This window comes from Rhodanobacter sp. Root480, assembly GCF_001426645.1.
Lineage (GTDB): Bacteria > Pseudomonadota > Gammaproteobacteria > Xanthomonadales > Rhodanobacteraceae > Rhodanobacter > Rhodanobacter ginsenosidimutans.
Genome location: NZ_LMEX01000004.1, coordinates 1 through 112,849 on the forward strand (window position 1 = coordinate 1; position 112,849 = coordinate 112,849).

Here is a 112,849-nt window from a genome sequence, read left to right on the forward strand (position 1 = left end):
GTCTGGAACGCGATCTCGTCGATCAGGCCCACGATGTCGGCGATCTTGCGGCTGGAGGCGTTGATCTCGCCCATGGCTTCGACCGCCCGCGCCGCCACCTCACCGCCGTGCTCGGCCTGCTCGCGCGCGCCGCGGGCCAGCTGGTTGGCGTGGCTGGCGTTCTCCGCGTTCTGCTTCACGGTGGAGGTCATTTCCTCCATCGAGGCGGCAGTTTCCTCCAGGCTGGACGCCTGCTCCTGTGTGCGCTGGCTGAGGTCGTCATTGCCCTTGGCAATCTGGTGCGCCGCCGTGCTGACTGCCTGCGAACCGTGCTGCACTTCACCCACGATGGTGGTCAGCCGCAGCCGCATCCGCGCCAGCGCGTCGAGCAGGCTGCCGCTGGCGAAGGTCTTTTCATCGTCGATGACCAGGTCGCCATCGGCGATGCGCGAGGCCATCTTCACCGCGAAATCCGGCTCGCCACCGATGCTCTGCCGGATGCTGCGCATCGNTTTCATCGTCGATGACCAGGTCGCCATCGGCGATGCGCGAGGCCATCTTCACCGCGAAATCCGGCTCGCCACCGATGCTCTGCCGGATGCTGCGCATCGACAACCACACCAGCAGGATCACTAGCAAGGCCACCAGGCCCGCCTTGGCCAGGTTCACCATCAACGAGTGCTGGAACTGCGCGTCGATATCGTCGAAATAGGCACCGGCACCAAAGTGCATGCCCCAGGGCTTGAACAGCTGCGAGTAGGTGATCTTGCCAACGACTTTGCCGGTACTGGGCTTGAGCCAGTCGTACCGGGTGACACCGTGGCCATCACGCAGATCGGCGTCATGCATCGACTGGAACAGCGTATGGCCGTGCGGGTCGGTTTCGTCGCGAACGCTCTTGCCCAGCTTGTCCAGCCATACCGGGTGCAGGGTCAGGACATAGTTGGCATCGAACGCGAACACGTACCCCGCGCCGTCGTCCCACCGCATCTGATGGATCTGGGCCAGCGCGAGGCGCTGCGCCTCCGCCTCGCTGAATTCGCCCTTGCCAGCCCGGTCATGGAAGCTGGTGGCCACCGCAATCGCCGTCTGCACCTCGCTGCGCAGCGTGTTCTGCAGGCCGTTCATCTGCAGCGCGCGACTCTCGAAGGCATTCATCACGGTGAGGCCGATCAATCCTGCGATCACCACCACGACCACGAGCACCACCCGTGCATTGAGGCTCAGGCGGCTGAACGACCAGCGTTTCGGGAACGACATGACACGAACCTCAGAAACAGCAAATAACGCGAAGGAAGGTGCCAGCCGGCCGCATCGCGACCTGCTGACGGTATCGGCGCCGATGCGCCGGGTATCTGGAAACGTTTCCGGCGGTGTGACGGGTATTCCCCGCGCGTCCGCCCTCACCGGTTGAATGTCAGGCTGCTTTCCGGCGCTGCCCCTGGCTCTGGCCGAGCCGTACTACTCCACTTACATCCACGATCAACGCCACCGAGCCATCGCTGAGGATGGTGGCGCCGGAAATGCCCTGCACGCGCTGGTAATGCGCCTCCAGCGATTTCACCACCGCTTGTTGCTGGCCGAGCAGGTCGTCCACCAGCAGGCCCACGCGACGGCCTTCCTCTTCCACCACCACCACGATGCCGTTCTCGATGCTGCTGACGGCATCGGCGCAACCGAATGCCTTGTACAGCCGCATCATCGGCAGGTACTCGTCGCGGAACAGGAACACCTCACCACCGCCGGCGATGTTGCGCACCGTATCGGCCTTCAGGCGCAGCGATTCGACGATGGAGATCAACGGCACGATGTAGCGTTCGTCGCCCACTGCGGTGACCAGGCCGTCGATGATCGCCAACGTCAGCGGCAAGGCGATGGTGAAGGTGCTGCCCTTGCCAGTGACGCTGCGCACGCCGACGGTGCCACCCAGATCACGCACGTTGCGGCGGACCACGTCCATGCCGACGCCGCGGCCGGAAAGGTCGGTGGCTTGCGCGGCGGTGGAGAAGCCGGGCTGGAAAATCAGCTCCGCCACCTCGGCATCGCTCAACTCCTGCCCCGCGGCGATCAGGCCGCGCTGCTGCGCCTTGGCGACGATGGCAGCATGGTTGAGTCCGGCGCCGTCGTCGCTGATCTGCACCACGATGTTGCCGCCTTCGTGGTACGCATTGAGTTTCAGTGTGCCGGTTTCGGACTTGCCTGCAGCCTTGCGCTTCTCGGGCGATTCCAGGCCGTGGTCGATCGCGTTGCGCACCAAGTGCACCAGCGGATCGCCGATCTTCTCCAGCACCGTCTTGTCCAGCTCGGTGTTTTCGCCGTGCAGTTCCAGCCGCACCTGCTTGCCGAGCTTGCGCTCCAGATCGCGCACCAGCCGCGGGAAGCGGTTGAACACCGACGCGATCGACAGCATGCGGATGCGCATCACGCTTTCCTGCAACTCGCGCGTGTTGCGCTCCAGTTGCACCAGGCCTTCGCGCAGGCGCTCCAGCTGCGACATGTCGAACTTTTCACCGATGTCGCTGAGCATGGACTGGGTGATCACCAGCTCGCCCATCATGTTGATCAGGGCGTCGACCTTGTCGATGCCCACACGGATCGAGCTGCCTTCACTGGATGCCACCGCCGTATCGCGAACCGCTCCCTTCGTGGCCGCCGCCGGGACTGGCGCGGCAGCGGGCGCGGCAGGTGCCGACGCTTCGCTGGTCGCCGCCACGGGTGCCACATCCAGCGGCTTGATCGCCAGCACGCAGTCGCCGTCGAGCCAGTCGAACACGGCATCCACGTCGGCACGGGCCACGTCGCCATGCAGGCGCAGCTGCCAGCCGAGGTAGCACGTCGTGGGATCGAAATCGGCCAGTTGCGCCGGTGCGCCATCGACCAGGAAAGCACGCAGCACTTCGAGCCGACCGAGCTGTTGCAGCTCGCGGAATACGCGCAGCGGCTCGTTGCCCGTCTGCAGCAGGTGCGGCAGCGCGGAGAAGTCGATATCCCAGCCGGTGACCACCGCCTTGGGCGCCGCCGCGGCAACCACCGCCACCGCAGTCTCGCCACTGACCAGGCGCACCAGTTCGCCGCGCAAGGCTTCGCTCTCAGCGTTGGCCACGGGCTGGCCGCTGCGCGAGCGCGCCAGCATGCCGCGCAGGCAATCGACCGAGCGCAGCAGCAGGTCGATCAATTCGGTATCAATGCTGCGGCGTTCGCTGCGTACCTCTTCCAGCAGCGATTCGGCCACGTGGGTGAACGCCGCCACGTCGGTGAAACCGAACGTGGCGGCGCCGCCCTTGATGGAATGGGCGGCACGAAAGATGGTGTGCACCAGTTCGCCGTCGGTCGAGCCCGAATCCAGCGCCAGCAACGCCGCTTCCATCGCGTCGAGCCCTTCAAGACTCTCCTCGAAAAAGGTCTTGTGGAACTGTGTCAGGTCGACCGAACTCATCGTTTCAGCCCAGCACGCGCTTGACGGTAGCCAGCAGCTGTTCGGGATCGAACGGCTTGACCAGCCAGCCGGTGGCACCGGCGGCCTTGCCTTCCATCTTCTTCTCGGTATGCGATTCGGTGGTCAGCATCAGGATCGGCACGCCCTTGTAGGCGTCCATCGCACGCAGCTCGCGCACCATCGCGATGCCGTCCATCACCGGCATGTTCACGTCGGCCAGCACCAGGTCGAAACTGGAGCCACGCGCCACGTCCAGCGCCAGCTGGCCGTTTTCGGCTTCGGCCACTTCATGGCCGGCGCCACGCAGGGTGAAAGCCACCATGCCGCGCATCGAAGCCGAATCGTCTACCGCGAGAATCTTTGCCATGCTGCTACCTCGGTTCAGGCCAGCTCGGGGGCTGGCATTTTCAAAGTCTGTGTCAGGCCGAGCACCTCGGCCGCTTCAGTCAGGACGGTGCTGGCCGATTGCCAGCTGGGCGCGCGCTGGCGTGCATCGAGCTCGCGCTGGAACACCACCAGCAACTGCAGCGCAGCGGTATCCACACGCTCCACCGCAGCGCCGTCCAGCACGATGGCGTCATGGTCCAGCGCGTCGATCAGTTGCTGCTTGAACGCGGCCTGGGCCGCGATGCGGAAATCCGCCGGCAGTGCCAGGGTCAACGGCGCGGCAACCTCGTCTGCCACCTCGACCGCCGGCGCTTCGGGAGCACCCGGATTGGCGGCGCCGCCCTGCCCTTTCTGCCTTGTCCGCTTGCCAGCCATGTCGAACCGCCCGCTCTTCCGTATCGATGTTTGGCTTATCGGCGGTGGCGGCGATCGCTTGAGCGCCAATGAGTGCGCTCCGTCACAATAAATCGAGCTCAAGTTTCCCCGGAGGTGGCCGATGCCCTTCGAGACGACTCCATCCGAATGCCGTCCGCCACTGCCAGGACTTCTCTTGATCATCCAGCCCACCAGCCTTGCCGCGCTCACATGGGCCGGCGCCGCCGCCGGTACCACCGCGCAAAGCTGGCGCATCGGCACCGTGCTGTCGGCGCGGCCGCTTGGCGTGGATCCGCAGGGGCTGCTGGTGATGCAGGTAGGCGCCGCGACCGTGCAGGCGGATGTGCCGAGCGGCCAGCTGCCGCCGCAATTCCAGGTACGGGTATTGAGCCTCGGGGCACAGCCCCAGCTCGAAATATTGTCATCCCAACCGACCGCCGACCCCGCCGTCCAACGTGCGCTGCGCGAGCGGCTGCCACAGCAGAATGGCTACGCACCGCTGCTGGCCACGCTGGGCGCACTGGCGCAGCGGCCCGTGGTGCGCCAGTTGCCGCCGGCCCTGCGCACGGCGCTGGCCTTGCTTGAACAATCCGTCCGCACGCCGGCGGACGTTACCCGCGGCGAAGGCCTGCGCGAGGCGATCAACCAGAGCGGGCTGTTCTTCGAATCGCGGCTGGCGCAACCGCAGGGCAACCATCCGGCGCTGGCCCAGGATGACTGGAAAGGTGCCTTGCTGCGCCTGGCCGGCCTGCTCGACCAGCGCGCGGCCGCACCGCCCGCACCCAACCGCAGCGACACCGCGCCGCCGCTGCTGCAACGCGGCGTCCAGGCACAACCCCGGCTGCCGTTGCCGCAGCTTGCCGTCGACAACGATGTCGAGCCACTGATCAACCGGCTGCACGGCGACGTCAAGGCCGCGCTGGCGCGGGTGGAAGTGGCGCAACTGGACGCCGGCCCGCTGCCCGCCTGGATGATCGAGATTCCGCTGGAGGGCAAGGACGGCCGCGACGTGCTGCAGGTGCAACTGGAGTTCGTCAACGACGCCGCCGAAGGCAGCCAGGGCTGGACCCTGGGCTTCGCGCTGGACCTGCCGGCGCTGGGCCCGGTGCAGGGCGAACTGCAGTTGCGCGAACCGCGCCTGTCGGTACGACTGTGGGCCGAACACGCGGAAACCGCGCACAAGCTGGAACGCCAGTTCACGCCGTTGAAGCAGCGCCTGGCCGCCTGCGGCGTATTGCTGGATCAGCTCAGTTGCCAGGTGGGCATGCCGCAACCACCCGGTCGGCACAGCGCCCTGCTGCTGCAGGCCACCGCATGAACACGCCGTTGCCGCCGCCACAGCGCAAGGTCAGCCTGCGCCTGGGCAACAGCGCGAGCGAAACCAGGGCGATGCCGCCCGAATCGCTGGAAACGCTGCTCGCCCGCGCCCGCATGCTGGGCCTGCCCGTTCACCACGACCCGCAGATCGCGGCCCTGCTGGCCGCCCTGCGCATGCGCGACGACGTACCGACGCTGCTCTACGCCTCCGCTGCTTCAGTACTCGCCGCGGTCTACGACGCCGCCGAGGAATAGCTCACCCGGCCGCGACTTTTGCAGGAGCGCACCCTGCGGGCGATGCTTTTGCGAATCCCGGCTTTCAACAGACGAATGTCTGGTCATCCCGAATCCCGCAAAGAGCTCGCGCACAGGGAACGCTCCTACCGGCGGGACCTGCCTCAGTGACCGGCGGTCTGCATTTGCCGGATCAGCAGGGCTTCGGCGTGGGTGACGCCGCAGCGCGCCACCAGTTCGTCGACGTCGGCGCCTTGCCGGGCCAGTTGCTGTGCCAATTCGTACGAGCCGGTGCTTTGCGGCGCCACGGGCTGCTTCTGTTCCAGCAGGCCCATGCGTCGCTCCATCCGGCCCAGCGCCGTAACCAGCATCGATGTCGGCACGTCGGTGTGGCCGATGTGCGCCAGCTGTTGCGACAGCGTGGCGATGTCCTGGCGCATGGGCTCAAGCTGCTGCTGCAACTGGCGCACCTCGCGCCTTGCCAGCACCAGCAGCGCGCACTGGATCACCGCCAACACCAGCAGTACGACGACGGCGATCTCAAGCAGCATCATCGCTCTCCCCGCTGAGCCGGCACAGGCGACGCACGTCGAGCAGGGCCACGAAGCCGCCCTGCCAGTTGAGGATGCCGCTGACCGGGTCATCATGGCGGCTGGCGCGATCGGGCGGCGGCGGTGCGATCTCGGTGCCGTCGGTGTTCAGCAATTCGCCCACCTCATCGACCCGCAGGCCAACCTGATGGCTGCCGTGCGACAGCATCACCACGCGCACTTGCGCCGGATCGGCGGCGGGCGAAGCGGGAAGGCCCAGCCGCAGGCGGCCATCGAGCACCGGCACGATGCGCCCGCGCAGATGCCGGATACCCAGCAGATCGGGTGCGGAACCGGGCACCGGGGTCAGTTCACCGGCCCGGATCACCTCGCTCACCTCGACCAGCGGCGCCGCGTACAGCTGGCTGCCGATCTGGAACGACAGCCAATGCCCGGAGTTCGGTTCGGACGTGGTGGCAACGGCATTCATGCGTGTACTCCAGCGTTGCGGGACGCCATCAATGAAGAGGTGCAGCCGGTGGATTGCGCCGCGGTGCCCCGCCCATCGGGGCGGCGCTGGCCGTGGGCACCCGCACCCCGGCCGCCGTCGGTGCCGGCACCACCGTGTCTGCGGCGCCTCCAGCGGACGGGGTTTCGACGGCGGTCGCAACCACCACCTGGCGCAGTGTAGGGCCAGCGGCCTGCGCCGCGGGGACTTCGCCGTCGGCCGCCGCGTCGCTGGCGGCGGTGACGCGTGCCGTGGGCAGCTCGCCGGGTATCGCGGAGGCGGCCATGACAACGCTTGGCTCGTCAGCGTGGGCGGCTTCGAGTTTGGGCGAATCGGTGTAGAACCGGCTCGGCGCATTGTGATCACTCAAGACCACCACCAGCACGCGCCGGTTGAGGTTGCGCCCCTCCGGCGTGCTGTTGTCGGCCGCCGGGCGCACCTCGCCCCAGCCGATGATGCCCAACCGGTCGGGATTGACGCCGTGCTCGGAAAACAGCCGCGCGACGGTGGCGGCACGCGCCGCCGACAGCTCCCAGTTGGAGGGATAGAGCATGGTGCGGATGGGCACGTCGTCGGTGTAGCCCTCCACCCGCAACGGGTTGGCGAACGGCGCGAGGATCCCCGACAGGCTGCGCAGGATCGCGCTGGCCGAGGGCGCGAGTTCGGCCACGCCGCTGGGAAACAGGATGTCGGTGCGGATCTCGATTTCCAGCCAGTCCTCGGTGCGACGCAGCACCACCTGCTGCTTGTCGATCAACGGCTGCAACGCCTTCTGCACCTGCTCGGCGATGTCTTTCAGGTTTTCCTGCGCGGTGGCCTGCTTGAAACCCGCATGCGCGCCACGGCCCTCGCCGTGCATCGGCACCGGATGGGGCGGAATGGGCACCGCGATCGGCACGATCGACGAACCGGGCTGGCCGGCGGGCGCCGCGATGGCCGGCTGGATATTGTGCGGGCGCACCTTGGTCGAGGGCATCGGCGCGATCACGTGACTGGAGCCGTTGAACGCCTCCACGATCGACTCGGACATCACCCGGTACTTGCCCTCGTTGACCACCGAGACGGCATACATCACCACGAAGAACGCCAGCAGCAACGTCATCAGGTCGGCATAGGGGATCGCCCACGCCTCGTGATTCATGTGCTCCTCGTGGTGCTTCCTTCTCACGGCAGGTAGCCCTGCAGCCGCGCCTCGATCTGCCGCGGGTTGTCGCCCTGGGCGATGGACACCAGGCCTTCGATGAGGATCTCGCGCATCTGCGACTGCTTGTTGATCAGGCTCTTCAGCCGCGCGGACATCGGCAGCATGAACATGTTGGCCAGCGCCACGCCGTAGATCGTGGCCACGAACGCCGCGGCAATGCCGTGGCCCAGCTTGCTTGGGTCGGCCAGGTTCTGCATCACCGCCATCAGGCCCATCACCGCGCCGATGATGCCCAGCGTGGGCGAATAGATGCCGGCGTTCTCGTATACCTTGGCGCCGGCCAGGTCGACGGCCTCGCGCGTCTGCAGGTCGACCTCGAGCACGCTGCGGATCGCCTCCGGCTCACCACCGTCGACGAGCAGTTGCAGGCCCTTGCTGATGAAGCTATCGGACTCGGCCTCGATCTGCGGCTCCAGCCCCAGCAGACCCTGCCGGCGCGATATTTCGCTCCAGCCGATGATGCGGCTGATCAGGTCGCCGGGCTGATGCCGCGGCGGCTTGTAAACCATCGACATCATCTTCAACGCATGCTTCAGCACCTTGCCCTGGTTCTGCACCAGCAGCGCCGCGAGGGTGCCGAAAAACACGATCACGAACGCCGCAGGGTTCCACAATGCCGCCACCGTGGACCCCTTCAGCACCGTGCCGAGGATGATCACGACGAAGCCAAGAATTGTGCCTATCAGGCTGACCATATCCATGTCGTATCAACCCACCGCGCGCAATGAGGGGAGCAATTGCCCGCGTTCGTCGGCGAGGCCGGCCAGGTCCAGCACCAGCGCCAACCGGCCATCGCCGGTCACCGTGGCGCCGGCTACGCCGGGGACGTCCTCGAACAGCGGGCCCAGTGGTTTGACCATGACATCCTCGCGACCGAGCACCGCATGCACCAGGCAACCCAGCCTTAGATGGCCGATGTGCAGCACCACCACGTGACGGCCGGCGGTCGTCGCCGAGCCGGTCCAGCCGGCCAGGTCGGCCAGCGGCAAGGCGCGGCCACGGTGGTTGGCCACCATGCGGCCGTCGAGCATGCGGTCCTGCCCGGCACTTAATTCGAAAACTTCCTCGACGTTGCCCATCGGCAGCGCCAGCAGGCGCTCGCCCACGCGCACCATCAGCACGCGCAGGATCGCCAGCGTCAGCGGCACACTCAGTTCGAGTTCGCTGCCGTGGCCGAGGCGCGATTGCACCTTCAGGCTGCCACCCAGTTCCGCCACGCGGGTCTTGACCACATCCATGCCCACGCCGCGGCCGGAGATGTCGGACACCACCGCGGCGGTGCTGAAACCGGGGCGGAACACCAGCTCGTAGCACTCGACATCGGACAGCCGCGCCGCCTCGTCGGTACTGATCAGGCCCTTCTCGATCGCCTTGCGGCGCAGCACGTTCGCATCCATGCCGCGACCATCGTCGCTGACGGAAATCACGATGTGTTCGCCGCGCTGGCTGGCGGACAGGCACACGCGCGCCTTGTCGGGCTTGCCGGTGCGCTTGCGTTCGTCGGGTGTCTCGACACCATGGTCGAGCGCGTTGCGCAGCAGGTGGATCAGCGGATCGGCCAGCGCTTCGACCAGGCTGCGATCGAGGTCGGTGCCCTCGCCTTCCAGCACCAGCTCCACGTTCTTGCCGAGCTGGCGCGCCAGGTCGCGCACGATGCGCGGAAAACGCTGGAACAGTCGCCCCACCGGCTGCATGCGCATGCCGAGTACGGCGGTCTGCAATTCATCGGCGACACGATCGAGTTCATTGGCGGCGATCACCAACGCCTCGTCCGCGCTGTTCGCCGCGAGGCTGAGCAGGCGGTTGCGCACCAGCACCAGTTCACCGGCGCGATTGACCAACGCATCCAGCCGCGCGGTATCGACACGCACGGTGGTTTCCGCCGTAGCAGCATGACGCGCGGGTGCGGGTGCCGGTGCAGGCACGGCCGCGGGTGCCGGGGCGGGCACGGCGACGACGGGTGGCGCCGATGCAGGCGCCGCGCCGGGCTGGCCGCCCTGACCGTGCAAGGCATCCAGCAAGGCTTCGAATTCGTCATCGTCGATGGCGCTACCGGATGAAGGCGCGGGCACGACCGGAGCGACGGCGACCGGTGCCGGCTCGACCGTGCCGGGCGCGTTGCTGCCATACATCTTGTCCAGCAGCGCCTCGAACTCGCTGTCGTCGATGGCGGCGTTGCCACCGCTCGCCTCGACCGGGGCCGCGACGGGTGCCGGTGCGGCGACCGGCGTGGCCGCGGCGCGGTTCAATCGTTGCAGCAAGGCCGGTGGCGGCATCGCCAGCGGCGCGTCGGCGCCCAGCGCGGCCATCATGTCGTTGAGCAGGTCCAGCGCTTCGAGCAGCGCATCCATCAACGGTGCATCGAGAATCACGGCGCCGTTGCGGGCGCCGTTGAGCAGGTCCTCGGCGTGATGGCACAGATGCACCATCGGCTCGATCGCCAGGAAACCCGCGCCGCCCTTGACCGTATGGAAGGCGCGGAACACCGCATTCAGCAACTCGCTGTCGTGCGGGTTCGCTTCCAGTCCGATCAACTGCTCGCCCAGCGCCTGTACCAGCTCACCGGCTTCGACCAGAAAATCCTGGCGCAGCTCGTTGTCGAACTCTGCGGTCACGGCTGGCGCACCTTAAAACCCGAATTCGCTGAGCAGGCGATCGGCGTCGTCCTGGCTGGATACCTTGACCACGCTGGCCGGCGCCTCGCTGCCTGCCAGCGCACCGGTGAGGCGCACCAGTTCAAGCAGGGACGATTCCACGCTCTCGATGAAGTTGACGACCTTCTTGATGCGCTGGCCGGACAGGTCCTGCCACGACTGCGCCATCACCATGTCGGTCAGGCCCTCGCTGCAGCTGACCGCGAAATCGCGGGCCTCATGCGCCAACACCGCGGCCGGGTCGCTCTTGCTGTCGGTGAAGGACAGCACCTCATTCGCGTTGTGGGCCAGCGATTCGGCGGCCGGGCGCATGCGTTCGGCGAAGTCGATGCTGCGATGGGCGGCCTGGGCACTCATTTCCAGCACGTCATTGAGGTGCTTGCGCGCGTCGGCGACGCTGCCCGGAATGCCTTCGTTGGCCAGCTCGCCACCGAGCCGGCTCATCGCGCCGTGCAGGTCACGGGCCAGCTGGCCCAGCGCGCGGAACAGCCGCTTCTCGCGGTCGCGCACCATCACGTCCAGCGCCTGTTCGAAGGCGGGGCCGTCAGGGCTGTTGAGCAGGTCGCGCAGTTCGGGCGGCAGGTTCTCCGCGTTCAACAACGGCAGGATGGCGTTCATGCATTGGCTCCGGCGGCAGCGATCCGTTCGAAGATCTTGCCGAGCTTTTCTTTCAAGGTGACCGCGGTGAACGGCTTGACGATGTAGCCATTCACGCCCGCCTGCGCGGCGGCGATGATCTGGTCACGGTTGTTCTCGGCGGTGACCATCAACACCGGCAGCCCCTTGAGGGCCGGTTCGGCGCGGATCGCCCGCAACAGGTCGATGCCGGTCATGTTGGGCATGTTCCAGTCGGTCACGACCAGGTCGAACGGCTGGTTGCGCAACATGACCAGCGCGTTCTCGCCATCGTCGGCCTCCTGGATCAGCGGGTTGCTGAAACCCAGCTCGACCAGCAGGTTGCGGACGATGCGCCGCATGGTGGAGAAGTCGTCCACCACCAGGATTTTCATGTTCTTGTCCAAACCACGTTCTCCGTTTGTGCTTTTCGGGTCGAGCTACCGGACCTGGTTCGCCGGTGCCGTTTGTTCAGTCGTACCCGCTTGATCGCGTGTTCAATCGCGCCAGTCACCCAGCCGTGCGCGCAACCGGATCACCGCCTGGCCATGGATCTGGCAGACGCGCGATTCGCTCACGCCGAGCACGGCGCCGATTTCCTTCAAGTTCAATTCCTGCTCGTAGTACAGCGACATCACCAGCTGCTCGCGCTCGGGCAAGCCCGTGATCGCGTCGGCCAGCGCATCGCGCATGCCCTGGTGTTCGATGCTGTCCGCCGGGCTCAGGCCCGATTCGTCGGCCACGTCGAGCGCGGCACTCTCCTCGCCGTCGTCCGGTGCGGTGAGGCTCAGCAACCGGGCGCAGGCCGCATCGGCCAGCACCTGGTGGTATTCCTCGGCACCGATGCCCAGGCGCTTCATCACTTCGGCGTCCTCCGCCTCGGTGCCGGTTTCGGCCTCGATCTGGCGTACCACCTCGGCCACTTCGCGGGTCTTGCGATGCACCGAGCGCGGGGTCCAGTCGGTGCGCCGCAGCTCGTCCAGCATGGCGCCACGGATACGGATGCCCGCATACGTCTCGAAGCTGGCGCCCCGGTCGAGGGCGTAATTGCGCGATGCTTCCAGCAAACCGATCATTCCCGCCTGGATCAAGTCGCCCACGTCAACGCTGGTCGGCAACCGCCCCATCAGGTGATAGGCGATGCGTCGCACCAGCGGTGCATGCCGACGTACCAGTTCGTCGGCGCTTTCGCGGGAATGTTGCAGATACTCCGATGCCACGTTCATCTCACCACCCCGTTGACGACACAGGCTGACCGCCAAAGAAGGCGATGCGGCCATGGCCAGCGCGTTCGGGTTCTGCCCATGTATCGACCGCACCTGCCAATTGCTTGAATGCCATTGCCGAACGGCTCGATGGCCACAGGTCCACCACCGCGCACTGGCGGCGGATGGCCTGTCGCAGACGCTCGTCGTGCGGCACCCACCCGGTGAAATCGATCACCACGTCGAGAAAACGGTCGCTCACCCGCGAAAGCTTCTGGTGCAGCTGGCGCGCCTCGCCCTCGTTGCGCACCATGTTGGCGACCATGCGGAAACGGCGCACGCCGAAGTCGCGGCTGAGCACCTTGATCATGGCGTAAGCGTCGGTGAGGGAAGCGGGCTCATCGCACACCACCAACATCACGTCGTCGGTGGCGGCGGCAAACATCGCCACGCTGTCGGACAGCCCCGCGGCGGTGTCGACCAGCAGGTACTGCGGCGGGTGCGGCAGTTCGTCGAACGCGCGGATGACGGCCGCGTGCTCGCCGTTGTCCAGCTGCGCCAGGCGGCGTGCGCCGGAGCCGGCGGGAATCACGCGCAAACCGCGCGGCGCTTCCAGGATCAGGTCTTCCAACCCGCACTCGCCATCGAGCAGGTGGCCGATGTGGCGCGACGGCGTGAGGCCGAGCAGCACGTCGACATTGGCCAGGCCCATGTCGGCATCCAGCAGCATCACGTCGTGGCCGGCCATCGACAGCGACATGCCCAGGTTCACCGATACGGTGCTCTTGCCCACGCCACCCTTGCCACCAGCGACGGCGATGGCGCGGCAGCGCCGGCGTGGCTTGCCCGGCATCTCGAGCAGGCCATCACCCTGCCCCGTGCCTGCCGGACCATTGGGTTCACCTGCCATCGCGGAAAACAGGTTCTTCAGACCGGAGGCCTGGTCCATTGCAAATACTCCACTCATGCGCTGGCCACCGCGAGGCCAAACCGTTCTGCCATCAGACTCTCATCCGGCGCATTGCTTTTCAACGATTGCGCGGCACGGCACACCAGCGTGCGCGCGTTGGCCTCGGCAATGTCCTCGGGCACGCGTTGTCCATCGGTGGTGTAGTCGAGCGGCAAGCGGTGGCGGATCACCACCGACAGCGCGCCGCCGAGGCTGGGCGCCTCATCCAGCTTGGTGAGAATGCAGGCCTGCGGCGCCAGCGGTTCGTAGGCGCGGATGGCTTGTTCCAACGCATCGGACTGCGCATTCGCCGCCAGCACCAGGCAGGCGCGCAACCCGCCGGCGGCGGCAAGCACGTCCATCTGCTGGGCCATGCGCGGGTCGTTGCCGGCCACGCCGGCAGTATCCACCAGCACGGTCTGGCGACCCTGCAGCAGGCCGAGCACCTTGCGCAGGCTGGCCACGTCATGCGCGGGATACACGCGCACGCCGAGCAGCCGGCCGTAATGTTCGAGTTGGGCGGCGGCGCCGATGCGGTAATGGTCGGTGCTGATCAGTGCCACCTGGTCGGCGCCATGGCGAAGTACGGCACGCGCGGCCAGCTTGGCGATGGTGGTGGTCTTGCCCACGCCGGTGGGGCCGACCAGCGCGGTCACGCCGGCGGCGTCGGACAAGCCGCGCCCGCTGATCACCAGGCTGCGGCTGAGCATGCCCAGCGGCAGGTAGCGCGCCTGCTCGGCACTCAATTGATCGGGAAGTTCGGCAACCAGCGCACGCGCCACGTCGGCCTCGATGCCGAGCCGGGTCAGTTCGCGCAGTACCCGCGCGCGCTGCGGCTGGCGGCGGTCCATGTCGTTCCAGGCCAGGCTGGAAAGCTGCATCTCCAGCATCTCGCGCATGCTGCCCAGTTCGGCGCGAAGGCGGGCGGTGTCCTGCGCCGTACGATCGTTCACCTGCTGCGCGGCGGCGACGGAATCCACGGCCACCAGCGGCGGCATCGTGATCTGCGATTCCATGCGGCTCGGATACGGCCGGGGCGGCATCGCGGAAGGAGCCGGGCTGACCGCAGCGAGCGGACGAACCGGCGGCGCAACCGGCCGCGGTGCGGCGGCAACAGCGGCTATCGGTGCCATTTCGACCGGTGCCGTCTCAGGGACGACTGCGGCGGGCACGGCGTCGGATTCCTGCGCCGGCATGACACTGTGCCGCGTGGCTTCGCGGATCAGCGCCTCGTCGTAGTCGATGGCGGCGATGACCTCGATGCCTTCGGCCAGCCGGCGGGTGGACAGGATCACCGCATCGGGACCCTGCTCCTCGCGCACTTCGCGCATGGCCTGGCGCATGTCCTTGGCAACGAAACGCTTGATCTTCATGGCGTGCTCCGGACACGGGAATGGGGAATCGGGAATCGGGAATGGGCAAGAGCCGATGCGTGGCGACCCGTCGCGGAGAGGTGAGGCTGTTCCTGTTTCCGCATGCCGCCATTCCTTGCCGAAGATTCTCGATTCACGATGCCTGCTCCCGGTTCTTATTGACCCAGTGCCTGGACCAGCCGCACGCGGCGGTTGTCAGGCACTTCGTTGTAAGCGAGTACGTGCAGGTTTTGTGCCACATGGCGGGTAAAGCGTGCGAGCCATGGCCGCAACTGTGGCGCAACCAGCAAAACGGCCGGTTCGCCGGTGACTTCCTGGCGCCGCGCAGCGTCAGCGACGCTCTGCTGCAGGCGGTCGGCCAGGCCCGGTTCCACCGCGGCGCCAGCCACGCCGCCGCCGGACAGCGAATTCATCAGGATCTGTTCGAGCTCCGGCGCCAGCGTGATCACCGGCACCTCGGTGCCCAGGCCGGTGATCTCCTGCACGATCTGGCGACCCAGCGCCACGCGCACGGCGGCGGTCAGAACGCCGGGATCCTGACTATGAGTGGCATGTTCCGCCAAGGATTCGACGATGCTGCGCATATTGCGGATCGGCACGCGCTCGGCCAGCAGGTTCTGCAGCACCTTCACCACGGCGCCCAGGGTCAGCCGCTTCGGCACCAGGTCCTCGACCAGTTTCGGTGCGGTGGCAGCCAGGCGGTCCAGCAGCTGCTGCACGTCCTGGTGGCTGAGCAATTCGTGCGCGTGGTTTTGCAGGATATGCGACAGATGGGTGGCGATCACGGTGGCCGGGTCGACCACGGTGTAGCCGTAGCTCTGGGCCAGATCGCGCTGGCCGCTGTCGATCCACACCGCTTCCAGGCCGAACGCCGGGTCCCGCGTGGCGATGCCTTGCAGGGTGCCGTGCACCTGGCCGGGGTTGATCGCCATCAGGCGCTCGGTGTGCACCTCCGACTCGCCCATCGGCACGCCCATCAGGGTGATGCGATAAGTGTTGGGGCCCAGATCCAGGTTGTCGCGGATATGCACCGCCGGCACCAGGAAGCCCAGCTCCTGCGACAGCTTGCGGCGCACGGACTTGATCCGCCCCATCAGCTCGCCGCCCTGGTGCGTGTCGACCAGCGGAATCAACCGGTAGCCCACCTCCAGGCCCAGCGGGTCGACGCTGGCCACGTCCTCCCAACCCAGTTCCAGACGCTCGGGCGCCGCGGTAGCTTGCGGCGCTTCGGCCACGGCTTCGGCCAATTGGGCGCGGCTATCGCGCTCGCGTTTCAGCAGCAGCCACGCGGCGCCGGCGCAGGCCGCGCCCAGCAGCAGGAAGGCCACGTTCGGCATGCCGGGGATCACGCCCATCACGGTCAGCACCGCAGCGGCCACGCCCAGCGCGCGCGGCTGGCCGAACACCTGGCCGAACACCTGCTTGCCCATGTCCTGGGATTTCGACACGCGGGTGACGATGATCGCCGCGGCCACCGACAGCATCAGCGCCGGCACCTGCGCCACCAGGCCGTCGCCGATGGTCAACAAGGTGTAGGTGGAGGCGGCCTCACCGGCCGACAGGCCGTGCTGCATCACGCCGACGAAGAAGCCACCGACGATGTTGATGATCAGGATCAGGATGCCGGCGGTAGCATCGCCGCGCACGAATTTCGAGGCACCGTCCATCGAGCCGTAGAAGTCCGCCTCCTCGCGCACTTCCTGGCGGCGATCGCGCGCCTGTTCCTGGGTCAGCAGGCCGGCGTTCAAGTCGGCGTCGATCGCCATCTGCTTGCCGGGCATCGCGTCCAACGTGAACCGCGCGGTCACCTCCGACACGCGGGTGGCGCCCTTGGTCACCACCACGAAGTTGATGATGGTGATGATGATGAACACCACCAGGCCGACCGCGAAGTTGCCGCCGATGACGAACTCGCCAAACGCCTCGATCACCTTGCCGGCGGCGCCGGGGCCGTCATGGCCGTGCAGCAGCACCACACGGGTGGAGGCGATGTTCAGTGCCAGGCGCAGCAAGGTCGCCATCAGCACCACGGTGGGAAACGCCGCGAACTCCAGCGGCCGCATCACGTAGACCACCGCCAGCAGGATCACCAGCGACAGCGCGATATTGAAGCTGAACAACATGTCGAGCAGGAACGGCGGCAGCGGCAACATCAGCATCGCCAGCATCACCAGCATCATCACTGGTGCGCCAATTCCCCGTCGGGCGAAGTGTTTGAAATTGCCTAGTACGTCTGCACCCGTCATGGATTTGACTCGTCATGTGTCGCGATAAGGCCCCATCAGTTCAGGATCGACGTCGGGGACCGGTGCCGCGGGCGGTGTCTCGCCCTGCGCCGTTGCTTGCTTCAGCTGGTAGACGTAGGCCAGTACCTGCGCCACCGCCACGTACAGGGCGGCAGGAATTTCCCGCCCTATTTCCGTGGTTGCATACAAGGCGCGTGCCAACGGCGGCGCTTCGACCATCGGAATGTGATGGGAGCCCGCCACCAGGCGGATTTGCTGGGCCAGCACGTCCACGCCCTTGGCGATCACCCGGGGCGCGCCCATGTGGCCATCGTCGTAGCGCAGCGCCACCGCGAAGTGGGTGGGGTTGACCACCACCACGTCGGCTTTGGGCAGGTCTTCCATCATGCGGCGGCGTGCCTGCGCCTGCTGCACCTGGCGGATGCGCCCCTTCATCTCGGGGTTGCCCTCGCTCTCCTTCATCTCGTCCTTGATTTCCTGCTTGGTCATGCGCAGGTTCTTGCTGTGGTCGTACTTCTGGTAGAGCGCGTCGATGCCGCCGATCAGCGCCAGCATCGAGCCGAACCATAGCGCGGCCCTGCCCATCAGGCTGATCGACTGGGCAATGCCGGCCGTCACCGAGCCGCTGCCAGTCGCCTGCAGCTCGCCCTGCCAGTGGCGCAGCAGCAAGGCCAGCACCGCGCCGATAAACAACAGTTTCAGCAGTGCCTTGCCCAGCTCCACCAGGCCACGCATGGCGAAAATCTTGCCCAGCCCCTTGATCGGGTCGAGCCGCTCGAACTTCGGCTCCAGCGCCTTGGCGCTGAAATTCAGCCCGCCCAGCAACAAGGGCGCCGCCACCGTGGCCAGCATCGTCGCCGCCGCCACCGGCCAGAACAGCGCCATCGCCTCGTGCATCGCCGCCACCAGCGCGCGGCCGGGCAACGCGTCGGAAAACAGCGCATCGCGCGAATAGTGCAACCCCAGCGAAAAAATCCGCTGCGCATGCAGGTACGCGCTGGGGCCGCTGCTCATCAAGGCCGCCACGCCAGCCAGCACCACCATCGCGCCGGACAGATCGCGCGATCGCGGAACCTCGCCCTTTTCGCGGGATTCGCGAAGGCGTTTTTCGGTAGGTTGTTCGGTTTTTTCCTGGTCGCTGTCGTCAGCCACGGCGTCAGCTCCCTATGAGGTTGCGCATTAGCGACCAGGCGTCGCCCTGCAAGGCCTCGAACGCACCGGGCAGGCTGCGCAGCGACAACCACAACGCAACGAAACCCAGCGACACGGTGATCGGAAAACCCACCGCGAACAGGTTCATCGACGGCGCCGCGCGGCTGATCGCCGCAAAGCCGATGTTCACCACCAGCAGCGACGTCATCGCCGGCAACGCCACCCGCACCGAGCCGGCAAACAGCTCCGCGCCAAAACTGGCCACCGCGTGCAGGCCATTGGCGTTGATCGCCGGCACGCCCGGCGGCAAGGTATGAAAGCTGTCGGCAAGCAGCGCAATCAAGCGCAAGTGGCCGTCCATCACCAGAAACAGCAGCGTCACCAGTATCAGGTAGAACTGGCTCAACACCGGCGAGCTGCCGCCGGCCTGCGGATTCACCACTTCGGCGAAACCCAGGCTCATGCTCTGCGCAATCAGGGTCCCGCCCAGCGACACCGCCTCGAACACCAGCTTCAACACGAAACCGATGGCCGCGCCGATCAACACCTGCCCCGCCATCGTCGCCACGCCTTCGGCGCTCAGCGGATCGATCGTGGCCGAGGCCATCGGCGCCAGCACCAGCGTCAACACCACCACCACGCCCACCCGGATCCGCGCCGAGATCACCGTGGCGCTGAAAACCGGCGCCACCAGGCACAGCCCGCTGACCCGCGCCAACGCCCAGAACAGGCTACCCATCCAGGCCGGCAGCTGCGCCAGATCCAGCCCTGTCATCTGATCGCACTCGGCAGGCTTTCGATCAACTGCTTGGTGAACTGCACCAGCACCCGCAGCATCCACGGCCCGGTGACCAAGGCCACCAGCGCCATCGCAATCAGCTTGGGGATGAAGCTCAGGGTCATCTCGTTGATCTGCGTGGCCGCCTGGATCACGCCGATCAGCAGGCCCACGGCCAGCGCAGTCAGCAACAACGGCGCAGCCACCAGCATCGCCACATACAGCGCGTGCTGGCCAAACTCCATGACGGATTCAGGCGTCATGGGTTGCTCCGTGGTGTGCACACCCCTGTAGGAGCGCACCCTGTGCGCGATGCTCTTGCTCTGGATTTTTGTAGGAGCGACTTCAGTCGCGACGCTTTTGGTTGGTCGAGCAAGAGCGAGAGCTCTCGATCGCCGTTGGCGCTCGAAGGCGATCGAAAGCTTTTGCTCTTGCTTGACCAGAGAGCGTCGCGACTGAAGTCGCTCCTACAGGTCATCGGTGCGACACAAGCAAAAGCATCGCGCACAGGGTGCGCTCCTACAGATGGCGTAGCCTGCGCGGTCACGTGTAGAAGCTCCCGGCCAGGGTGCCGAGCAGCAGCGTCCAGCCATCGACCAGCACGAACAGCATGATCTTGAACGGTAGCGAGATGATCATGGGTGAGACCATCATCATGCCCATCGACATCAGCACGCTGGCCACCACCAGATCGATGATCAGGAACGGCACGAACAGCAGGAAGCCCATCTGGAACGCCGTCTTCAACTCGCTGGTGAGGAAGGCCGGCATCGCCACCTTGAACGGCACGTCGGCCTTGCTGGCGTACGGTTTTTCCTTGGCCAGCCGGGTGAACAACTGCAGATCCGCATCGCGGGTCTGGTCCAGCATGAAGTGCTTGAACGGCGCGGTGGCCGCCGGCAGCGCCAGCTCGGCGCTGAGGTTGCCATCCATGTACGGCTTCACACCCTCGTCGTAGGCCTTGGTCAGCACCGGCGACATCACGAACAACGTGAGGAACAGCGCCAGCCCCAGCAGCACCTGATTGGGTGGCGTGGACTGCGTGCCCAATGCCTGGCGCAGGAAACCCAGCACGATGATGATGCGAGTGAACGACGTCATCATCAGCAGGATCGCCGGCAACAGCGTCAGCGCCGTCATCAGCGCAAGCACCTGCAGCGACAGCGTCCAGTTCTTGGCGCCGTCGGCGGCGGTCTGCACGTTCAACACCGGGATGCCCGGCGTCACCGCCCACGCGCCCAGCGGCAGCACCACCAGCAGTGCTGCGATGATCCAGCGCCAACGCTTCATGAGCGGCGCTTCCAGCGTGCCAGCAGGTCGCTGGCACTGGGCAGGGGCTTGATCGGCTCCGGCTCGCTTGGCGCGGGCACTTCACCGTCGTACACGTGCAGCGTGCGGGTACCGCCTGCGCCCATGCTTACCAGCAGGCGCTTGCCGTCGGCATCGATCAGCAACAGGCGCTCGCGCGCGCCCACCGCGAAGGTTTCCACGCAGCGGATGCGGCGCCCACCCATGCCGGGGCGACGCTGCAACCGGCGGGTGAGCCAGCCGGCCACAACGATCAACGCAATGATGCCGAACAGGCTCAGGATCACCCGCACCAGTTCGCTGGCGGGGTCGAATTCGGCGGCGGCTGGTGCGACCGCCAGCATGAGGGCCAGGGTATTCATCGCAGTTTGCGCACGCGTTCCGCGGGGCTGATCACGTCGGTCAGGCGGATGCCGAACTTCTCGTTGATTACCACCACTTCTCCGTGCGCCACCAGGGTGCCATTGACGAACACATCCAGCGGTTCGCCGGCGGCACGATCCAGTTCCACCACCGAGCCCTGGTTGAGCTGCAGCAGGTTGCGGATGCTGATGCGGGTGCGCCCCACTTCCATCGCCAGGGTCACCGGCACATCCAGGATCATGTCGAGGTTGACCTCGCCCAGGCCGCCGGGGAGGTTCTGCAGGGAATCGAACTGGACGCGTTCGCTCGGGTCGGCAACCGCGCTGTCTTCGGTGGACTGGTTCATGCTGGCTTCTTCTCTGTCTGGTGATCGCCGGACATGCGCCTTTCGCGCCGCCCGGCCTGGGTATGGAAACGCACCGCATTGCGGCCGTTGGATTGGCCGTAGCTGCCGCGGAACACCGGCACGTCCTCGGCATAGACGGTGGTCAGTTCGGGCAACTGGATCGGGATGACGTCGCCCGGACGCAGGTGCAGGAACTCGCCGATGCTGAGCCGCGTTTCGAGCAGCAGCGAACTCAGCGCCACCTCGGCGTCGAGCACTTCCTCATGCAGGAACTCGGCCCAGCGATCGTCGCGATCGACCCGATCGCTCTGCACGCCGGCGTCCAGCAAGGTGCGGATCGGCTCGACCATGGCGTACGGCAAGGTAAGATGGATTTCGCCGCCACCGCCATCGAGCTCGACGTGGAAGCGCGACACCACCACCGTCTCGGTGGGACTGACGATGTTGGCGAACTGCGGGTTGATCTCGGAGTTGATGTATTCGAAATCCAGCCCCAGCACCGGTGCCCACGCTTCGGTCATCGCGCCGAACAGCTCGGTCAGCATGATCTGGATGACGCGGTTTTCGGTGGCGGTGAAATCGCGGCCTTCGATGCGCGCGTGGTAGCGGCCATCGCCACCGAAGAAGTTGTCGATCACGGTGAACACCAGCCGCGGCTCGAATACCACCAGCGCACTGCCGCGCAGCGGCTTGATACGCACCAGGTTCAAATTGCTGGGCACCGCCAGGCCATGCACGTACTCGGTGAACTTCACCATCTTCACGCCCAGCACCGACACTTCGCAGGTCTTGCGCAACACGTTGAAGATCGCGGTGCGGAAGAATCGCGCAAAACGGTCGTTGACCATTTCCAGCGTGGGCAGGCGCCCGCGCACCAGCCGGTCCTGCTGGGTGAAGTCGTACGAAAGCACGGTGCCCGGCGGCAGCGGCTCGTCGGTGCCGGTGGTGACATCGCCACCTTCGACGCCGTCCAGCAACGCGTCGATTTCGTCCTGGGAAAGCAGATCGCTCATCGCGGCGTCCCGGTCACTGCATCACGAAGCTGGTGAAGTACAACGCATCCACGCCGGGCCTTCCCAGGCGCGCCTGCACGATCTTGCGCACCGCCGCCAGCGCCTGCGCCTGCAGCTTGTCGCGACCGGCGGTATTGCTGATGATCGAGTATTCCTGGCTGCTGAAAAGCGACACCAGCGCATCACGGATCACCGGGTCGGCGGCCTTGGCCGCGGCCAGCGCATCGGCGTCATGCGACATCAGCGTGATGCCCACCTGCAGATAGCGCAGCGACTCATCGTCGCGAAAATTGACCACGAACGGCGGATCGAGCGGCAGGTACAGCTCCGCCTTCGACGCCGGGTTGGCGTTCTTGGCCTCGGCCTTGGCGTGCATCGTCTTGTAGGCGAAGCCGCCACCGCCAAGCGCCAACAGCAGCAGCACCAGGCCGATGATCATCGCGAGGGGACTTTTCTTCTTCGGTGCAGGTGGTGCCTCAACCCGCCCTTCGTCGGCTACAGCCATGGAAAACCTCGGTCTCAGTTTCAGGGGAAAGCCCGTGCAACCGGGCGATGCCCATCAGAAGCAAACCGTGTGCCATCGGCGAAAAGCGCATGGCAGCTAGGATCTGGCGGAGACGCGCGGGCAACGTGGCGCTTTCTTGACGCCTGGCGGCAGGTTGACGTGACGCTTTGGTGCCGGGATGGGAATTCGCAGGGACGACAAAACTGTGGGACAGGAACATGCATGCCCGTGGCGGGCGCTGCTTTGCGATTCCCTATTCCCTATTCTCCGTTCCCGCCTCAGGCAAACGCATCCAGCAAGCCGACCGAAACGGGTGATGCCGCCAGGCCATGGATGTCGCCGACGTCATCGATTCCAGCGCCTTCGGCGGTTTGATGCTCACCACCGTTGTGGCTGCCGCGGTCGTGCTGGCCGACTTCGGTGTGGCCCAGCGAGAGTCCGTGCTGGCCCAGCATCTGGTCGAGCTGCGGCAGGCTTTGCTGCACGGCGGCTACCGCGCCGGGGTGTTGCGCGTTGAACACCACGTCGACCCGACCGTGGTTGACGCTGACCTTGATGTCGAGCTGGCCCAAATCCTCCGGATTCAACCGGATGCGTGCCTGCTTGACGTCCTGCCCACCCAGCCAGGCCACTTGCTGGCCAAGCTCCTGGGCAAAGCCGTGGCCGCCCGCGGGTGTGGGAATCTGCAATTGATGCACCGTCGGCGCCGCCTGGGTGCCGGTGCTGTGCGACGTCAGCGCGGCGGCTGGCTGGGTCGCCGCATCGCCGGGTTTGTCGACGGCGGCGAGCCGGGTTTCGCTGGCGGCGAGCCGGGCCTCGCCCGCGGCAAGCATGATCCCGGCACCTGGCGGCAAGGCCGTGATGTCTGCGGTCGCGTTGGCGGCGGTACCAGTGGCGGCCGTGTTCAATTTCAGCAGGGCCGCCGCGCCGGCGTCGCCAGCCACGGCCTTGCCGGCGAAACCGACCTTCGCGTCGGCAAGGCCAGCAAGCGGCGGTCGCAAGGTGGTGGTGGCAGGCCCGAGCAGGGCCAGCATCGCACTGGCCAGCGCCGCGGCCGGGGTGTCGCCATCGGCCGGCGCGTCGTCGTCGATGTCCTTGGTGATCGCGGTTGTCTCGACCGCGGTGCCGGCGACGGCCTTGGCGGATACGGCCGCCGGCGCGCTCGCGGCAGGCGGCGTGTCCGCCGTCTTGCCGGCCTGATCACCGGACGGCGCCTTCTTGCCGTCGTCAGCGGGCGAGGCCTGCTTCTGGCGGGCGGCGTCGAGTTGCTGATCGAACTTGCCGGGGCTGGATGCCGCTTCGCGCGGCTCGGGCGTCGGTGTGGCGCGCGGAACGGCGGCGGGGAGAACAGCGGCGGTAGCGGTCATGGCGAAGTGACTCCGTCAGCAGTGGCGTACGTGGGCGACAACAGGCCGTGCGCACGCCGGGTAGCGAAAAACAGGCGGCAGGTGCGCGCCCGGCGCACCCTCCATACCCCGAATGAAAGGCAAGATCCGCGCCATCAGCGTGGCCGCCGGTATTGCATGCGTTCGTCGATCTCGGCCTGCTCGTGGCGGTCGGCGGCCTGGCGCTCCTCTTCGAGGCAATGTTCGATCACGCTGTCGAGCGCGCTTTCGCGCGCATGCGCCTGGTGCCAGCGGCCGCGCACCTGGTCGAGCAGGCGCTGCAGGCGGGCAACCTCGCTGGTCTGCTGCGCGATCGCCTGGTCGATGCGCTCGACGAATTTCTGACGGTTCAGCAGCGCACTCACGGTCAGGCTGCCGTCGCCGTTGCTGGCGTATTCCTGGCGGTAGCGCTTCAGCTCGCCCAACTGGTGCTCGCCCTTGGCCAACTGCTGCTGTTGCAAGGCCAGTTGCGCCAGCGCCTCCTCGGTGCGTTGTTTCGCCTGATCCACCGCCGGCTGCAATTGCACTGCGCGCGAACTCATCCGGGCACCTGCTCGGCCAGTTCATCGAGTTTGGTGATGGCCATCTCGAGCGTCATCGGTTCATCCACCTCCTGCTGCAGGAAGGCGCGCAGTTGCGGCCACATGTCGATGGCCAGATCGACCTGCGGGTCGGAGCCTTTCTGGTACGCGCCCACGGCGATCAGGTCGCGCTGCTGGCGATAGGCGGAATAGACCTGGCGGAAACGCTGCGCCGCGCGCAGATGCTCGCGTGCCACCACGGCGGGCATCACGCGGCTGATCGACGCCTCGATGTCGATGGCCGGGTAATGCCCGGCTTCGGCCAGGTCGCGTGACAGCACGATATGGCCGTCCAGAATGGCGCGCGCCGCATCCGCGATCGGATCGTGGCGGTAATCATCGCCCTCGGTAAGCACGGTGTAGAACGCGGTGATCGAACCGCGGCCGTCCGCATCGTTGCCGGCGCGCTCGACCAGTGCCGGCATCATCGCGAATACCGAGGGCGGGTAACCCTTGGTGGCCGGCGGCTCGCCGATGGCCAGCGCGATCTCGCGTTGGGCCTGGGCGTAGCGGGTGATCGAGTCCATCAGCAGCAGCACGCGCATGCCGCGGTCGCGGAACCACTCGGCGATGGCGGTGGCGTACTGCGCGCCGCGCAAGCGTTTCAGCGGCGGCGCGTCGGCCGGCGCGGCCACGATCACGGCACGGCGGCGGCCTTCCTCGCCCAGCGTGTGCTCGACGAATTCCTTCACCTCGCGGCCGCGCTCGCCGATCAGCCCCACCACCACCACGTCGGCGTTGGTGTAGCGCGTCATCATGCCCAGCAGGGTGGATTTGCCCACGCCGGAGCCGGCGAACAGGCCCAGCCGCTGGCCGCGGCCCACGGTGAGCAAGGCATTGATCGCACGCACGCCCACGTCCAGCGGCGCATCGATGGGCTTGCGCGCCATCGGGTTGATCGGCTCGCTCTTCAGCGCCGCGTGTTCATCGGATTCCAGCGGGCCCAGGCCATCCAGTGGTATGCCATCGGCGCCCACCACACGGCCCAGCAGCGCATGACCCACCGGCAGGCCGCGGGTGTGTGCGCAGGGGCGGACGCGGGCGTTGGGCAATACGCCGTGCATGTCGCCGACCGGCATCAGCAGCAGCCGTTCGTCGGCAAAGCCCACGACTTCGGTATCCAGTTGCGCGCCGTCGGCGGTGTCGACCAGGCAGCGCGCGCCGAGCGCCGCTTCGCAACCTTCCGCCTCCAGCGTCAATCCCACGACCCGCCGCAGGCAGCCTTCGACCGCCAGCGTACGCACGGTCTCCGCGCGCGCCGTGCGCCGGGCCAGCTTCTGCTGCCACGACAGCTGCCGCGCGACGGTGTCGACCTGGGCATTCATGCGCCAGCCTCGTCGTCCACATCGTCACCGAGCACCGCATCGACCACCGCGGCCAGGCGTGCTTCGACGGTGGCATCGAGGCGGGAACGTTCGCTTTCCAGCTGGCAGCCGCCGCGCGTCAGGCTGGCGTCCGCGTGCAGTTGCCAATGGCTTTCGACCGCGCCCAGCTCGCGCAGCAAGGCCAGGTCATCGGGGTGAAGATGCACGCGCAGGTCGCGCGTGGCCGCGGGCAAGGCCGCGGCGGCCTGGCGCACGGCTTTGGCGATCAGGTCGGGGGACAATTGCAGCTCGCGCGCCACGACGCGCCGCGCCATCACGATCGCCAGCCGCGCCAGCTCCTGCTCGGTGCGGTCGTCGAGTGCCTGCAGCGGACGGGCGGCGGCCTCGCACAGTGCGTCGAAGCGCACCATGTTCTGTTGCAATTGCTGTCGCGCGGCAGCCAGCCCTTCGGCACGGCCGGCGGCATAGCCTTCCTCGCGCGCCTGCTGCTCCAGCGCTTCGAGATCGCGCACGGTCGGCTGCGGCGGGTCGTCCTTGCGGCGGTTCGGCAACTCGCCGTTGCCCACGTTGGGCAATTCCCAACGCTGCACATCAGGCCCGTTGCCGACGACCGCGACCATCAGACGAACTCATCGCCGCTGGAGGACAGGTTGAGCTGGCCGGCATCGGACAGCTTGCGGGCGATCACCAGCACCTCCTTCTGCGCCGCGTCGACGTCGCTCAGGCGCACCGGACCCTTCACTTCCAGGTCGTCGCGCATCATGTCGGCGGCGCGCTTGGACATGTTGGCGAAGATCTTTTCGCGGATGGCCGGTTCGGCGCCCTTCAATGCGGTGATCAGCGTGCCCGACGGCACTTCGCGCAGCAGCGTCTGCATGCCGCGGTCGTCCAGCTCGGCCAGGTCCTCGAACACGAACATCAAGTCCTCGATACGCCCGCTGAGGGCCTCGTCGTGAGTACGGATGGCACCCATCAACTCGGTTTCGCGACTGGACTCCATCGCATTGAGGATGTCGGCGGCGGCCTTGAGCCCGCCCACGTTGGCGGACTTCAGTTTCTTGGTGGTGCCGGAGAACTGACGCTCCATGATTTCATCGAGCTCGTTCAGCGCATGCGGCTGCACGCCGTCGAGCGTGGCGATGCGCATCACCGCGTCGCTGCGCACGCGCTCGGGCAGGTAGCCAAGTACCTCGGCGGCCTGGTCCGGTTCGAGATGCGCCAGCACCAGCGCGATGATCTGCGGATGCTCCTGGTTGATCATCTCGGCGATGGCGCGGCTCTCCATCCACTTCAGCGATTCCAGGCCCTTGCTGCTGCGACCCAGCAGGATGCGGTCGATCAGGCCGCCAGCCTTGTTCTCGCCCAACGCGTTGACGAGGATCTTGCGGATGTACTCCTCGGTGCCCACGCCCAGCGCGGTCTGCTGGCCCATGTCGGCGTCGAGCTTGTCCAGCACCACCTCGACCTGCTCGCGCGATACACCGGACAGGGCGGCCATGGCCGACCCCACCGCCTGCACGTCGCGCGCGCTGAGGTGCTTGAGCACTTCGGCAGCGTCCTCTTCGCCCAGCGTCAGCAGCAGAATGGCCGCACGCTGCGCACCGGAAATCTTGGATTGATCAACTGCCATCTTCGCTCACCCAGTTCTTTACCACCTGAGCCACCTGTTTCGGATTTTCGGTCACCATCCGGCGAGCCGCTCCCACGCGTTGCTCGTAGGCAAGCGCGGGTGTGTTGTGCAACCGCGCCGGCTCGTCCGCGTCCTGCGGTTCGTCATCGACGCGTACGGAAATCTGCGGCATCGGCGACGGCAATGCACGCGCCGGAGCCTCCCCTCGCAACAGCCCTTTCAACAGCGGTCGCAGCACGCCGAACGCTACCAGAAGCGCCAGCAGGATACCGACGCCCTGCTTGATCAGATCCATCATGCCTGGCCGTTGCCAGAACGGCGTATCCGGCAAGGCCTCGGGCGAGGGACCGCGCTGGAACGACTGGTTGACCACGCTGACGCTGTCGCCGCGCGCGGCGTTGAAGCCCACGGCGTTCTTGGTCAGGTCGGTGAGGTGTTGCAACTCCTGCGCGGTGAACGGCACGCTGGTGGCCGGCTTCGGATCGCCGCCCTCGGTGGTGCCGCCGCTGACCAGCTTGTTGTCCAGCACCACCGCCACGGTGAGCCGCGCCAACCGCCCGGCCGGATCGCTGACATGGCTGATGGTGCGGTCCAGTTCGTAATTGCGGGTGGCACTGCTGGACGTATCGGCGGTGCTGGTGGTCGTGGTGGTGGTGCCGGTGGCCGCCTTCGGATCGGGCTTGGCGTTGGCGGCGCCCGCATCCGGATTGGCCGCGGTCGGCTGGGCCACCAACGCGGGCGGCTGGTTGCTCAGCGCGCCGGGCACGCCGCCCTGGGCGCCATCGCCGCGGCGTTCGCTGCTGGTCTGCTCGCTGCGCAGCGCCGGGTGGTCGTGGCCGAAGGTTTCGGTGGCTTTCTCGGTCTGGCTGAAATCCAGATCCGCATACACCTGCGCCCGCACCCTGCCCGGCCCCACCAGCGGGGTCAGCAATTGTTCGATGCGTTCGGCGTAGGTGTTCTCGATACGGGTGGAAAGGCGCAGGCGGCTGTCGCCGATGGCGCCGGGGCTGTCCGGGTCGGTGGTGAGCAACTGGCCCTGCTGGTCGATCACCGACACCTGGCGCGTATCCAGATCCGGCACGCTGGCAGACACCAGGTGCACGATCGCCGCCACCTGGCCGGCGTCCAACTGGCGGCCCGGGTACAGCGTCACCAGCACCGAGGCGGTGGCCGGGCGGTTGTCGCGGATGAAGGCCGACGGCTTAGGCAAGGCCAGGTGCACGCGCGCGGAGCGTACCGACTGCAGCCCGCCGATGGTGTTGCCCAGGTCGGTCTCCAGCAGTTGCTGGTAACGGGTGCGCTCGGCCAGGTCGCTCATGCCGAACGGCGAATCGCCACCCGTGGCGGTGGATGAGGCCGTGCCCTGAGGCAGGCCCTGGCCGGCAAGTTTCAGCCGCAGCGCGGCCAGGTCGGCGGCCGGCGCCATGATCGACGAGCCATCGCTGCTGAGCTTGAACGGCGTGTTGGTGGATTGCAGCTGCTGCGTGATCGCGGCGGCGTCGTTCTGCCCGAGCCCCGCATACAGCAAGCCGTAGTTCGGCCCGCGCGACCACAGCACCACGGCAACCCCCAGCGCCACCGCGCCGGCCACGGCCACCAGCAACATGAGCTGGCGCGCCGCCGGGTTGCGGGAAAGCTGCTTGAAGGTATCAAGGCGACCGTTGTTGTCGGTGGTCGCGATGCCGTTGTCGGCCATGGGGCTGCTCGTTTTCTATGAAGGGAGTCGGCGGTGGACGAAGTGCGTCAGACCGGCATGTTCATGATGTCCTTGTACGCATCGACGAGCTTGTTGCGCACGGTGACCATGCTGCGCAATGACAAGTCGGCCTTCTGCATCGCGATCATGGTGCGGCCCAGATCCGCGCCGGCATCGCCGCGCTCGAAACTTGCCGCCATGCGGCCCGCTTCCATCTGGGTCTGCCCCACCGACGCGATCGACTGCTTCAGCAAGGCGGAAAAATCAGGCTGGCCCGCCTGCCCCACTGCCGGAGCCGCCTTGAACGCGGATTCCGCCGGACGCACCTGCGCCGTCATCTGGCGCATCTGGGCAAGCAGGTTGTTGACTTCGATCGTACTCATGGCTGCCTCATCTACAGCGGGCGGGTGACGAAATCCCGACACGTGTCGGGTTTGCATGAGGTGGATGCACGAGGCGTGCCAGTTGTTGCCGGGAATCGGGAATCGGGAATGGGGAATCGCAAAGGCGTGGTGTTGGCGGCTTTTGTCAGCCAGATCGCCTTTCCCAAGCGTTTGCCCCGAGCGAAAGCCGGAGTCGAGGCGTGTCTGCCGGCGCGAATCACGCTCGGCGTGAACAGGGATGACAGCGAAACCGCAAGAGTCCGCTCGCGGCGACGCTCTTGCGATTCCCTATTCCCCATTCCCGATTCCCGGCCTTACGCCGCCATGCTCCCCTGCAACCCGTACTTGCGCAGCTTTTCCACCAGCGTGGTGCGCTGCATGTGCAGCAGGCGGGCGGCGTGGGCGACGACGCCGCCGGTGGCGTCGAGTGCCTGGCGGATCAGGCCCACTTCGATGTCGGCCAGGTGATCCTTCAGGTCCAGGCCGTCCTCCGGCAACAGGCCCATGGTGGACACGGACGGGCGGGCTTCGCTGATGTCGGCAACGACGGGGGCGCGGCCCTCCATCATCGCCAGCAGGTCGGAGCTGCGTACGTCATCGCAGACCTGCTGGCCGCGGTATTTCTCGGGCAGGTCGCTGGCGCGCACTTCGCCGTGGGGGAACAGGATGGCCATGCGCTCGACCAGGTTGGACAGCTCGCGCACGTTGCCGGGCCATGGATAAGCCTGCAACGCATGCATCGCGGTGGTGCCGAAGCGCACCACGCCCAGGCCGCGGCGGGCCAGCCGCTGGTTGAATTCGGTGATCAGCACGGAGAGGTCGTCCAGCCGCTCGCGCAATGCCGGCAACTCCAGCGGGAACACGCTGAGGCGGTAGAACAGATCCTCGCGGAATTTCCCGTCGGTGATGGATTGCTCCAGGTTGCGATGGGTGGCGGCAATGATGCGCACGTCGCAATGCTGGGTCTTGTTGCCGCCGACGCGCTCGAACACGCGCTCCTGCAGCACGCGCAACAGCTTCACCTGCATCGGCAGGCTCATGTCGCCGATCTCGTCGAGGAACAGCGTGCCGCCCTCGGCCATCTCGAAACGGCCCTTGCGGGTGTTGATGGCGCCGGTGAACGAGCCCTTCTCATGGCCGAACAATTCGCTTTCCAGCAGCTCGGCGGGGATCGCGCCGCAGTTGATCGCCACAAAGGGTTTGTCGCGGCGCGGGGAGCTGTCGTGGATCGAGCGCGCCACCATTTCCTTGCCGGTGCCCGACTCGCCCAGCACCAGCACGCTGGAGTCGAACGGCGCCACCTGGCGGATCAAGGCGTTGACGTGGTTCATCGGTGTGGAGTGCCCCACGAAGCGGATGCCGTTGCCCTGGCCACCCAGCAGGCGCGCATACATGGCGCGCATCGCTTCGGCCATCTGCTCGTAGCGCAGTGGGAAAGCCAGCGTGGCCACGCGGGTGGTGAACGGTGAAGAGGTGGCGGTGAAGCGGCCCAGCCAGGCGGAGTCGTCGGCCAGCAGCATCGGCACATGCGCCGCCGTGTCACCCAGCAGGGCAAGCTGGCGTTCGGCTTCCGCTTCGTCGCTCACCTGGCCGACATACACGCCGCGCCACGCCTGCATCGACTCGTCCGCATCCGTGCACTGGTCACCCTGCTGTGGTCGATACCCCAGGAAATGCAGTGCCGACATCACGGCATCCACACGGGAGCGGTCGGACTCGATAACCAGGAAGTCGAATTTCTGCATGGTGATACCCCTGTTGCCTTTTGCTGTGGCCTGACCCCTCGCGGGAGGCCGTTCATCGATGCGGCGGGTTTACGTCGCCGGGCTCGATGGACACATTGCAACAAGGGGGCCAACGACGACTTTTTGGTGACGGCAAAACGTCGTGTGTCAGCTTTTCATCCCTCCGGCACGCCGCCGGAGTGGCCGGGAAAAGGCCGGGAACCGCGCTAAATGATTGAATCAATTAGCGTTGAATTTATAGAGGGAGGAAACACGATCGACATCGTCGTCGTGACGCGAGCGTCAACAAAGGTTCGCGCCAGCAAGGCGAAGTGTGACCGTGGTCACGGCCTGACACCTGTCCGCAACTGCCTCAGGACGTCAGTTGGCGCGTTTCTGCCACTTTGCGTCGGTGATGGCGAAAAACCAGTCGCTCAATCGCGTCACCCAGCACGTCACCCGGCGCGGCGAACACCACAAACACATGGCCGTTGTCCAACCGACGCTCCACCCTGGCCGCCAGCTCCAGCGGCAGGCTGCGGCATACATCGAAACGCAACCGCACTACCAAGGTATCACCCGGCACCAGCGCCGCAGGCAGCACCGCACCGACGGCGTTGAAGCGCAGGGCCTGCCGTGGCGGCAGCACGCTGGCGGGTACCAGCAGGTGATTGACGATATCGACCAGTGCGGTGAGCTTGGCGTCCATCCGCTGGATCTCCAGCATCAGCGGACTGTCATCGTCGGTTTCGGCGTAACGCTCTTCCAGTGCAGCGACCGCAGACAAAGTGTTGAGGTTGCGCTCGGCCAGCCGCGCCTGGTGCGCCTGGGCGTCTGGCCAGGGCATGGCTTCGCTGTCCACATGCAGGCTCTCGTCACAGCTCACGCGCTGCTCGAACTCGTCCCAGCTATTGGCATCCATCGTGATCCCCGGTCATATGGTGGCGTGGGCTGAGTGTAGCGGCGGCGGAGCGGCGGGGCGGCGGTGAACCGTGAACCTGTAGGAGCGACTTCAGTCGCGATGCTCTTGCTCGGGATCTCCAAAGCAGAAGCATCGCGACTGAAGTCGCTCCTACAACAACGCTTCGATACCCGCCTAGGCCTGCGCGTAGGCGCGGATCGCGCGCGCCTGGCCGCTCTGGCGCTGCCATTGTGCGGCAGCCTCGTCGCGGGCCTGGCGCACCAGGGTGCGCAGCTCGCGGTCGCAGGCCAGGATTTCGCCCAGTTGCTCAACCACGTCGGCGGAATGCTCGCGACGCAGCAATGGCTCGCGCTGGGCTTCCAAGCTGGCCAGCTGTTCCCATTCCTGCGCCTGGGCGGCACTGAGCATGTCGCGGCTCAGCTGCAAGGCCTGTTCAACGATGCTGCTTTCGCTGGACATGGCGGAGGCACTCATGCGCTGGCGGCGCGTTGGGTTGCGGACGGGGCGATCTGCACCCAGCTGTCACGCACTTGCTGCAGCAGCTTGCTGACTTCGTCGATGAGGCTGGCGTCGTCGCGCAGGTTGGCCTGCAGCAGGCGGCGGCTCATGTATTCGTAAAGCGAATCGAGCCGGCCGGTGTTCACCGGGTCGACCTTGAGATCCAGGCTGTCGCGCAGCCCGCCGATGATCTCGATGCAACGGCCGATGGCTTCGCCCTTGGCGGCCACTTCCCCGCGCATCATGTGTGCGCGCGCCTTGATGAGGCGCTCCAGCGCGCCGTCCATCAGCAACGTGATCAGGCCATGCGGGTCAGCCGACTCCACACCGCCGTGCGAGCGAATCTGTTGGTAGGCGCCTGCGCCGTAGCCGAATCCCATGACTGCATCTCCTGCGAATAGGTTTGGGGTTACTTCTTGTTGACGTTGTTCAATGCATCGAACTGCTGTTGCAGGTAGCTGCTCGTGCTGTTGAGCTTGGACATCAACGTGTCCAGCGCACTGAACTGCGCCTGGTAGCGCGCGGTGAGGTCAGCCATGCGGGTGTTCAGCGTGGTCTGTTGCACCGAAAGGTCTTTCAGTTGCTGGCTGATGCTGTCGGTGCGGCTGTTCAGCACGCCGTTGCTGCCAACCCACTGGTCGAGCTGGCTGTTGAGCTTCGCGGCAAAGCCGTCGTCGCCGCCGAACAGCTTGCCGGCGAGCTTGCCACCGTCACTCATGGCCTTGGTCAGCGCATCCTTGTCCAGCTTGAGCGTGCCATCCACCTGCAGCGAGATGCCCAGCTCGGACAGCGAACTGCCATTGGCGCTGCCGCCAACCAGTCGCGCCAACGTGTTGCTGATGCCGTTGATGGTGGCATCGCCGATCATGGCGCCGGCGGTTTTGCTGGTGGCGTCGTACTTGGTGAGGTTCTGGTAGATCCCCACGAAGCTGTTGTAGGTATTGACCAGATTGGTCAGCGCGCTGGTGGCCTTGCTGTTGTCGTTGGCCACGGTCACGGTGGTCTCGCCAGCCTTGACCAAGTTGAACGTGAGTCCATCGACGGCGCCGGCAACGCTGTTGGTGGCGCTGTGGCCGGCCAGGCCATCGATGGTGTACTCGGCGTCCTGCGCCACGGTGATCACGTTGAGCGCGTTGCCGCTGCTGGCGGCCGCATCGTAGTTCAGTGCCGCCAGGCCGCCATCGCCACCCGTACTGCTGACGGTGAAGCCGTTGGCGACGCCGGTGCGGCTGCCGCTCAGAACCAGATGGGCGCCGTCGGTGCCGTTGACGATGGTGGCGGTGACGCCGGGGTTGTCGCTGGCCTTGTTGATCGCATCGCGTACCTGCGCCAGCGAGTTGTTGCCATCGCTGAGGTCCAGGCTCATCGATTGCTCACCCACCGTGAGGGTGAGCGTACCGGTACCTACTGCGGCACTGCTGTTGGCAAACGCGGCCGAGGAGGCCTTGAGCGAGGTAGCCAACTGGCTCACATCGATCTTGTAGCTACCGCTGACCGGACTGCCGCTGCTGATGGCGCTCAGCACATCAGCATCGCCCGCGCTCACTGTGCGCGCGTTGAAGGCGCTGCCATCGGTGAGGGAGGCCATGGCTGATTGCAGCGCGGAAAGCGCGGCGCCGATCTGGCCCAGTCCGGACAACTGGGTATTGGCCAGGGCGGCCTGGTTGGTGATCTGGTCCTGCTGCGGCGCCTTCTTGGCAGCCACCAGCTTGTCCACCAACGTGGCGACGTCCAGGCCGGAACCCACACCCATGGAGGTCAGCAAACCCGTGGTGGGTGTGGTGGAGCCTACCGTGATAGCCATGGATATCGATTCCTGTAATGGGGAAGACGGCTGCGGACTATCCGCAGCCGTCTCGGGTCAAGCAGTTACTGCAGCAGCTTCAACACGCTCTGCGTGCTGGCGTTGGCCTGCGCCAGCACCGAGACACCGGCCTGTTGCAGGATGTTGGCGCTGGACATGTTCGCGGTTTCCGCGGCGAAGTCGGCATCCTGGATCTGGCTGCGCGACGCGCTCAGGTTCTGCGAAATGGTCTGCAGGTTGGCGATGGTGGAGGTGAAGCGGTTCTGCACCGCACCCAGGTCGCTGCGCATGGCGCTGATGGTGGACAGCGCCGAGTCGATGCGGCTGATGGTTTCATTCGCACCGGCCACGGTCTTGATGCTGGCACCGGCGAGCGAACCGCCCGGCGTGTAGGAGCCTGCCGTCAGCTTGCTTGCCGTGGCACCCGCCGCCGAACCACCGATGACCAGGGTCTCCTGCGACGTCAGCTGCAGTTTGTTGTCGGCGTCCACCGACGCGTGCAAGCCGTCGAGGCCCTTGGAGTTGATCGCGTCAGCCAGCTCCTGCACACCGTGATAGGTTTTCGCGTCGAGAGCCACCGCCGAGCCGTCGCCCACCTGGAAGGTGAGATCGTTCGCAGCGAGCTTGATGTCACCGACGCTGTCGGCCGAACCCGCCACGGTACCCGTCGCCAGGGCAGTCGTACCGATCTTGCCAGCGGCAGCCTGGGCGCCGGTGTATGTCAGGGCGCCACCCGTGGTGGCCGCGGCAAGAACAAGGTTGCCGGTGGTCGCATCGACGGTCGCCACGGTGCCCGTTCCGCCCGCCTTCACGACGGCCTCGTTGATCGCCGTCGCCAAGGCCTCCACCGAGGTGTAAGTGCCCTTGGCCACGTTTGCCGTCGTGGCTACACCGGTACCGCCACCATCGGCCAGATTGACGACGAGGTCGCCGTCGATCTTCACGCCGGCGGAAAATGCCGCGCTGCTGCCGGTTTTGGCGATCAAGCCAATCTGGCTGGCACCGGCGCCCTGCTCCAGGTTCACCGAAATCGTCTCGCCCACGTTGGCGCCGATCTGGAACGCCGCCGTACCGAACGAGCCATCCAGCACATGGCGACCGTTGAACGTGGTCTGCGTGGAGATGCGGGTGATCTCGGCCAGACGCTGCTGCACTTCGGCATCGAGCGCGGCGCGGTCGCTGTCGGAGTTGGTGGCGTTGGCGGACTGCACGGCCAGCGTACGGATACGCTGCATGTTGTTGGTCACCTCGTTCAGCGCCGACTCGGTGGTCTGCGCCAGCGAGATGCCGTCACTGGCATTCGCCACGGCCTGGTTCAGGCCGTTGATCTGGGTGGTGAAGCGGGTGGAAATGGCGAGGCCGGCGGCATCGTCTTTCGCGCTGTTGATGCGCATGCCGGACGACAGGCGCTCGATCGCGGTGGACAGCTTGCTCTGCGACGTGGCCAGGTTTTTCTGGGCATTCAGCGAGCTGATGTTGGTAATAACGCTCATGACCATGGGAGTATCTCCGAATCGGGGTTGTGTGCCGACGATGGCCGGCCCAGACAATCGGACGGGGATTCACTCGGGAATGCCTCCGCCTTGTTCAGTGTTTCGACTCAACACATCGGAACTTGAGTCTTGTCAACGCAAATAATCAAATAATTTTGACCCTTGCACCTTGGTAAAGGTCTGCTGCGCAGCCTGCAACGCGGTGGTTTGCGCGCCGAGCTGGCTGATTGCGTCGTAGTAGTTGACACTTTGCACGTCTGAAAGCGCGCTCTTGTACTGCAGGCTCAAGTCATCGTTGAGCCCCGACTGCTGGTCCAGCGCATTCATCCGTGCCCCCACCTTGCCGCGGGTACGCGAAATGTTGTCGATCGCCTGATCGAGGCTGGAAAACTGGGTGTTGATGGCGTTCTGCATCTTGCTGTCGCCGCCATTGGGCGTCTGCAGCACATTGATGATGTTGTCCAGCGTGGCGAACACGCTTTGCGGTTGCGATGCGCCCAGTGCAAAGCTGTCGCCCACGTCGGGCGTGCCCTGGAAGGCAACCTGCGCGCCGCGGAACGTGATGCTGCCGCCCTTGATCGGGTCGTAGGTACCGGTGTCCAGCACGGTGCCGACACCGTCCTGCACTTCAAACGTATCGGCCGCGGTGAACACGATGCTGTAGCTGCCGCCATCCCACGCCGAAGGGTTGGCGTTGGGGTTGCTGACGCTGGTGCTGCCCGCCACCACGCTGCCGGTATTGGCGGTGCCGGCGCTGACGGCAAACGTGCCGTTGCCGCTGGGAATATTGACGAACACCGCGCTGCCCGGATCGCCGGTGGCGATCTGCAGGCCGGGACCGGCGGCGACCATGCGCTGCCCGTCGTCACCCACGTAGGTGACGCTGCCTTGCGAGGCGAACGGCTCGGTGCCGGTGCGGTTGCCGGCGAAAATGTAGTCGCCCTGGCCATCCTTGCTGTTGGCCTGGCCCAGCAACTGCTGGCGCAACTGCACCATCTCGGCGGCGATGTCGCCGCGGGTTTCATCCGTCTGCGAACCGTTGGCCGCCTGCAGCAGCAGCGTGCGCACGCGACCCAACACGTTGGTGACGTTGGACAGGCTCTGGTCTTCCAGCCCCAGTCGCGCGTTGGCCGAGGTGATGTTGCGCTGGTACTGCGCGTTGTCGGCACCGAGATGGGTAAGGTCTACCGCGCGCGCCGCGCCGACCGGATCGTCGGAGGGCTGGTTGATGCGCTTGCCCGTGCTCAACTGCGTGCTGAGGTTGGACAGGTCGCTTTGCCGATCCATCATGCTGCCGACCGACTGCTGCTGCATCCAGCTGGTGGAAACTCGCATGGCTTACCCCTGCACGGCGCTGAGCAGCGCGGTGAACATGCTGTTGGCGGTGGTGATGACCTGCGCCGACGCCTGATAGGCCTGCTGGAAACGCACCAGGTTGGCGGCCTCCTCGTCCAGGTTCACGCCCGAGACGCTTTGCTGCGATCCGTAGGCCTGGTTATAGACGGCTGTTTGCGTGGTCTTCTCGTCGTTGGCCACGGCGCCGGCACTGCCGACCTGGCCCACCAGCTGGCTGTAGGCACCGCCCACGCTGGTGACGCCGCCGTTGAGCACACCCAGGTTGGCCACCTTGCCGAGCATCAGCGCGTTGGTGTTGTCGCCCTGCGCGTTGCTGTTTGGCGTCAGGGTGAAGCTGTCGCCGTTCTGCGGCGTGCCGCTGAATTGCAGGTTCCAGCCGTTGGCGTTGATCGGCTGCCCCGGTGTGTAGGTTTGTACGGCGCCGCCGTCCACGGTGTACGTGGTGGCGGAGGTGAACTGCACGACACCGCCGCTGAGCGCGCCGCCATCGAGGCTGGCGCTGGCCGTGGCGGTACCGGTGTTGTTGATGCCGTTCTTGATGGCCAGTGGCGCGGCGGCGGCAACCTTGTCCGGGTTGGTGATCACTACCGCGAGACTGGCGGCCGCATTGCGGCTGGGCTGGATGCGGAAACTGTCGCCGGCCACGGCACCGGCCGGCACCACCATGCTCAGGCCGCCTGCCGTGAACGGATCGGCGGCGGTACCGGTGCCGCCCATCGCCACGTTGTTGCCATTGGTGTCTCGCAGCGACCAGGCACCACCGGCGTAGCTGAGGGTGTAATCGGCGCCGGTGAGCTTGCTGATGTCGCTGATGCTGGCGTCCACGTTGCCGGTGCCGTTGTTGCTGCTGGCTGCCTGCGCGGTGGGGCCGGCCACGCTGAAAAACTGGCCGCCCACGTCGCCGTTCAGATCCACGCCCTGCATGTGCTGGGCGTTGAAGGCGCTGGCCAGTGCCTGCGCGGTGCGACCCAACTGGGTCTGCGCCGGGTCCAGCACGCTGCTGCGGAAATCCATCAAGGCGCCCAGGGCGCCGCCGCTGATGCGCCCGCTCAGCACGCTGCCCGAAGCCGCGCCCACCACTTCCTGGCGGGTGGCGTCGTAAACGTTCGGCGCAGTGGCCAGCGGGTATGACTGCGTGTCCGACACCAGCGCCTGGCCGTTGCCCACGAACACGTTGATGGTGTTGTCGTTCTGCGGCACCACCGTGATGCCCACCTGCGCCGCCAGGTCTTTCACCAGGGCGTCGCGCTTGTCGAGCAGGTCGGAGGGCGGCGTGCCGCCGGTGGCCACGGACGAGCGGATCAGGCCGTTCAACTTGGCGATCGAGTCGCTGTAGCTGTTGATCGAATTGACGGCGTCGCCGATCTGCTGCTGCACCTGGCTGGAGAGCTGGTTGAACTGGCCGGACAGCGACTGGAACGTGCTCACCAACCCGCCTGCGCGCGCCAGCAAGACCTGGCGCGAGGCGGTATCCGACGGCGCATTGGCGGTGTCGTTGACCGCGCCGAAAAAGCTGTCGAGCGAGGTCTGCAGGTTGCTGCTGCCGGACAACTGGTTGTTGATCTGGCCGGTGAGGCCGGCCATGGTGTCGGCGCGGCTGGAGCTGGACGTGGCCGACCACAGCGAGGTGTTGAGGAACTGGCTGTACGCGCGCTGCACCGCCACCGTGTTGACGCCGCTGCCGATGAAATAGCCGCCCACACCCTGCGGCAGCGCGGTACCGAACGACGCCTGCTGACGGCTGTAGCCGTTGGTGTTGACGTTCGCCACGTTGTGGCCGACGGTGCTCAGGCCAACCTGGGCGGCGAGCAGGCCGGAGACGCCGGTGTTGAGCATGTCAACCATGGATCTTCCTCGGTGTGCCGGATACACGGCAACGCACGCCACCGTTAACGGCGAGAGATGCGATAGCTGTAGGAGCGACTTCAGTCGCGATGCTTCCATCGGATTCGCGCAAGTGCGTCGCGGCTGAAGCCGCTCCTACAACAGCGTTCGCGATGCGCCGGTTCATTGCGCCACCCCATCCAGATGCAGCGCCGCCAAGGCCTCGCGCATCTGCGGGCTGTTGGCGATGGCGGTGATCTTCTGCGCATACGACGGGTCGGTGGCGTAGCCGCCGCGCACCAGCGCGTGGGCGAAGCCGGCGATGTTTTCGCCCTGGCCCAGGGCGCGGGCGTAGCGTGGGCTGTCGCTGATCAGGCGGGCGTAGTCGGCGAACGAATCGGACGGCGAATCGTAGGCACGGAACTGGTCGCGCTTGCGTACGGCCACGCCGTTTTCGTATTCAAGCGTGGGCACGGTGACCTTGTCGCCGTCCCAGCTGCTGCCGGCCTTGATGCCGAACAGGTTGTTGCTGCTGCTGCCGTCGCCACCGCGGGGCAGGTGTTTGCCCCAGCCGGTTTCCAGCGCCGCCTGCGCCAGCAGCGCGCGGGTGGAGACACCCAGCTTCTGCGCAGCCGCGGCGGCGTGCGGCGCCAGCGCACGCACGAAATTCACCGGGTCGCCACCGGGCAGCAAGCGGGCGGCAGTGCCGGCCACGTTCGCCGCGCCCTGGGCCAGCTTGTCCAGCGTGTCGCGCCAGCCGGGGTTGGTGTCGGTGACGGACGGCATGGCGTTGGAGGCGGCGTCGTTGTCGGCATTGCTGCCCAGTTGCAGCAGCGCGCGCACGTTGGCGTTCATCACCTCACTGACGTTGCGCGCCGTCCTTGTGCCGGGCGCGCTTGCACTCAACGCCTGCGTGGCGGCCAGGTCGGCGGGCGTCAGCGCGGCCGGCGCGGCATCGGGCTTTCCGCCCAGCTGGCGGATCAGCATCTTCGCGATGCCCAGGCCGTTGCGGCCATTGGCCAGGGTCAACGACAGCTGCTGGTCGAACATGTCGCGGTACGAATCGCCCGCCTTGCTGTCGCCGATGCCCTCGCCGATCGAGGCGTTGGCGTCGCGCATCGACTTCAACATCATCTGCGTAAAGATCGACTCGAACTGCTTGGCCACCGCCGGCAACGCCGCCTTGCCGCCATCGCTGCGCGCTTGCGCGCGCAACTGCTGGAAGCCGGACATTTCGGTCCAGGTATCGAGGGCAGGATTGTTGGGGTTGATGGCTGTCATGATCTTGACGGTTTGATCAAATCACCACGAGCTCTGCATGAAGCGCGCCAGCCTGCTTCAATGCCTGCAGGATCGAGATCAGGTCGCTGGGCGCGGCGCCCACCTGGTTCACGGCGCGCACGATGGTGTCCAGGCTCACGCCCGGGCCGAACTTGAACATGTGGCCGTTGTCTTCGCTGACCTGCACGTTGCTGCTGGGCACGATCGCGGTCTGGCCTTGGCTGAACGGCGCCGGCTGGCTGACCAGCGGCTGCTCGCCGATGGTCACCTGGATGGCGCCATGCGATACCGCCGCCGCACTCACCCGCACGTCCGAACCGATCACCACGGTGCCGGTGCGCGAGTTGACCACCACCCGCGCCGGCGCATCGCCGGGCTGCACTTCAAGACTCTGGATCGCACCCATCCACGCCACTTTCTGCGACGGGTCCTGCGGCCCGCGCACGGATACCGAACCGCCATCGATCGCCTGCGCGGTACCGGCGCCGTAGGCCTGGTTGATCGCCGTGGCGATGCGCGCGGCCGTGGTGAAATCGGCGGTATTGAGGTTCAGTGTCAAATTGCCGCCACCGGAAAACGACGATGGCACGGTGCGCTCCACCGAGGCGCCATTGGGAATGCGCCCGCTGGCGGAAATGTTCACCTGCACGCTGGAGCCGCTCTTGCCCTGCGCACTGATGCCGCCCACCACCACGCTGCCCTGCCCGATCGCGTAGACGTTGCCGTCGGCACCGCGCAGCGGGGTCATCAGCAGCTGGCCGCCGCGGATGCTCTTGGCGTTGCCGATCGAGGCCACGGTGACGTCGATCGCCTGGCCGGGCTTGGCGAACGGCGGCAACTCCGCCGTCACCATCACCGCGGCCGCGTTCTTCAACTGCGGTCGCGCATTCGCCGGCACGGTGATGCCGAACTGCTGCAACATGTTTTCCAGGCTCTGCGTGGTGAACGGGGCCTGCGTGGTCTGGTCACCACTGCCATCCAGGCCTACGACCAAGCCGTAGCCGATCAGCTGGTTGCTGCGCACGCCGGCGACCTGGGCGAGGTCGCGGATCTTGTCGGCGTGAGCGGGGGCGATGAACAACAGCAACAGTGCGAGGGAGGCGGCGATGAGGCCCCTCCCCCTGCGTGCAGGGGGAGGCTGGGAGGGGGTGAAGCTTTTGATCTTGTGCACCAGAGCAAGAGCACCCCTCCCCAACCCTCCCCTGCGAGCAGGGGAGGGAGCAAGAGCGGAAGTGCAGCCGAATACGAAGCGCAGACCTGCCCCCTCTCCCCGGCGGGGAGAGGGCTGGGGAGAGGGGGCGGGCTTGCGAAAGTGTCCGATGAGGCGGCGGCTGAACTTGGAAAGCGCGTTGTAGATGGAGGTGAGGGAGATTGGGGCACCCTCTCCCCAACCCTCTCCCCGGGGGGGAGAGGGGGCGAGCGTGCCGTGCAGGTTCGTGCCTTCGTGCTTCGGGGCAGCCGTGAGGCTTATGGACGTATGGACGTTCATTTAGAAAGGCATCCATTTGGAATTGAAGAACCGCGACAACCAGCCGCGCGTATTGGCATCGGCCAGCGTGCCGCGGCCGGTGTAGCTGATGCGGGCGTCGGCAACGCGGGTTGACGGCACCACGTTGTCCTGGCCGATGTCCTGCGGGCGCACGATGCCGGAGATGCGCACCAGCTCCTGGCCCTGGTTGATGGTCAGCCACTTTTCGCCGCGTATCAGCAGATTGCCGTTGGTGAGGCGCTGCGCCACCGTGACAGTGAGTTGTCCGACCAGTTGATTGCTTTGGGTGCTGGAGCCGGCGCCGTCGAAGGTGCGCTCGCCATCCAGCCCGATGTCCGCCACCTTGCCGCCGATCGACAAGGCATGGCCGAGGACGGTGGGCGAGGCGATGTTCGCCTTGTCGCTCTTGCTGGTGGTGGTGGTGGCCTTCTTGCTGGCCTGGGTGCTTTCCACCAGGGCCACCGTGAGGATGTCGCCGACGCGGTGCGCGCGCGGGTCGGCGAACAACTCCATGTTCTGCTGGTCGTGATAGATCGACCCGTCCGCCTGCGCCACCGTCGGCTGCGCGGGCGGCGGCGTGGGCGCCCATTGCGCGTCGTCGCGCGCGGTGGGGCCACCAGCGCAACCGGCCAGCAGGGCCAGGGCGCAAAGAGCGGTCAGGGTTCGGCAACGGGTGAACATCACGGCATCACTCAGAGTTTGTTGGTCAGGTACTGCAGCATCGAGTCGGCAGCCGACACGGCCTTGGAGTTCATTTCGTAGGTGCGCTGGGTCTGGATCATGTTGACCATCTGCTCGACCACGTTGACGTTGGAGCTTTCCAGCGCACCCGACTCCAGCGTGCCCAGCCCGTTGAGTCCGGGCTGGCCGATCTGCGGCGAGCCGCTGGACGCGGTTTCCAGGTAGAGGTTGTCGCCGTTGGGCTGCAGGCCGGCCGGGTTGATGAAGTCGGCCAGCTGCACGGTGCCGATCTGCTGGGTGGCGGCCTGGCCGGCCAGGCTCACGCTGACGGTGCCGTCGCTGCCGATGGTGATGCTCTGCGCGTTGGCCGGGATGCTGATCGGCGGATCGATGGAGTAGCCGTTGGCGGTGACGATCTGGCCGTTCTCATCCTGGTGCAGCGAGCCGTCGCGGGTGTAGGCGATGGTGCCGTCGGGCATCGTCACCTGCAGGAAGCCGCGGCCCTGGATGGCCACGTCCAGCGCGTTGCCGGTCTGCTCGATGTTGCCCTGGGTGAACAGCTTCTCGCTGCCGACCACGCGCACGCCGGTACCCAGCATCAGGCCCGAGGGCGCCTGGGTCTGCTCGGTGGTCTGGCCGCCGGGCTGGCGCAGGTTCTGGTAGACCAGGTCCTGGAACGAGGCGCGGGCGCTCTTGTAGCCGGTGGTGTTGGCGTTGGCCAGGTTGTTGGAAATCACGTCCATGCGCGTTTGCTGCGCATCGAGGCCGGTCTTGGCTACCCACAGGGAAGAGAACATGTCATTGACTCCGTTTGGACGTCTGGGTGTCTATGTGAAAGTGATCAGGCCATCTGCAGCAGCCGCGAGGCTGACTGCGCGTTTTCGTCGGCGCTCTTGATCGAGCGGATCTGCAATTCGTACTGACGCGACAGCTGGATCATCTGCACCAGCGTTTCGGAAGGGTTGACGTTGCTCGACTCCAGCGCGCCCGACTTCAAGGTGACCGCTGGGTCCGCGGGGGCGTTGCCGCCACCGACCAGGTGCATCAGGCCGTCGGTGCCCTGCTGCAGTTGATCCACGCCGGGATTGACCAGCTTGAGGCGGCCGACCGCAGCGATGGTTTCGGGCGTCTGGCCCATCGGCACCACCGACAGCGTGCCGTCGGCGCCGATCGACATCTGCGTGCTTTGCGGCACGGTGATCGGTCCGCCGTCACCCATCACAGGGTTGCCGCGGTCATCGGTGAGCAGGCCATCGGCGGTGAGTTGCAGGCTGCCTGCGCGTGTGTACGCCTCGCTGCCGTCGGGTGCCTGCACCGCGATCCAGCCCTCGCCCTGCACCGCCACGTCCAGCTCGCGACCGGTGTCGATCTGGCCGCCCTGGCGCATGTCGACGCCCTGCCCGTAGGCCACGCCGTTGACGCGCGTGGGCAGGCCCTGCCCCTGCACCGCCAGCGGCTGGAACGCGGACATCTGCGCCTTGAAACCGACCGTGTCGGCGTTGGCGAGGTTGTGCGCCACCTCCGACTGCGCCCGCATCATCTGCGTGGCGCCGGTCATGGCTACATAGAGGGAATGGTCCATGGGTCAGGTTCCGTGGGTCAGCGAAGGGCCGGGGCTCAGTTGCCGATGTTGATGATGGTCTGGGTCAACTTGTTGTCGGCCTGGATCACCTGCGCATTGGCCTGGTAGTTGCGCTGCGCCTTGATCATGTTGACCAGCTGCGCGGTGAGGTCGGAGGTGTTGGAAGCCTCCAGCGCACCGGCCTGCACCACGCCGTAGGTACCGTTGCCGGCCGCACCCATCACCGGCGTACCGGAGTCGTAGGACGCCGCCCAGTTGGTGTTGTCCAGCTGACGCAGGCCCTGCTGGTTGGAGAACTGCGCCAGCGCAAGCTGCCCCAGCGAGGTGGTCTGGCCGTTTGAATACTTCGCCTGCACCACGCCCTCGGCGGACACGTCGATGCTGGACAGGATGCCGGTGGGGTAGCCGTCCGGATTGATCGCACTGGCGGCGTAGGTGTTGCCGAACTGGGTGGCCTTGGCCAGGTCCAGGCTCAGCTGCATCGGGTCCGAACCGGGGCTGACGTTCACTGCACCGAAGTTCAGCTTGCCGCCCACCGGCGCCACCAGCCCGCCGCTACTGTTGAAGGTGAGCTGCTGCGACGCGCCGGCCTGCTGGCCGTCGATATACAGGCTGGCGTTCCACACATTGGCCGCCGCGTCCTTGACGAAATACACGGTGCCGCTGTGGGTGGCGCCGAGCGAGTCGTAGGCCGTGAACGGGGTCGACTGATTGAAGCTGGTTGCATCGTTGGGGTCGAACGCCACCGCCGGCGGGGTAGCGTCCGAGGGCAGGTTCAGCGACATCTGCACGTTGCCGGTGGCCTTGGCCGCGTTCTGCGAGGTCAGCAGTTGCAGGTCGGACAACGTGCTGTTGTCGAAGGTGCCGTTGGCGTTGGCCGGAAAGATCTGCAGGCGCTGGCCGGCGGAGTTGGTGACAAAGCCGCTCGGGTCCTTCTGGAACGCACCGGCCCGGGTGTAGGAGTAGCCCTTGCCGTCCTTCAGGGTGAAAAAGCCGTCGCCGCTGATCGCGAAATCCAGGCTGTTGTCGGTGGTCTCGATGCTGCCGGCGGTGAACTGCTGGGCCACATTGGTCAGCCGCACGCCGCTGCCGATCTTGGTGGCGCTGAGGTTGGGGCCGGCAGCGCTGAACAGCTCGGCGAACTGGCCACGCGAGCCCTTGAAGCCGGTGGTGGCGGTGTTGGCGATATTGTTGGCGGTGACCTCGAGATCGGCGGATGCCGCGTTGAGGCCGCTCAGTGCGATATTGAAAGCCATCGGGAAATTCCTTAAGTGTTGTAGCCCCGTGGGGCCGTCAGTTGATCTGCGCGACCTGACTCAGCAGGACCCCACCAAAACCGTCCACATCCAGATAGGCGCCATCAGCGCCGGTCATCCCCACGCCGGCCACCTTGCCGCTGACGTAGGTCGGCACCGCGGTGTTGCCCGCCTGCGCCTTGAGGCCGTACGTGGCGTTCGCCAGCACGGTGCCGTCATCGCCCTTGCCGTCCCAGTGGAACGACGCCAGGCCCGATGCCGGCGTACCCAGGTTCAACGTGCGCAGCACGTTGCCGGCCGCATCGGTGATCTGCACCAGCACGGTGCCGCCGCCATCGGGCACGTTCACCGCGCCATCCAGGCCGCCGTCCTGCAACTTGCCCGCGGCCGACGGCACGGTGACGCTGCGCCCGACCATGCTGCTGGCCTGCAACAGCTGGTTGCCCTGCATCGAGGCGCTCAGCGCATCGAACGAAGTCTTCAACGACTGCGTCGCGGACACCTGGCCGATCTGCGCCAGCTGGCTGACCATCTGCGATGAATCCATCGGCTGGGTCGGGTCCTGGTTGCGCATCTGCTGAACCAGCAGGCTCAGGAAATCGGACTGGCTGAGTGCCTTGTCCTTGCTGCTGGTCGCCGCGGTGGCCGCCGCCGAACCCACGCCGTTGATTGCCATGTCGCTCATTTCATGTGCCTCGAAAGGGGTTGCATCACTTGCCCAGATCCAATGTCTTCTGCATCAGCTGGCGGGTGGAATTCATGACCTCGACGTTGTTCTGGTACGAACGCGAGGCGGAAATCATGTTGACCAGCTCATCGACCGGGTTGACGTTGCTGGAGAAGACATAGCCGTCGGCGTTGGCCAGCGGGTTGCCCGGCTCGTAGCGGCTGGGAATCGCCGCCTGGCTCTCGGTGACGCCAAGCACCTGCACGCCCTGGCCGTTGTCGACCGCCTGGCTGCCGAACTGCTTCTGCACCGCCGCAAACAGCGGCTGGCGCGAGCGATAGGCCGCTTCCGGCGTACTGGCCACGCTGTCGGCGTTGGCGAGGTTGCTGGCCACGGTGTTGAGCCGGGTCGACTGGGCGGCCATGCCGGAGCCGGCCACGTTGAATATGGAGAAAAGAGACATCAGCCTTGGCCCTCGATGGCGGTGCGCAACATGCGGATCTGCGCCGTGATGAAGGAAAGGCTCGCCTGGTAATGCACGCCATTGGCGGCAAAGGCGGCCTGCTCGACCTGCTCGTCGACGGTGTTGCCGTCCATGCTGGGTTGGGTGGGATTGCGCCAGGACAGCTGCGTGGCGGCCGCCGTCGTCGAACCGGCACCGATCTGCCCGGGTGTGGGCGCCTGCAACGCCACGTTGCCCGCCGCACCCGCGCTGTCACTGGCCGCGGCCAGCACCTTGCGGAAATCGATGTCGCGCGCCTGGAATCCCGGCGTGTCCGCATTGGCCAGGTTGTTGGCCAGAACTTCGGTACGGTTCTGCCACAGGTCCAGGGCCCGGGTATGGATGCCAAACAGGTTGTCGGGGGTCAGGCTCATCGTTCGCTCCGCGTGCTGTTGCCGCACGGAGCAGGAGGCAAATTGCATGCCACCGCGTTGAAAGCCTTGCTGGGACTGGGTTTGCGGGAATTTGCCCGGCGCGTCGGAAAGAAGGCGCAGGGCTGGAGACGGTTTGTTGACGCTGTCGGAAGAGCGCCCCATTCCGCCCTTCGGGCACCTCCCCCCGTTGCACGGGGGAAGGGAGTGACAGGACTCCTCGAAACAGCCAGCTTCCTTCCCCCACTTGCGGGGGAAGGTGCCCGACAGGGCGGAAGGGGGGCTTTTACGCCTCTTCGTCGTGCTCCGGCAACAAATCCAGCACCGCCTTGGCCAGCAAGTCAGGCTGGAACTTCGCCACGAAGCGGTCGGCGTTCACCTCTTTCACCATCGCCTCGTTGAACAGCCCGCTGAGCGAGCTGTGCAGCACCACCTTGAGCTGGCGCAGGGACGGGGTTTCGCGGATGGCGCGGGTCAGCGCGTAACCATCGAGCCGCGGCATCTCGATATCGGACACCACCAGCTTCACACCGTCGGCGGGATCGGCATCCACCAGTTCCAGCAGCCGCTCCAGCGCCTCGCGGCCATCCTGCGCCACCACGCATTCGATATTCATCTGCTTGAACAAGGCCACCAGCCGGCGCCGGGCGATCACCGAATCGTCCACCACCATGATCCGGCGCGGGTTGAGCATGGTGTCGTCGGAAAGGCGCTGCATCTGCGCCGACAGCTCGGCCGGGCCCGAGTCGATGCTGGCCAGCACGTGCTCCACGTCGATCACCGCCATCAGCGCACCGTCGATGCGGGTCACCGCATTCACCCGCGCGCCAAACCCCAGCGCGCCAGATGGCGCCACCAGCGATTCGCCATCGCAATGCACCATCCGTTGCAGGTCGGACACCAGGAAACCCTGCATCGAGCGGCTGAACTCGGTGACCATCAGGTGGGCCGAATCCACGTCGCGCAACGGCGCATAGCCCAGCGCCGCGGCCAGGTCGATCACCGGAATGGTCTGGCCGCGGTAATCGCAGCTGCCGGCCAGCAATTCATGCACACCGTGCATGCGCTCCAGCGGCGGCCGGCGCAGCACCTCGCGCACCTTGAACACATTGATGCCGAACAATTGCTGGTCGCCCAGCGTGAACAGCAGCATCGCCACCCGGTTGTGCCCGGCCAGCCGGGTATGCCGTTCCACCGTGTCCAGTAGCGTGCCGCTCATGCAGATTCCTCGACGCCCAACCGCACCGCGCGGTTCCAGTTGAATCTATCGGCCATCAGGCGGCGCACTTGAGGCAGCACCCATGCGCCACGCCCAAGGGGCAAGGTGGCATATGACTTGCTTGCTCAAGTTTCGATGACAGTTGACGATTCATCCATAGCACCCTTGCCTATTTAAAGGTCACCGTTTGCCCATGAGCTTGATTTGGAACTCGCACCTCACCGCCCTGGTGCAGGCAGCCGCCGCTGGCGACGAGAAGCAGGTCGCGGCGTTGCGACGCAAGTATCCGCGCACCGCGCGGGTGATCGCGCCGCTGCTGGCCCGTGCCGCCAGCCAGCCGCCGGCGGCGGTTGCGCTGCAGGCCATGGAGCAGCAAAGCCTGGTGCTGGCCGCGGTGCAGCAGCTTTCGCGCGAGCAGAGCGCGCTGGACAAGGCCGCCACCGAAAGCCGCGGCAGCGTCGATCGCTTGACGGATGGCAGCGCCGGGATCTCGACGGCACTGCGCCAGATCGGCACCGATCTGGACCTGGCCGCCAAGGCCGGGCAGGCCGGCGAAGGCAGCGTCAGTGAACTCGACGGCCAGTTGCGCCTGCTGCGCAGCGCGCTGTCGGCGATGAACCGCAACCAGAGCCGGCTGGCCGAACAGGTGGCGCAGATCCGCAAACTTACCGGTGTGGTGCAGGAAATCGCCCACCAGACCAACCTGGTGGCGCTTAACGCCGCCATCGAAGCCGCCCGCGCCGGCGAGGCGGGCCGCGGCTTTGCCGTGGTCGCCGACGAGGTGAAGCAGCTGGCGGAAAAAACCACGCTTACCACCACCGAGATCGAGACCGTCACCGGCTCCATCGGTGATTTCTCGTTGCAACTGGACGGCGACGTGCAGCATGGCCTGCAACAACTGGAGCGTGCGCAGACCGGCGTCGGCCAGGCCACCACCGCCCTGCACGATGGCGGAGAAGCCCTGCGCACGGCCCACGGCCGCGTGGCCGGCGTGCTGCAAAACCATGACGCGCAACATGCGCGCGCCACCACCGCGCAGGCCGCCCTGGGCGCGCTGCAGCGCCGCGGTATCGAGGCACGGCGCCAGGCCGAATCACTCAACCGCGCCGCATTGCTGGCGCACCGGCTGGGCCTGGACTGGCTGGAAAGCGAAAGCGGCAACGACGCGGCAAGCCTCAGCCTGACCGTGCGCGAGAGCGCCGCAAGCCTGCGCCAGGCCATGGAGCTGGCCCTGCTCGACCCCAGCGCGCTGGACCGGCGCTGGTTCGACACCCATTCCCTCAACCGCACCGTCCGTCGCCTGACCGCCCAGCACCCGGACAAACCGGCCAGTGCGGCGCTCGACGAAAGCGGCACCCTGCTGTGCGAACAGAGCCAGCGCTTCATCACCCTGGTCTGCGACGGCCAGCTGGAGGAAGCTTCGCAACTGTCGCAACAACTGGAAGCCGGACGCGAGGCATTGCTGGCCCAGTTGGGCACGCTGCTGGCGGAAGCATGAAGCAAGGCGCGCCAGGTTCCCGCCTCCAGCACACCACCATGTGGTGCGTGCTGGCGTGGGCGGGCATCTGCGCCACTCCCGCCTGGGCGGCCCAGCCGCCCGACGCCATACGAGCCGCCGCCGAGCAGGCCGTGCGTGAACACTACGCAATGCCCGGCAACCGCGTCGTGGTGCACACCGAAGCGCTCGACATGCGATTGAAGCTGGACGACTGCGCGCAACCGCTGATCGCCACCGTACCCGACCGCGCCACTCCGCCCTCACACATGAGCGTGCAGGTGCAATGCACGCAGCCACGCCACTGGAGCGTGCGGGTGCCGGTGAAGCTGGAGCTGTTCCGGACCGTGCTGGTGACCAGCCACGCGTTGCAACGCGGCGACGGCCTCAGCCTGGCCGACGTACGCCCGGAAGAGCGCGACATCACCCGTCTCGGTTACGGCTACGTGGAAAACCTGCAACAGGTGGCCGGCCGAACCTTGTCGCGGGCACTGCCAAAAGACACCGTACTGAGCCCCGGCGCACTGGGCGGACGACGCATGGTGCGCGCGGGCGACCATGTACAGGTAGTAGCCCGGCTCGGTAGCATTGAGGTTCGTGCCGACGGTGTGGCGCTGGGCAGCGGCGACAATGGCGCCCGCCTGCGCGTTCGCAACGAAAACTCCGGCAAGATCGTCGACGCCATGGTCAGCGCGCCCGGCGTGGTCACCGCCCTGCCCTGACCGTCAACCGCCACTAAAGTTTCCCCCGGTCCGGCCGATCTGTCAGACACAGGGTTCATATTGCAGCGAGAAGGATCGATGACCACTTCCATTCAAAACAATGGTTTGCCGAATTTTCCCCAGGCAACCGGCGCCACCGGGAATGCATCGGCATCGGCCTCCACCACCGCTGCCGCCGGCAGCAGCGCCGCCGTAACGCCTCAGTCGGACGATCAACTCAAGTTGACCGATTCAGCCCGGGCACTGCAGGAAGCCGCGCGCCTGGACACGTCGTCCGCCATCGACACCAAGCGGGTCGAACAGATCCGCGAGGCACTGGCCAACGGCAATTACCAGATCGACGCCGGCCGGATCGCGGACCGCATGCTGTCATTCGAGCGCCAGATCGGCGCAGGTGCCGTATGAACCGGCCGCTGCAGGGCGAACTGAGCGATGCACTGGGTGCCGTACTCAGCGACATGCAGCAGGCCATCACGCAGCTGACGCAAGTGCTGGAGAACGAGCGCACGGCCTTGAATGCCGGCAACAGCGACGCGCTCGGTGAAGCCGGCGCCAGCAAACAGAAGCTCATGCTGCAGCTGGAGCAGCTCGACGCGGAGCGGCAACAGTTGAGCCGCGAAGCGCCCGCCGCCGCGGCCAGGCTGGACGCCACCTGGTCACAGGTGCTGCTGGCCCTGCGCCACTGCCAGCAACTCAACCAGAGCAACGGCCGCGCCGTGAACCAGCGCCTTGGCCAGGTACGCCAGGCACTGTCGGTACTGACCGGACACGCCGGCGAAACCGGCTTGTATGGCCCCACCGGCGGACTCCGCGGCGGCCTCCGATCACAAGTGCTGGCTCAGGCCTGACCATGATGCAGTCCGCTTCATCGCAGACTGTGCCGCCCTTGTCGCAAAAACGTAGCACGCGTGTTTTCGTATTTATCGCGATTGAAGAAGCATGAGCAAACTCGACGTTTCCCCGAACGGCTCTCTCCCTATGTCTGCTTTGCCCGACGCCGCCAACATCCCCCTGCCCATAGCGATGACCACCCCGCTACCGGTATTGCGCGTACCCATGCTGGACCGTGAGCGGCAGTTGTTTGCCTACGAAATCACCTTCCATCGCGAACCGGACGACGAACAGACCCTGCTGCAACGCGTACTTTCCACGCTGACCGACGGCGCGCTCACCCGGCTGGTTCGCGGCAATCGTGCCTTCCTCAACCTGCCCACCGAACTGCTGCCCGAAGATTCCGACGTGCTGCTGCACCAGCCGCGCATCGGCCTGCTGCTGCAGCCGCAGGTAGCCGACAACACCCCGCTGATGAAGCGTCTGCAGCTGATGTCGCAGCGCGGCTGCCAGCTGATGCTCGATGCCGGCGACCTGGAGCTGGATGGCAGCCTGGCGATCGAATCGCTGATGCAGATAGTGCAGTTCGTGCGGCTGGACGCCACCTTGCTGTCGCCCGAGGTACTGCGCCAGCGCACCGAGCTGCTGCACGCCCGCGGCATCTGGGTGGTTGCCGATCAGGTCAACGATCACGCCACTTACGAGCGTTGCCTGGAACTGCCCCTGCAGGCAATCCAGGGTCGCTACCTGCTGATTCCGCAGCCGGTGGCCGTGCCGGTGCTCACCGCCAGCCGCCTCAGCATGCTGCGCCTGATGCGCGCGCTGCAGGAAAACAATCCGGGGCCGGTGGAGCTTGGCAACATCATCCGCGACGATGCGGTGCTCAGCTACAAGCTGCTCAGCTGCGTCAATTCCGCTTATTTCGCGTTGCCGCGGCAACTGAAGTCGGTGCAGCAGGCGGCGATCTTCTTCGGCGTCACCCGCATGCGCAACTGGATCGACACGATGTCGTTGTGCAGCATGGACGATCGACCGCCCGAGCTGCTGCGCGCCGCGTTGATCCGCGCCCACATGTGCGAAAAGCTGGCCAGCGGCATGCCGCACGGCCACGAGGAAATGGCCTTCACCGTAGGCCTGTTCTCGCTGCTGGACACGCTGATGTGCGCGCCGATGGAGTTCCTGCTCACCCACCTGCGGCTGGTACCGGAAATCAGCGACGCGCTGACCCGCCGCGCCGGTCCGTTCGGGGAGCTGCTGGATCAGATCCTGGCGTGGGAAGCGGGCAAGATGACCAGCGAACACGCGCAGCCGCAGCGCATCCAGCGCATGGCCACCATCTATCTCGAAGCCGCGCAGTGGGCTGACCAGGTCTACGCCAGCGCCAACGGCCAGGCCGAGAACTGATCCGCGAGACCCCGCGGGATATGTAGGAGCGACTTCAGTCGCGACGCTTTTGCTTCGAGGCGAAGCGTGTCGCGACTGAAGTCGCTCCTACCATTCGCTCTTGCGAATCCCCAATCCCCAATCCCGCCCCTCAACTGGTATGCCGCAAATACCAGATCGTCGCCAGCACGCTCAGCAGTGCCACCAGCAGCCAGCACAGCATGGGTAGCGTGTCGCTGCCCAGCCACAACACCGTCGCCGTGGCGCTGACCACCAGTGTGCCCACCGCCAGCGACAGCGGAAAATCACGCTGGATCCCGCGGTGGCCCGACAGCATCAGGTACGCGCCCAGCGCGGCGAGAAGCACGGCAAGCACCCGCCACAGGTAGATGAACGTGGGTGGTTCGGGCAGGTCGGGGAACATGTCCAGCAACGAGCGGTCGCCCACTTCCACCGCAAAGCCCTTGCCGTCGGTGGTCTTCGTCGCGGGCACCAGGCGGTCGCCATCGATGCGCGCCACCACGGTCACGTGCTGCAGCGGAACCTCCTCCCAACTCACCCGCAAATCGCCGCGGTGCGGATCGCCGGGGTTGGCGCTGGTCACGAGATAGCCGTTGTACGGCACGAAGGTGGCCGCGAGATTGGCCGGCAATGACTTCACGTCCGGCTCCACGCGCTGCACGCCGGGCAGCGCGTGGAGCAGGCTGCGGTCCAGCGCGAAGCCGCCCAATTGCACCCGGTCGGCGTCGAACTGGCGCGCGGCGATCGGGAACGCGCCCGGATTGGCGTGCCCGGCCGGTCGCTCGAACTTGCTGGAATCGACCGGCTGATCCACCCAGTCCAGCTCGTAGTCGGTATTGCCGCCGAAGCGGACCTCGCGCCACTGGAACATTTCCACGTGGCGGATCAGCACGGGCGTATCCCGGCGCAGGTTGAACTCCGGATCACGCGGCGCCACCACCACCCGCGGCACCCCGCTCAACCGCGCGAGATAGCCGGCCTGGCCCGCTTGCGGCAGGGCGGAGGCGCCCAGGTCCACCAGCTGCCCACCATGGCGGCTCATTGCTTCGCGATAGGTGATGATGCCGCGCTCGGTGGTCGCGGCCCAGCCGATGCCGGCCAGCAACAGCAACGCCCCCACCAGCCGCAACAGGCGCCCGCGCATGGCGTCGTCCCATGCCGGCAACATCAGCCCGGCGCCCCAGGCAAAAAGAACGGACGCGAACATCCCCGGCGCGCATGTCGACGAACGACGCGCACTCGAACGCCTGTGGCTGCGATATTGCCTGCGGGCGGGACCAGTTCCGTCACAAATTGATACTCCACTGCCACGAACACGGGACGATCAACGACCGACAGCCGAAAATGGCGCCGGGCGCGGCCATAACCCCGTCTCAAGCAAGGTATGGGCCAAGCAGGCCGCGGACGATCGCCACCCGCACCAAGCGCGATCGTTCCGGACCGCCAGCCGCCTATTGCACTCTGCCCGATCCGGAGGGCCGACGCGGATCGCTGGCGGCATCAAGCTTGTTGGTCCGATGGTCCCACGTCACCACGTTCATGAAGCCCCACGGCTTGCGGTCGTTCAAGGTGTAACCCATCGCGGTGAGGTCGGCGCTGGTGGCCTTGTCGAACATGCCCGGCTCCACGTCCACCACGTCGGGCAGGAACTGGTGATGGAAGCGCTTGTGCGCCACGATCTGCTGCGCGCTTTCGCCATCGATGAAATGCAGGATGCCTTCCAGCACCTGGGTGATGATGGTGGAACCGCCGGGCGAACCGATCACCGCGCTGCGGTCGGCGCCGATCACCAGGCTCGGCGACATCGACGACAGCATCCGCTTGCCGCCTTCCGGCGCGTTCGCCGCGCTGCCGAGCAGGCCGTAGACGTTCGGCTTGCCGGGCACCAGCGCGAAATCGTCCATCTCGTCGTTCAGCAGCACGCCGGTGCCCTCGGCCACGAAGGTGGAGCCGAGGATGTAATTCACGGTGGACGTCACCGCGGCCATGTTGCCGTCCTTGTCGATGATCGAGAAGTGCGTGGTATGCATGCCCGGATCGCGCGCGGTCCGGTGCGGCAACATCGATGAAGGCGTGGCCTTGCCCGGCAGGATGCTCTGGCGCAGGCCGTCGGCGTAGAACGGCGACAGCAGCATGTCCAGCGGCATCTTCACGAAATCCGGGTCGCCCAGGTAGTCGTTGTGGTCGCGGAACGCGCGGCGCATCGCCTCCACGATCAGGTGCACGCGATGGGCCTGGTCCAGCTTGTCCAGCTCGAAGCCGGACAGGATGTTGAGGATCTCGGCGATCGCCACGCCGCCGGACGACGGTGGTGGCGCCGTGATGATGCGATAGCCGCGGTAATCGACGCTGATCGGCTGGCGTTCCTTGGCCTGGTAGCTCTCAAGGTCGGCCAGGGTCCAGTTGCCGCCGGCGGCGCGCACCGCGTCCACCAGCTTCTTCGCCGTCGGGCCGCGATAGAAGCCGTCGTTGCCATGCGCGGCAATCGCTTCCAGCGTCTTCGCCTGGTCCGGGTCGCGCCACAGCTTCCCTTCCACCGGCGGGTTGCCGTCGGGCAGGAATTTGGCCGCCGAAGCGGGCCAGCGCCGCAGGTCTTTCTGCTGCCCCGCGATCGCCTCGCGCAGCCGCGGGTCAGGCTTGAAGCCGTCGCGGGCCAGCCGGATCGCAGGCGCCAGCGACTGGGCCAGCGACAGCCTTCCATAACGCTCGGCGATCAGCACCAGACCGGCCGGCTCGCCGGGAATGCCCGCCGAAAGCGGCCCCTTCAACGCCGCATCGCGATTGGGTGTGCCGTCGGGGTTGAGGTAATCCTTGGGGTCGACAGCCGCGGGTGCCGTCTCGCGCGCGTCGATGAAAACGTTGTGGCCATCCTTCGCCCGATGCAGCACGGCCATGAAGCCGCCGCCGATGCCCGAGCTTTCCGGCTCCACCACCGACAGGGTGGCCGCCACCGCCACCGCGGCGTCGAACGCGTTGCCGCCCTTGGCCAGGATCTCCAGCCCCGCGTCGGTCGCCAGGAAGTTCGCGCTGGCGACGGCGGAATGCCCCGGGCGCTGGTCCGGTTGCGCCACCGCAGTGGTTGTCGCCGGCGTCGTTCGGGGTGCGCCATCGGCAGCCAGCGCCGCGCCGCAGGTAAACAGCAGGCTGGCCAGGAATACGCGTGAGGGCAGCACGGACCAACGCGGCGAAAAAATCATGCAGCAGGCTCCATCGCCATCAGCTGGCGATACTTGAGATCGAGTTGATCATGCGACTCGATGTGCTCGGGGTCGGTGATGATGCACTCGACCGGGCAGACCACCATGCACTGCGGTTCGTCGTGATGGCCCACGCACTCGGTGCACAGGGCCGGGTCGATCACGTAGAACTGTTCGCCCAGCGAGATCGCCTTGTTGGGGCAGGCCGGTTCGCAAACATCGCAATTGACGCAGGTGTCGAGGATTTTCAGGGACATGGGAAAGCCGACGGGCGAGGGATGGGCCGCGAAAGCGCGTGCCCGTCCCCGCCCGCCTGATCACATCTGCACGAAACGGAACGTGGCGCCGGTGGGCTTGATCGCTTCTTCCACCCGCTGCTGGTCGGCCTGGTCACCGATGAACAGCACGATCACGTCCTTGAACGAGCCAGCCTTGGCGCCGGTGAAGGCGGTCACGACCAGGTCGGCGGTCTTGGCCGAATCCGGGCCGGCAAAGGCCAGCAGGTTGCCCGGCAGCACGCCGCGCGCCACGGTGTCCTGCACGGTGGACAGCTGGCGGTCGTTCTGCGCCTTGGCCTCATCGGTGTCGCCGGGGGTGACCAGATAGGCGTACGGCTGCGACGCGCTCATGCCCTGCAGGTTCTTCTGCAGCAGCTGCACAAGGTACTTGTTCCAGCCTTCGGTGTCGTTCTTGTCGGCCGGGCGGGTTACCTGGGCGGCCTGGGCGGAGGCGGCCTGCTGCTCGTCCTCATGCTTGCTGCAAGCGGACAGGGTCAAAGCAGCAGCCAGCGCGACGGCGGCGAGGAGAGCGAACTTACGCATGGTGGTCACCTTCTTTTTCGGGTTGGTTGTTTGAGCCGGTGCGGCTCTTCTGCCAGCGTTGACGCATGGCCTGTTGTACCGCCGGATGCACGAAACCGGAAATCTCGCCGCCGAGGCGGCCGATCTCGCGCACCAGCGAGGACGAAATGAAACTGTATTGCTCGGCTGGCGTCAGGAACAGCGTCTCGGCCTGCGGAATCAGGTGGCGATTCATGCTGGCCAGCTGGAATTCGTATTCGAAATCCGACACCGCGCGCAAACCGCGGATGATCACGCCGGCGCCGATGTCCTGCACGAAGGTGGCCAGCAGGCAATCAAAGCCGCGCACTTCCACGTTCGGCAGATCGGCCAGCGCCAGCCGCGCCAGGGTGATCCGCTCGGCGATGCTGAAAACCGGCCCCTTGCTGGAGCTGTCGGCCACCGCCACCACCACGTGATCGAACAACGTGGCGGCGCGCGACACCAGGTCGGCATGGCCATTGGTGATCGGATCGAACGTGCCTGGATAGACAGCCAGACGCGGATTGCCCAAAGGTTTGTTCACGAGTTCAACAACGCCTGTGAATGAAGGCCAGGGCCCTGAAGCCTGGACGGGGAAACCACCCGGAGCCCTAGCTTAACGGATGCACCGGCGGCATGGCGCGGCGTGCCGGTCAGGCACGGCGATAAAGCGCCCCGCGCGCATCGCCGGCATGGCTCTCCCGTTGCAGTTGCCAGTTCGGCGGCAGGGTCGGCGTCACCGCGCGCGGCGATTCCACGTAGATCAACGCCGCCGTGGCCAGCCAGCCACCCTGTTCCAGTTGCTGCGCCAGCGCTTCCCACAACCCCAGCGCAAACGGTGGGTCCAGCAAGACCAGATCATGCGGCCGCCCCGTCCCACGCAGGAAAGCCTCCGCATCCATTGCCGCCACCGCGCCGCCGGCCTGCTTGAGCCGGGCCAGATTCTGCTCGATCGCCCGCGCCGCCCGCGCCTCACGCTCGACGAACTGCACGCTGGCTGCACCGCGCGACAACGCCTCGATGCCCAGCGCGCCCGTACCCGCGCACAAATCAAGCACACGCGCACCGGCGATGGTGGGGGCCAGCCAGTTGAACAGGGTCTCCCGCAGCCGCTCGGCCGTGGGCCGCAGGCCCGGCATGTCCGCCACATCGAGCCGCGAATTGCGCAGGTTGCCGCCGATGATGCGGATGCGACCGGGGGCCCCCTGGCGGGCAGTGCTCACCAGCGCCACCCATCGCGGCGGCAGGCATGCGGGACGGCCGAAACATCCTCAGCGGGCAGTACAGGTTGGGGTGATAGCATGCCGCCCATTGTCTTTGAATCGCGCCCGCAATGCTCAAATTCTGGAAGAAAAAGCCGACCGAAACCGCATCGGCCACAACGGAGGACGCGCAGGAGCCGCAGGTCGACACCAAGGCCGATGTCGTCGCCGCCGAAAGCCATCCGCAGGATTTGCCGGTAGCGCTGACCGAGGCACCCGCGTCCGACGAACAAGCTGCCGCCGCAGAAACGGCCGTGGCCGTCAGCGCCGAGGCGCCGGCCAAACGCAGCTGGCGCGAGCGCCTGGCGGGAAACTCGTTCGCCCGCGGCCTCGGCACCTTGTTCGTGCGCAATCCCAAGCTCGACGACGATCTGCTGGATGAGCTGGAAACCACGCTGATCACCGCCGACGTGGGCGTGGAAGCCAGCACCGCGTTGGTGGAAGCCCTGCGCAAACGCATGCACAAGCGCGAATTCGCCGATGCGCCAGCCCTGCTCGACGCGCTGCGCCAGGCGTTGGTTGCGCTGCTGCAGCCCGTCGAGAAACCGCTGCAGGTATCGGGCAAGCAGCCGTTCGTGGTGCTGGTGGTGGGCATCAACGGTGCCGGCAAGACCACCACCATCGGCAAGCTGGCGCGCCGCTGGAGCGACGAGAAGCACGCGGTGATGCTGGCCGCCGGCGACACCTTCCGCGCGGCCGCCGTGGAGCAGCTGAAAACCTGGGGCGAACGCAACAAGGTGCCGGTCATTTCGCAAGGCCAGGACGCCGACGCGGCCAGCGTGATCTTCGACGCCCTGCAGGCTGCGCGTTCACGCGGCGCCGATGTACTCATCGCCGATACCGCCGGCCGGCTGCATACGCAGGGCGGCTTGATGGACGAGCTGGGCAAGATCGCCCGCGTGCTGAAGAAGATCGACGCCGACGCGCCGCACGAGGTGTTGATGGTGATCGACGGCACCACTGGCCAGAACGCGGTCAACCAGGTACGCCAGTTTCGCGAGATCGTGGGTGTCACCGGCCTGGTGGTGACCAAGCTGGACGGCACCGCCAAAGGCGGCGTGGTGTTCGCGCTGGCGCGCGAGTTCGGCTTGCCCATCCGCTTCGTGGGGCTGGGCGAAAGCGCCACCGACCTGCGCACCTTCGACGCCCAGGCCTATGTCGACGGCCTGCTGCCGGCCAGCCTCGGTCGTGATTGAGCCGGCGCCCATCCGGGGCCGCCAGCGCCACGTGCCGGTGGCGGCCATCTTGCCGGCGCGAGGCTGAGCGATGAGCCCACGGTTGCGACGGATACTTGCGATCGTCGGCGCCAGCGCCCTGGCGGTGTTGCTGCTGCTGGTGGGCTCGGTCTATTTCCTGCTGCAGCCCGATCGCTTCACCGCGATGTTGCAGAACCAGGCCGCCAACGCGGGGCTGGAACTCAACCTTTCGCGCCCGGCCAGCCCGTCGTTGTTCCCGCGCCCAGCGCTGGACCTGCACGGCATCACCATCAACGCGCAAGGGGCGAACCGCCCCATCCTGCTGGCTTCCGGCGGGCGCCTGGCGCTGCCCTGGCGCACCTTGCTCGGCGGCCCCACGGTCATCACCCGGCTGGAGATCAACTCGCCCCGCGTGGATCTCGATGCACTGCAAGCCTGGATCAACGCGCTGCCCGCGCGCGGCCCGGACACGCCGCCAGACATTCCGCGCATCGACACTGGCGTCAGCATCGATCACGGCAGCGTGGTGCGCGGCGATCAGCTGCTGCTGGGCAATCTTTCGCTGGAAGCGGGCAGCCTCGCGTCCGGCGTGCCATTCCCGCTCAGCATTTCCGCCAACACCGCCGACGGCATGCCGCTCCAGCTGCGCCTCTCGGCCACGCCGCGCATCCAGGGCAACGCGCTGCAACTGGAAAACATTGCCCTGTACCTTTCGCAAGGCGTCGCCACCCACATGCAACTGGCCGGCAGCGCACGCTGGCATGGCGCCGCCGATGCTGCCGCCAGCCTCGCCGGCACACTCGACCATGCGACGGCCGGGCAATACGCGATTTCGCTGGCGTTGACCCCCGCCAACCAGAGCAAACCGCTGCTGCTTTCGCTGAAGCTCGACGGCCCGGACAACCACGCCGACCTGCAACTGCCGCCGCTGGCGCTGGCACGCTGGTGGCGCCACGTGGGCAGTGGCGACAACACCCAGCTGACCGTGCCACCGGGAAGCGGCCGCGCCGACATCGCGAAAATCGACATGGGCGGCATCACCATCGAAGGCCTCACATTGCGTGCCGGTGACGAAGTGCCCGCAGCGGCCAGTGCCGCCGCCCCGGCATCACCCGCCCCCGTGCGGGGAAAAAAGCCGGCGGTTTCCAGGTGACCCGCAGCACGACCCGAGGCGCGCCGACCGTCGCGGCGCGCCTGCTTCACTGGTTCGACCAGCATGGCCGCAAGGACCTGCCATGGCAGTCGGGCGATGCTGACGGCCGCGACGCCTACCGCGTGTGGCTGTCGGAAATCATGCTGCAGCAGACCCAGGTCGCCACGGTCATCGGTTATTTCCAGCGCTTCACCGAAGCCTTGCCCACGCTGCGCGACCTGGCCACCGCGGACGAAGACACCGTGCTGGCGCTGTGGTCCGGCCTCGGCTACTACCGCCGCGCGCGCTTCCTGCACCGCGCCGCGCAGATCTGCGTGGAGCAGCACGGCGGCGAACTGCCGCGCGATTTCGTCGCCCTCAGCGCCCTGCCCGGCATCGGCCGCTCCACTGCCGGCGCGATCCTGGCGCAAGCCCATGGCCTGCGCTTCGCCATTCTCGACGGCAACGTGAAGCGCGTGCTGACCCGCTACCACGGCATCCACGGCCACCCCGGCCAGAGCGCGGTGGAAAAGTTGCTGTGGCTGCACGCCGAAAGCCACACGCCAACCGCGCGGCTGGCCGATTACACGCAAGCCATCATGGATCTGGGCGCCACCCTCTGCGTGCGCTCGCGCCCGCGCTGCGACGCTTGCCCGCTGGCCAGCGACTGCATTGCCTACCGCGACAACCTCACCGCGGAACTGCCCAGCCGCAAACCATCGAAAGCCCTGCTCACCCGCGCCACCGTGATGCTCGTGCTGCGCGACCGCGATGGCCGCGTGCTGCTGGAACGACGCGGCCCGCAAGGCGTCTGGTCGGGCCTGTGGAGCCTGCCCGAAGCCGCCAGCACCGACGACGCCTGGCGCCTCGCGCAACGGCACGCACGGATCGACGACGCCCAGGCGCTGGCCCCCTTCACCCACGTCTTCAGCCACTACCGGCTCGCGATCGAGCCGCTGCTGTTCGATCGGACGACGGCACACGCCGCCATCGCCGATAATCCCGACCTGCGCTGGTGCAGCGCCACCGAACTGGCCGCACTCGGCCTGCCGGCGCCAGTCCGCACCCTGCTGCAGAACACCGCGTAGACACGCATTCGTGCGCGATGCGCTTGATACCGATCAGGGCGCAACGCAGCGCACTCCCGCAGAATTCCGCGAAGCTTCCAGGAAACCCCATGACCCGTACCATTCACTGCGCCAAGCTCGACGCCGACGCCGAAGGCCTCGACTTCGCCCCCTGGCCCGGCCCGCTGGGCCAGCGCATCTACGCCGAAATCTCCAAGCCCGCCTGGCAGCAATGGCTGGCGCGCCAGACCATCCTCATCAACGAGTACCGACTCAACCCGCTCGACGCCGAAGCGCGCAAGTACCTGAGCGGGGAAATGGAGAAATTCCTGTTCGGCGGCGAGTCCGCCATGCCTCCCGGCTTCGTCCCGCCAGACACGGAGTCTTGACGAAAACCCGCACATTCGGTCTAATGCGCGGCTCCCACGCATCATTGGCAACCGCACGGTTCGCCCATGGTTCCAGGTTTCCGGCCGGGTAGCTCAGTTGGTAGAGCAGGGGATTGAAAATCCCCGTGTCGGCGGTTCGATTCCGTCCCCGGCCACCATGCATGAAAAGGGCTCGCAGCGATGCGGGCCCTTTTTCTTTGTGTCTGACGCGCAGCGCCATCGGCATGGCTGCAGGTAAACGTCAGGTGGCGTCGGAAGGCGAATACCCCGTGTTGTGGTGGCCGCCATAGGCGAGCAGCTCTTCGAGGCCGAGCGTGGCGTCGGGGGCGCGGAGTTGGTGCTCGGTAGCCGGCAACGGTGCGGTTTTCGACATCAGCGCCGCCGCCATGGCGGCGCTTTCAGCGACAACCGGCGATTTGTTGCGCTGCCGGTCGGTCAACTGCGCCGTACCCGGCAAGGTGTCTCGACTGTTGTCGACGCCGGCGGCACCGAATTGCGGAAGATTGGTGTTGCCCATGCGAACGCTCCAAAGGCGTCGGTATCTACCGATCGTTGCCAGTCTCGCACCGGTGACGTCTCGGCGACGTGGATAACGTACGGGATGCGGCTTTTTGCCGCCTGTTCGCCCTGACATTCTGTTCACCGCGACTTGATCGACGGCGCTCAACACTCGCGCTTCGTCCATTACGAGGAGTCGACATGACACAGACGAACTTGCACGGCACGCGGACCGCCGCGTGGATGAAAATCGGTGCCGCTGCGCTGGCTTTCGGGCTTGGTCTGGGCGTTTCCGCGGCGGCGCTCGCACAGTCGATGACGACACCGCAGGTGCAGGCCAAATTGACCGCGCAGGGTTACACGAAGATCCATGACGTGGAGTTCAAGGACGGCATGTGGCACGCCGACGCGAAAAGCGCGGATGGCAACGACGTGGATGTGCGCATCGACCCGGCCACCGGCAAGGTGTACCCGGAGGACGAGGTATCGAAGTTGAGCGAGGCGGATGTGCGCGCGTCGCTGTCCACCCAGGGTTATACCGATGTCCACGACGTGGACTTCGATGACGGCGTCTGGAAGGCCAAGGCAAAAAATGCAGCGGGCAACAAGGTGGAGCTGCGGCTGGACCCGAGCAACGGCCAGGTCATCGGCAAGGACTGAGTCCCGCTCCAACCGTCGCCATCGGAGGCCTCAGTGCCTTCGATGGCGCGCCCTGGCCACCCTGCCCTTCGGCGCGCCAGCCACCCTCCGGGGGCGCCCCATTTGCGCCAACACCTAAAGTTTTGCCAATAATGGCCGCTCAGGTATCCGTGCACCCATCGCCCGATGGATGTTTGTGCCGGAGCCGGCAGGGGCAGGTTTGAAACCGGAAGCTGGACGAGAAACAGCGTTGATGGGGAAGCTGCGGCCATGGCCGACTCACTATCGGCACGGATCGGGCCGCGGGGAAGCTTTGTCTTTAACGATGGCTGAGCAAAATCAGCCGGAGTCACGTTCAGCATGACTGTGGTCATCCACCCGTCGACGGCGCCATGCGTTGTTGGCCCTGCTGTGCGCGCCTTGCCCTGTGCAAGGCGCGCCAGCATGGCGTGGATGAAAATCGCCACTTTGCTGGCCTCGCTGTGGCTTTGCGCGTACCCAGCCAACGCGGAATCCACCATCGAGAGCAAACACGCCGCCGAGGCCGGCGTGCCGTTGCTGCAGAACTTCAGCCCGCTCGATTACGGCGCCGCACCACAGAACTGGGCGGTGACGCAGGACCGGCGCGGCGTGATCTACGTGGGCAACAGCGATGATGGCGTGCTGGAATACGACGGCACCCGCTGGCGCCGCATCCCCGTGCCCAACCAGAGCTCCGTGCGTTCACTGGCGGTCGACGCCAACGGCCGCGTGTACGTGGGGTGCATCGGCGAGTTCGGCTACCTCGAACCCGATGTGCATGGCCGCATGCACTACGTCTCCCTGCTCGACCGCGTCGCCCCTGCCTATCGCAATTTCGCCGACGTGTGGCGTATTTTCGTCACCGACGACGGGGTCTATTTTGGCACGGTGGCCCAGTTGTTCCGCTTGCGCGACAAGCATATGGACGTCTGGACGGCCACCACCCCGTTCGATTATTTCTTCAAGGTGCGCGACCGGTTCTACGTGCGCGCCGAGGGTCGCGGGCTGATGGAGGTCGTTGGTGACCAACTGAAGATGGTCAAGGGTGGCGCGCGTTTTGCGCACGAAAGGATCCACGCGCTGGTGGCCTGGGGCGACGAGGCCGACCACGACGGGCCGCTGCTGGTCGGCACCCGCGAACGGGGCTGGCTTGTGCTGGACAACGGCCGCCTTGCCGCCTGGCCCAACGAGACAAACAAGATCCTGCGCGACGACCAGCTGTACGACGCGCAATGGCTTGCCAATGGCACCCTGGCCGTCGGCACACTGCAGGGCGGCGTGCTGCTGGTCGACCGCATGGGCCACCTGCTGGAGCGGCTACGCCGCAACGAAGGCCTCATCAACGACACCGTCCTGTCGATGTTCCAGGACCGGGAGCATGGCTTGTGGCTGGCACTGGACAACGGCCTCAGCCGCCTCGACGTGGCATCCCCGCTGACCCTGTTTTCGCGCAACTCCGGACTGGACGGCACCGTGCTGGCGATGCAGCGTTTCCGGGGCGAGCTCTACGTCGGTACCACCAAGGGCCTGTTCCTGCTGCACAGCGGGGTCGACGGCAACGCGGAGTTCGCGGCGCTGGATGGTGTCCGCGCGCAGGTCTGGAGCTTTCTGGACATGGGCGACTCGCTGCTGGCGGCGACTTCGCAAGGTGTGGTTGAAGTGAGGAATGGCGTCGCCAAACCCTGCGCGGCGCAGGTATGCACCTCCGGTGACGTGGCCTTTTCGCTGCTGCGTTCGGTACGCGACCCCTCGCGCGTCTTCGTGGGCCTGCGCAACGGCTTGGCGGTGATGCGCCGCGATGGCGGCAAGTGGATCGACGAAGGCCGGATTCCCGGCATTTCCGGCGACATCCGCTCCCTGGCCCACGATGACCACGACAACCTCTGGCTAGGCACGCTCAGCAACGGCGCCATCCGCGTTGCCCTGCCGGACGGATGGCAGCCAGGCGACGGCGTGCCACCGCATACGCAGTCGTTCCAGCAGCACCGTGATTCGGTCGCCGGCCCCAACTATGCGTTCGTGATGTCGCTCGCCGCCGGGTTGCGCGTGGTTACCGCCCAGGGCATCTACCTCTACGACGAGAAGCGCGCCAGGCTGCAACCGGATACCGCGTTCGCCAGCCTGTTCCCACAGGGTGCGAGGCGGCTTTCGCGACTCAGCGAAAGCGTGCCCGGGCACATCTGGATGTACACCGCCGACGGCACCAAGACCATCCGCGAAACCGGCGTGGCCGTGGCCGATGCCAAGGGCCACTACCACTGGGAGCCGCAACCGTTGCGCGCGCTGTCCGGGGTGGAGATGTACACCCTCTACGCCGAGCCCGACGGCATCACCTGGTTCGGCTCCAGCGACGGCCTGTATCGACTGGACTCCTCGATCACCCCGCCGCCGGACAAGCCGCTGCCCACCTTGCTGCGCAAGATTTCCGACGGAAACGGCCATGTGTTGTGGGGCGGCGCAAGCACCACACCGCCCACGCTGAAGTTGCCATGGGGCAACAACAGCCTGCGCTTCGATTACGCCGCGCCGAATTTCCGCGCGCGCGCCGCCAACACCTTTCAGGTGCAACTGGAAGGCGCCGATGCGCGCTGGTCGGACTGGAGCACGGAAACCTATCGCGACTACACCAACATCCACGAGGGCGATTACCGCTTCCGCGTGCGTTCGCGCGATTTCCGCGGCAACATCGGCGCGGACGCGGAATTTGCCTTCCAGGTGCTGCCACCGTGGTATCGCACCTGGTGGGCCTATCTGGGTTATTTCGTGCTGGCTTATCTGGTGGCCGCGCTGGGTATCCAGCTGCGCTCCGCCGTGCTGCAGCGGCGCAACCGCGAGCTGGCGCGCCTGATCGAGCAGCGTACCGAGGAGCTTTCCGCATCGAACCACGCGCTGGAGGAAGCCAACTGCGCACTGCAGCGGCAGACCATTACCGATGCGCTTACCGGCATGAAAAACCGCCGCTATGCGCTGGAAAACGTGGGCCGTGACGTCGCCTCGGTACTGCGCCTGTATCGCGAGCTCGGCCCGAACTCAGCGCAAGGCCCCGCCGCCAACATCAACCTGCTGTTCCTGCTGATCGACATCGACCACTTCAAGGACGTCAACGATCACTACGGGCACGCGGCAGGCGATCGCGTGCTGGCGCAGCTGCGCGACATCACCCTCGCCGCCATCCGCGAAACGGATACACCGGTACGCTGGGGCGGCGAGGAATTTCTGGTCATCGCCCGCCGCACCAACAGCGAATCGGGGCCGGTGATCGCCGAGCACATCCGTCGCCTGATGGCGCAGCACGAATTCGACCTCGGCAACGGCGTGTTCATCCGCCGCACCTGCTCGATCGGCTTTGCCAGCTACCCCGTGCTGCCCAGCGAGCCGTGGCGGTTCAGCTGGGAAGACGTGGTGAGCTTGGCCGACCAGTGCCTGTACGCGGCCAAGCACAACGGCCGCAACAGCTGGGTCGGCGTGCGCCAGTTGCACACGCCGGCGGCCGGAACCACCGACCTGCCGCTGACCGCGAACCTGGACGCGCTGGTGGCCGAAGGTTATCTGCGGCTGCAGGTATCGCCCTCGAATTAGGCCGCGCCGGTGGATCGACCATGCCCACCGACACATGGATACGCCCCGCCCCGCTGACTACTATCGGAGAACCTTTCCGACAGGCAGTTGCCCGTGAAACGACTGATCCTCTCCACGCTGGCGTTGTCCACCTGCACGCTGGCGATCGCAGCCGCCCCGCCGACCTTCAGCACCCAGCGCCTGTCCGCGGAAGTGAAGACGCTGTCCTCCGACGCGTTCGAGGGCCGCGGCCCGGCCACGCCGGCGGAGACGCGCACCATCGACTACGTGGTGGCGCAGATGAAGGCCGCCGGCGTGCAGCCCGGCGGCGACATTGTCGACGGCAAGCGCACCTGGACCCAGGCCGTGCCGCTGTTGCGCAGCGCGATCGTCGGCACGCCGGCGTTGACGCTCACCATCGACGGCAAGCCGCAAGCGCTGACCCAGGGTGAACAGATCGCGGTGCGCGCCCCCACCAACGGCAGCAACAGCGTAACCATCGCCGATGCGCCGCTGGTGTTCGTGGGCTACGGCGTCAAGGCACCCGAGCGCCAGTGGGACGATTACAAGGGCGTGGACCTGCACGGCAAGATCGCCGTGGTGCTGATCAACGACCCCGATTTCGAAACCGGCAAGGGGGACTTCGGCGGCAAGGCCATGACCTACTACGGCCGCTGGACCTACAAGTACGAGGAAGCCGCGCGGCAAGGCGCGCTGGGCATGCTGGTGATCCACGAAACCGCGCCCGCCTCCTACGGCTGGGCCACGGTGAAGAATTCCAACACCAACACGATGTTCGACATCGTGCGCGACAAGCCGGCCGAGGTGCATCCCGAGCTGGAAGGCTGGATCCAGCGCGACCTGGCGGTGACCATGTTCAAGGGCGCGGGGCTGGATTTCGAGGCGCTGAAGCAAAAGGCGCAAACCCGCGATTTCCAGCCGGTGATGCTGAAAGGCGAAAGCCTCTCAGCCCACTTCAAGGCCGATACCAAGGTGATCACCTCACACAACATCGTCGGCCGCGTCGAGGGCAGCAAGCGCCCCGACGAAACCGTGATCTACAGCGGGCACTGGGATCACCTTGGCGTCGGCGCACCCGACGCCAGGGGCGACCGCATCTACAACGGCGCCGTGGACAACGCCACCGGCACCGCGGCGCTGATCGAACTGGGCCGCGCGTTCGCGCACGGTCCTCAGCCGGAGCGCTCGGTGATTTTCCTCAACGTCACCGCCGAGGAAAAAGGCCTGCTCGGCTCCGAGTACTACGCCGCCAATCCGCTGTACCCGCTGGCGAAAACCGCCGGCGTACTCAACGTCGATGCACTCGATCCGCACGGCCCCGCCCGCAACTTCACCATTTCCGGCAGCGCCAGGCTGGGTCTGCTGGATGACCTGATCACCGCGGCGAAGTCCTACGGCATGGTCTATACGCCCGACCCGAAACCGGAAGCCGGCTACTTCTTCCGCTCCGATCATTTCTCGTTCGCCAAGCGCGGCGTACCCGCCGTCTCGTTCGGCTCGGGCAATGACTGGGTCGATGGCGGCCTTGCCGCGGGCAAGGCGGCCGAAGACGACTACACCGAAAAGCGCTACCACCAGCCCGCCGACGAATGGCAGGCCGACTGGTCATTCACCGGCATGGCCCGCGACCTGCAGTTGCTCTACACGGTAGGCAACGACCTGGCCAATTCCGATGCATGGCCGGACTGGAGCAAGGATTCCGAATTCCGCGCCATCCGCGACAAGAGCGCTGCGGAACGAAAGTGATTTCTGCCCCTGTGGGAGCGACTTCAGTCGCGATGCTTTTTGGTTTCGTGCTGCCTTAGAGCATCGCGACTGAAGTCGCTCCCACAGACCGCCAAAGGTCAGAACATCGCGCACGACCGAAGGAAGTCCCTTGTGGACAGGGTGCGCTCCTGCAAAAGCGTCAGGCGTGGGCGCGCTTTTCGATGTTCGGCAGGAACACCGTGATAAGTCCCATCAGCGGCAGGAAGGCGCACAGGCCGTAGACATATTCGATGCCGTGCACGTCGGCCAGCGCGCCCAGCACGGCGGCGCCGATGCCGCCCATGCCGAAGGCGAAGCCGAAGAACAGGCCCGAGATCATGCCCACGCGGCCCGGCACCAGTTCCTGCGCGTAGACCAGGATGGCCGAGAACGCCGAGGACAGGATCAGGCCGATGATCACCGTCAACACGCCGGTCCACATCAGCCCCACGTGCGGCAGCGCCAGGGTGAACGGCGCCACGCCCAGGATCGAAACCCAGATCACCCACTTGCGCCCGATGCGATCGCCCACCGGGCCGCCCACCAGCGTGCCCATCGCCACCGCGAACAGGAACACGAACAAATGCACCTGCGCGCTCTGCACCGAGACGCCGAACTTGTGCATCAGGTAGAACGTGTAATAACTGCTGAGGCTGGCCAGGTAGAAGAACTTGGAGAAGATCAGCAGGCCCAGCACGCCCAGCGCCGCGATCACCTTGTTGCGCGGCAACGCCACCACCGCCAGATGCCGCGACCGCGATTTGCCGCGGGTGAGGTGGTGGCGGCCGTACCAACGGCCCACCTGCAGCAGCACCACGATCGCCAGCAACGCCGCCAGCGAGAACCACGCCACGCTGCCGCGCCCGTGCGGCACAACCAGCCATGCCGCCAGTAGCGGGCCCAGCGACGAGCCGGTGTTGCCGCCGACCTGGAACAGCGATTGCGCCAGGCCGTGCCGCCCGCCCGAGGCCATCCGCGCCACGCGCGAGGATTCCGGATGGAACACTGATGAGCCGGTACCGACCAGCGCCGCCGCCAGCAGCAGGATCGGGAAGGTGGGCGCCACCGACAGCAGCAGCAGGCCACTCAAGGTGAAGCCCATGCCGATCGGCAGCGAATACGGCATCGGCTTGCGGTCGGTCACCATGCCCACCAGCGGCTGCAGCAGCGAGGCGGTGAGCTGGTAGGTCAACGTGATCAGGCCGACCTGGGCAAAACTGAGGTGGAAATCGCTTTTAAGCAGCGGATAGATCGCCAGGATCAACGACTGGATCATGTCGTTGAGCATGTGCGCCACGCTGATGCCGCCGAGTACGGCGAACTGCGTGCGCTCGGGCGACGCTTCCGGGGCGACGGACAAGGGGATGTTTTCGGCGCGGGTCTGCATGGTGTCTTCGATCGAGAGCGCAAGGGACGAGGCACCAGCCACGGCACATCACCCATCGCAAAACAGATACAACCGGCGTAGCGCGGCGCCGGCGAAACAGCGCTAGAACTTGACGCCGCCGTAGCCGCCGTCGACGCCCTTGCTGGCATACGCCACGGCGTCGTGCGGGTGCAGGCTTTCCTGATGCTCCACGCGGATGTGGAAATCATCCAGTGCGGCATCGGCATCGAGTGCCTTCTGGATACGGCGGGCCGCGTCCTCGCAGAACATCAGGTTGCCGCCGTTGGCCAGCGCGAAGGCCTGCTCGTCCTGGCGCTTCACCGCCGTCTGCACCGGCGTACCGAGTGCCGCCTCGACGCGATCGATCAGGCTGATCAGTTGCAACGGCGCACCCGCCGCGGGACGCACCCGCAGACAGGCGACACTGCGCTGCGCATGCGGCGTGGCCACGATGCCTTTTTCGCTGCCCAGCCATTCCAGCACCGCGGCGCGATCGAGCGTGGCGTCGGCCGCGAAATCGCTGGCGAACTGGTCCTGGATCAACTGCCGCGACAACGCCGCCGACGCCGGACAGGTGGACGAATAAACCACCTCGGTGCCCAGCTCCAGCAGGAACGCGCTGCCGGTGAGGCTGGCCTCGATGGTCACCGGATAGGCGCGCCAGCCGCTGTTGGCGCTACGCAACGCAGGCCGGCGCACCAGGTGCTCGAAACGGATGCTGAGGCAGGCACGGTCGGACAGATCGGCGTGCGAGTCGAGAAAACCGCGCAGCAGCGCCTGCAGCGTCTCGGCGCTGAGCGTTTGCGTGCTCAGCGCCTGCTCGGCCTGCAGGTACAGCCGCGACATGTGGATGCCGCGCTTGTCCGGCCGTTTCAGGTTCACGAAGGCGCCAACCCGCGCGCTGGCGCGCTGCACATCGCCATCGCCGGCATCGAAACGCACCGGCACCTGGATCTCGGCCATGCCGACCCAGTCCAGCGCGCCGGCGAGATGCGGCTGTGCGTGCACGGCCACATCGGGTAGCAGGCGGGCGGTGTTTTCCTGGTTGGTCATGGTTTTGTCCTGGGGATCGTCGTGGCGAGGATGCATGGCGCCGCGACGTTCAAGTTTGAGGCATCAGCGCCCCGGTGCAATAGCCGCGGCGGAAACGCTGCGTTTTCGCCACGGCTCACGACGCGTTGCGGCGCCACGCGCGCGCGGCCTGCCATGCGCGCCATGTAGTCACCGGCCGGATGCGCGGACGCTCCGCACCGAGGCTGGCCAGCGCATCGGGCGCGCGCGCCGCGCGTTGCGCCATCCGCATGCCGTGGCTGGAGGCCAGCGCACGAAACACGCTGAGCGGTCCGGGCAGGCGGGCCGCTTCGCGCCAGCTCTGCAGCAGCTCGCGCAGTTGATCCTGGATCGCCTGTTGCCGCGCCGCGCTGGCCTGACCCAGCTGCGCCCGGCTCAAGCCGTGGCGGGCCAGGTTGGCCATCGACAGCGGCAGGCGGTCGCGACCGGCGTCGACCTCGGTGCGCAGCAGCGCATCCAGCAAGTGGTCGAGCGTGGCCAGCTTTGCAGCGCGATCACTCGGAGCCGCCGCGCCATACCACCACGCGGTTTCCAGCGCCGCCAGCGCGCCATGCAGCGGCATGGCCGCGTCCAGCTGGGCGGCGAAATCCGCGGCGGTGCCCTGTTCGAGCTGGGCCATCGCCGCCAGCACCGGCGCCACCCACTGTTCGGCCGCAATCGCGTGCGCGCGCTCGTCATCGAACAGCACCTGGGTCAGCGGATGACGGCCGCCACTGCTGGCCGCGCCGGACAACTCTTCCGCCCACCAACCCAGTTTGGCAGCGGCCACCTGCGGCTCGCGGATGCCGTAGGCGGCATCAAGCAGTTCCTGCTCCAGCGCGGCCAGCGCGATATGGCCGGGATGGCGATGGCCATCGACGAACACCAGCGCCACACGCTGCTGGGGTTGCGCCGCCAGCCACTTGTCGATGAAGCCCTGCCACGCTGCGTTGCTTGTGTCTCCGTCGCTCATGCGGCGACCGATGACGGCATCAGCAACGCGGCCAGTTGCGCGGGTTGGTCCACCACCGCGTCGGCGCCCCAGCTGTGCGGATCGCCGCCGTCGAGATAGCCCCAGCTCACCGCCACCGTGTACAGCCCCGCCGCCTCGCCGGCCAGCACGTCGCGACGATCATCGCCCACGAAGACGCAGCGCTCCGGTTGCAGCCCTGCCCGCTCGCAGGCCAGCAGCACGGGTGCGGGGTCGGGCTTTTTCACCGGCAGGGTGTCGCCGGAAACCACTGCGGCGGCGCGCGACGTCCAGCCGATCCGCTGCACCAGCTCGTCGGTAAGAAAGCCCGGCTTGTTGGTGACGATGCCCCAGCGCAAGCCTTCTTGTTCAAGTTGTTGCAGCAACGCATCCACGCCGTCGAACGCCCGCGTCTGCTGCGCCAGCATGCGCTGGTAGAGCGCCAGGTAGCGGGGCAGCAGCGCCTTGCGTTCGGCGTCGTCGCGCCGCGGAAAACCCTGCTGCAGGATCGCGGTCGAACCGCGTGATACCACCTGGCGCACGGCATCGTAAGCGGGCGCGGCCTCGCCCTCCTCGGCGCACTGTTCGACCAGCGCGCCGTACAGGTCGGCCGCGCTGTCAAGCAAGGTGCCGTCCAGGTCGAAGAGCACGCCCTGGATGTTTTCCGGCAACGGCGTCATAGCGGCTTGCGTGCGCTGAGCACGTAGTTGATCGCGGTGAAGCGGCTGATCCAGGCCTTGCGCGCCAGCGGGTTGTAGCCCAGGCCGCTGACGTCCTCCAGCTCCAGGCCGGCGTGCCGCAGCAATCGCCCCAGCTCGGACGGTTTCAGGAATTGCGCGTAGTGATGGGTGCCACGCGGCAGCATGCGCATCACGTATTCGGCGCCCACGATGGCGGCGCCGAACGCGGCCGGCGTGCGGTTGAGGGTGGACATGAACAACTGGCCGCCGGGTTTCAGCATCGCGGCAAGATCGGTCACCAGCGCGGCCGGATCGGGTACGTGCTCGATCAGTTCCATGCAGCACACGGCGTCGAACGAGGCCGGCTCGGCCGCGGCCAGCTCGGCGGACGACTGCACGCGGTAATCCACCGACAACGCCGATTCGTGCAGATGCAATTGCGCGATCTCGACTACCTTCTCGCCCAGGTCGATGCCGGTGACGCGGGCGCCGGCGCGGGCCAGTGCCTCGCTCAGCAGGCCGCCGCCGCAGCCCACGTCGGCCGCCTTCGCCTGCGCCAGCTCGACGCGTTCGGCGATATAGGCGAAGCGCACCGGGTTGAGATCGTGCAGCGGGCGGGACTCGCCATCGGGATCCCACCAGCGCGCGGCCAGGGTATCGAAACGGGCGATTTCGGCGGCGCTGACATTGCCGTCGTGACGGCTATCGGCGGCGCGTTCGGGGGATGCGGTCGACATCACAAAACCTCTCGGGGAAAGCGCAGTTTACCGCGCCTGCCATTCGTGCACGGTGATGATCCAGCCGCCACTGGTGTGCGCGGGGTCGCGCTGCACGATGGCCTGGGCCTCGGCAAGGTCATCCGCGCGCAGCAGATAAGCGCCGCCGGACTTGTCGCTGAAGCCACCGGAAAGTTCGATCCTGCCCTGCGTACGCAAGTCGTCGAGGAAAGCGATGTGCAAAGGCACCACCGCCGGATCGACGTCGGGTCGGCGCAGCAGATAGACCAGGTAACGGTTCATGGAAGGCTCCGTGGGATGCGGTGATCAGGCGGCGGCGATGCGTTCGCGCCAGGCGCGGGTCTTGGCCAGGATGGCGGCGGTGTCGATGTCGGGCAGCTCGCGCGCGGCCAGTTTTCGCTGGCCGGCGATCCACACGTCGGTGACCTGGTGGCGGCCGGTGGCGTAAACCAGTTGCGAGACGACGTTGAACAGCGGCTGGGTCTCCAGATCGCTGAGCCGCACGGCGGCGAGATCGGCCTGCTTGCCCACCTCGATCGAACCGATGCACGCCCCCAGTCCGATCGCCCGCGCACCATGCAACGTGGCGGCCCGCAATGCATAGGCCGCATCGAATGCCGCCGCGTCGCCGGCCACGGCCTTGGCCAGCAGGGCCGCGGTACGCATTTCGCCGAACATGTCCAGGTCGTTGTTGGAGGCGCAGCCGTCCGTGCCCAGCGCCACGTTGACGCCGGCCTGGCGCAGTTTTTCCGCAGGGCAGAAGCCCGACGCCAGCTTCAGGTTGGATTCCGGGCAATGCACCACCGACACGCCGGCGGCGGCACAGGCGGCGATCTCGCCCTCGGTCACCTGGGTCATGTGCACGGCGATCAGGCGGTCGTTGACGAGCCCCAGCTTCTGCAGCCGCTGGAACGGACGCAGGCCACTCTTGGCCTTCGCCTCGTCCACCTCGTGCGCGGTTTCGTGCAGGTGCAGATGGACCGGAATATCGAGCTGGTCGGACAGCACGCGGATGCGTTCGAAGCTTTCGTCCGACACCGTATACGGCGCGTGCGGCGCGAACGCGGTGCTGATCAGGTTGTCGCTGAGGAAGCTGTCGTGCACCGCGACGGCGCGGGCGAAATAGTCGTCCTGGGTGGTGGCCCAGGCGGTGGGGAATTCGATCACCGGCAGGCCGACAACGGCGCGGAAACCCATGCGCCGGTAGGTGGCACCGATCACGTCGGGAAAGAAGTAGTTCTCGCTGGCGCAGGTGGTGCCGCCGCGCAGCATCTCGGCCACCGCCAGCTCCACCCCGTCGCGCACGAACTCCGGCCCGATCACTTTCGCCTCGGCTGGCCAGATGTGCTGCTGCAGCCACACCATCAGCGGCAGGTCGTCGGCCAACCCGCGCAGCAAAGTCATCGGGTTGTGTGTGTGGCTGTTGACCAGGCCGGGGATCAGCGCGTGCTCGCCCAGCTCGACCCGCTCGCGCGGTGCATACGCGGCGCGGGCATCGGCAATGGGCAACACGGCGACGATCTGGCCGCCATCGGCCACCACGGCGTGGTCCTCCAGCACCACCGCGTGCGGCTCCACCGGCACCACCCAGCGCGCCTCGATCATCAGGTCGACGGGTTGCGGGGGTATCTGGCTCATCGCTCACTCACCTTGCTTGTAAATACGATAAAGGGCGGAGCCTTGCGGCCGCCGCCCCCTCTGGATCGTCATTCCCGCGACGACGTGCTGGCCGCGCCGTGTGCAGGCGCGGGCCCACGCGTCACTTCACGCGGCTGTCGTACTCGCCGGTGCGGGTATCGACCTTGATCACTTCGTCCTGGTTGACGAACAGCGGCACGCGCACCACGGCGCCGGTCTCCAGCGTGGCCGGCTTGCCGCCGCCGCCCGAGGTGTCGCCGCGCACGCCCGGGTCGGTTTCCACGATCTTCAGTTCGACGAACTTCGGCGCCTGCACGGCCACGATGTTGCCGTTGAACAGGGTGACCACGCACTCCTCCTCGCCCTTCAGCCACTTCCAGGTATCACCCATCGCGGCCAGCGAGGCGGGGACCATCTCGAAGGTCTCCATGTTCATGAAGTTCCACACGCGGTCCTTGCCAATGCCGTCGATGAAGGACAACTGCATGTCGGTATCGGTGACGTCGGCTTCCTCGAACGAATCGCTGGATTTCAACGTCTGCTCGGTGGTGCGGCCATCCTTCAGGTTGCGGATGCGGATGCGGGTGAACGCCTGCCCCTTGCCGGGTTTGACGAAGTCCGCTTCGGTGATGATCCAGGGATCACCGTTGTGAAGGATCTTCTTGCCCGTTTTGACGTCGTTGAGGCCAAGGGTCGCCATGCGCTGTCTGCTCCGGAGTCGTTTTCGCCCGAGGGGCGGCTAAAATGGATGGATGTCACGGGCGTCACCGCCCGATTCAAGGCCCGATATGATAACCGCAAGCCCCCATTCCCGCCTATCGTCCGCTGCGCCCGACTGGCGCGCGCTGTGGCGGGACGCGATCACCGACCCGCTGGAGCTGTTGCAGGCGGTGGGCCTGGGCGATCGTACCGACCTGATCCCACCCGACGACGCCGGCTTCGCCCTGCGCGTGCCGCGTGGTTTCGTGGCGCGAATGCGCCACGGCGATCCCGCCGACCCGCTGCTGCTGCAGGTGCTGCCGCAACGCGCCGAACACGATCGGGTGGCCGGCTTCACGATGGATGCGGTGGGCGACATGGCGTCGCGCAGCGGCCAGGGTTTCCTGCACAAGTACCAGGGCCGGGCCCTGCTGATCGCCAGTGGCAGTTGCGCGGTGAACTGCCGCTACTGCTTCCGCCGCCACTTCCCCTATGGCGAGGAGATTGCCGCCGCCTCGCAATGGCGCGATGCGCTGGCGCAACTGAAGGCCGACCCGTCGATCAGCGAACTGATCCTCTCCGGCGGCGATCCGCTGTCGCTGGCCACCAGCAAGCTGGAGGACCTGACCCACGGCCTGGCCGATATCCCGCACGTGAAGCGGCTGCGCATCCACACGCGCCTGCCGGTGGTGCTGCCGGAGCGGATCGACGACGCCTTCCTCAAGTGGCTGGCTTCGCTGCCGTTGCAGAAGGTGGTGGTGTTGCACGCCAACCACGCCAATGAATTCGACCCGGGTGTCGACGCGGCCTGCGCGCGGCTGCGCGACGCCGGCGCCACCTTGCTCAATCAATCGGTACTGCTGCGAGGGATCAACGATCACGCCGATACGCTGGCCGACCTGTCCGAGCGGATGCTTGCCGCCGGGGTGCTGCCGTACTACCTGCATCAGCTCGATCGGGTACACGGCACCGCGCATTTCGAGGTCGGCGACGTCGAGGCGATAGCACTGCTGGAAGCGTTGCGGGCGCGATTGCCGGGCTACCTGGTGCCGCGACTGGTGCGCGAAATAGGCGGCGATACGTCCAAGCGCCCGCTCTGAGCGCCGGCTGCGTTTTTTTCTGGCAGCCGCGGGCTTTATCCGTTACAAACATAGGGCCACGGGGCATTCCTGATGCCTGCAACACGATTCGTGACGACCACCTTCTTCCCGGCCATCCATGAAAAAAGACCTCGTCATCAAGATCCTCTTCATCGAAAACTCGCTGGAGGAGGCAGAGCAGATCATCAGCCTGCTGCGCAATTCGGGTATCGCCGTACGCCCCGCCCGCGCCACCAATGCCGAACAGTTGCAGGCCGCACTGGATGAACTGGGGCCCGATATCGTGATGTTCGACCCGGCCATCACCACGCTGTCGCTGCGCGAGGTAGTGAAACTGATGGACGCCTACGGCCGCGACTACGCGCTGCTGGGCCTGGTCAACTCGATGGACAACCAGCTGGTGGCGGACCTGTTTGTGGGAGGCGCCCGCGGCGTGGCCTCGCGTACCCATCCGAAGCAGCTCACCGCGGTGCTGCAGCGCGAGTTCGATTCGCTGCAGGCGCGCCGGCAACTGCGCCGGCTGGAAGCCTCGCTGCGCGAATCCGAACGCCGCTGCGACGCACTGCTCGACTCCTCCACCGACGCCATCGCCTACGTGCACGAGGGCATGCACGTACGCGCCAACCGCGCCTACCTGGAGACCTTCGGCTACGACGAGTTCGACGACCTGCTCGGCATGCCCGTGCTGGACATGATCGACTCGACCCACGCCGACGAGTTCAAGGCGATCCTGCGCGGGCCGCAAGGGCAGGAGAAACTGCCCAACCAGTTGTCCCTGCGCGCACGCCGCGCCGACGCCAGCCACTTCGATGCCACGGTGGAATTCGCCCCCGCCACGTTCGAGGGCGAGCCCTGCCTGCAGATCGTGTTCCGGCGCCAGCTGGTCGACCCGGCAACGCTGGCGCAACTGCAGCGGGACCCAGTCACCGGCCTGTTCAACCGGGCCCACACGCTGGAGCGGATCGACACCGCCGTCGCCGCCGCCGCCAATGGCAAGAAGGGCCAGGCATTGCTGCTGATCGAACCGGACAATTGGTCGTCGATCGTGGCCAGCATCGGCCTGGGCAAGGCGGACGAGCTGATTGCCGGCTTTGCCGACCGCATCCGCATCCTGCTCGGCTCCACCGACGTGGCCGGCATGCTGGCCGAGCACACGTTCGGCGTGGTGCTCGATTCGCGCCAGGACGAGGCCATCCGCGAGTGGATCAGCAAGCTGCAGCACAGCGTCAGCAATGAAATCTTCGACGCCGGCAGCCGCTCCATCACCGTCAACACCAGCATCGGCGGCAGCCTGCTGGGCGAGAAAAACGCCAACACCGACCTGCTGCTCAACCAGGCCAGCCAGGCATTGCGCAACGCGCAGAGCCAGGGCGGCGGCAAGGTGGAGCTGCATGACCCGGCCGCCCGCGAGAAGGCCGACGAGGAGCGCGAGCAGTACTGGCTGGGGCTGTTGAAGGATGCGCTGGCCAACGATGGCCTGATGCTCTATCACCAGCAGGCGATCAGCCTGCAGGACGCCGAGGGCGACTTCTCGGAAATCCTGCTGCGCATGAACGGTCCGCAGGGCGAGGTGCTGCCCGGATTCTTCATGCCGATCGCCGAAAAACATGGCTTGAACGGCGACATCGACCGCTGGGTGCTGAAACAGACGATCAAGACCCTGCGCGAGCGCGACAAACACGGCCAGCCGACCACGTTCTTCGTCAAGCTCACTGCCGCCTCGCTGCAGGATGAGCACCTGCTCCCGTGGCTGGGCGAACAACTGGCCGCCGCCAACCTGAAGCACGGTCGCATCGTGCTGGAAATGACCGAGAGCAAGGTCATGACTTTGCTGCGGCCCACCCAGGAATTCGTCAACGGCTGGAAGAAGCTGGGCGGCAAGTTCGCGCTGGAGCAGTTCGGCTCGGGCCTGAACTCGTTCCAGCTGCTGAACCACGTCGACGCCGACTACGTGAAGATCGACCGCAGCTACATGGCGGAACTGCCACGGCACCCGGAAAACCAGAAGAAGGTCACCGAGATCTGCCAGCAGGCACGCGAGCTGAACCGCCAGACGATTGCCGAATGGGTCGAGGACGCCACCAGCACCTCGCTGCTGTTCGCCTGCGGCGTGGACTTCGTGCAGGGCAACTTCCTGCAGCCGCCGCAGCGGCTGTAAGGCAGAATCGCCCACGCGGCATCCGCTGGAACGGATATCCAAACGGGGAGCGAATGGCGGAGGACATTCTTCCGCGCACAAAAAACCCGCGCATGAGCGCGGGTTTTTTTATCGCCAGCCGAAGCTGTGCGTGCCGATTACTCGGCGGCAGCAGCAGCAGCGGCGGCAACGGCAGCCTTGTGGGCGGCCTTGATCGCGGCGGCGGCGGCCACGTCTTCCTTGATGCGGGCGGCCTTGCCTTCCAGACCACGCAGGTAATACAGCTTGGCGCCGCGGACCTTGCCCTTGCGCTTCACCGTGACCGACTCGATCGACGGGCTGTGCGCCTGGAACACGCGCTCCACGCCGGTGCCGTGCGAGATCTTGCGCACGGTGAAGGCCGAATGCAGGCCGCGGCTGCGCTTGGCGATGACGATGCCCTCGAACGCCTGGACGCGCTCGCGGTTGCCTTCCTTCACCTTGACGTTGACCACCACGGTGTCGCCAGCGCCGAATTCCGGCAAGGGACGGGTAATCTGCTCGGCTTCGAACTGTTCAATGATCTTGTTCATGGCAACACCTGTGTATTTTCAATAACTGCGGTCAATCATCGACCGCTTCGTTTTGTCGCGACAGCGCCTGGCTGGCGTGTTCGCGGCGGAATTCATCCAGCAACGCACGGGAGGTCTTGTCCAGTACGCAGCGTGACAACAAGTCGGGGCGGCGCAACCAGGTTCGTCCCAGCGACTGCTTCAGGCGCCAGCGGGCAATTGCCGCATGGTCACCGGAAAGCAGCACCTCCGGTACGGTACCCAGTGCGTCCTGCACCGGTTTTGCATAGTGCGGGCAGTCGAGCAGGCCATTGGCGAATGAATCCTGCTCGGCTGACAGCGCGTCGTTCAATGCGCCTTCCTGCAAGCGACCCACCGCGTCGATGATGACCGCCGCCGCCAGCTCGCCGCCGGACAGTACATAGTCGCCGATGGAAAGCTCTTCGTCGACCTCGTGCGCCAGCAACCGCTCGTCCACACCTTCATAACGTCCACAAAGCAGGGCGATTCGCGGCATTTTCGCCAGCGCCTCCACCCTGCCCTGCGTCAGCCGCGGTCCCTGCGGGCTGAGGTAAATCACATGCGCCGGTTCCGGCGCCGCGCCGCGCACAGCCGCCAGGGTGGCGCGCAACGGCTCGATCATCATCACCATGCCGGGGCCGCCGCCGTACGAGCTGGCGTCCACGGTACGGTGGCGGTCGCTGGTGTAGTCGCGCGGGTTCCAGGCTTCCACCTGCAGCAACTGCCGCTGCTGCGCGCGTCCCACCACACCGACCGCGGCACACTGGCGCACGAAGTCGGGAAACAGGCTGACGACATCGATACGCATGAATCCTTGCCCTCTGCCGCCTGGTCCCCGGCTTTCAATCCGGCGACCTTTCGATCCGGCGATGTCAGAACTCGGGATCCCAGTCCACCACCATGCGCCCTGCGGACAAGTCCACCGATCGCACATACGAGCCCTGGACGAAGGGAATCAGCCGCTCGCGCGTGCCGTCCCTCACCACCACCACGTCGTTGGCGCCGGTGGCGAACAGGTGACTGACCCGCCCCAGCGACACATCTTCCATGGTGACCACCTCGAGTCCTTCGAGGTCGACCCAGTAATACTCACCTTCGGCTGGCGGCGGCAACTGATCGCGGCTGACGTAGATGTCGCTGCCGATCAACGCCGCTGCCTGCTCACGGTCATCGACACCCGGCAGTTGGGCCACCATGCCCTTGCCTTGTTCGCGACCCTTGACACCGCTGACCTGCGTTTCCACGCCGGGCGCTGCACTGAGCAGCCACGGCTGGTAATCGAAGATCCGCATGCGCGGCTCAGCCCAGGATTCGATCTTGAGCCAGCCCTGCACGCCATACAGCCCGACGATGCGCCCGATCAGGACGCGCCGACCGGCTGCCGTCACGCTCAGGCAGCCTGCTGCAGCTTGCCCGCTTCCTTGACCAGCGCGGCGACCTTGTCGGACAGCTGGGCGCCCTTGCCCACCCATTCGTTGACGCGATCGACGTTCAGCTCAAGGCGCTTGTCCTTGCCCGACGCAACCGGGTTGTAGAAACCCACGCTCTCGATGTTGCGACCGTCGCGCTTGTTGCGCTGATCGGTCACCACAACGTGGTAGAACGGACGGCCCTTGGCGCCACCGCGCGAAAGACGAATCTTGACCATAGTAAAACTCCAGAGTTGCCGCACCATGCGGCAGCGGCACGGGAACCGTGCGCGGTAAACGGGGCATTTTAGAGGGGGAATGGGGAAAAGGGAATAGGGAACGGGAAAAGCCCCTTCCCTGCGTCATCAGCGCATCGGCGGCAAACCGCCCATCCCGCCCATGCCCTTCATCGCGCCGCGCATCTGCCGCATCAGGCCCTTGCTGCCGCCCTTGGACAGCTTGGACATCATCTTTTCCATCTGCATGTACTGCTTCAGCAGGCGGTTGACGTCAGCCGGCTGGGTGCCGGAGCCGCGCGCCACACGGGCGCGGCGCGAGCCATTCAGCAGATCGGGATGGCGACGCTCCTTCTTGGTCATCGAGCAGATGATGGCGATCATGCGGTTCATCTCGCCGTCGTTGACCTTGGATTTCACGCTGTCCGGCAGGTTGCCCATGCCCGGCAGCTTGTCCATCAGGCCGGCCAGGCCGCCCATGTTGCCCATCTGCTCCAGCTGATCCTTCATGTCGTTGAGGTCGAAGCGCTTGCCCTTCATCACCTTCTGGGCCAGCTTCTGCGCCTTGTCCTGATCGACCTTGCGCTCGACCTCCTCCACCAGCGACAACACATCGCCCATGCCCAGGATGCGCTGGGCCAGGCGGTCGGGGTGGAACGGTTCCAGCGCGTCGGTCTTCTCGCCCGCGCCAAGGAACTTGATCGGCCGGCCGGTGACATAACGCACCGACAAAGCCGCACCGCCGCGGGCATCGCCGTCGGTCTTGGTGAGGATCACGCCGGTCAGCGGCAAGGCATCGCTGAACGCCTTGGCGGTGTTGGCCGCGTCCTGGCCGGTCATGGAATCGACCACGAACAGGGTTTCGACCGGGGTGATCGCGGCGTGCAGCGCCTTGATCTCGGCCATCATCGCCTCGTCCACGTGCAGGCGGCCGGCGGTGTCGACGATCAGCACGTCCACCACCTCGCGCCGAGCCGCAGCGACCGCCGCCTTGGCGATGGCGACCGGGTCCTGGCCTGCGTCGGAGGGGAAGAAGCTCACCCCGACCTGACCGGCCAGGGTGCGCAACTGCTCGATGGCGGCGGGACGGTAGACGTCGCAGCTGACCACCATCACCTTTTTCTTCTTGCGCTCGGTCAGCAGCCGCGCCAGCTTGGCCACCGTGGTGGTCTTGCCCGCGCCCTGCAGGCCGGCCAGCAACACCACGGCGGGTGGCTGCTGGGCAAGGTTCAGCTCCGTGTTGGCGCTGCCCATCACCGTGGTCAGCTCGTCGCTGACCACCTTGATCAGCGCCTGGCCGGGCGACAGGCTCTTCATCACGTCCTGGCCCACCGCGCGCACCTTGATCCGCTGGATCAGGGCCTGCACCACGGGCAACGCCACATCTGCTTCCAGCAGGGCGATGCGTACCTCGCGCAGCGATTCGCGGATGTTTTCCTCGGTCAGCCGGCCACGGCCGCGCAGACGGTTGACGGTGGTGGAAAGGCGTTGGCTGAGCGATTCGAACATGATGAGGGCACGAGCTGGGGCTAGCCCGCAAATATACCAGACACGTCCGCCGCTCCCGGCCCGACCTTGTCGATGCGCATGCCCGGAAGCATGCGCGGAGCCCCTGCTGCACTCGCCCATGCCGTGTGCGACACTTCACGGCTATGTCCGTCCATATGCTCGCGCTGCTTGCTGTCGTGCTCTACCTCGCTGCAGCGGGCGGGTTGGCGCGCCCGTTGCTGAGCGGCGGACAGCCACTCAACCGGCTTGCCTTGTGCCTGGCGGGGGCGGCCGTGCTGCTGCACGCAGGCATCTTGCTGGGCATACACCGCGGCGCGCTGGACCTGCATTTTTTCGCATCGCTCTCGCTGGTGGCCTGTGTCGTGGCCGCGCTGACGCTGCTGGTGAACCTGTCTCGCCCGGTGGCGGCGCTGGGCGTGGTGGTGTTTCCGCTGGCGGCGTCGTTCCTGTTCCTGGATGGTTTCGTGGCGGCGCCCACGGCGCCGCTGCAGATGGACTGGCCGATCAAGCTGCATGTGACGCTGGCCTTGCTGGCCTTCAGCGTGTTGTCGATCGCGGCCGTGCTGGCGATCCTGCTGGCGGTGCAGGAACGCGCGCTGCGCGCCCGGCATTTCGGCAACTGGCTGCGTGCACTGCCGCCGTTGACGCAAACCGAGGCCTTGATGTTCCGCTTGATCGCCGGCGGTTTCGCGCTGTTGACCGTGGCCCTGCTCAGCGGCGCGCTGTTCATCGAAAACATCCGCGCCCAGCATCTCGTCCATACGACAGTGCTGTCGGTGTTCGCCTGGCTGGTGTTCGGCACCCTGCTGCTGGGCCGCTGGCGCCAGGGCTGGCGCGGTACCCGCGCGGTCAATCTCACCCTGATCGGCATGACCGTGCTGGCGCTGGCGTTCTTCGGCAGCAAGGCGGTGCTGGAGCTGGTCCTGCACCGGAATATCTGACATGGCGGCAGCGCAATTCGTGGTGACGTTGTCGTGCCCGGATCGCCCGGGCATCGTGGCGGCGGTATCCGGCCATCTCGCGGCGCAGGGCAACAACATCCTGGAAGCGCAGCAATTCGACGACACCGACACGGGTCGCTTTTTCATGCGCATCGTGTTCGAGGCGCTGGCCGCCGATGCCACGCTGGCCGGGCTGCAGGCCGCCTTCACCCCGATCGCCGAGCGCTTCGACATGCAGTGGCAGCTGCGCGACCGCAGCGAACGGCGACGCGTGCTGTTGCTGGTGTCGAAGTTCGACCACTGCCTGGCCGACGTGTTGTACCGCTGGCGCACCGGCGAGCTGTCGATGGATATCGCCGGCATCGTCGCCAACCATCCGCGCGAGACGTATCGCCACCTCGACCTCGACGCCATCCCGTTCCACTACCTGCCCGCCGACCGCAACCACAAGGCCGCGCAGGAGGCGTTGCTGTGGCAGGTGATCGAGCAGAGCCAGTGCGATCTGGTGGTGCTTGCCCGCTACATGCAGGTGCTGTCGGATGAGCTGACCACGAAGCTGGCCGGCCGCTGCATCAATATCCACCACTCCTTCCTGCCCGGTTTCAAGGGCGCCCGGCCGTACCACCAGGCGCACCGGCGCGGGGTCAAGTTGATCGGCGCCACCACGCATTTCGTCACCGCCGAGCTGGACGAAGGCCCGATCATCGAGCAGGACATCGAGCGCGTCACCCATCGCGATACCGCCGAGGACATGATCCGCATCGGCCGCGATATCGAGCGCCGCGTGCTGGCGCGCACCCTGCGTCACTACCTCGACGACCGCATCCTGCTCAACGGCAGCAAGACGGTGGTGTTCACCTCTTAGGAGCCTGCCGGGCGCGGCGCGGACGCGGCCCGGTCGGTCATCCCGCTGCACGCACCGGTTGCGCGCGGTTTGTGCATCGCACTATATTGCAGGCTATCGCACTAACGCATTAATACATTGCGGCTCGGCGATGCCTGCCTTCCGACACTTCTTCCCGGGGAATCCTTGATGTCCTTCATCCATGAGACGCTGACGCGCCTGCGCAAGAGCAGTCCGGCGCAAACCGAGTTTTACCAGGCTGCCGGCGAAATTCTGGAATGTCTGCAGCCGCTGCTGGACGCCGAGCCGCGCTACCGCCAGCACAACATCATCGAGCGCATCGTGGAGCCGGAGCGGCAGATCTTCTTCCGGGTTTGCTGGACCGACGACGCCGGCAAGGTGCAGGTCAACAAGGGCTATCGCGTGCAATTCAGCTCGGCACTGGGCCCGTACAAGGGCGGCCTGCGTTTCCACCCGTCGGTCAACGCCAGCATCATCAAGTTCCTGGGCTTCGAGCAGATCTTCAAGAACGCCCTTACCGGCTTGTCCATCGGCGGCGCCAAGGGCGGTTCGGATTTCGACCCCAAGGGCAAATCCGACGCCGAGGTGATGCGCTTCTGCCAGTCCTTCATGAACGAGCTGTACCGCCACATCGGCCCGACCACCGACGTACCCGCCGGCGACATCGGCGTGGGCACGCGCGAAATCGGCTATCTCTATGGCCAGTACAAGCGCCTCACCGGCCACTACGAGGGCGTGCTGACCGGCAAGGGACTGAACTGGGGCGGCTCGCTGGGGCGCAAGGAAGCCACCGGCTACGGCACGGTCTATTTCGCGCAGCACATGCTGCAGGCGCGCGGTGAGGATTTCGAGGGCAAGGTGTGCCTGGTGTCCGGCGCCGGCAACGTGGCGATCTACACCATCGAGAAGCTGTACCAGTTGGGTGCGCGGCCGATCACCTGCTCCGATTCGCTGGGCACGATCCACCACCCGGCCGGCATCAACCTGGAAACGCTGAAGCTGCTGAAGGAGGTCAAGCGCGCCTCGTTGAGCGAGTACACGGCACACCACCCCGACGCCACCTATATCCCGCGCGGCGATTACCCCGACGACGGCCATGCCGTATGGCGGATCAAGGCGGATGCCGCGTTCCCCTCGGCCACGCAGAACGAGGTCACCGCCGCCGATGCCAGGGCGCTGCTGGCCAACGGCGTCACCTGCATCGCCGAAGGCGCCAACATGGGCTCCACCGCCGACGCCATCGACGTGCTGCTGGCAAGCAAGATCGCCTACGGCCCGGGCAAGGCGGCCAATGCGGGCGGTGTCGCCACCAGCCAGCTGGAAATGGCGCAGAACAGCGGCATGCAGCAATGGACCATGGAACGGGTCGACGGCAAGCTGCATGAGATCATGTCAGGCATCTACCAGAGCTGCACCGCCGCCGCCGAGGAATTCGGCCAGCCGCACAATCTGGTGCTGGGCGCCAACATCGCCGGCTTCCGCAAGGTCGCCGACGCGATGATCGATCAAGGCGTGTATTGAAGAAGCCGGGATTAGGGATTAGGGATTAGGGATTAGGGATTCGACAAAGCATCGTGCGCCAGCGCGATGTCTGTGGGAGCGGCTTCAGCCGCGATGCTTCTGCTCTGGATTGGTGGAGAGCATCGCGACTGAAGTCGCTCCTACACAAGCTTCAGCGGCAGGCGTCGATCGCTTCGCTGAGGCGTTCGACGCCGATCACCTGCATGTCGCCCACCTTGCCCTTCTTCGGCGCGTTGGCCTTGGGCACGATCGCCTGGCGGAAGCCGTGATGCGCCGCTTCCTTCAGGCGCTCCTCGCCATTGGGCACCGGGCGGATCTCACCCGACAAACCGACTTCGCCAAAGGTGATCATGTGCTCCGGCAGCGGCCGGTCGCGCAGGGATGACAGCACCGCCAACAGCACCGGCAGGTCGGCCGCGGTTTCCTGCACGCGGATGCCGCCCACCACGTTGACGAACACGTCCTGGTCATAGGCGGCCACGCCCCCGTGCCGGTGCAGCACCGCCAGCAGCATCGCCAGCCGGTTCTGTTCCAGCCCCAGCGTGACGCGGCGCGGATTGCCCAGCGACGATTGGTCGACCAGCGCCTGCACTTCCACCAGCAGCGGCCGGGTGCCCTCGCGCGTCACCATCACTGCGCTGCCCGGGGTAGGACCCGCATGCGATGAGAGGAAGATCGCCGACGGATTGGGCACCTCGCGCAGGCCCTTGTCCGACATCGCGAACACGCCCAGCTCGTTGACCGCGCCGAAGCGGTTCTTGAACGCACGCAGCACGCGGAAGCGCGAACCCGATTCGCCCTCGAAATACAGCACCGCGTCGACCATGTGCTCCAGCACGCGCGGGCCGGCGATACCGCCCTCCTTGGTGACGTGGCCGACCAGGAACACGCTGGTGCCGGTCTCCTTGGCGAAGCGGGTGAGCTTGGCCGCCGACTCGCGCACCTGCGACACCGAACCGGGCGCGGCGGTCAGCAGCTCGGTCCAGATGGTCTGGATCGAATCGATCACCAATACCCGCGGCCGCGTCGTCAACGCCTGTTCCAGGATCCGCTCGATGCAGGTCTCGGCCAGCGCCTGCAACGGCGCCAGCGGCAGGTCCAGCCGCTGCGCGCGGGAAGCTACCTGTGACAGCGATTCCTCACCGGTGACATACACGCTGGGCAGGTGCGCGCCCAGCGTGCCCAGCATCTGCAGCAGCAAGGTCGACTTGCCGATGCCCGGATCGCCGCCGATCAACACCACCGAACCCTGCACCAGGCCACCACCCAACACCCGGTCCAGCTCGCCGATGCCCGTCAGCGTGCGCGCCTCGGTGGTCAGCGCCACCTCGGTCAGCGGTGTGATCTTGGCGGAGCCAGCCGCATGACCGGCGTAATTGGAGCGCTGCGCGCCCGCCGACACGGCCGCCGCGGGCGATGAGGGCGCCAGCACCACCGCACTGAGCGTGTTCCACACACCGCACTCCACACACTGGCCCTGCCACTTGCTGTGCTCGGCACCGCAATCGGTGCAAACGTAGGCGGTCTTGGCTTTGGCCATGCGGAATCCAGCGGTGTAGTGAGGCGTTGAAGCTTAGACGGCAGTCATCGCAGACGGCGAGACACCATGACGGGGATGCTTGTAGGTTTTCGCCGCGCGTGGTTGGCGCTGGCGCTTCGAAAGGTGTGGCACCCCCTCACCCCAACCCTCTCCCCGCGCTGCACCCGGGGAAGAGGGAGCGAAGCAGCCCTTCCGAATCCCGAATCCCGGCTTTCAACAGACGAATGTCTGGTCATCCCGAATCCCGAATCACCCATCCCGGCCCTAATCAAAACTCCCCACGAACGAATCCGCCGCGTAATTTTCGAACTTCGTGTAGTGACCCAGGAAGGTCAGCTTGCAGGTGTCGGTGGGGCCGTTGCGTTGTTTGCCGATGATGATCTCGGCCATGCCTTTGTCTGGCGATTCCTTGTTGTAGTAGTCATCGCGGTAGATGAACATGATCACGTCGGCGTCCTGCTCGATGGCGCCGGATTCGCGCAGGTCGGACATCATCGGGCGCTTGTCGGCGCGCTGCTCCAGCGAGCGGTTCAGCTGCGACAGGGCGATCACCGGCACGTTCAGCTCCTTGGCCAGACCCTTCAGCGAGCGCGAGATTTCGGAGATCTCGGTGGCGCGGTTTTCCTTGTTGCCGGGCACCTGCATCAACTGCAGGTAATCGATCACGATCAGGCCCAAGCCGCCATGCTCGCGGTGCAGGCGGCGCGCGCGCGAACGCAGCTCCACCGGTGACAGGCTGGGCGTGTCGTCGATGAAGATCTTCGCCTCGGACAGGATCGCGATAGCGTTGGAAACCCGCGGCCAGTCCTCCTCTTCCAGATCGCCGTTGCGCAGGTGCTGCTGGTGGATGCGGCCGATCGAGGAGATCAGGCGAAACGCCAGCTGCGAAGCGGACATTTCCATCGAGAACACCACCACCGCCTTCTTGCTGCGCAGCGCGGCGGTCTCGGCGATGTTCAGCGCAAACGCGGTCTTGCCCATCGACGGGCGCGCGGCCACGATGATCAGGTCCGAGGGCTGCAGGCCCGACGTGAGGTTGTCCAGATCGGTGAAGCCGGTGGTGATGCCGGTCAGCTGGCCGCGGTTCTCGTAGCGCTCGGTGAGCAGGCGGAAGGCGTCCTTCACCGCCTCGCGCATGGAGACGGAATCCTTCTTGCCGCGCGCACCGGATTCGGCGATGTGGAACACGCGCTGTTCGGCGCTTTCCAGTACCTCCTGCACGCTCTTGCCCTCGGGCCGGTAGCCGTCCTCGGTGATCGAGGTGCCCGCGTCGATCAGCTGCCGCATCACCGACTTCTCGCGCACGATCTCGGCGTAGGCAGCGATGTTGGCGGCGCTGGGCGTGCTGTTGGCCAGTTCGATCAGGTAACTGGCGCCGCCGACCATCTCGGCCAGCCCGTTGCTCTCGAACCAGTCGCCCAGGGTCACCGCATCGCAGGGCATGCCCTTGTTCGCCAATTCGTTGATGGCGCGCCAGATCAGGCGATGATCCTTGCGGTAGAAATCCATTTCCGCCAGCCGGTCGGCCACCTTATCCAGCGCATCGGGCGCCAGCATCAGCCCGCCCAGCACCGCCTGTTCGGCGTCGATGGAATGCGGCGGCACGCGCAGCGCCTCGACGGCGGTGGAAGGCGATTTGCGCTCGGGAACGAAGGACATCGATTTACCTCGGAAAATACCCCACGACCGGTGCGCAACGCGCCGACACCTCGCGGATGGACATACCTACCATCATGCGCGGCGACGTCTCAGCCGTCGAGACAACAACTCTGTGGAAAACCTGTGGGTTGTTGTGGATAAGAGCGGGAGGATGGTGGTCCGGTTTCCGCGGGCAGGTTGAACGCAGCGTGCGGCGAAAGCCGAGGCATACCCTTCGACTCCGCCGCTGCGCGGCTACGCTCAGGGAGAACGGTGGGGTTTCGCGGCACTTTGCGATTCCCTATTCCCCATTCCCAAAAAAAACAGGCGCCTTGCGGCGCCCGTTTTTCTTCACAGCAACAACGCTTACTTGTCGCTGACGACAATCACCTTGACGGTGGTCTGCACGTCGGCGTGCAGGCTGATCACCACGTCGTACTCGCCGGTGTTGCGAAGCGGGCCTTCGCCCAGAATCACTTCACCCTTGTGGACGTCGTTGCCGGCGGCGGTCAGCGCCGCGGCGATATCGCGCGGGCCGACCGAGCCGAACAGCTTGCCTTCGGCGCTGGCGTGGGCGCCGATCGTGACCGAGGCCTCGGCCAGCTTCGCCTTGCGCGCTTCGGCTTCGCTCAACATGGTGTTGGCCTTGGCCTCGTACTCGGCACGACGCTGCTCGAACGCTTCCAGGTTGGCGGCGTTGACGCGTACGGCCTTGCCCTGCGGCAGGAGGAAGTTGCGGCCATAGCCCGGCTTCACGGTGACCTTGTCGCCAAGGTTGCCGAGATTGCGGACTTTCTGCAGAAGAATGAGTTCCATGGGAATTCCTGTTCGTTAGCACCGGTGTGGCCCGGCGCAGCCAGAGGACGGGTGTCCGAATTTCGGGAATGGGGAATGGAGAATAGGGAATGGGAAAAGCGGCGCTACGGAGCAACCGATTCCCTATTCCCGATTCCCTATTCCCCCGACGTCATCAGACGTCGTGGTTGTCGGTGTACGGCAGCAGCGACAGGAAGCGGGCGCGCTTGATCGCGGTGGCCAGCTGGCGCTGGTAGCGCGCCTTGGTGCCGGTGATGCGGCTGGGAACGATCTTGCCGTTCTCGGTGACGTACTGACGCAGGGTGTTGAGATCCTTGTAGTCGATCTCCTTCACGTCTTCGGCAGTGAAGCGGCAGAACTTGCGGCGGCGGAAAAACTTGGACATGGTCTGGGTTCCTATCAGTCGTCGCTGTCGCGATGGTTGTCGTCGCGGTCACGGCCGCGGCCTTCGCCCTCACCCTCGTCGTCACGGCGACGGGTGGTCTTGGCGTCGTCCTTTTCCTTCGACTTCAGGATGAAGGACGGCTCGGTATCGGCTTCGTCGCGACGCACCACCAGGTGGCGCAGCACGGCATCGTTGAAGCGGAAACCCGACTCCAGTTCGTTCAGCGCGTTCTGGCCAACTTCGATGTTGAGCAGCACGTAGTGCGCCTTGGCCAGGTTCACGATGGGATAGGCCAGCTGACGGCGGCCCCAGTCCTCGAGACGATGGATCTTGCCGCCGTCCGCTTCGATCAGCGACTTGTAGCGCTCGATCATCGCCGGAACCTGTTCGCTCTGGTCAGGGTGGACCAGAAACACGATCTCGTAATGACGCAGGGTCATTGTGGGTTGACTCCTTGTGGATGCGGCCGGATGGCCTCGCAGCCTCCCGCCGTGGCGGTGAGGCAAGTGTGCTGCCCGCCAGAAAGGGCGCGGACAGAAGCGGGATTGTAAGCCGGCGCAGCGGCAACCCGCAAGTCATTGAAGCGCAAGTCGTTGGGAACGAGGCGCGCGCTGCGCCCGCGGCCGGCTCAGCTGACCGTGAAGCTCTCGCCGCAACCGCAGGCGCCGGTGGCGTTGGGGTTGTGGAACACGAAGCTGGCGTTCAGGCCCTGGCGCTGGAAATCGATCACCACGCCCTCGACCAGCGCCACGCTGCTGTCGTTGATGATCAGCGGCAAGCCGTCCACCTCGACCCTCTGGTCGCCGTCACCGACGGTATCGGCCAGGTCCACCACATAGGCGAAGCCGGAGCAGCCGGTGCGTTTGACCCCGAAGCGCACGCCGGCAGCGGCGGGCGTACTGGCCAGGAAATGGCGCATGCGTTCGTTGGCGGCGGGGGTGATGGTGATGCTCATGGTGCGACAAGACCTCGGACTGGCGCCCGGACATTCGCGGCCCGGGCAATGCCTACATTATCATGGTGGTTTGGCGCGCGCCGGCCGGCGCCGCCGCTTTCCACCCTTGCACCCAGATGCGGTGCCCGCCCAGGAGTTTCAATCGATGGCCGCAGTCAGCCCCAGCATTTGCAGCGTGAAACAGGCGCTGTCCGGCGCGATCGACGCGGGCAGCGCGGTCACCGTGCGCGGCTGGGTGCGTACGCGACGCGATTCCAAGGCCGGGCTGTCGTTCGTCAATGTCACCGACGGCTCCTGCTTCGACCCGATCCAGGCGGTGGTGCCGGCCACGCTGGGCAACTACGACAGCGAGATCAAGCACCTCACCGCCGGCGCGGGCGTGATCGTCAGCGGCACGCTGGTGCCGTCGCAGGGCAAGGGGCAGAAGTTCGAGATCCAGGCCAGCGAAGTGATCGTCACCGGCCTGGTCGACGATCCGGAAACCTACCCGATCCAGCCCAAGCAGCACTCGATGGAGTTCCTGCGCGAGGTCGCCCACCTGCGTCCGCGCACCAACCTGTTCGGCGCGGTGACCCGGGTGCGCCACACGATGATGACGGCGATCCACCGCCATCTCACCGAACAGGGCTTCTTCTGGATCAATACGCCGATCATTACCACCTCGGATGCGGAAGGCGCCGGCGACATGTTCCGGTTGTCCACGCTGGATCTGGCCAATCTGCCGCGCACGCCGGACGGCAAGATCGATTTCCGCAAGGATTTCTTCGGCCGTGAGGCGTTCCTCACCGTGTCCGGCCAGCTCAACGTGGAGGCGTATTGCCTGGCGATGAGCAAGGTCTACACCTTCGGCCCCACCTTCCGCGCCGAAAACTCCAACACCCCGCGCCACTTGGCCGAGTTCTGGATGGTGGAGCCGGAAATCGCCTTTGCCGACCTCAACGCCGATGCCGATTGCGCCGAGGGTTTCCTGAAGGCGATCTTCAAGGCGGTGCTGGACGAGCGCGCCGACGACATGGCGTTCTTCGCCGAGCGCGTGTTGCCGGAGGCGATCAGCCGCATCGAGGCATTCATCGCCCAGCCGTTCGAGCGCATCGACTACACCGACGCCATTGCCATCCTGAAGAAATCCGGGCAGAAGTTCGAATACCCGGTGGAATGGGGCGTGGACCTGCAGACCGAGCACGAGCGCTACCTGGCCGAGAAACATATCGGCCGCCCCGTGGTCGTAATGAATTACCCCGAGGCGATCAAGGCGTTCTACATGCGCTTGAACGATGACGAGAAAACCGTGGCGGCGATGGACGTGCTGGCGCCGGGCATCGGCGAGATCATCGGCGGCGCCCAGCGCGAGGAGCGGCTGGATTACCTCGACCGCCGCATGCAAAAGTTCAACCTCGATGCCACCACGTATGGCTGGTACCGCGACCTGCGCCGCTACGGCACCGTGCCGCATGCGGGCTTCGGCCTCGGCTTCGAACGCCTGCTGGTGTATGTGTGCGGCCTGGCCAACATCCGCGATGCCATCCCCTTCCCGCGTGCGGCGGGGCTGGCGGAATTCTGAGTAACGACTGGCCATGACCCATCGATTGCCCCTGCTGCTTGCCTTGTTCCTCGGCGTCCTGCTGGCCGGTTGCCACAGCGTGAAAACGCTGCTGCCGCCCAACCTCCGGCCGTCGACGGATACCGGCAACACCCGTGACGAAGCGATGCAACGCCTGCTGCAGGCGACCCCGTGCTGCAGCAGTTTTGCCGACTTTTCCTACCAGCGCATGCTGCCGTGGCAGCCGCAGAAATTCACGCTGGGCAGCGGCGGCATGGTGGCCAACCTCAACGGCGCGCACAGTTATTTCCTGGCGTTCCGACTGCCAGCGGACGCCAAGCTGCCGTACCGGGTAGCGCTTAAATCCGAATTGAACGGTCGCTGGCTGCACAGCAGCTATCTGTTTGCACCGACCATCGTGCTGCTGGATGGCGGCTTCCAGCCGATCCGCTCCAAGGACATCGACCTGTGCGAACACATGGGCTGGGGCGAGGAAACCACCGGCGCGTTTGGCAGCCTGGAAGTAGGCAGCGACAAGGCGCGCTACCTGCTGGTCTACAGCTCTGCCGCGCAGCAGTCCGGGCAGACCTACTGGGAACAATCACCCGCCGCCTTCAGCACCAAGGCCACCTTGAACATGAACTCCGCCGGCAGCTTCAGCGTGCCGCACGGGCCGGACGGCACGCTGTGGGTCGGCATGATGAACACCACCTATGCCAAGGCCATAGACAACGCGATCTGCAAGAAGGCGCCCGAGGGCAACGGCGTGTTGAGCACCTTGCGCACCGCGTTGCCCACGCCATGGAGCCATGACGCTGGCGACAGCAACCACGGTGACAATGGCGATCGGGCCCGCAGCCCGTGATCGTCCTCTATCTCGGTTTGCTGCTCGCCGGCGTCGCGCTGTTCGTGCTCTCGTACGCCGCCCATTTCCGGGTGGCTGCCTTGCTGCGCCAGCGCTACCCGCAGCAGTGGAAAATCATCGCCGAACCGGAAAACGGCAAGGCCGGCGCGATGCGCACCTGGATGCGCATGCAATACGCGCTGCGCTCGCCCGCCCTGCCGGCGCTGGAAGACGCATCCATCAACCGCTGGCGCGCCATCTGGCGTTACAGCCCCTGGCTGGGCTGGTTGTGCTGGCTTGGCGCGCTGGCGATGCGTCTGTTGCTGCATTAAGGCGACGCTGATTAAGTATCACCGCCGTCACCCACCCTCTCTGTTCGCAGACCACAGCACAGGACCGTCGGCGAAGGCAGACTGGCCGTCTGTCGAGGCGGCGGGCCGAAGGTGTGCGGACAGAGAGGATGGGCCTCAACCGGTTGAATTTGAAATGATGAGGTGATGACTGGAAGGCCCGCAGGCGATGCCGCGCGGCTTGGCAAGACGGCCAGTCTTGCCGGCGCCACGCAACACCACCTGCGGGCCTTCCAGTCATCATGACGGCGGCGATACTTAATCAGCGTCGCCTTAATCGACGGGCGTTCCGCGCCCCGAGGGAGAACGCCGATGCAACTTGATCTGACGGGACGCCACGCACTGGTTTGCGGCGCATCGCAAGGCATCGGCCGCGCCTGCGCCATCGAGCTGGCGCTGCTGGGCGCCGACGTGACGGTGTTGGCGCGGCGCGCCGATGTGCTGGCTGCGCTGGCGAACGAACTGCCGCGCAGCCACGCCGCGCAACGACACGGTTTCCTGGTCGCCGACGTGGCCGATACCGACACGCTGCGCCGCCAGGCCGACGAGCTGGTGGCAGCGCATCCGGTGCACATCCTCATCAACAACAGCGGTGGTCCACCGCCGGGTGACATCGCCACCGCCGAACCGGCCGCCTTTCTCGATGCCTACCGCCGGCACCTGCTGGCCAACCACACGCTGGCGCAGGCCGTGTTGCCCGGCATGCGTGCGGCAGGCTGGGGCCGCATCGTCAACATCATCTCCACCTCGGTGAAGGAGCCGATCGCGGGCATCGGCGTATCGAACGCCACGCGTGGCGCGGTGGCGAACTGGGCCAAGACGCTGGCGGGCGAAGTGGCCGCCGACGGCATCACCGTCAACAACGTGTTGCCCGGCTCCACCGATACGCCGCGCATTGCGCAGATCGTGGCGGCAAAAGCGCAGGCCAGCGGCCGCAGCACGCGCGACGTGCAGCAGGCGATGGCGGCGGCGATCCCGATGGGCCGCTTCGCCGACCCCGCCGAAACCGCCGCGGCGGTGGCCTTTCTGGCCTCGCCCGCCGCCAGCTACATCACCGGTATCAACCTGCCGGTGGACGGTGGTCGCACCCGCTCGCTGTAGCGGAAAAATGCCCTGATGCCGCGGCTTCACGGCCGTTGCATACGCCCGCGTTCGGTGCAATTGCGGGCCGCTGGACGTAAGCTTGGCGGATGCCATCGCTGCAATTAGCCAATCTGATCGACGGTCGCCTGCAGGCACCGCTCATCGATCGATGGCTGGATGTGCACGAGCCGGCCACCGGCCAGGTGTTCGCCCGATGCCCCGATTCCGATGCGCGTGACGTCGACGCCGCCGTGGCGGCGGCCGGCGCGGCTGCGCCGGCATGGGCCGCCACCCCGATCGAGCAGCGCGCCGCCCTGCTGTTGCGACTGGCCGCATTGATCGAGGCACGGCTGGAGGAATTCGCCGTGCTGGAATCGCGCGACAGCGGCAAGCCCGTGGCGCTGGCCCGTCGCCTGGACATCCCCCGCGCGGTCAGCAACCTGCGCCACTTCGCCGCCGCCATCACGGCGTGGGGCAGCGAATCGCACGCCATGGAAAGCGGCGTGCCGGGCAGCGGCGCCATCAACTACACCTTGCGCCAGCCACTGGGCGTGGTCGCCTGCATCAGCCCGTGGAACCTGCCGCTGTACCTGTTCAGCTGGAAGATCGCGCCCGCGCTGGCGGCCGGCAATACGGTGGTGGCCAAACCCTCGGAAATCACGCCCTGCACCGCCGCGCTTCTGGGCGAGCTGAGCATCGAGGCGGGCTTTCCTGCCGGCGTGCTGAACATCGTGCACGGTCGCGGCCCCACCGTGGGCCAGGCGCTGGTCGAACATCCGCAGGTCCGCGCGATCTCCTTCACCGGCAGCACCGCCACCGGCGCGGCGATCGCTGCCGCCGCGGCGCCGCAGTTCAAGAAGGTGTCGCTGGAGATGGGCGGCAAGAATCCGGCCATCGTGTTCGCGGACGCCGATCTGTCGGACGCCAACATGGACACCATCGTGCGCTCGGGCTTCGCCAACCAGGGCGAAATCTGCCTGTGCGGCTCGCGCTTGCTGGTGCAGCGATCGATCTACGACGGGTTCCGCAGCCGCTATCTGGCGCGCGTCCAGGCGCTGCGCGTGGGCGACCCGGATGACGCGGACAGCGACCTGGGCGCGATGGTCTCGAAGGCCCACCACGACAAGGTGCTGGGCTGCATCGCGCAGGCCCGCGCAGAAGGCGGCCGCGTGCTCTGCGGCGGTGATGCTGTGCGGCTGCCCGGCCGCTGCGCCGAAGGCTGGTTCATCGCGCCCACGGTGATCGAAGGGCTGGGAAACGCTACGGCGACGAACCAGCAGGAAATCTTCGGCCCGGTGGTGAGTCTGATCCCGTTCGAGGATGAAGCCGAGGCGCTGGCGATCGCCAACGACAGCCACTACGGCCTGGCGGCCTCGCTGTGGACGCAGGATTTGTCGCGCGCACATCGGCTGGCCGGCGCGCTGGCCTTCGGCATCGTCTGGATCAATTGCTGGCTGTTGCGCGACCTGCGTACGCCGTTCGGCGGCATGGGCCAATCGGGCCTGGGCCGCGAAGGCGGCAACGACGCGCTGCACTTCTTCACCGAGCCCAAAAACATCTGCATACACTTTTGAACACTGCACAGGACCATCGATGAACTCACTGAAAGATCTGCTCGCCAGCAACCGGCGCTGGGCCGCGAACGTCACCGCCCAGGAACCGGACTTCTTCGAGAAGCTGGCGCAACAGCAGGCACCGAAATACCTGTGGATCGGCTGCTCCGACTCGCGCGTGCCGGCCACCCAGATCGTGGACCTGCCACCGGGCGAGATCTTTGTCCACCGCAACGTGGCCAACGTGGTGGTGCACACCGACCTCAACGCACTGAGCACCATCCAGTTCGCGGTGGACGTGCTCAAGGTCAAGCACATCCTGGTGGTGGGCCATTACGGCTGCGGTGGCGTGGGTGCGGTGCTCAAGCAGTCGCACCTGGGCCTGATCGACAACTGGCTGCGACACATCGACGACATCGCGATGAAGCACACCGACAAGCTCGACTCCGCCGAGGCCTTCGCGATACGCCATGCGCGCCTGTGCGAACTGAACGCGATCGAGCAAGCGCTCAACGTGTGCCGCACCACGGTGGTACGCGAGGCCTGGGATCGCGGCCAGGAACTGGCGGTGCACGCCTGGATCTACGGCCTGGACGACGGCTGCATCCAGGACCTGGGCCTCGATGTGCGCGGGCACGAGCAATCGCGCGAGTCCTACGAGCGCTCGCTGGTGAACCTGGCCGAGCGCTGGAAAGCCCCCGCGTGAGCGGCATCGTACGCACCGACACCGCACCCGCGCCCGTCGGTGCGTACCCGCACGCGCGACGTGTCGGCAACCTGCTGTTCCTGTCCGGCGTGGGGCCACGCCAGCCGGGCGACAATGTCATACCGGGCAACGTCCACGATGCGGCCGGGCAGCTGACCGGCTACGACTTCGAAGCGCAGTGCCACCAGGTGTTCGCCAACGTGCGCGCCGTACTGGAAGCTAGTGGCGCAGCCTGGACCGACCTGGTCGACGTCACCGTGTTCCTCACCGACATGGAACGTGACTTCGCCGCGTACAACCGCCTCTACGCGGAATACTTCGCCGGCGTGGACGCCTGCCGCACCACGCTGGGCGTCACCTCCCTGCCCACGCCCATCGCCATCGAACTGAAGTGCGTGGCCGCGATCGGCGCATCCGCGCCCTGAACCATCCGTCGCTGACGACTTACGCCAGGCAGATCCGCAGCAGTTTCTCGATCAGCTGCTGCACCGCCGGCGCCTTCGCCTCGTCGTAGGCGAACGTCTGCTCGTCCATGTAGTGACGCTGCGCCAGCTCCAGTTGCACCGCCTGCACGCCGCTTGCCGGGGCACCGTAATGGCGGGTGATGTAGCCACCCTTGAAGCGCCCATTGACCGCCACGCTGAAGCACGTTTGTGCGGCCAGGCATGCTTCCAGCGACGCCTGCAACGCGGCATCGCAACTGGCGCCGGCGGCCGTGCCGAGGTTGAAATCCGGCAAGCGGCCTTCGAACAGCATCGGCACCTCGCTGCGGATCGAGTGGCCTTCCCACAGCACCACGCGGCCGTGCGCCGCGTGCAACCGCGCCAGCTCGTCGGCCAGCGCCTGGTGATAGGGGCGCCAGTAGTCATCGATGCGTTGTTGCACTTCCGCCGCATCGACCGGCTCGGCCACGGTGTACAGCGGTTCGCCATCGAAGCCGATCAACGGCACCAAGCCGGTTTCGCGCTGACCCGGGTACAGCGCATGGCCATCGGCGGGGCGATTGAGGTCGACCACGTAACGCGACGCCAGCGGGCGCAACACGCTGGCGTCCAGCACCTGCGCCAGCGGTTCGTACAACCGCCCCACGTGCCAGTCGGTATCCGGCGAACGGTGCGCCGATGGCCGCATGCGCGCGGTGATGGCGGGGGGAATGAAACTGCTGTCGTGCGGCAGGCTGATCAGCAGCGGCACGCGGCCGCGACGCAAGGTAAAAGTGTCCATGGCCGCCATGGTACTCAACGCATCAACACCAGTTCTTCCGCCGAAGTGGGATGGATCGCCAGCGTGGCGTCCAGGTCGCGCTTGCGCAAACCCGCCTTCAACGCCACGGCAAACCCCTGCAGCATCTCGTCCGCGCCGGGGCCCAACGCGTGGATGCCGACCACACGCTCCTCGGCACCCACGCAGACCAGCTTCATCAGGCTCTGCCCCTGCTCGCCGGCCAGTGCCCATTGCATCGGCGTGAAGCGGCTGCGATAGACCACCACCTGATCGCCGTGATGCCGGCGCGCCTGCGCCTCGGTCATGCCCACCGTGCCCAGCGGCGGCTTGCTGAACAGCACGCTGGGAATGTTCCCGCCATCGAACTGCGCATCGGGCTGGCCACCGAACAGGCGATCCGCGAGATGGCGGCCCGCCGCCACGGCGACCGGCGTCAGCGCCCTGTCGGTGCTGGCGTCGCCGATCGCCAGGATGCCCTCCACGCTGGTTTTCTGCCGCGCGTCGACCCGCACGCGACCCCGCTCGTCGGTATCGACACCCACGGCCGCCAGGCCCAGGTCGTCGGTATTGGGCACGCGGCCCACCGCCCACAACAGCGCGTCAAAGGGGCCGAGCACGCCGGCCGGTGCGTCGTCCAGCAGGATGCCGGCGTCCGTGCGGCGAGCCGCCGTCACGTCGGTGTTGTAGTGCACGTCAATGCCCTGCGCGTGCATGTGCACCGCCAGCGCCTGCACCAGTTCGTCGTCGAAACCCTGCAGCAGTCGTTCGCGCGCCAGCACCGTCACTTCGCTGCCCAGTGCCTGCAGCAGGCCGGCAAACTCCACCGCGATGTAGCCGCCGCCCACGATCGCGACGCGGCGCGGGCAGGTCGACAGCGCAAAGACATCGTCCGACACCATGCCCAGATCGAAACCCGGCAACGACAACGTGCGTGGCCGGCCGCCGGTGGCAATCACGATGTGCGGCGCCTGCAGGCGGGTGCCGTCGGCGAGTTCGACCACGTCCGGCCCGGCAAACCGCGCCCGCTGGCGGAACCGCTGCACGTTCGCCCGCTGCAGCCGCTCGCCGTAGCGCTGCTCGATCCCGTCGATGTAGCGCGCCCGCACTGCGCGAAAACGCGCCCAGTCCAGCGGCCCGGGTTGGGTCGCAAAACCCACCGCGGCGGCGAGCCGCTGCGCCTGCTCCCATTGCGCCGCGAACCACAGCGCCTTCTTCGGCACGCAACCACGATGCACGCAGGTGCCGCCGAGCTCGGCCGGATCGACCAGCGCCACGCGCGCGCCATGCTCCGCGGCGCGAAATGATGTTGCCAGCCCGCCGGAGCCGGCGCCGAACACGATCAAGTCAGGATGGGACGCCATGATGTTTTTCCTGGAAAGATGCAGGAAGTGTCGCCTGCCGGCCGGGATCGTGGCGTCAACGCGATCTCCACGGTAAAAATCCCCCTGGCACCTACGGGGCATCCCGGCCGCACGGAACGACGCGCAATGCTGGCGCGCAGCTTGCCCAACGGGCGTGCCGCGTGCAGGCTCTCGAAAAAGTCCGGAGGCTTGCGCATGCAAATACGCTCGATATCCGCCATCGGCTGCATGGCGTTGCTGGCGGCCGCGCCGCTGTTCGCACAGTCGTTCAGCGCGTCCGAAATCACGTTTTTCCGCACGCTCAACGAGCAGCCGAACGATCTGGCCCGCTACGTCTACGTGCTCAAGGTGATGCCGCAATTCGCACCGCACGAACGACAGCTGGCGATGCAGATGTTCGCCTCGGTCGAGAACGAACTGGGGTTCTACAACGAGGCGGTGCGCGACTTTCCGCTGAAAAGCCACGTGCCGGCCGATACCACGCTGCCAACGACCGACGCATGGAAGGCCGCCAGCGCCGTCGATGTGGTTGCCGGGCTGGCCACCGACCGGCGCATCGTGATGGTCAACGAAGCCCACCACGATGCGCACACGCGCGAGTTGACACTGGCACTGCTGCCACGACTGCGCGCCCTGGGCTTCGATTATTTCGCGGTGGAGGCGCTGAGTGAGGACCGCGACCTGGCCAAACGCGGCTACCCGCTGAAAACCGACGGCAGCGACTACCTGCATGAGCCACTTTACGGCGAGATCGTGCGCCAGGCGCTGCGACTCGGGTTCACCGTGGTCGCCTATGACACCGAGGGCGCCAAGGGTCAGGCGCGCGAAACCGGGCAGGCAAAAAACCTCTACAAGAAGGTTTTTGCGCACGATCCGGCAGCCAAGTTGTTCGTGCACGCGGGTTACGCCCACATCGACAAGGCGCGCGGGCGGCTGGGCGCGATCGATTCGATGGCGATGCGCCTGCAGAAACTGACCGGCCTGGTGCCGCTGTCAGTCGACCAGACCCAGTTTCGCGAACAGATTCCCGCCGAACCGGACGAGGCCTACCAGCAACTGGTGACACGCTTCGAACCGACCGGGCCGACCGCGCTGCTCAACCGCGCCGACGGCCATGCCTGGAGCGCGCACCCCGATCAGTACGATATCAACGTGATCCTGCCGGCCTCGGGCATGGGCGCCGTCGAAAGCGGCTACACCCAAACCTGGACGATGATCCACAACACCACGCGCGCCCTGCCGATGCTGGCGCACGAGGTCAATGCGCAGCGACCGCCATGGCTGACGCTGGACGGCGAGCGACGCCCACTGAACATCAACACCGCGCTGTGCAAGGCGGTCGTGCCCTGTGTCGTCGACGCGCATTATCCGGACGAGCCGGACGACGCCATCGCCGCCGATCGCTACGCCTTCCTGCAGGGCGACACCGTAACCAAGCTCTACCTGCGCCCCGGTCGCTACCGCCTGCGGGCCTGGGGCATCAACGGCAACACGCTGTCCGACAAATTCGTCGAAGTACGGCCGCGTTAGCGATGACGACGGTGGCTGCCGTTCCCGATATCGCAAAATTCGTCTTGTTTCTCACAACTTCCTTCCAAGTGGTTGATTTGATAACCTCGATATCGTTGCCATCGAGGGGCTCCCGTGAATCCTGGGCCAAACGTCTGCCACGCTGCCGCAGCATTGCCATGGCGTGCCGTGCGCTACGGATTGCTGGGCGGCATGGCGTTGCTGCTGATCGCCTGCGCCAGCACACCACACAAACGCCAACCCACCTTCAAGACCTCGCATTCCGCGCTCGCCGACCTGCCGCCGCGCGCGCCGTCGGTGGCCAGCGCGGGCGAGGCCAACGACGTGCTGTTCCGGGCCATCGGCCTCGTCGGCACGCCTTACCGCTGGGGCGGGAATACCCCCGACAGCGGGTTCGATTGCAGCGGGCTGGTCGATTACATCTACCGCGCCGCCACCGGTATTTCCCTGCCGCGCACGTCGCATGCCATGTCCACCATGCAGGGCCGCAAGGTCAACCGCATGACGCAGCTGGCCAGCGGCGACCTGGTGTTTTTCGACATCGGTGGCGCGATCAGCCATGTCGGCGTGTATGTCGGCAAGGGCCGCTTCGTGCACGCGCCCAACAGCGGCGGCACGGTACGCCTGGATGACCTGGACGGGCCGTACTGGGGCGATCATTTCGCCTATGGAAAGCGCTTGCTGGAATGAACCCCACCTTGAATGTGGGAGCGGCTTCAGCCGCGATGCCCTTGTCCCGGGCTTCGAAACGAGAGCATCGCGGCTGAAGCCGCTCCTACAGGAAACCCCAAAAAAAACGGCACCCGCTGGTGCCGTTTTTTTTTGCGGATTGGGGCGACCTCAGGGGCGCCGCGCCAGCTCCGGGTTTTCCTTGGTGACGGGCATCAGGTCCTTCTTCGACACGCCCAGCCACAGCAGGATCGGGCTGGCGACGAAGATGGACGACAAGGTGCCAACCACGATGCCGATCAGCATGGTGATGGCGAAGCCGTGCACCACCGGGCCACCGTAGAAGTACAACGCGCCCATCGTGATACCGGTGAACAGCGAGGTGATGATGGTGCGCGACAAGGTGTTGTTGATCGAGCGGTTGAGGATCTCCTCCGGCTCGGCCTTGCGCGCCAGGCGGAACAGCTCGCGGATGCGGTCGAACACCACCACCTTGTCGTTGATGGAGTAGCCGATCACCGCCAGCACCGAGGCCAGCACGGTCATGTCGAACTCGCGCTGCACCAGCGCCAGGATGCCCAGCGTCACCAGCGTGTCGTGCACTTCGGTGATCACCGCCGCGATCGCGAAGCGGCGTTCGAAGCGGATCCACAGGTAGGCCATGATGCCCAGGATCACGAAGATCGCGGCCACCGTGCCGTCACTGCGCAATTCGGCACCGACTTCCGAGCCCACGTAGTCGCGGCTCTTCAGCTTGGCGTCGGGGCGCGCAGCCTGCAGGGTGCGGGTGACGTCGGCGGCGATGCGGTCCAGGTTGACCTTGCCATCGGCGCTTTGCAAGGCGGCCGGATCATCCTTGGGCTGCATGCGGATCGACACCTCGCGGGTGCCACCCAGGGCCTGCACCACGGCATGGTCGAGGCCGCCCTTTTCCAGCGCCGCGCGCACGTCGGCGATCTCCACCGGCTGGTCGTAGTCCACCACCATCGAGACGCCGCCGGTGAAATCCAGGCCGTAGTTGAGGCCCTTGGTGGCGATCAGCGCCACCGAGGCCACCATCAGGAAAATGGCGATGGCGACGGTGTACTTGCGCATCCCCAGGAAGTGGATGTTGCTGTCGTGATTGAAAATTTCCATGACGATTCCTTAGACCGACAGCGTCTTGAGCTTGCGGTGGCCGTGGATCAGCGCGGTGAACGCGTGGGTCAGCGTCACCGAGGTGAACAGCGAGGTCAGAATGCCGATCATCAGCGTCACGCCGAAGCCCTTGATCGCGCCGGTGCCCATCGTGGTCAGCGCCAGTGCAGCGATCAGGTGGGTGACGTTCGCATCCAGAATGGTGGACCACGCCTTCTCGTAACCCGCGCGGATGGCCGCATGCGGCGTACAGCCGTTGCGTAATTCCTCACGTATGCGTTCGCAGATCAGCACGTTGGCGTCGATCGCCATACCCAGCGTCAGCACGATGCCGGCCACGCCGGGCATGGTCAGGGTCACGCCGATCATCGACATGATGGCGATCAACACCACCAGGTTGAAGAACAGCGCCACGTCAGCCACCAGACCGAACAGCTTGTAGTAGAAGGCGGCGGCCAGCAGCACCAGCGCCAGGCCCAGGATCACCGCCTTGAAGCCCTTCTCGATGTTGTCCTGGCCCAGGCTGGCACCGATCACGCGCTCCTCGACGATGTCGGTGGGCGCGGCCAGCGCGCCGCCCTTCAGCAGCAACGCCAGATCGGAAGCTTCCTTCGCGCTGCCCAGGCCGGTGGTCTGGAAATTCTTGCCGAATACGCCGTTGATGGTGGCGTAGTTGATCACCTCCTGGGTGATCTTGGGAACGCGTACTTCCTTGCCGTCGACCACCTTGGTGTCGACGACGCGCTCGACGTAAACCACGCCCATGCGCTTGCCGACGTTGCCGGTGGTGAAGTCCAGCATCTTCTTGGCGCCGGTGGCATTCAACGTCACCGACACGGAGGGCGAACCGCTCTGCGAATCGAAGGATGAGGTGGCATCAACCAGCTCGTTACCGGTGGCGATGATCCGCTTGCTCAGCAGGATCGGCCGCCCCGTGCCGCGCTCGTAATACAGGCGCGCATCCGGCGGTACGTTGCCGGTGCGGGCCGCTTCCGCCGCCTGCGCGTCGGAGCCGCCCTGGGCGCGGTATTCCAGCGTGGCGGTGGCGCCAATCAGCTTCTTGGCCTCGGCCGGATCCTGCACGCCGGCCAGCTCCACCACGATCTTGTCTTCGCCTTGCTGCTGGATCAGCGGCTCGGACACGCCCAGCGCGTTGATACGGTTGCGCAGCGTGCCCAGGTTCTGCTTGATGGTGTTGGCGGCAAGCTCGCGCAGCTTGTCCGGCTTGACCTTGGCGGTGACCACGAAGTGGCCGTCCGTGTCCGGCCCGTTGGTCACGTTGAGGTCGGGAAACGCCACGGCCATCGCGTCGGCCGCGGTGTTGCGCTCGGCCTCGGTGCGGAATGCCACGGAAATGCCGTTGCCACGCCCGGCGTTGCGATTGGCCGACACGTAGCGCAGTTTCTTTTCGCGCATCAGGTTGCGGATGTCGTCCGCGTAGCTGGTTTCCTGCTTGTCGATCACGTCGTCCTGATCGACCTGCATCAGGAAGTGCACACCACCCTGCAAGTCCAGGCCCAGCGGCATCGAGTTGGCGCCGATGGCGGTGAGCCAGCGCGGCACCGTCGGCTGCAGCTTGAACGCTACCGTGTAGCCGTCGCCCAGCGCGTCCTTGATCACGTCGGCGCCGGTCTTCTGCACGTCACTGTTGGCGAACGTGGCCAGCAGGTGGCCATCCTCCGACACGAGCACCTCGCCGGCGACGACATGCTTCTGCTGCAGCGCTGCCGCGGCCTTCTGCCGCACGGCCTCGTCGATCGGCGGTGCATCGCGGTTAGCGGTGACCTGCACGGCCGGTATCGGCTGGAACACGTTCGGCAGCGCGTAGATGACGCCAAACAACATCACCAGCGCGACCAGCGCGTACTTCCAGCGGGGGAAATCACTCATGCCATGCACCCATCAAAGCCGCGGCATCGGCCGCGGCGGTAGCGTCTATCGTTGGGAAAGCGCCGGCATCGAACCGGCGCGTTGCGGACCAGCGGTCAAGCCGATTTCAGCGAGCCCTTCGGCAACACCTGCTGTACGGCGCTCTTCTGCACCTTGACCTTCACGTTGGCAGCGATCTCCACCGTGAGGAAGGTCTCGCCCACCTCGTCCACGCGGCCGGCGATGCCGCCATTCATGACAACCTCGTCACCCTTGGCCAGGCCCGAAATCAGCGCGCGATGCTCTTTCTGCCGCTTCATTTGCGGCCGGATCATCATGAAATACATCAGGCCGAACAGCACCACCATCATGATGATCATGGACGCGCCGCCACCGGCCGGCTGCGCCGCCGCCTGGGCAATCACGAAGGGAATCGGAAGACTCATGGTTTTAACTCGCAAGTGATGACGCAGCCCGGCAAATCAGCTGAACGCCTGATAAAAGATCATTGATTATGACATGCGCCCCGGAGCCATGCACGACGCCTTCCGGCACGGTCAACTGGCCCGCCGAACCCTACTGAGGGCGCCGATTGCCGGTTGCAAGGGCTCGCCGCACCGCCCGGGGGGACGGAGATTTTTGTAGGAGCGACTTCAGTCGCGATGCCCTTCGTTGGATCAAAGCAGAAGCGTCGCGGCTGAAGCCGCTCCTACAGCGCGGCCGCGCCCTGCCGCCGTGCGTAAAACTCCGCGGTGAACGCGTCCAGCGTCCGGTTCGCGATCGCCTCGCGCAGGCCAGCCATCAGCCGCTGGTAGTAGCGCAGGTTGTGCATGGTGGCCAGTTGGCTGCCCAGGATCTCGTTGCAGCGATCCAGGTGGCGCAGGTAGGCACGGCTGAAACCGTTGGCGCAGGCATGGCAATCGCAGCCCTCCTCGATCACCCGCGTGTCGTCGGCAAACTTCGCATTGCGGATGCGCAGCGTGCCCTCGGCGGTGAACAGGAAACCGTTGCGCGCGTTGCGCGTGGGCATCACGCAATCGAACATGTCCACGCCGCGACGCACGGCTTCCACGATGTCTTCCGGGCGACCCACGCCCATCAGGTAGCGCGGCTTGTCGCGCGGCAGCAGCGGCACGGTGAAGTCCAGCGCGTGGTTGCGCTCGTCCTCCGTCTCGCCCACCGCCAGGCCGCCGATGGCGTAACCGTCGAAGCCGATCTCCACCAACCCCGCCGCGGAACGCTGGCGCAGGTTCTCGTACACGCTGCCCTGCACGATGCCGAACAGGGCGTTGGGCGGCTTTGAATTGGCACGTTGCAGGTCATCGAACGCCTGGCGCGAGCGCGCGGCCCAGCGCAGCGACAGCTCCATCGAATCGCTGGCCACCTTCTCTGCGGCCGGATACGGCGTGCATTCGTCGAAGATCATCGCGATGTCCGAATCCAGCGTGGTCTGGATCCGCATCGACACTTCGGGCGACAGGAACACCTTCGAGCCATCCACCGGCGAAGCGAACATCACCCCTTCCTCGGTGATCTTGCGCTTGTGCGCCAGCGAGAAAACCTGGAAACCGCCCGAATCGGTGAGGATGGGTTTGTCCCAGCCGATGAACCGATGCAGCCCGCCGAACTTCTCGACGATCTCCAGCCCCGGCCGCAGGAACAGATGGAAAGTATTGCCCAGGATGATCTCGGCGCCTGTCTCGCGCACGTCGCGCGGGGTCATCGCCTTGACCGAACCGTAGGTGCCCACGGGCATGAAGGCCGGCGTTTCCACGGTGCCGCGGGCGAAGCGGAGTTGGCCGCGGCGGGCGGCGCCATCGGTGGCCTGGAGGTCGAATTGCATGGAGGTCATCCGCGCATTATCGCGGGTTTGGGAGGGTGGTGCTTTTGGTTTGGTTTTTCGGGTCGCTCCGTCGTGGCTTTCCCGCAGCGTGTCCCCCTCTCCCTGCCCTCTCCCCGCAGGGGAGAGGGGATTACGGCGTCTTTCGGCGCTGAGGCCTGTTGATAAGCGCGAAGGCGCCGTGCCTCCTCTCCCCTGCGGGGAGAAGATTGAGGAGAGGGGCGGGTGCTCGCGGGAACACAGCCATCGCCGCGTCACCCCGGCCCTGCTAAATTACGTCGATGAACCATCCCCTCGATCTGCCCGCCTTGCACGCCAACTTGCGGGACGAGGGGTTTGCGTTCGTCACCGCGCAGGTGATGCGCACGCTGCTGCACGGCGAGGCGCTCGACGACTGGGACGCTTTCGCGGACAGCTGGAACGACCTGTCGCCGGACACCTACCTCGCCGCCAGCGGTCGCCATCGCCGCCGCCGCTACGCCACCTTTGCGGCGGAACGCGAGGGCGAGATACGGCGGCAGCCGGCCCAGCCGCATTTCCAGAGCCGCAGTTACAACCATCTGCAGGGCGACATCCAGCGCTGGTTCGACCCCATCCTGCCTGCGCTGGCCGACGGCGCCAGCCTGCATCGCATCCTGGATTTCTGCCGCGATTTCTTCGGTTCGCTGGCACCGGCCGCGCGGCACTGGCATATCGAAACGCACCAGTTCCGCATCGAGGCGCGTCGCGGCGAGGATGGCGAACCCACGCCGGAGGGTGTGCATCGCGACGGCGTCGACTATGTGCTGGTGCTGCTGATCGACCGGCAGAACATCGCCAGCGGCACCACCACGATCCATGCGCCCGATCGCCACGAGCTGGGCAGCTTCACCCTCACCCGGCCGCTGGATGCCGCGCTGGTCGACGATGCGCGGGTTTTCCACGGCGTTACCGCCGTCACCCCGCTTGATCCCGACAAACCGGCCCACCGCGACGTCCTGGTAGTGACCTTTCGCGGCGTTACTGGCGACTTGCCGCCCTGACTCCCTCCCCTGTTGCAGGGGAGGGCTGGGGTGGGGTCGCTCTTGATCTGAAGGTCAAGCGAACCCCTCCTGACCTCCCCTGCCATGCAGGGGAGGAGCCTTCTTCCAACTTCACGCCATTCCATCCGCCGCTGATCACACCTTTCTTGAATTCCCGGCGCCTCGGCGGCATGTGACTCGTCTGTCTGCGTTCATCGTCCTTTGGAGCACCTCATGGCTCGCCAGAAACCCCTCGCCCTCTATCGCAACATCGGCATCATTGCCCACATCGACGCCGGCAAGACGACGACCACCGAGCGCGTGCTGTACTACACGGGCAAGAAGCACCAGATCGTCAACACGCACGAAACCAAGGACGGCAAGGGCTCCACCACCACCGACTACATGGAGCAGGAGCGCAAGCGCGGCATCACGATCCAGTCGGCTGCGGTGTCGGCGGTGTGGAAGGGCCACCAGATCAACGTCATCGACACCCCGGGACACGTCGACTTCACCATCGAGGTGAACCGATCGCTGCGCGTGCTCGATGGCGCCGTGGTGGTGTTCGACGGCGTCGCCGGCGTGGAGCCGCAGACCGAAACCAATTGGCGCCTGGCCGACCAGTACAAGGTGCCCCGGCTTTGCTACGTCAACAAGATGGATCGCATCGGCGCCAACTTTGCGCACTGCGTGAAAGGCATCCGCGAGCGCCTGGGCGCCAACGCGCTGCTGTGCCAGGTGCCGCTGGGCAGCAGTGACGAATTCGTGGGCATGGCCGACCTGGTCGCCGGCGTGGGCTACATCTGGGCCTCCGACGACAAGGACAGCGCGTGGGAGAGCGTGCCGCTGGAACAACTGGAGGGTCGCCTGACCTTCGGCTCCGACGCCGACAACGACTGGATCGCGCAGTTGCCCAAGCTGCGCCAGGACCTGCTGGAAAGCGCGCTGGCGCTGGACGACGACGCCTTCGAGCGCCTGCTCAACACCGGTGAGTTCGACCCGGAGCTGCTGAAGCACTGCATCCGCAAAGGCACCGTCACCGGCGAACTGGTGCCGGTGCTGTGCGGCTCGTCCTACAAGAACAAGGGCGTGCAGCAGTTGCTGGACGCCGTGGTCGATTACCTGCCCTACCCCGGCGAGAACGGCGGCATCGCGATGGTCGACGAAGACGGCAACGTCGTCGGCGAACAGGCGGTGACCGACGACGCGCCGGCGCGCGCGCTGGCGTTCAAGGTGATCAACGACCAGTTCGGCACGCTGACCTTCTGCCGCATCTACTCCGGCGTGATCAGGAAGGGCGACACCCTGCTCAACGTCACCCGCGGCAAGAAGGAGCGCGTGGGCCGCATCGTCGAGGTTCAAGCCGACGACACCAAGGAAATCGACGAGGTCCGCGCCGGCGACATCTGCGCCTTCGTGTCGATGAAGGATACCGAGACCGGCGATTCGCTGAGCGATCCGGCGCACCCGGCGCTGCTCGAACGCATGCGTTTCCCCGATCCGGTGATCAGCGTGTCGGTCGAGCCGAAGAGCCGCAACGACGTCGACAAGCTCTCCACCGCGCTCTACAAGATGGTCAAGGCCGATCCCTCGCTGCGCATGGAAGTGGACCAGGAAACCGGCCAGACCGTGCTCAAGGGCATGGGCGAGCTGCACCTGGAAATCACCATCGACCGCATGCGCACCGAGCTGGGCGTGGAAGCGAGCATGGGCAAGCCCCGGGTGAGCTTCCGCGAAGCCTTCGGCCAGGCCGTCGAACACACCTACACCCACAAGAAGCAGAGCGGCGGCTCCGGCCAGTTCGCCGAGGTGAAGATCATCTTCGAGCCGGGCGAACCGGGCTCGGGCGTGGTCTTCTCCGACGAGGTGGTCGGTGGCCGCGTGCCGCGCGAGTACATCCCCGCGGTCGAACACGCGATCAAGACCGAATCGCAGGAAGGCCAGATCGCCGGCTACGAAGTGGTGGATTTCAAGGCGCGTCTGATCGACGGCAAATACCATGACGTCGATTCATCGGCACTCGCATTCGAGATCGCCACCCGCCAGTGCTTCCGCGAGGCACAGCGGCTCAGCAAGCCGAAACTGCTGGAGCCGATCATGAGCCTGGAAGTGGTCACCGAGGCGGCCTACCTGGGCGACGTCATCGGCGACATCAACCGCCGCCGCGGCAACATCACCGAGCAGGGCCAGAAAGGCACGTCGGCCTTCGTGCAAGGCTTCGTGCCGCTGTCGGAGATGTTCGGCTACATCAACTTCCTGCGCTCGGCCACCAGCGGCCGCGGCAACTTCTCGATGATCTTCGACCACTACCAGGAAGTGCCCGCCAGCATGGTCGACAAGTTGATGGAGAAGGAGGCGAAGTAGCGGCGCTCGTTCGACCAGTCGCAAAGAAAGCCCGGGGCCATCCTCGGGCTTTCTCATTTACCCGGCGGGTGGATTTGCCAAACTCCGTTTCCGCCGCCGATGGCAGACATTCAACCAATCACTGGCTCGCGACGTCGCCAGTTTCGCAATCTTCGGCATCCGATCCACGTCGAGGGTCAGCCTGCTTCGCGCTAGAATGCCCGGTTCGCATCGCATCGACCCACGCCTTATGCCCTCCCATCTCCAGGAAACCCGTCGCCGCCGCACGTTCGCCATCGTCAGCCATCCTGACGCGGGCAAGACGACGCTGACGGAAAAGCTGCTGTTGTTCGGCGGCGCGATCCAGATGGCTGGCTCGGTGAAGAGTCGCAAGACGTCGCGCAGTGCCACCTCGGACTGGATGGCGCTGGAGAAGGAGCGCGGCATTTCGGTGACCTCGTCGGTGATGCAGTTTCCGTACGAGGGCAAGATCATCAACTTGCTCGACACGCCGGGACACGCGGACTTCTCCGAGGACACCTATCGCGTGCTGACCGCGGTGGATTCGGCGCTGATGGTGATCGACTGCGCCAAGGGCGTGGAGGAACGGACGATCAAGCTGATGGAGGTGTGCCGGCTGCGCGACACGCCGATCATGACCTTCATCAACAAGCTCGACCGCGAGGGCCGTTCGCCGATCGAACTGCTGGATGAGGTGGAGTCGGTGCTGGGCATCGCCTGCGCGCCGCTGACCTGGCCGATCGGCATGGGCAAGCGACTGAAGGGCGTGTACCACCTGGCGCTGGACGAGGTGCACATCTTCGAGGCGGGCAAGAATTTCACCCGCCAGGATTCGACCATCTTCAAGGGCCTTGACGCGCCCGGCCTGCTGGAGCGCATCGGCGACGAGGCGATGCGCGAATTGCGCGAGGAGCTGGAACTGGTGCAGGGCGCGGCGCCCTCGTTCGATATCGACGAGTACCGCGCCGGCAAGCAGACGCCCGTGTTCTTCGGTTCGGCGGTGAACAACTTCGGCGTGCAATTGCTGCTGGATTTCTTCGTCGAGAACGCACCGTCGCCGCAGCCGCGTGCCACCACCACGCGCGAGATCGAGCCGGAGGAGGAGAAACTCTCCGGCTTCGTGTTCAAGATCCAGGCGAACATGGACCCGGCGCACCGCGACCGCGTGGCTTTCATGCGGGTTTGCTCGGGTACCTACAACGCCGGCATGAAGATGATGCAGACGCGTACCGGCAAGGAAGTGCGCATCGCCAATGCACTGACTTTCATGGCATCGGATCGCGAGATCGTCGAAACCGCCTACCCCGGCGACGTGATCGGCCTGCACAATCACGGCACCATCACCATCGGCGACACCTTCACCGAGGGCGAACCTGTCCGCTTCACCGGTATCCCCAACTTCGCGCCGGAGCTGTTCCGCCGCGCCCAGTTGCGCGATCCGCTGAAGATGAAGGCGCTGCAGAAAGGTTTGGCGCAGTTGAGCGAGGAAGGCGCCACCCAGTTTTTCCGCCCGTTGATGTCGAACGACCTGATCCTGGGCGCGGTTGGCGTGCTGCAGTTCGAGGTGGTTGCCTACCGGCTGAAGGACGAATACAACGTGGATGCCACCTTCGTGCCTGTCACCGTGAGCACCGCACGCTGGGTGCATTGCGACGACGAGAAGAAGCTGGAGGAGTTCCGCGAGAAGAACGCGATGAACCTCGCCATCGACGGCGCCGGCGAACTGGTCTACATCGCGCCCACGCGGGTCAACCTGCAGTTGGCGCAGGAGCGCTGGCCGCAGGTGCGTTTCGCCAACACCCGCGAACACGCGGCGGCCGTCGACGTGTGAGCCATTCCGCGTGACAGCTGTCACTACCGTGGGCCACCGCCACTCGTCACGCTGTCGCGGCACCCACTTCATGGAGACACCTGGCATGCCAACCGCTCACGTTGCCTTTGTTACCCCGGATTCGGCAACGAAGTGGAAACGCTGGATGCTGTATTCACCGCTGGCGCGCATCGTGATTTTCGTGGCGCTGTTCGTGGTTTTTTCGGCACTGACCGGCATCGCGCTGCACCTGCTGTTCGGGATAGACAAGGCCATGTTGGCCGGCAAGGGCGCGACGACGCCGATGCTCGGTCTGGCACAGTTCCTGATCCGCGTGGTGCCGACGGTGCTGGCCTATGTCGTGCTGGTCAGGCTGATCGAGCATCGCCCACTGCACGAACTGGCGCCGCACAAACTGCTGCCGCAGGGGGTGCTGGGCATTCTCGCCGGCACCTTGCTGTTCAGCGCGGCGGTGGGCTTGCTGTGGCTGCTGGGCAGCTACCACGTCATCGGCTTCAACCCGCATGCCGCGTGGCTGCCGGCGCTTTTGATGACGGGCCTGGGTGCCGGCATCGGCGAGGAAATCATGTTTCGTGGCGTGCTCTTCCGCGTGACCGAGGAGGGCCTGGGCACCTGGGCCGCGTTGCTGATTTCGGCATTGTTCTTCGGCTTCGCCCACGCCCACAACCCCGGCGCCACTGCATGGAGTTCGTCAGCCATCGCCATTGAAGCGGGCCTGCTGTTCGGCCTGCTCTACCACGTGACCCGCTCGCTGCCGCTATGCATGGGCGTGCATGCAGCCTGGAATTTTGCGCAGGGCACGATCTACGGAATCCCGGTATCGGGACTCAGCGCGGACGGCTGGCTGGTGTCGCAACGGACCGGGCCGGACTGGCTGAGCGGCGGCGTGTTTGGCGCGGAGGCGTCGGTGGTCACGCTGACGCTGTGTCTGCTGTGCTCGCTGGGCCTGCTTGCCGTGGCATACCGTCGCGGCACGCTCGTACCACCGGCATGGCGCCGCCGCTGAGAGGCATCCAA

Annotated in this window: 112 protein-coding genes, 1 tRNA gene and 1 pseudogene; 33 read left to right on the forward strand and 81 right to left on the reverse strand. The window is 66.2% G+C overall.

The annotated features are described in order from the left end of the window. From ASD22_RS17055 to ASD22_RS14620, 5 genes and pseudogenes are all read right to left on the reverse strand, one after another. Positions 1-490: methyl-accepting chemotaxis protein (locus ASD22_RS17055; RefSeq protein ID WP_235577675.1), on the reverse strand; the 490-nt coding region annotated here is incomplete at both ends. Position 491: 1 nt separating this feature from the next. Continuing rightward, a pseudogene (locus tag ASD22_RS17060) lies at positions 492-1,239 on the reverse strand (cache domain-containing protein); the annotation flags it as partial. A 157-nt stretch (positions 1,240-1,396) separates the two neighbouring features. Continuing rightward, positions 1,397-3,415 (reverse strand): chemotaxis protein CheA, encoded by a 2,019-nt coding sequence (locus tag ASD22_RS14610; RefSeq protein ID WP_056085205.1) that lies wholly within the window; start codon positions 3,413-3,415, stop codon positions 1,397-1,399. Between the two features lie 4 nt (positions 3,416-3,419). Next, on the reverse strand, positions 3,420-3,782 hold the full coding sequence (locus ASD22_RS14615; RefSeq protein ID WP_007080053.1) for a response regulator: 363 nt from the start codon (positions 3,780-3,782) through the stop codon (positions 3,420-3,422). Positions 3,783-3,796: 14 nt separating this feature from the next. After that, complete coding sequence (locus tag ASD22_RS14620; RefSeq protein WP_056085207.1) at positions 3,797-4,177, reverse strand: STAS domain-containing protein; 381 nt, start codon at positions 4,175-4,177, stop codon at positions 3,797-3,799. Positions 4,178-4,352: 175 nt separating this feature from the next. On the opposite strand from ASD22_RS14620, the gene ASD22_RS14625 reads away from it, so the two are divergent. Together ASD22_RS14625 and ASD22_RS14630 are read left to right on the forward strand one after the other, a co-directional pair. Continuing rightward, positions 4,353-5,495: a flagellar hook-length control protein FliK gene (locus tag ASD22_RS14625; RefSeq protein ID WP_056085209.1), complete on the forward strand. Its 1,143-nt coding sequence runs from the start codon at positions 4,353-4,355 to the stop codon at positions 5,493-5,495. Then, the gene (locus ASD22_RS14630) at positions 5,492-5,749 is read left to right on the forward strand and encodes a hypothetical protein (protein WP_056085211.1); all 258 of its coding nucleotides are present in this window, start codon (positions 5,492-5,494) and stop codon (positions 5,747-5,749) included. The genes ASD22_RS14625 and ASD22_RS14630 overlap by 4 nt, the downstream gene beginning before the upstream one ends. A 143-nt stretch (positions 5,750-5,892) precedes the next feature. Here the strand turns inward: ASD22_RS14630 and ASD22_RS14635 are convergent, their stop codons facing one another. From ASD22_RS14635 to ASD22_RS14850, 44 genes are all read right to left on the reverse strand, one after another. Then, complete coding sequence (locus ASD22_RS14635; protein ID WP_056085575.1) at positions 5,893-6,279, reverse strand: DUF2802 domain-containing protein; 387 nt, start codon at positions 6,277-6,279, stop codon at positions 5,893-5,895. Further along, complete coding sequence (locus tag ASD22_RS14640) at positions 6,269-6,748, reverse strand: chemotaxis protein CheW (RefSeq protein WP_056085213.1); 480 nt, start codon at positions 6,746-6,748, stop codon at positions 6,269-6,271. The genes ASD22_RS14635 and ASD22_RS14640 overlap by 11 nt, the downstream gene beginning before the upstream one ends. A gap of 28 nt (positions 6,749-6,776) precedes the next feature. After that, a complete protein-coding gene (gene motD / locus ASD22_RS14645) occupies positions 6,777-7,934 on the reverse strand; it encodes a flagellar motor protein MotD (protein WP_200946378.1) in 1,158 nt (385 codons plus the stop codon). Further along, the gene (locus ASD22_RS14650; RefSeq protein ID WP_056085217.1) at positions 7,931-8,671 is read right to left on the reverse strand and encodes a flagellar motor protein; all 741 of its coding nucleotides are present in this window, start codon (positions 8,669-8,671) and stop codon (positions 7,931-7,933) included. The genes motD and ASD22_RS14650 overlap by 4 nt, the downstream gene beginning before the upstream one ends. A gap of 6 nt (positions 8,672-8,677) precedes the next feature. Continuing rightward, entirely contained in the window at positions 8,678-10,585 is a 1,908-nt protein-coding gene (locus ASD22_RS14655; protein WP_056085219.1) for a chemotaxis protein CheA, read from the reverse strand. A 12-nt stretch (positions 10,586-10,597) separates the two neighbouring features. Then, positions 10,598-11,242 (reverse strand): protein phosphatase CheZ, encoded by a 645-nt coding sequence (locus ASD22_RS14660; RefSeq protein WP_056085221.1) that lies wholly within the window; start codon positions 11,240-11,242, stop codon positions 10,598-10,600. Continuing rightward, on the reverse strand, positions 11,239-11,646 hold the full coding sequence (locus ASD22_RS14665) for a chemotaxis response regulator CheY (RefSeq protein ID WP_007080063.1): 408 nt from the start codon (positions 11,644-11,646) through the stop codon (positions 11,239-11,241). The genes ASD22_RS14660 and ASD22_RS14665 overlap by 4 nt, the downstream gene beginning before the upstream one ends. Before the next feature lie 90 nt (positions 11,647-11,736). Continuing rightward, positions 11,737-12,465, reverse strand: coding sequence for an RNA polymerase sigma factor FliA (locus ASD22_RS14670; protein ID WP_007080064.1), 729 nt, complete (start codon positions 12,463-12,465; stop codon positions 11,737-11,739). A 1-nt stretch (position 12,466) separates the two neighbouring features. Continuing rightward, on the reverse strand, positions 12,467-13,393 hold the full coding sequence (locus ASD22_RS14675; protein ID WP_056085223.1) for a MinD/ParA family protein: 927 nt from the start codon (positions 13,391-13,393) through the stop codon (positions 12,467-12,469). Between the two features lie 14 nt (positions 13,394-13,407). Continuing rightward, positions 13,408-14,766: a flagellar biosynthesis protein FlhF gene (flhF, locus tag ASD22_RS14680; protein WP_056085225.1), complete on the reverse strand. Its 1,359-nt coding sequence runs from the start codon at positions 14,764-14,766 to the stop codon at positions 13,408-13,410. Positions 14,767-14,921: 155 nt separating this feature from the next. After that, entirely contained in the window at positions 14,922-17,012 is a 2,091-nt protein-coding gene (gene flhA, locus ASD22_RS14685) for a flagellar biosynthesis protein FlhA (protein WP_056085226.1), read from the reverse strand. 12 nt (positions 17,013-17,024) lie between these two features. Further along, positions 17,025-18,164 (reverse strand): flagellar biosynthesis protein FlhB, encoded by a 1,140-nt coding sequence (gene flhB, locus ASD22_RS14690; protein ID WP_056085229.1) that lies wholly within the window; start codon positions 18,162-18,164, stop codon positions 17,025-17,027. Positions 18,165-18,168: 4 nt separating this feature from the next. After that, on the reverse strand, positions 18,169-18,939 hold the full coding sequence (fliR, locus tag ASD22_RS14695) for a flagellar biosynthetic protein FliR (RefSeq protein WP_056085231.1): 771 nt from the start codon (positions 18,937-18,939) through the stop codon (positions 18,169-18,171). Continuing rightward, positions 18,936-19,205 (reverse strand): flagellar biosynthesis protein FliQ, encoded by a 270-nt coding sequence (fliQ, locus tag ASD22_RS14700; RefSeq protein ID WP_056085576.1) that lies wholly within the window; start codon positions 19,203-19,205, stop codon positions 18,936-18,938. Before fliQ ends, fliR begins: the two co-directional genes overlap by 4 nt. A 280-nt stretch (positions 19,206-19,485) precedes the next feature. Then, a complete protein-coding gene (fliP, locus tag ASD22_RS14705; RefSeq protein WP_007080071.1) occupies positions 19,486-20,232 on the reverse strand; it encodes a flagellar type III secretion system pore protein FliP in 747 nt (248 codons plus the stop codon). Further along, complete coding sequence (locus tag ASD22_RS14710) at positions 20,229-20,612, reverse strand: flagellar biosynthetic protein FliO (protein ID WP_082520290.1); 384 nt, start codon at positions 20,610-20,612, stop codon at positions 20,229-20,231. Before ASD22_RS14710 ends, fliP begins: the two co-directional genes overlap by 4 nt. After that, entirely contained in the window at positions 20,609-20,959 is a 351-nt protein-coding gene (fliN, locus tag ASD22_RS14715) for a flagellar motor switch protein FliN (protein ID WP_056085233.1), read from the reverse strand. The genes ASD22_RS14710 and fliN overlap by 4 nt, the downstream gene beginning before the upstream one ends. Beyond that, positions 20,956-21,972 carry a flagellar motor switch protein FliM gene (gene fliM / locus ASD22_RS14720; RefSeq protein ID WP_056085235.1) on the reverse strand — a complete coding sequence of 339 codons (1,017 nt, stop codon included), beginning with the start codon at positions 21,970-21,972 and terminating at the stop codon, positions 20,956-20,958. The genes fliN and fliM overlap by 4 nt, the downstream gene beginning before the upstream one ends. A 13-nt stretch (positions 21,973-21,985) precedes the next feature. After that, positions 21,986-22,477: a flagellar basal body-associated FliL family protein gene (locus ASD22_RS14725; protein WP_056085236.1), complete on the reverse strand. Its 492-nt coding sequence runs from the start codon at positions 22,475-22,477 to the stop codon at positions 21,986-21,988. Positions 22,478-22,755: 278 nt separating this feature from the next. Next, positions 22,756-23,844 (reverse strand): flagellar hook-length control protein FliK, encoded by a 1,089-nt coding sequence (locus ASD22_RS14730; RefSeq protein ID WP_056085239.1) that lies wholly within the window; start codon positions 23,842-23,844, stop codon positions 22,756-22,758. A 134-nt stretch (positions 23,845-23,978) separates the two neighbouring features. After that, positions 23,979-24,404, reverse strand: a complete 426-nt coding sequence (fliJ, locus tag ASD22_RS14735) for a flagellar export protein FliJ (protein ID WP_056085241.1) — start codon at positions 24,402-24,404, stop codon at positions 23,979-23,981. Further along, on the reverse strand, positions 24,401-25,768 hold the full coding sequence (gene fliI / locus ASD22_RS14740) for a flagellar protein export ATPase FliI (protein ID WP_056085242.1): 1,368 nt from the start codon (positions 25,766-25,768) through the stop codon (positions 24,401-24,403). The genes fliJ and fliI overlap by 4 nt, the downstream gene beginning before the upstream one ends. Further along, the gene (locus ASD22_RS14745; protein ID WP_056085244.1) at positions 25,765-26,388 is read right to left on the reverse strand and encodes a FliH/SctL family protein; all 624 of its coding nucleotides are present in this window, start codon (positions 26,386-26,388) and stop codon (positions 25,765-25,767) included. The genes fliI and ASD22_RS14745 overlap by 4 nt, the downstream gene beginning before the upstream one ends. Further along, a complete protein-coding gene (fliG, locus tag ASD22_RS14750; RefSeq protein WP_200946384.1) occupies positions 26,388-27,377 on the reverse strand; it encodes a flagellar motor switch protein FliG in 990 nt (329 codons plus the stop codon). The genes ASD22_RS14745 and fliG overlap by 1 nt, the downstream gene beginning before the upstream one ends. Positions 27,378-27,387: 10 nt before the next feature. Further along, a complete protein-coding gene (gene fliF / locus ASD22_RS14755) occupies positions 27,388-29,094 on the reverse strand; it encodes a flagellar basal-body MS-ring/collar protein FliF (protein ID WP_056085247.1) in 1,707 nt (568 codons plus the stop codon). Positions 29,095-29,141: 47 nt separating this feature from the next. Then, a complete protein-coding gene (gene fliE / locus ASD22_RS14760; RefSeq protein WP_056085249.1) occupies positions 29,142-29,477 on the reverse strand; it encodes a flagellar hook-basal body complex protein FliE in 336 nt (111 codons plus the stop codon). Positions 29,478-29,791: 314 nt separating this feature from the next. After that, entirely contained in the window at positions 29,792-31,222 is a 1,431-nt protein-coding gene (locus tag ASD22_RS14765; RefSeq protein ID WP_056085251.1) for a sigma-54-dependent Fis family transcriptional regulator, read from the reverse strand. A 352-nt stretch (positions 31,223-31,574) separates the two neighbouring features. Then, positions 31,575-32,123: a PilZ domain-containing protein gene (locus ASD22_RS14770; RefSeq protein ID WP_056085254.1), complete on the reverse strand. Its 549-nt coding sequence runs from the start codon at positions 32,121-32,123 to the stop codon at positions 31,575-31,577. A gap of 174 nt (positions 32,124-32,297) precedes the next feature. After that, positions 32,298-32,597: a flagellar protein FliT gene (gene fliT, locus ASD22_RS14775; protein WP_235577659.1), complete on the reverse strand. Its 300-nt coding sequence runs from the start codon at positions 32,595-32,597 to the stop codon at positions 32,298-32,300. Further along, positions 32,594-33,001: a flagellar export chaperone FliS gene (gene fliS, locus ASD22_RS14780; RefSeq protein WP_056085256.1), complete on the reverse strand. Its 408-nt coding sequence runs from the start codon at positions 32,999-33,001 to the stop codon at positions 32,594-32,596. Before fliS ends, fliT begins: the two co-directional genes overlap by 4 nt. Before the next feature lie 29 nt (positions 33,002-33,030). Beyond that, complete coding sequence (gene fliD, locus ASD22_RS14785) at positions 33,031-34,425, reverse strand: flagellar filament capping protein FliD (protein ID WP_056085258.1); 1,395 nt, start codon at positions 34,423-34,425, stop codon at positions 33,031-33,033. A gap of 65 nt (positions 34,426-34,490) precedes the next feature. Then, on the reverse strand, positions 34,491-35,918 hold the full coding sequence (locus ASD22_RS14790) for a flagellin (RefSeq protein ID WP_235577660.1): 1,428 nt from the start codon (positions 35,916-35,918) through the stop codon (positions 34,491-34,493). Between the two features lie 132 nt (positions 35,919-36,050). Then, on the reverse strand, positions 36,051-37,253 hold the full coding sequence (flgL, locus tag ASD22_RS14795) for a flagellar hook-associated protein FlgL (RefSeq protein WP_056085262.1): 1,203 nt from the start codon (positions 37,251-37,253) through the stop codon (positions 36,051-36,053). A gap of 3 nt (positions 37,254-37,256) precedes the next feature. Beyond that, a complete protein-coding gene (flgK, locus tag ASD22_RS14800; RefSeq protein ID WP_056085265.1) occupies positions 37,257-39,119 on the reverse strand; it encodes a flagellar hook-associated protein FlgK in 1,863 nt (620 codons plus the stop codon). Between the two features lie 162 nt (positions 39,120-39,281). Then, on the reverse strand, positions 39,282-40,379 hold the full coding sequence (flgJ, locus tag ASD22_RS14805) for a flagellar assembly peptidoglycan hydrolase FlgJ (RefSeq protein ID WP_056085266.1): 1,098 nt from the start codon (positions 40,377-40,379) through the stop codon (positions 39,282-39,284). A 16-nt stretch (positions 40,380-40,395) separates the two neighbouring features. Further along, a complete protein-coding gene (locus ASD22_RS14810) occupies positions 40,396-41,469 on the reverse strand; it encodes a flagellar basal body P-ring protein FlgI (RefSeq protein WP_082520319.1) in 1,074 nt (357 codons plus the stop codon). A 399-nt stretch (positions 41,470-41,868) separates the two neighbouring features. Then, positions 41,869-42,549 carry a flagellar basal body L-ring protein FlgH gene (flgH, locus tag ASD22_RS14815; RefSeq protein ID WP_056085268.1) on the reverse strand — a complete coding sequence of 227 codons (681 nt, stop codon included), beginning with the start codon at positions 42,547-42,549 and terminating at the stop codon, positions 41,869-41,871. A gap of 11 nt (positions 42,550-42,560) precedes the next feature. Beyond that, positions 42,561-43,346 (reverse strand): flagellar basal-body rod protein FlgG, encoded by a 786-nt coding sequence (flgG, locus tag ASD22_RS14820; RefSeq protein ID WP_007080096.1) that lies wholly within the window; start codon positions 43,344-43,346, stop codon positions 42,561-42,563. A gap of 44 nt (positions 43,347-43,390) precedes the next feature. Beyond that, entirely contained in the window at positions 43,391-44,131 is a 741-nt protein-coding gene (gene flgF, locus ASD22_RS14825; protein WP_056085270.1) for a flagellar basal-body rod protein FlgF, read from the reverse strand. Between the two features lie 35 nt (positions 44,132-44,166). Next, a complete protein-coding gene (gene flgE / locus ASD22_RS14830; RefSeq protein WP_056085273.1) occupies positions 44,167-45,387 on the reverse strand; it encodes a flagellar hook protein FlgE in 1,221 nt (406 codons plus the stop codon). Positions 45,388-45,424: 37 nt separating this feature from the next. Beyond that, positions 45,425-46,072, reverse strand: a complete 648-nt coding sequence (locus ASD22_RS14835; protein ID WP_056085275.1) for a flagellar hook capping FlgD N-terminal domain-containing protein — start codon at positions 46,070-46,072, stop codon at positions 45,425-45,427. Between the two features lie 25 nt (positions 46,073-46,097). Then, entirely contained in the window at positions 46,098-46,517 is a 420-nt protein-coding gene (gene flgC, locus ASD22_RS14840) for a flagellar basal body rod protein FlgC (protein WP_056085277.1), read from the reverse strand. After that, the gene (flgB, locus tag ASD22_RS14845) at positions 46,517-46,930 is read right to left on the reverse strand and encodes a flagellar basal body rod protein FlgB (protein WP_056085579.1); all 414 of its coding nucleotides are present in this window, start codon (positions 46,928-46,930) and stop codon (positions 46,517-46,519) included. Before flgB ends, flgC begins: the two co-directional genes overlap by 1 nt. A 283-nt stretch (positions 46,931-47,213) precedes the next feature. After that, entirely contained in the window at positions 47,214-48,146 is a 933-nt protein-coding gene (locus ASD22_RS14850) for a chemotaxis protein (protein WP_056085280.1), read from the reverse strand. Positions 48,147-48,339: 193 nt separating this feature from the next. Here ASD22_RS14850 and ASD22_RS14855 point away from each other — a divergent pair, with 193 nt between their 5' ends. From ASD22_RS14855 to ASD22_RS14875, 5 genes are all read left to right on the forward strand, one after another. Beyond that, a complete protein-coding gene (locus ASD22_RS14855) occupies positions 48,340-49,644 on the forward strand; it encodes a methyl-accepting chemotaxis protein (RefSeq protein WP_056085282.1) in 1,305 nt (434 codons plus the stop codon). After that, complete coding sequence (flgA, locus tag ASD22_RS14860; protein WP_235577661.1) at positions 49,641-50,363, forward strand: flagellar basal body P-ring formation chaperone FlgA; 723 nt, start codon at positions 49,641-49,643, stop codon at positions 50,361-50,363. The genes ASD22_RS14855 and flgA overlap by 4 nt, the downstream gene beginning before the upstream one ends. Positions 50,364-50,441: 78 nt before the next feature. Further along, positions 50,442-50,768 carry a flagellar biosynthesis anti-sigma factor FlgM gene (gene flgM, locus ASD22_RS14865; protein ID WP_056085284.1) on the forward strand — a complete coding sequence of 109 codons (327 nt, stop codon included), beginning with the start codon at positions 50,442-50,444 and terminating at the stop codon, positions 50,766-50,768. Then, positions 50,765-51,211 carry a flagellar protein FlgN gene (locus ASD22_RS14870; RefSeq protein WP_056085285.1) on the forward strand — a complete coding sequence of 149 codons (447 nt, stop codon included), beginning with the start codon at positions 50,765-50,767 and terminating at the stop codon, positions 51,209-51,211. The genes flgM and ASD22_RS14870 overlap by 4 nt, the downstream gene beginning before the upstream one ends. A gap of 130 nt (positions 51,212-51,341) precedes the next feature. Continuing rightward, positions 51,342-52,598: an HDOD domain-containing protein gene (locus tag ASD22_RS14875; protein ID WP_056085288.1), complete on the forward strand. Its 1,257-nt coding sequence runs from the start codon at positions 51,342-51,344 to the stop codon at positions 52,596-52,598. Positions 52,599-52,728: 130 nt separating this feature from the next. On the opposite strand, the gene ASD22_RS14880 is transcribed toward ASD22_RS14875, so the two are convergent. The 6 genes from ASD22_RS14880 to rsmD form a co-directional block, all read right to left on the reverse strand. Continuing rightward, positions 52,729-53,805, reverse strand: coding sequence for a TMEM43 family protein (locus ASD22_RS14880; protein ID WP_235577662.1), 1,077 nt, complete (start codon positions 53,803-53,805; stop codon positions 52,729-52,731). A gap of 244 nt (positions 53,806-54,049) precedes the next feature. After that, positions 54,050-55,795: a gamma-glutamyltransferase gene (gene ggt / locus ASD22_RS14885; RefSeq protein ID WP_056085290.1), complete on the reverse strand. Its 1,746-nt coding sequence runs from the start codon at positions 55,793-55,795 to the stop codon at positions 54,050-54,052. Beyond that, the gene (locus ASD22_RS14890) at positions 55,792-56,052 is read right to left on the reverse strand and encodes a YfhL family 4Fe-4S dicluster ferredoxin (protein WP_056085292.1); all 261 of its coding nucleotides are present in this window, start codon (positions 56,050-56,052) and stop codon (positions 55,792-55,794) included. The genes ggt and ASD22_RS14890 overlap by 4 nt, the downstream gene beginning before the upstream one ends. Positions 56,053-56,112: 60 nt before the next feature. After that, positions 56,113-56,616: a hypothetical protein gene (locus ASD22_RS14895; protein WP_056085294.1), complete on the reverse strand. Its 504-nt coding sequence runs from the start codon at positions 56,614-56,616 to the stop codon at positions 56,113-56,115. Next, a complete protein-coding gene (gene coaD, locus ASD22_RS14900) occupies positions 56,609-57,148 on the reverse strand; it encodes a pantetheine-phosphate adenylyltransferase (protein ID WP_056085296.1) in 540 nt (179 codons plus the stop codon). The genes ASD22_RS14895 and coaD overlap by 8 nt, the downstream gene beginning before the upstream one ends. 121 nt (positions 57,149-57,269) lie before the next feature. Beyond that, positions 57,270-57,839 (reverse strand): 16S rRNA (guanine(966)-N(2))-methyltransferase RsmD, encoded by a 570-nt coding sequence (gene rsmD, locus ASD22_RS14905; RefSeq protein WP_056085582.1) that lies wholly within the window; start codon positions 57,837-57,839, stop codon positions 57,270-57,272. A 110-nt stretch (positions 57,840-57,949) separates the two neighbouring features. Here rsmD and ftsY point away from each other — a divergent pair, with 110 nt between their 5' ends. The 5 genes from ftsY (at position 57,950) to ASD22_RS14930 (ending at position 61,820) form a co-directional block, all read left to right on the forward strand. Beyond that, complete coding sequence (gene ftsY, locus ASD22_RS14910; protein ID WP_082520292.1) at positions 57,950-59,074, forward strand: signal recognition particle-docking protein FtsY; 1,125 nt, start codon at positions 57,950-57,952, stop codon at positions 59,072-59,074. A gap of 70 nt (positions 59,075-59,144) precedes the next feature. After that, positions 59,145-60,227, forward strand: a complete 1,083-nt coding sequence (locus ASD22_RS14915) for an AsmA family protein (protein WP_056085299.1) — start codon at positions 59,145-59,147, stop codon at positions 60,225-60,227. Continuing rightward, the gene (mutY, locus tag ASD22_RS14920) at positions 60,224-61,294 is read left to right on the forward strand and encodes an A/G-specific adenine glycosylase (protein WP_056085302.1); all 1,071 of its coding nucleotides are present in this window, start codon (positions 60,224-60,226) and stop codon (positions 61,292-61,294) included. The genes ASD22_RS14915 and mutY overlap by 4 nt, the downstream gene beginning before the upstream one ends. Positions 61,295-61,383: 89 nt before the next feature. Next, positions 61,384-61,662 carry an oxidative damage protection protein gene (locus tag ASD22_RS14925; protein ID WP_056085305.1) on the forward strand — a complete coding sequence of 93 codons (279 nt, stop codon included), beginning with the start codon at positions 61,384-61,386 and terminating at the stop codon, positions 61,660-61,662. Positions 61,663-61,744: 82 nt separating this feature from the next. Next, a tRNA-Phe gene (locus ASD22_RS14930) sits at positions 61,745-61,820 on the forward strand. Positions 61,821-61,903: 83 nt separating this feature from the next. On the opposite strand, the gene ASD22_RS14935 is transcribed toward ASD22_RS14930, so the two are convergent. After that, positions 61,904-62,179, reverse strand: coding sequence for a hypothetical protein (locus ASD22_RS14935; protein ID WP_056085306.1), 276 nt, complete (start codon positions 62,177-62,179; stop codon positions 61,904-61,906). 224 nt (positions 62,180-62,403) lie between these two features. Between ASD22_RS14935 and ASD22_RS14940 the strand changes: the two genes are divergently transcribed. The 3 genes from ASD22_RS14940 (at position 62,404) to ASD22_RS14950 (ending at position 68,145) form a co-directional block, all read left to right on the forward strand. Then, positions 62,404-62,820, forward strand: a complete 417-nt coding sequence (locus tag ASD22_RS14940) for a PepSY domain-containing protein (protein WP_056085583.1) — start codon at positions 62,404-62,406, stop codon at positions 62,818-62,820. A gap of 432 nt (positions 62,821-63,252) precedes the next feature. Then, the gene (locus ASD22_RS14945; protein WP_162245079.1) at positions 63,253-66,399 is read left to right on the forward strand and encodes a ligand-binding sensor domain-containing diguanylate cyclase; all 3,147 of its coding nucleotides are present in this window, start codon (positions 63,253-63,255) and stop codon (positions 66,397-66,399) included. A gap of 93 nt (positions 66,400-66,492) precedes the next feature. Continuing rightward, complete coding sequence (locus ASD22_RS14950) at positions 66,493-68,145, forward strand: M28 family metallopeptidase (protein WP_056085311.1); 1,653 nt, start codon at positions 66,493-66,495, stop codon at positions 68,143-68,145. Positions 68,146-68,305: 160 nt separating this feature from the next. Here ASD22_RS14950 and ASD22_RS14955 read toward each other — a convergent pair whose 3' ends face one another. From ASD22_RS14955 to efp, 8 genes are all read right to left on the reverse strand, one after another. Next, positions 68,306-69,532 (reverse strand): MFS transporter, encoded by a 1,227-nt coding sequence (locus ASD22_RS14955; RefSeq protein WP_056085314.1) that lies wholly within the window; start codon positions 69,530-69,532, stop codon positions 68,306-68,308. Positions 69,533-69,634: 102 nt separating this feature from the next. Beyond that, a complete protein-coding gene (gene folE2 / locus ASD22_RS14960) occupies positions 69,635-70,585 on the reverse strand; it encodes a GTP cyclohydrolase FolE2 (RefSeq protein ID WP_056085584.1) in 951 nt (316 codons plus the stop codon). Between the two features lie 115 nt (positions 70,586-70,700). Then, the gene (locus ASD22_RS14965; RefSeq protein ID WP_056085316.1) at positions 70,701-71,555 is read right to left on the reverse strand and encodes a hypothetical protein; all 855 of its coding nucleotides are present in this window, start codon (positions 71,553-71,555) and stop codon (positions 70,701-70,703) included. Further along, positions 71,552-72,232 carry a phosphoglycolate phosphatase gene (gene gph / locus ASD22_RS14970; protein WP_056085318.1) on the reverse strand — a complete coding sequence of 227 codons (681 nt, stop codon included), beginning with the start codon at positions 72,230-72,232 and terminating at the stop codon, positions 71,552-71,554. Before gph ends, ASD22_RS14965 begins: the two co-directional genes overlap by 4 nt. Continuing rightward, a complete protein-coding gene (gene ubiG / locus ASD22_RS14975; protein ID WP_056085319.1) occupies positions 72,229-72,969 on the reverse strand; it encodes a bifunctional 2-polyprenyl-6-hydroxyphenol methylase/3-demethylubiquinol 3-O-methyltransferase UbiG in 741 nt (246 codons plus the stop codon). The genes gph and ubiG overlap by 4 nt, the downstream gene beginning before the upstream one ends. A 27-nt stretch (positions 72,970-72,996) precedes the next feature. After that, on the reverse strand, positions 72,997-73,251 hold the full coding sequence (locus tag ASD22_RS14980; RefSeq protein WP_056085321.1) for a YciI family protein: 255 nt from the start codon (positions 73,249-73,251) through the stop codon (positions 72,997-72,999). 24 nt (positions 73,252-73,275) lie between these two features. Further along, positions 73,276-74,607: a TRZ/ATZ family hydrolase gene (locus tag ASD22_RS14985; RefSeq protein WP_056085323.1), complete on the reverse strand. Its 1,332-nt coding sequence runs from the start codon at positions 74,605-74,607 to the stop codon at positions 73,276-73,278. A 121-nt stretch (positions 74,608-74,728) separates the two neighbouring features. Then, the gene (efp, locus tag ASD22_RS14990; protein ID WP_056085324.1) at positions 74,729-75,307 is read right to left on the reverse strand and encodes an elongation factor P; all 579 of its coding nucleotides are present in this window, start codon (positions 75,305-75,307) and stop codon (positions 74,729-74,731) included. A gap of 88 nt (positions 75,308-75,395) precedes the next feature. Between efp and epmB the strand changes: the two genes are divergently transcribed. Then, complete coding sequence (gene epmB, locus ASD22_RS14995; RefSeq protein WP_056085326.1) at positions 75,396-76,406, forward strand: EF-P beta-lysylation protein EpmB; 1,011 nt, start codon at positions 75,396-75,398, stop codon at positions 76,404-76,406. Positions 76,407-76,524: 118 nt separating this feature from the next. Beyond that, positions 76,525-78,564 carry an EAL domain-containing protein gene (locus ASD22_RS15000; RefSeq protein ID WP_056085328.1) on the forward strand — a complete coding sequence of 680 codons (2,040 nt, stop codon included), beginning with the start codon at positions 76,525-76,527 and terminating at the stop codon, positions 78,562-78,564. 137 nt (positions 78,565-78,701) lie between these two features. Here the strand turns inward: ASD22_RS15000 and rplS are convergent, their stop codons facing one another. The 5 genes from rplS to ffh all read right to left on the reverse strand — a co-directional run bounded on the left by rplS (position 78,702) and on the right by ffh (position 82,269). Beyond that, a complete protein-coding gene (gene rplS, locus ASD22_RS15005) occupies positions 78,702-79,115 on the reverse strand; it encodes a 50S ribosomal protein L19 (protein WP_056085330.1) in 414 nt (137 codons plus the stop codon). Between the two features lie 31 nt (positions 79,116-79,146). Further along, positions 79,147-79,923: a tRNA (guanosine(37)-N1)-methyltransferase TrmD gene (gene trmD / locus ASD22_RS15010; protein ID WP_056085332.1), complete on the reverse strand. Its 777-nt coding sequence runs from the start codon at positions 79,921-79,923 to the stop codon at positions 79,147-79,149. 64 nt (positions 79,924-79,987) lie between these two features. Beyond that, complete coding sequence (rimM, locus tag ASD22_RS15015; protein WP_056085334.1) at positions 79,988-80,503, reverse strand: ribosome maturation factor RimM; 516 nt, start codon at positions 80,501-80,503, stop codon at positions 79,988-79,990. Positions 80,504-80,505: 2 nt separating this feature from the next. Further along, positions 80,506-80,763 carry a 30S ribosomal protein S16 gene (gene rpsP / locus ASD22_RS15020; RefSeq protein WP_007080137.1) on the reverse strand — a complete coding sequence of 86 codons (258 nt, stop codon included), beginning with the start codon at positions 80,761-80,763 and terminating at the stop codon, positions 80,506-80,508. A 126-nt stretch (positions 80,764-80,889) separates the two neighbouring features. Further along, positions 80,890-82,269 (reverse strand): signal recognition particle protein, encoded by a 1,380-nt coding sequence (ffh, locus tag ASD22_RS15025; protein WP_056085336.1) that lies wholly within the window; start codon positions 82,267-82,269, stop codon positions 80,890-80,892. A gap of 143 nt (positions 82,270-82,412) precedes the next feature. Between ffh and ccsA the strand changes: the two genes are divergently transcribed. From ccsA to gdhA, 3 genes are all read left to right on the forward strand, one after another. Beyond that, positions 82,413-83,210 (forward strand): cytochrome c biogenesis protein CcsA, encoded by a 798-nt coding sequence (ccsA, locus tag ASD22_RS15030; RefSeq protein WP_056085338.1) that lies wholly within the window; start codon positions 82,413-82,415, stop codon positions 83,208-83,210. 1 nt (position 83,211) lies between these two features. Continuing rightward, positions 83,212-84,075: a formyltetrahydrofolate deformylase gene (purU, locus tag ASD22_RS15035; protein ID WP_056085341.1), complete on the forward strand. Its 864-nt coding sequence runs from the start codon at positions 83,212-83,214 to the stop codon at positions 84,073-84,075. A 168-nt stretch (positions 84,076-84,243) separates the two neighbouring features. Next, entirely contained in the window at positions 84,244-85,596 is a 1,353-nt protein-coding gene (gene gdhA, locus ASD22_RS15040; RefSeq protein ID WP_056085343.1) for an NADP-specific glutamate dehydrogenase, read from the forward strand. 151 nt (positions 85,597-85,747) lie between these two features. Here gdhA and radA read toward each other — a convergent pair whose 3' ends face one another. The 6 genes from radA to ASD22_RS15070 form a co-directional block, all read right to left on the reverse strand. Beyond that, a complete protein-coding gene (gene radA, locus ASD22_RS15045) occupies positions 85,748-87,136 on the reverse strand; it encodes a DNA repair protein RadA (protein ID WP_056085346.1) in 1,389 nt (462 codons plus the stop codon). 264 nt (positions 87,137-87,400) lie between these two features. Continuing rightward, the gene (locus ASD22_RS15050) at positions 87,401-88,795 is read right to left on the reverse strand and encodes a replicative DNA helicase (protein ID WP_056085348.1); all 1,395 of its coding nucleotides are present in this window, start codon (positions 88,793-88,795) and stop codon (positions 87,401-87,403) included. Positions 88,796-89,140: 345 nt separating this feature from the next. Next, positions 89,141-89,590: a 50S ribosomal protein L9 gene (gene rplI / locus ASD22_RS15055; protein ID WP_056085349.1), complete on the reverse strand. Its 450-nt coding sequence runs from the start codon at positions 89,588-89,590 to the stop codon at positions 89,141-89,143. Positions 89,591-89,744: 154 nt separating this feature from the next. Continuing rightward, positions 89,745-89,975: a 30S ribosomal protein S18 gene (gene rpsR, locus ASD22_RS15060; RefSeq protein ID WP_007081973.1), complete on the reverse strand. Its 231-nt coding sequence runs from the start codon at positions 89,973-89,975 to the stop codon at positions 89,745-89,747. A gap of 14 nt (positions 89,976-89,989) precedes the next feature. Then, a complete protein-coding gene (rpsF, locus tag ASD22_RS15065; protein WP_007081974.1) occupies positions 89,990-90,415 on the reverse strand; it encodes a 30S ribosomal protein S6 in 426 nt (141 codons plus the stop codon). A gap of 188 nt (positions 90,416-90,603) precedes the next feature. Further along, positions 90,604-90,930 (reverse strand): iron-sulfur cluster assembly accessory protein, encoded by a 327-nt coding sequence (locus ASD22_RS15070; protein ID WP_056085351.1) that lies wholly within the window; start codon positions 90,928-90,930, stop codon positions 90,604-90,606. A 145-nt stretch (positions 90,931-91,075) separates the two neighbouring features. Between ASD22_RS15070 and asnS the strand changes: the two genes are divergently transcribed. The 7 genes from asnS (at position 91,076) to ASD22_RS15105 (ending at position 97,431) form a co-directional block, all read left to right on the forward strand. Then, a complete protein-coding gene (gene asnS, locus ASD22_RS15075; protein ID WP_056085585.1) occupies positions 91,076-92,491 on the forward strand; it encodes an asparagine--tRNA ligase in 1,416 nt (471 codons plus the stop codon). Between the two features lie 13 nt (positions 92,492-92,504). Then, the gene (locus ASD22_RS15080; RefSeq protein ID WP_056085353.1) at positions 92,505-93,335 is read left to right on the forward strand and encodes a MalM family protein; all 831 of its coding nucleotides are present in this window, start codon (positions 92,505-92,507) and stop codon (positions 93,333-93,335) included. Further along, positions 93,332-93,646 carry a hypothetical protein gene (locus tag ASD22_RS15085; protein ID WP_056085355.1) on the forward strand — a complete coding sequence of 105 codons (315 nt, stop codon included), beginning with the start codon at positions 93,332-93,334 and terminating at the stop codon, positions 93,644-93,646. Before ASD22_RS15080 ends, ASD22_RS15085 begins: the two co-directional genes overlap by 4 nt. 330 nt (positions 93,647-93,976) lie before the next feature. Continuing rightward, on the forward strand, positions 93,977-94,765 hold the full coding sequence (locus tag ASD22_RS15090) for an SDR family oxidoreductase (RefSeq protein WP_056085357.1): 789 nt from the start codon (positions 93,977-93,979) through the stop codon (positions 94,763-94,765). 89 nt (positions 94,766-94,854) lie between these two features. Beyond that, positions 94,855-96,321 (forward strand): aldehyde dehydrogenase, encoded by a 1,467-nt coding sequence (locus ASD22_RS15095; RefSeq protein WP_200946379.1) that lies wholly within the window; start codon positions 94,855-94,857, stop codon positions 96,319-96,321. 19 nt (positions 96,322-96,340) lie between these two features. Next, positions 96,341-97,006: a carbonate dehydratase gene (gene can / locus ASD22_RS15100; protein ID WP_056085359.1), complete on the forward strand. Its 666-nt coding sequence runs from the start codon at positions 96,341-96,343 to the stop codon at positions 97,004-97,006. After that, entirely contained in the window at positions 97,003-97,431 is a 429-nt protein-coding gene (locus ASD22_RS15105; RefSeq protein ID WP_056085360.1) for a Rid family hydrolase, read from the forward strand. The genes can and ASD22_RS15105 overlap by 4 nt, the downstream gene beginning before the upstream one ends. A 19-nt stretch (positions 97,432-97,450) precedes the next feature. On the opposite strand, the gene hutG is transcribed toward ASD22_RS15105, so the two are convergent. Both hutG and gorA read right to left on the reverse strand, forming a co-directional pair. Then, positions 97,451-98,230: an N-formylglutamate deformylase gene (gene hutG / locus ASD22_RS15110; RefSeq protein WP_056085587.1), complete on the reverse strand. Its 780-nt coding sequence runs from the start codon at positions 98,228-98,230 to the stop codon at positions 97,451-97,453. 14 nt (positions 98,231-98,244) lie between these two features. Then, on the reverse strand, positions 98,245-99,591 hold the full coding sequence (gene gorA, locus ASD22_RS15115; RefSeq protein ID WP_056085363.1) for a glutathione-disulfide reductase: 1,347 nt from the start codon (positions 99,589-99,591) through the stop codon (positions 98,245-98,247). A gap of 195 nt (positions 99,592-99,786) precedes the next feature. Between gorA and ASD22_RS15120 the strand changes: the two genes are divergently transcribed. Together ASD22_RS15120 and ASD22_RS15125 are read left to right on the forward strand one after the other, a co-directional pair. Next, positions 99,787-101,121 (forward strand): hypothetical protein, encoded by a 1,335-nt coding sequence (locus ASD22_RS15120; protein ID WP_056085588.1) that lies wholly within the window; start codon positions 99,787-99,789, stop codon positions 101,119-101,121. A gap of 192 nt (positions 101,122-101,313) precedes the next feature. Beyond that, positions 101,314-101,811: a C40 family peptidase gene (locus tag ASD22_RS15125; RefSeq protein ID WP_235577676.1), complete on the forward strand. Its 498-nt coding sequence runs from the start codon at positions 101,314-101,316 to the stop codon at positions 101,809-101,811. 150 nt (positions 101,812-101,961) lie between these two features. On the opposite strand, the gene secF is transcribed toward ASD22_RS15125, so the two are convergent. From secF to tgt, 4 genes are all read right to left on the reverse strand, one after another. Beyond that, positions 101,962-102,927 carry a protein translocase subunit SecF gene (secF, locus tag ASD22_RS15130; protein ID WP_056085365.1) on the reverse strand — a complete coding sequence of 322 codons (966 nt, stop codon included), beginning with the start codon at positions 102,925-102,927 and terminating at the stop codon, positions 101,962-101,964. 9 nt (positions 102,928-102,936) lie between these two features. Then, positions 102,937-104,817: a protein translocase subunit SecD gene (gene secD, locus ASD22_RS15135; protein ID WP_056085366.1), complete on the reverse strand. Its 1,881-nt coding sequence runs from the start codon at positions 104,815-104,817 to the stop codon at positions 102,937-102,939. Positions 104,818-104,912: 95 nt separating this feature from the next. Then, on the reverse strand, positions 104,913-105,242 hold the full coding sequence (gene yajC / locus ASD22_RS15140; protein ID WP_056085367.1) for a preprotein translocase subunit YajC: 330 nt from the start codon (positions 105,240-105,242) through the stop codon (positions 104,913-104,915). A 263-nt stretch (positions 105,243-105,505) separates the two neighbouring features. Continuing rightward, entirely contained in the window at positions 105,506-106,648 is a 1,143-nt protein-coding gene (gene tgt / locus ASD22_RS15145; protein ID WP_200946380.1) for a tRNA guanosine(34) transglycosylase Tgt, read from the reverse strand. Positions 106,649-106,917: 269 nt separating this feature from the next. Here tgt and ASD22_RS15150 point away from each other — a divergent pair, with 269 nt between their 5' ends. The 4 genes from ASD22_RS15150 to ASD22_RS15165 all read left to right on the forward strand — a co-directional run bounded on the left by ASD22_RS15150 (position 106,918) and on the right by ASD22_RS15165 (position 112,838). Then, positions 106,918-107,658, forward strand: coding sequence for a 2OG-Fe dioxygenase family protein (locus tag ASD22_RS15150; protein ID WP_056085369.1), 741 nt, complete (start codon positions 106,918-106,920; stop codon positions 107,656-107,658). Positions 107,659-107,871: 213 nt separating this feature from the next. Beyond that, entirely contained in the window at positions 107,872-110,001 is a 2,130-nt protein-coding gene (gene fusA, locus ASD22_RS15155; RefSeq protein WP_056085370.1) for an elongation factor G, read from the forward strand. A 229-nt stretch (positions 110,002-110,230) separates the two neighbouring features. After that, on the forward strand, positions 110,231-111,832 hold the full coding sequence (locus ASD22_RS15160; RefSeq protein ID WP_056085372.1) for a peptide chain release factor 3: 1,602 nt from the start codon (positions 110,231-110,233) through the stop codon (positions 111,830-111,832). A gap of 85 nt (positions 111,833-111,917) precedes the next feature. Further along, complete coding sequence (locus ASD22_RS15165; RefSeq protein ID WP_056085374.1) at positions 111,918-112,838, forward strand: type II CAAX endopeptidase family protein; 921 nt, start codon at positions 111,918-111,920, stop codon at positions 112,836-112,838. Positions 112,839-112,849: the final 11 nt, after the last annotated feature.

What these genes read in the sequence shown, in the direction of transcription:
- ASD22_RS14610 (WP_056085205.1), bottom strand. Translation starts at nt 3,415, where the DNA reads ATGAGTTCGGTCGACCTGACACAGTTCCACAAGACCTTTTTCGAGGAG.
- ASD22_RS14615 (WP_007080053.1), bottom strand. Translation starts at nt 3,782, where the DNA reads ATGGCAAAGATTCTCGCGGTAGACGATTCGGCTTCGATGCGCGGCATG.
- ASD22_RS14620 (WP_056085207.1), bottom strand. Translation starts at nt 4,177, where the DNA reads ATGGCTGGCAAGCGGACAAGGCAGAAAGGGCAGGGCGGCGCCGCCAAT.
- ASD22_RS14630 (WP_056085211.1), top strand. Translation starts at nt 5,492, where the DNA reads ATGAACACGCCGTTGCCGCCGCCACAGCGCAAGGTCAGCCTGCGCCTG.
- ASD22_RS14635 (WP_056085575.1), bottom strand. Translation starts at nt 6,279, where the DNA reads ATGCTGCTTGAGATCGCCGTCGTCGTACTGCTGGTGTTGGCGGTGATC.
- ASD22_RS14640 (WP_056085213.1), bottom strand. Translation starts at nt 6,748, where the DNA reads ATGAATGCCGTTGCCACCACGTCCGAACCGAACTCCGGGCATTGGCTG.
- ASD22_RS14650 (WP_056085217.1), bottom strand. Translation starts at nt 8,671, where the DNA reads ATGGATATGGTCAGCCTGATAGGCACAATTCTTGGCTTCGTCGTGATC.
- ASD22_RS14660 (WP_056085221.1), bottom strand. Translation starts at nt 11,242, where the DNA reads ATGAACGCCATCCTGCCGTTGTTGAACGCGGAGAACCTGCCGCCCGAA.
- ASD22_RS14670 (WP_007080064.1), bottom strand. Translation starts at nt 12,465, where the DNA reads ATGAACGTGGCATCGGAGTATCTGCAACATTCCCGCGAAAGCGCCGAC.
- ASD22_RS14675 (WP_056085223.1), bottom strand. Translation starts at nt 13,393, where the DNA reads ATGGACCAGGCCTCCGGTCTGAAGAACCTGTTTTCCGCGATGGCAGGT.
- flhF (WP_056085225.1), bottom strand. Translation starts at nt 14,766, where the DNA reads ATGAAGATCAAGCGTTTCGTTGCCAAGGACATGCGCCAGGCCATGCGC.
- flhA (WP_056085226.1), bottom strand. Translation starts at nt 17,012, where the DNA reads ATGACGGGTGCAGACGTACTAGGCAATTTCAAACACTTCGCCCGACGG.
- fliR (WP_056085231.1), bottom strand. Translation starts at nt 18,939, where the DNA reads ATGACAGGGCTGGATCTGGCGCAGCTGCCGGCCTGGATGGGTAGCCTG.
- fliQ (WP_056085576.1), bottom strand. Translation starts at nt 19,205, where the DNA reads ATGACGCCTGAATCCGTCATGGAGTTTGGCCAGCACGCGCTGTATGTG.
- fliP (WP_007080071.1), bottom strand. Translation starts at nt 20,232, where the DNA reads ATGAAGCGTTGGCGCTGGATCATCGCAGCACTGCTGGTGGTGCTGCCG.
- ASD22_RS14710 (WP_082520290.1), bottom strand. Translation starts at nt 20,612, where the DNA reads ATGAATACCCTGGCCCTCATGCTGGCGGTCGCACCAGCCGCCGCCGAA.
- fliN (WP_056085233.1), bottom strand. Translation starts at nt 20,959, where the DNA reads ATGAACCAGTCCACCGAAGACAGCGCGGTTGCCGACCCGAGCGAACGC.
- fliM (WP_056085235.1), bottom strand. Translation starts at nt 21,972, where the DNA reads ATGAGCGATCTGCTTTCCCAGGACGAAATCGACGCGTTGCTGGACGGC.
- ASD22_RS14725 (WP_056085236.1), bottom strand. Translation starts at nt 22,477, where the DNA reads ATGGCTGTAGCCGACGAAGGGCGGGTTGAGGCACCACCTGCACCGAAG.
- ASD22_RS14730 (WP_056085239.1), bottom strand. Translation starts at nt 23,844, where the DNA reads ATGACCGCTACCGCCGCTGTTCTCCCCGCCGCCGTTCCGCGCGCCACA.
- fliJ (WP_056085241.1), bottom strand. Translation starts at nt 24,404, where the DNA reads ATGAGTTCGCGCGCAGTGCAATTGCAGCCGGCGGTGGATCAGGCGAAA.
- fliI (WP_056085242.1), bottom strand. Translation starts at nt 25,768, where the DNA reads ATGAATGCCCAGGTCGACACCGTCGCGCGGCAGCTGTCGTGGCAGCAG.
- ASD22_RS14745 (WP_056085244.1), bottom strand. Translation starts at nt 26,388, where the DNA reads ATGGTCGCGGTCGTCGGCAACGGGCCTGATGTGCAGCGTTGGGAATTG.
- fliF (WP_056085247.1), bottom strand. Translation starts at nt 29,094, where the DNA reads ATGGCCGACAACGGCATCGCGACCACCGACAACAACGGTCGCCTTGAT.
- fliE (WP_056085249.1), bottom strand. Translation starts at nt 29,477, where the DNA reads ATGAGTACGATCGAAGTCAACAACCTGCTTGCCCAGATGCGCCAGATG.
- ASD22_RS14765 (WP_056085251.1), bottom strand. Translation starts at nt 31,222, where the DNA reads ATGCAGAAATTCGACTTCCTGGTTATCGAGTCCGACCGCTCCCGTGTG.
- ASD22_RS14770 (WP_056085254.1), bottom strand. Translation starts at nt 32,123, where the DNA reads ATGGATGCCAATAGCTGGGACGAGTTCGAGCAGCGCGTGAGCTGTGAC.
- fliT (WP_235577659.1), bottom strand. Translation starts at nt 32,597, where the DNA reads ATGAGTGCCTCCGCCATGTCCAGCGAAAGCAGCATCGTTGAACAGGCC.
- fliS (WP_056085256.1), bottom strand. Translation starts at nt 33,001, where the DNA reads ATGGGATTCGGCTACGGCGCAGGCGCCTACCAACAGATTCGCTCGCAC.
- fliD (WP_056085258.1), bottom strand. Translation starts at nt 34,425, where the DNA reads ATGGCTATCACGGTAGGCTCCACCACACCCACCACGGGTTTGCTGACC.
- ASD22_RS14790 (WP_235577660.1), bottom strand. Translation starts at nt 35,918, where the DNA reads ATGAGCGTTATTACCAACATCAGCTCGCTGAATGCCCAGAAAAACCTG.
- flgL (WP_056085262.1), bottom strand. Translation starts at nt 37,253, where the DNA reads ATGCGAGTTTCCACCAGCTGGATGCAGCAGCAGTCGGTCGGCAGCATG.
- flgK (WP_056085265.1), bottom strand. Translation starts at nt 39,119, where the DNA reads ATGGTTGACATGCTCAACACCGGCGTCTCCGGCCTGCTCGCCGCCCAG.
- flgJ (WP_056085266.1), bottom strand. Translation starts at nt 40,379, where the DNA reads ATGACAGCCATCAACCCCAACAATCCTGCCCTCGATACCTGGACCGAA.
- flgH (WP_056085268.1), bottom strand. Translation starts at nt 42,549, where the DNA reads ATGTTCACCCGTTGCCGAACCCTGACCGCTCTTTGCGCCCTGGCCCTG.
- flgG (WP_007080096.1), bottom strand. Translation starts at nt 43,346, where the DNA reads ATGTTCTCTTCCCTGTGGGTAGCCAAGACCGGCCTCGATGCGCAGCAA.
- flgF (WP_056085270.1), bottom strand. Translation starts at nt 44,131, where the DNA reads ATGGACCATTCCCTCTATGTAGCCATGACCGGCGCCACGCAGATGATG.
- flgE (WP_056085273.1), bottom strand. Translation starts at nt 45,387, where the DNA reads ATGGCTTTCAATATCGCACTGAGCGGCCTCAACGCGGCATCCGCCGAT.
- ASD22_RS14835 (WP_056085275.1), bottom strand. Translation starts at nt 46,072, where the DNA reads ATGAGCGACATGGCAATCAACGGCGTGGGTTCGGCGGCGGCCACCGCG.
- flgC (WP_056085277.1), bottom strand. Translation starts at nt 46,517, where the DNA reads ATGTCTCTTTTCTCCATATTCAACGTGGCCGGCTCCGGCATGGCCGCC.
- flgB (WP_056085579.1), bottom strand. Translation starts at nt 46,930, where the DNA reads ATGAGCCTGACCCCCGACAACCTGTTTGGCATCCATACCCGGGCCCTG.
- ASD22_RS14850 (WP_056085280.1), bottom strand. Translation starts at nt 48,146, where the DNA reads ATGAGCGGCACGCTACTGGACACGGTGGAACGGCATACCCGGCTGGCC.
- ASD22_RS14855 (WP_056085282.1), top strand. Translation starts at nt 48,340, where the DNA reads ATGAGCTTGATTTGGAACTCGCACCTCACCGCCCTGGTGCAGGCAGCC.
- flgA (WP_235577661.1), top strand. Translation starts at nt 49,641, where the DNA reads ATGAAGCAAGGCGCGCCAGGTTCCCGCCTCCAGCACACCACCATGTGG.
- flgM (WP_056085284.1), top strand. Translation starts at nt 50,442, where the DNA reads ATGACCACTTCCATTCAAAACAATGGTTTGCCGAATTTTCCCCAGGCA.
- ASD22_RS14870 (WP_056085285.1), top strand. Translation starts at nt 50,765, where the DNA reads ATGAACCGGCCGCTGCAGGGCGAACTGAGCGATGCACTGGGTGCCGTA.
- ASD22_RS14875 (WP_056085288.1), top strand. Translation starts at nt 51,342, where the DNA reads ATGTCTGCTTTGCCCGACGCCGCCAACATCCCCCTGCCCATAGCGATG.
- ASD22_RS14880 (WP_235577662.1), bottom strand. Translation starts at nt 53,805, where the DNA reads ATGTTCGCGTCCGTTCTTTTTGCCTGGGGCGCCGGGCTGATGTTGCCG.
- ggt (WP_056085290.1), bottom strand. Translation starts at nt 55,795, where the DNA reads ATGATTTTTTCGCCGCGTTGGTCCGTGCTGCCCTCACGCGTATTCCTG.
- ASD22_RS14890 (WP_056085292.1), bottom strand. Translation starts at nt 56,052, where the DNA reads ATGTCCCTGAAAATCCTCGACACCTGCGTCAATTGCGATGTTTGCGAA.
- ASD22_RS14895 (WP_056085294.1), bottom strand. Translation starts at nt 56,616, where the DNA reads ATGCGTAAGTTCGCTCTCCTCGCCGCCGTCGCGCTGGCTGCTGCTTTG.
- ftsY (WP_082520292.1), top strand. Translation starts at nt 57,950, where the DNA reads ATGCTCAAATTCTGGAAGAAAAAGCCGACCGAAACCGCATCGGCCACA.
- ASD22_RS14915 (WP_056085299.1), top strand. Translation starts at nt 59,145, where the DNA reads ATGAGCCCACGGTTGCGACGGATACTTGCGATCGTCGGCGCCAGCGCC.
- ASD22_RS14925 (WP_056085305.1), top strand. Translation starts at nt 61,384, where the DNA reads ATGACCCGTACCATTCACTGCGCCAAGCTCGACGCCGACGCCGAAGGC.
- ASD22_RS14935 (WP_056085306.1), bottom strand. Translation starts at nt 62,179, where the DNA reads ATGGGCAACACCAATCTTCCGCAATTCGGTGCCGCCGGCGTCGACAAC.
- ASD22_RS14940 (WP_056085583.1), top strand. Translation starts at nt 62,404, where the DNA reads ATGAAAATCGGTGCCGCTGCGCTGGCTTTCGGGCTTGGTCTGGGCGTT.
- ASD22_RS14945 (WP_162245079.1), top strand. Translation starts at nt 63,253, where the DNA reads ATGAAAATCGCCACTTTGCTGGCCTCGCTGTGGCTTTGCGCGTACCCA.
- ASD22_RS14955 (WP_056085314.1), bottom strand. Translation starts at nt 69,532, where the DNA reads ATGCAGACCCGCGCCGAAAACATCCCCTTGTCCGTCGCCCCGGAAGCG.
- folE2 (WP_056085584.1), bottom strand. Translation starts at nt 70,585, where the DNA reads ATGACCAACCAGGAAAACACCGCCCGCCTGCTACCCGATGTGGCCGTG.
- ASD22_RS14965 (WP_056085316.1), bottom strand. Translation starts at nt 71,555, where the DNA reads ATGAGCGACGGAGACACAAGCAACGCAGCGTGGCAGGGCTTCATCGAC.
- gph (WP_056085318.1), bottom strand. Translation starts at nt 72,232, where the DNA reads ATGACGCCGTTGCCGGAAAACATCCAGGGCGTGCTCTTCGACCTGGAC.
- ubiG (WP_056085319.1), bottom strand. Translation starts at nt 72,969, where the DNA reads ATGTCGACCGCATCCCCCGAACGCGCCGCCGATAGCCGTCACGACGGC.
- ASD22_RS14980 (WP_056085321.1), bottom strand. Translation starts at nt 73,251, where the DNA reads ATGAACCGTTACCTGGTCTATCTGCTGCGCCGACCCGACGTCGATCCG.
- ASD22_RS14985 (WP_056085323.1), bottom strand. Translation starts at nt 74,607, where the DNA reads ATGAGCCAGATACCCCCGCAACCCGTCGACCTGATGATCGAGGCGCGC.
- efp (WP_056085324.1), bottom strand. Translation starts at nt 75,307, where the DNA reads ATGGCGACCCTTGGCCTCAACGACGTCAAAACGGGCAAGAAGATCCTT.
- epmB (WP_056085326.1), top strand. Translation starts at nt 75,396, where the DNA reads ATGATAACCGCAAGCCCCCATTCCCGCCTATCGTCCGCTGCGCCCGAC.
- ASD22_RS15000 (WP_056085328.1), top strand. Translation starts at nt 76,525, where the DNA reads ATGAAAAAAGACCTCGTCATCAAGATCCTCTTCATCGAAAACTCGCTG.
- rplS (WP_056085330.1), bottom strand. Translation starts at nt 79,115, where the DNA reads ATGAACAAGATCATTGAACAGTTCGAAGCCGAGCAGATTACCCGTCCC.
- trmD (WP_056085332.1), bottom strand. Translation starts at nt 79,923, where the DNA reads ATGCGTATCGATGTCGTCAGCCTGTTTCCCGACTTCGTGCGCCAGTGT.
- rpsP (WP_007080137.1), bottom strand. Translation starts at nt 80,763, where the DNA reads ATGGTCAAGATTCGTCTTTCGCGCGGTGGCGCCAAGGGCCGTCCGTTC.
- ffh (WP_056085336.1), bottom strand. Translation starts at nt 82,269, where the DNA reads ATGTTCGAATCGCTCAGCCAACGCCTTTCCACCACCGTCAACCGTCTG.
- ccsA (WP_056085338.1), top strand. Translation starts at nt 82,413, where the DNA reads ATGTCCGTCCATATGCTCGCGCTGCTTGCTGTCGTGCTCTACCTCGCT.
- purU (WP_056085341.1), top strand. Translation starts at nt 83,212, where the DNA reads ATGGCGGCAGCGCAATTCGTGGTGACGTTGTCGTGCCCGGATCGCCCG.
- gdhA (WP_056085343.1), top strand. Translation starts at nt 84,244, where the DNA reads ATGTCCTTCATCCATGAGACGCTGACGCGCCTGCGCAAGAGCAGTCCG.
- radA (WP_056085346.1), bottom strand. Translation starts at nt 87,136, where the DNA reads ATGGCCAAAGCCAAGACCGCCTACGTTTGCACCGATTGCGGTGCCGAG.
- ASD22_RS15050 (WP_056085348.1), bottom strand. Translation starts at nt 88,795, where the DNA reads ATGTCCTTCGTTCCCGAGCGCAAATCGCCTTCCACCGCCGTCGAGGCG.
- rplI (WP_056085349.1), bottom strand. Translation starts at nt 89,590, where the DNA reads ATGGAACTCATTCTTCTGCAGAAAGTCCGCAATCTCGGCAACCTTGGC.
- rpsR (WP_007081973.1), bottom strand. Translation starts at nt 89,975, where the DNA reads ATGTCCAAGTTTTTCCGCCGCCGCAAGTTCTGCCGCTTCACTGCCGAA.
- rpsF (WP_007081974.1), bottom strand. Translation starts at nt 90,415, where the DNA reads ATGACCCTGCGTCATTACGAGATCGTGTTTCTGGTCCACCCTGACCAG.
- ASD22_RS15070 (WP_056085351.1), bottom strand. Translation starts at nt 90,930, where the DNA reads ATGAGCATCACCATCACCCCCGCCGCCAACGAACGCATGCGCCATTTC.
- asnS (WP_056085585.1), top strand. Translation starts at nt 91,076, where the DNA reads ATGGCCGCAGTCAGCCCCAGCATTTGCAGCGTGAAACAGGCGCTGTCC.
- ASD22_RS15080 (WP_056085353.1), top strand. Translation starts at nt 92,505, where the DNA reads ATGACCCATCGATTGCCCCTGCTGCTTGCCTTGTTCCTCGGCGTCCTG.
- ASD22_RS15090 (WP_056085357.1), top strand. Translation starts at nt 93,977, where the DNA reads ATGCAACTTGATCTGACGGGACGCCACGCACTGGTTTGCGGCGCATCG.
- ASD22_RS15095 (WP_200946379.1), top strand. Translation starts at nt 94,855, where the DNA reads ATGCCATCGCTGCAATTAGCCAATCTGATCGACGGTCGCCTGCAGGCA.
- can (WP_056085359.1), top strand. Translation starts at nt 96,341, where the DNA reads ATGAACTCACTGAAAGATCTGCTCGCCAGCAACCGGCGCTGGGCCGCG.
- hutG (WP_056085587.1), bottom strand. Translation starts at nt 98,230, where the DNA reads ATGGACACTTTTACCTTGCGTCGCGGCCGCGTGCCGCTGCTGATCAGC.
- gorA (WP_056085363.1), bottom strand. Translation starts at nt 99,591, where the DNA reads ATGGCGTCCCATCCTGACTTGATCGTGTTCGGCGCCGGCTCCGGCGGG.
- ASD22_RS15120 (WP_056085588.1), top strand. Translation starts at nt 99,787, where the DNA reads ATGCAAATACGCTCGATATCCGCCATCGGCTGCATGGCGTTGCTGGCG.
- ASD22_RS15125 (WP_235577676.1), top strand. Translation starts at nt 101,314, where the DNA reads ATGGCGTTGCTGCTGATCGCCTGCGCCAGCACACCACACAAACGCCAA.
- secF (WP_056085365.1), bottom strand. Translation starts at nt 102,927, where the DNA reads ATGGAAATTTTCAATCACGACAGCAACATCCACTTCCTGGGGATGCGC.
- secD (WP_056085366.1), bottom strand. Translation starts at nt 104,817, where the DNA reads ATGAGTGATTTCCCCCGCTGGAAGTACGCGCTGGTCGCGCTGGTGATG.
- yajC (WP_056085367.1), bottom strand. Translation starts at nt 105,242, where the DNA reads ATGAGTCTTCCGATTCCCTTCGTGATTGCCCAGGCGGCGGCGCAGCCG.
- tgt (WP_200946380.1), bottom strand. Translation starts at nt 106,648, where the DNA reads ATGACCTCCATGCAATTCGACCTCCAGGCCACCGATGGCGCCGCCCGC.
- ASD22_RS15150 (WP_056085369.1), top strand. Translation starts at nt 106,918, where the DNA reads ATGAACCATCCCCTCGATCTGCCCGCCTTGCACGCCAACTTGCGGGAC.
- fusA (WP_056085370.1), top strand. Translation starts at nt 107,872, where the DNA reads ATGGCTCGCCAGAAACCCCTCGCCCTCTATCGCAACATCGGCATCATT.
- ASD22_RS15160 (WP_056085372.1), top strand. Translation starts at nt 110,231, where the DNA reads ATGCCCTCCCATCTCCAGGAAACCCGTCGCCGCCGCACGTTCGCCATC.
- ASD22_RS15165 (WP_056085374.1), top strand. Translation starts at nt 111,918, where the DNA reads ATGCCAACCGCTCACGTTGCCTTTGTTACCCCGGATTCGGCAACGAAG.